Genomic DNA, 114,891 nt, shown 5'->3' with positions numbered 1-114,891 from the left:
AAAACGGCGAGCCGGAGTTTGCTAATCCGCGGAATGCTGCAGCAGGAACGCTTCGCCAATTGGATACGAAAATCGTGGCCAAGCGAAATCTTGCAACTTTCTTGTATCAAGAAGTGAGCCCGACGGATCAAAGCAGTCAGGAAGGCGTGCTTGAGAAATTAGCCCGCTTAGGCTTTGTCGTGAACCAAGAGCGAGTGCTGGCTGAGGATATGGAGCAAATTTGGGACTTTATCCAAAAAGTAGCTCAACTTCGAGAGGATCTTCCCTACGATATCGATGGGATCGTCATCAAGGTCAATGACCTAGCTGTTCAAGAAGAACTAGGCTTTACCGTAAAAGCCCCTAAATGGGCTGTCGCCTATAAGTTTCCAGCTGAAGAAAAAGAAGCGAAAATCTTATCAGTTGATTGGACGGTTGGACGGACCGGAGTTGTGACCCCAACGGCCAATCTAACTCCAGTCCAGCTAGCAGGAACCACTGTTAGTCGGGCAACCTTGCACAATGTGGATTATATTGCTGAAAAAGATATTCATCAGGATGATACCGTCATTGTCTATAAGGCGGGTGATATCATTCCAGCGGTCTTGCGTGTTGTCAAAGATAAGCGAGTCTCTGATCAAGCATTAGCCATTCCAACTCATTGTCCGAGCTGCCAGAGTGAGTTGCTTCATTTTGAGGATGAGGTGGCCCTTCGCTGTATCAATCCGCTCTGTCCAGCTCAGATTAAGGAGGGATTGAATCACTTTGCAAGTCGGGATGCTATGAATATCACAGGCTTGGGTCCAGCTGTTGTAGAGAAACTCTTCGCGGCTCAGTTGGTAGAGGATGTAGCTGGGATCTACCGGCTCACTGTAGAGGATCTATTAACCTTAGAAGGCTTCAAAGAAAAATCGGCTGAAAAACTCTATGAAGCCATTCAAGCTTCAAAAGAGAATTCAGCTGAAAAGTTACTCTTTGGTTTGGGAATCCGACATGTCGGAAGCAAGATCAGTCAAATCTTGCTTCAAGAATTCCATGACCTCGATCAACTAGCTACCGCTGATCCAGAACGGATTGCCAGCATTGATAGTCTCGGTATGGTCGTGGCTGAAAGTCTCAAGTCTTATTTCGCACAAGAGGGATCCAAGCGTCTCCTGCATGAATTGAAAGAAGCTGGAGTCAATCTGACCTATCTTGGTGAAAAAGTTGCTGCCGATGCGGCCCTTTCAGGGATGACAGTCGTTTTGACTGGGAAGCTAGAGCGACTCACACGTTCAGAAGCAAAGGCCAAATTAGAGAGTCTGGGTGCTAAGGTAACTGGTTCTGTTTCCAAAAAAACAGATTTGGTCGTAGCAGGTAGTGACGCTGGTATCAAGTTAACCAAAGCACAAGAATTAGGAATCCAGGTAGAAGATGAGGCCTGGCTTGAAAGTTTATAGAGGATCTTTATGGTAGAACGAATCAAAAAAGCCCGTTTAATTTATAATCCGACCTCTGGGCAAGAAATTATCAAGAAAAATATTGCAGAAGTCTTAGACGTACTCGAAGACGTGGGCTATGAAACCAGCGCCTATCAAACGACTCCAGAACCATTTTCTGCTCAAAATGAAGCAGAAAGAGCCGCTAAAGCAGGCTTTGATTTAATCATTGCCGCTGGTGGAGATGGTACGATTAACGAAGTGGTCAATGGGGTCGCAGGTCTGGAAAATCGTCCGCAGATGGCCTTTATCCCGACCGGTACCACCAATGACTATGCGCGTGCCTTGAAGATCCCGATGGGTGATCCTGTGGCGGCTGCTCGCATTATCGAAAAGAATCAAACCATTCAGATGGATATTGGTCGTGCCTATGGCAGTAAGTATTTCATCAACATTGCTGCAGCAGGAACCATGACAGAATTGACCTTCAGTGTTCCAAGTAGTGTTAAATCTCGCTTGGGTTACTTTGCCTATGTGGCTGAAGCAGCTAAAATGTTGCCGCGAAACAAGGCTCGAAAGGTACGGATTGAGCACGACAATGGTGTCTTTGAAGGGCCAGCGTCTATGATTTTTGTGGCCTTGACCAACTCAATTGCTGGCTTTGAAAGCGTGGCACCAGACGCTAAGCTCGATGATGGGAACTTTACCTTGATTATCGTAAAAACTGCTAAGCTCTTTAACATGTTGTCCTTGATGATTCAGGCCATCAATGGGGGCAAGCATGTGCACGATGAAAATGTAGAATATCTCAAGACCAAGAAGTTGACGATCGAAATGTTAGGAAAAAATGCCCAACCATTCCGCATCAATCTAGATGGGGAATACGGAGGAGATACGCCAGTTGAATTGGAAGTCTTCCATAATCACTTGGAATTCTTTGCAAATATTGATGAAATCAACAACGATGCTTTGGTTCACACATCTGAAGAATAAAAACAAATAGTTGGAGTCCGTTACGTGTTTTACAAGCGGATGGTTCCTTCGGTATTAAATTGGAAATAGGAAAATGTTATGCGACAATACCATGTAAAGCTTCATTTTCATAAGCAAAAAGGAAATTATTTTGCCTATGATATGTGGCAGTGGCAGGATCAAGTAGAAGGAAAATCAGTCTCTTTCTCCAAGTTGGATTATTTTGGAGTAGAGGGAAATCTGGTATACGAGAGTGAGGATGCATTGAACCGGGGCCATGTCTTGGTCAAAGAAGGGGATTGGCTCACTAAGACCCGTGATTTTGAAATCGAACTTTTACCAGAAGGCTATGTTCGAGAAGTATGGATTCTCGATGGAGACGATACAGTCTATTATTCTTTGCAAGCTGCTTTGACGAGTCATGCCTACAGCCATCGTCAGCCTCATGCCTACGATATGGCAATGCGTCATAGAGAGTTTGATGCTAAATGGGCGTATCAAGGATGGCTCGGTCATCGAGAGGAAGAAGGGGAGCATTGCTTTAAACTGTGGGCTCCTACTGCTAAGAAAGTTGAATTGTTACTTTATCAATCAACCGAGCTGGATGCGCCTATCTGGAAGAGTATCCCGATGACACGTGGCAAACAAGAGTCGAGCTACCACCCAGAAAATACCCATGGTGTTTGGATTTTAGATTTTCTAGGTAATTTAAGTGGCATGGCTTATCAATATCGTGTCCATTTTGAACACCATACTCAAGTGACGCGCGATCCTTATAGCATTGCAACGACAGCAGACGGGATGCGCTCTGCCATTCTTTCAAGAGCAGATCGTCAGTTTGATTGGGGTCCTAAAAAAGGCGCCGATGCGACTCCATGGCGCTTGGACAATCCTTGTCAAGCAGTGATTTATGAGATGCATCTTCGAGATTTGACCAAGTCACCGACTTCAGGTGTGGACGAGTCTTTACGTGGGACTTATCTGGGGGCTTGCCAAGAAGGAACTGTCAATAGCCATGGCGATGCAACTGCCTTTGATTATATTCGTCAGTTAGGGGTTAATGTCGTGCAACTGCAGCCCATATCTGATCGCTTTAAACAGTACGATGAAGAAGGCCAGGTGACCTACAATTGGGGTTACGACGTTCAGAATTATTCTGCACCAGAAACTAGTTTTTCAACGGATCCATCCAATCCGAAACAAACCATGAAAGAGCTCAAAACCATGATCCGGGCTTATCATGAGGCAGGAATTTCTGTGGTCATGGATGTAGTCTACAATCATATCTATTCGACCGAACATGGTCCTTTCCAAAATACAGTACCCGATTATTATTACCGGATGGAGCCAGATGGTCGCTTCCAAAATGGGACAGGTGTTGGGAATGAAACGGCTAGTGAGCATGAAATGTACCGCAAGTACATGATTGATTCCCTCACGTACTGGGTCAAGGAGTACCAGATCGATGGCTTCCGCTTTGATTTGATGGGCATTCACGATGTAAGGACGATGAATGCTATTCGGGAGGCTATGGATGCTCTGGATCCTCGTATTCTCCTTTACGGAGAAGGTTGGGACATGGGGACAGGTCTCGCACCAGAAGACAAGGCTAAGAAGGACAATGCAGCGCAATTGCCTCGAATTGGATTCTTCAATGATACGGAGCGCGATGCCATTAAAGGGGCTGAGGTTTATGGTTCCATCAAACGTGGCTTTGTCAGCAGAAAATCAACAGAGTATATCGTTGCGCGTGCTGTATTAGGTAGTGCAGAGCTTGGCAATTATTTAAGTCCCAATCAGGTCTTGAATTATGTGGAGGCTCATGACAATTATAATCTCTATGACTTGCTTCAGACCCTTCATCCGAATGAAAAAGTAGCAGGATTGGTCAAGCGCTCAGAGTTGGCTACGGCTATGAATCTGCTCTTTCAGGGCATGGCCTTCATGCAATTGGGTCAAGAGTTTATGCGGACCAAATTGGTAGCGACAGGTCCTGATGGGGAAATCACACCTTTGGATCGTGAACGGGCCATGAATTCCTACAATGCTCCAGATTTTGTGAATCAGGTCAACTGGGATCTGGTCAGTCAAAACAAGGAATCAATTGCCTATATCCGAAGCTTGATCAATTTGAAGACAAGTCTTCCTGTCTTAGGGCTTGAAAGCTATGATAAAATCTACCAACAAGTCTTTATCCAATCTGCAACTGATTGTAGTGGACTTCTGATATTTGAACTAACAGGAGACAAGAAGTACTTGGTCATCTTCAACGCCAGCGGACTTCCATATTACCTCCAAAATTCAAATAAATTGAAATTGATGGTTGGGAATAGTCGTCATAAACGACCATTCTATGTGGAGAATTTAACAGCTTCTGTTTTTGAAGTCCTAGATGAAGGTAAAGCGTAATCTTTTTAAAGAAATCACAAAATCCCTGAGTTTTTAAACTCAGGGATTCTCTTTATTTAGAAGAACTGCTACTGGTCTCTGTTGAGGAAGAACTATCGTCTTCTGGGTGCAATTCTTTATAAGTTGGTGCCTTGAAGAGATCAACGGTAGACTGGTTGCCACGTTGGTTATAAAGGCTGGTTGATTTGTCACCTTTTTCCTTTTCAATCTTCTTCAATGCCTTGAAGGAATTGGTGTAGGAATAATCTTCTGGATTGACTTTTCCAAGATCATTGCCCTTGAAGAAGCGAAGGAGATCACCGGTCTGGATGCTATCGCTAATCTTCAATTGCAGGTTAGCAGCTTCCCTGATCTTGTCCAGTTCTTCCTTGGTTTTTTCGTCTGGGTTCGTGATTTCCTCACCTGTTTTGGTGTAATAGGTCCGGCCACTATAGCTTGTATACTCTGGAGTTACAAAGTAGTTAGCGGAGCGGAAGGCGACGATTTGATCATGTTCTGGTGAGAGCATATCTTGACCAACTTGGAGGAATTTGTTGGATTCAATGCCTAGCAAATGTTCCAAGGTTGGGAGCATATCGATTTCGCCACCATAGGTATCAATGATGCCACCCTTATCCATACCTGGAATAACTACCATATAAGGAACGCGTTGCAACATGGCATTGTCATAACTTGACCACGTTTCAGAGTTCTTACCAAGTAGAGGAGCAAGAGCTGGGTTACGAGAGTTTGAAATTCCGTAGTGGTCCCCATAGAGAACGATGATGGAATTTTTGTAAAGACCAGATTCTTTCAGGTAATCAAAGAATGCTTTGATCGAAGAATCTAGGTAGTTAGCGGTCGCAAAATAGCCATTGATGGTTTCGTCCTGAGTCTTAGCTAGAGGGAATCCAAGATCATCTCCTGACAAGCTGGTCGTATAAGGATAGTGGTTGGAAACCGTAATGAACTTAGTATAGAAAGGTTGCTGCAATCTTTCTAGGTATTTGATGGAATCCTTGAGCATGTATTTGTCATTAAGACCATACTGGAAGGAATTGCTGCTGTTTTGTTTGGTGAAGTAGCTGGCATCAAAGAAGTAATTGTAGCCCCATTGTTTATAGGCGGTATTTCGATTCCAGAAACTTCCAGCATTCCCATGGAAAACAGCGCTCGAGTTGTACCCATTTTTTGAAAGAATAAATGGTGCAGCCTGTTGGGTATTGGTTCCACCATAGTTCACCATAAAGGAACCTTGGTTGAGTCCGAAGAGGCCTGTTTCAATCATGGTCTCAGCATCGGACGTTTTCCCTGCCTTGACTTGGTTAAAGACGTTTGAAAAGGCAAAGGTTTCTTTCGAGTGGTAAAGTGAGTTTAAGAAAGGTGTCACTTCATATTCTTTATCGTCTACTTTCAACTTGTAATCGATCAAGAATTGTTGGAAACTTTCCAAGTGAATGTAGATGACGTTACGGCCTTTGGCCATTCCAAAGTACTCAGGATTAGGCTTGGCATAATGCTGTTGGATATATTCTTCCACCGGTTTTAAATCTGCTTCGGAGGCTTTGGAACGTTCTTTGTTGGCAGCATAGGTCTGGTTAGCACTGTAACCTAGAAAGGCTGGTAAGCCTAGGGCACGAACGACATAGTAGTTTGAGAACCCACGAGTCAATAGCTCAGGTCGGTCAATTTCTGCGAGGAAAAGGTTGGCCGAAAAGAGCATAGCTGATAAAGAGGTAACCGCAAAACTAGCTCGTTTATTGAAGGGACGATTGTCCATTCGAATCCATTTCTTAAAGAAGAAGAAAGCTAGAATAGGGAAATCTAGAATGTAGATCACATCCCAAGGGCGGAACAATTCTAAAGCAGCAGCTCCGAGACCGGCAGAAACCTTGCTGGAAGCCAACATGGTATTGACCGTTACGAAGTCTGTAAACTCTCGATAATAGATGGAGTTGGAAATCAACCAAATAAATAAGAGAAGGTAGATCCCAAAGGCCAAACTATAAAAGAGCTTGGTTCGTTTGATATAAAGTGCAAGACCAATGAAGAGCAGACTGATCGGCAATGGGTTGATCACTGCTAGAAAAATCTGATACGGTCCCTGAATGTCTAAATTAAAATCAACTGAATAGGCCCACATGGTTTTGAACCAGTAGAGCAACAGAAGGGTCAAGACAAATCCTAGTCTGGTACTCATGAAATTGAGTATCGAATTCGTAATTTTTTTCACAAAATGTTACTTCCTTGTCTTATTTCCTAAAAATTTTCATATACAAGTATACCACAATTTTATGGAGAAAGAAAAAAATGACTGTAAAGGAGAGGAAAGAAATAGGAAAGATCCGGCATTTTATATCATTTGAAGCTAAATGATGAAAGCTAGGATAAAACGGTAAAAAAAGTTCCAGTAAATAAAGCCTCTCTTTGTGAAAACTGCAGACTTTTGCTATAATAGAGGATATGAAAAAACTCACAGTCAGTCGCCAAGTCGCAACAAAAATCAAACAAGGACAATCCCTTCTTGAAAAGCAAGATTTTGAGTCACTTCCTGCTTTGAATCAAGAGGTTCAATTGCTTTCAGGAGATGGACAATCCCTCGGGGTCGGATACTTATCTGAACAAAATAAAGGGATTGGATGGTTTGTTTCGCAAGAGTTGGTCGCTTTTGATCAAGACTTTTTTAAAAAGCTTTTCATCAAAGCCAAGCAATACCGTCGTTCTTATTATGCGGATGAAACGACGACAGCCTTTCGTCTCTTTAACCAAGAGGGAGATGGTTTTGGTGGTTTCACGGTTGACTTGTATGGTGAGTTTGTTGTCTTTTCTTGGTACAATCCCTTTGTATTTCAGATCAAGGAAACCATTCTAGCGGCCTTTCAAGAGGCTTTTCCAGAAGTCCGAGGCGGCTATGAAAAGATTCGCTTTAAAGGCTTGGACTATGAATCGGCTCATGTCTATGGAGAAGAAGCTCCGCAAGAATTTTTGATTCTTGAAAATGGGGTTTCTTACCAAGTCTTTCTCAATGATGGCTTGATGACGGGGATTTTTTTGGATCAGCATGAAGTTCGAGGTAGCTTGGTAGAGGGCTTAGCAGCTGGCAAGTCCTTGCTCAATATGTTCTCCTATACGGCGGCCTTCTCTGTGGCTGCGGCAATGGGTGGAGCAGTTGAGACAACATCGGTCGATCTGGCTAAGAGAAGTAGAGAACTATCAGAAGCGCATTTTGTGGCAAATGGCTTGGCGCTGGATGCTCATCGTTTTGTCGTGATGGATGTCTTTGATTATTACAAATATGCCAAACGCCATGACCTAAGCTATGATGTGATCGTGCTCGATCCGCCTAGCTTTGCGCGGAATAAAAAACGGACATTTTCAGTCGCTAAAGATTATCATCGATTGGTCAGCGAGGCTCTTGAGATTTTAAATCCAGGTGGGACCTTGATTCTCAGTACCAATGCGGCAAATGTGACCAAAGATAAATTTAAAAAACAAATCGAAAAGGGATTTCAAGGTCGTAAGCATCGCTATGTAGCGGAATACGGACTTCCGGGTGATTTTCGATGGAACAAGAAAGAAGAAAGTAGTAATTACTTAAAAGTATTTACGATTAGGGTGGATGTATGAAGTTAGTTGTTTCGATTATGCCTCGCTCCTTAGAAGAGGCGCAACAACTAGATAGTTCGCGTTATGAGGATGCAGATGTTATTGAGTGGCGTGCGGACTTTTTAGAAAAAAGCGAGATCTTAACCGTCGCTCCTGCAGTTTTTGAGAAATTTGCTGGACGCGAGATTTTATTCACCTTGCGGACTCGAGCTGAAGGTGGAGGGATGGAGCTGACTAATGAAGAATATGTTGGGATCCTGAAAGATATTCAATCCATCTATCATCCGGATTATATCGATTTCGAGTACTATAGTCACCGTGAAGTCTTTGAAGAGATGTTGGAATTTTCAAATCTTGTTCTCAGCTACCATAACTTCCAAGAAACTCCGGAAAATATGATGGAGATCTTATCGGAATTGACCAGTTTTTCTCCAAAATTAGTCAAAGTATCTGTCATGGCCCACAATGAACAAGATGTTCTTGACTTGATGAATTATACGCGTGGTTTCAAGACGCTGAATCCTGAGCAAGAGTATGTAACCATTTCCATGGGCAAGGTCGGGAAGATTTCGCGCTTGACAGCTGATTTGACAGGCTCTTCCTGGTCTTATGCTAGAGTCGGAGATGAAAGCGCCCCAGGTCAAATTCCTCTTGAAAATATGAGAAGAATTCGGGAGTTATTAAATGAAGATTGACGGATATACTCGGATGGCAGCGGTCATTGCCCATCCCATTCGTCATAGTATCTCTCCTTTCATTCATAATCTAGCCTATGAATTAACAGCGACCAATGCTGCTTATCTAGCTTGGGATATTGCTGAAGAAGACTTAGAAAGCACCATCAGCCAAATTCGTAAGTTGGAGATGATTGGGGCCAACATCTCTATGCCCTATAAACAGAAGGTTTTTCCTTATTTAGATGAAGTGGATGAGATTGCCCAAAAGATTGGCTCTGTTAATACCATTGTTCACCGTGATGGTCAGTTAAAAGGCTACAATACGGATGGGATTGGTTTCTTTCGTAGTTTACCTCCAGCTTTCTCCATTAAGGGAAAAACAATGGTTCTCTTAGGTGCAGGTGGTGCAGCTTTAGCAATTATTGCACAGGCCATTCATCTAGGTGTAAAACGGATCATCGTCTTTGTGAGAGAGGAGAGGTTGGTTCATTATCGTTCAATCGTTCATTTGATTGAAGATGGCTTTGATTTCTTGATAGAATTGTATGCGATTGAGAAAAATGAAGACGTTCAAAGCTCCTTTAATCAAGCCGATCTCATCTTAAATGCGACTGGTGTAGGCATGGATAGTGAGTCTCTTCCGATAGCGAGTCACTTGACGTTTCCCCCACATGCCTTAATCGTAGAGATGGCCTACTATCCGGCAGTGACCCCCTTTTTGCAACTAGCAGTGAATCAAGGAAACCAGAGGGTAAATGGGTTGGGAATGCTCTTTTATCAAGCTGAAGCAGCCTTTGAATTAATGACTGGGAAAGTATTTCCTACAGAGTCTGTATGGGAAGCATTGACAACAGAATATCGCCAATTTGTATGTGACTAAGAGAGGGGTTTACCTTTTCCTATTGAAAAAGCTTTATGAGATTAGAACAAGACCTGATTTTAAAAAAAACAGTCTTGCTCTAGTCTCTTTTTCATTTTGATTGAGACATGTGCCCTATTTCATGATAAGATAGAATCAAAGAAAAACGCGAAGGAGATTCCTATGAACGTATCGGTACCTATTCCAGGACATTCCTATGATATTGTGATTGAAAGAGGTGGTCTCAACCAGGTTGGAGATTGGTTGCGCACTCTTTGGGGCGATAAAAAAGTCGCCATTATTTCCGATAACCGCGTGGCTAAGCTATATGCCTCTATCGTAGAGAAGAGCCTTGAGAAAGCTGGTTTTCAAGTGGTGCGCTTTGAGTTTCTTCAAGGGGAAGCCAGTAAGAATCTAACCACTGTTTCAAAAGTCTATGACTTTCTAGCTACCCAGGGCATGACGCGCAGTGATGGAATCGTTGCTCTTGGGGGTGGCGTAGTTGGTGATTTGGCTGGTTTTGCTGCCTCGACCTATATGCGAGGAATTTCCTTTGTTCAGATCCCGACTAGCTTGACCGCACAGGTGGATTCTTCTATCGGGGGAAAGACTGGAGTCAACACAGCCCTTGCTAAAAACATGGTAGGGACCTTTGCTCAACCAGATGGTGTGTTTATTGATCCTGAAGTGTTGAGCACGTTAGGGCAACGTGAATTGATCGAGGGGATGGGCGAAGTCATCAAGTACGGTCTCATCCAAGATACGGAACTTTGGGAAGAATTGGAAGCCATGGATGGTTCTGTCCAGAGTATTTTAGAGCATGCAGAGAGCATCATTTCTCATTCTTGCCTGGTGAAGCGAGACCATGTAGTAGCAGATGAGCTGGACAATGGCATTCGACTGTATCTCAATTTTGGTCATACCATCGGGCATGCCATTGAAGCGACAGCTGGTTATGGGCAGGTTATGCATGGAGAAGCTGTCAGTATGGGCATGGTGCAGCTCTCCCGAGTTGCAGAAGAAAAGGGCCTGATGCCAAAGGGAATCGCTAAAAAAATCGAAGAAATGTGTCTTAAATTTGGCCTTCCGGTGGCCTATGAGAACTGGGATAAAGAGGCCCTTTATCAAGCCTTGACCCATGACAAAAAAGCGCGTGGGACGAACTTGAAATTAGTAATTGTTCCAGAGTTGGGGCAAGCAGCGATTCATCAAATCCCTCTTCAAGAAATGAAGGACTTTTTAGAAAGAAAGGAATAAGGTCGTATGAGATATTTAACAGCAGGAGAGTCCCATGGGCCTCGACTAACAGCCATCATCGAGGGGGTTCCGGCAGGCCTTCCTTTATCTGAAGAGGATATTAATAAAGAGCTTAAACGTCGACAAGGTGGCTATGGTCGTGGTGCTCGGATGAAAATCGAGAGTGACCAGGTTGAGATCACATCAGGGGTCCGTCATGGCTTGACTATGGGAGGTCCGATTACTCTGAATGTGACCAATCTGGATCACCAAAAATGGCTGGAGATCATGAATGTAGCACCGGTCGAAGAGAAAAAGAAAAATCTGCGTAAGATCACCAAGCCAAGGCCTGGTCATGCCGATCTAGTCGGAGGAATCAAATACCGTTTTGACGATCTTCGTAACTCCTTAGAGCGTTCTTCTGCCCGTGAGACAACCATGCGTGTAGCCGTTGGTGCAGTTGCTAAACGGATTTTAGAAGAGATCGGCCTTGAAGTGGCCAGCCACATTGTTAATTTTGGGGGAATCGAGATTGCAATTCCCGAGAATCTAACCGTTTCAGAAATCAAGGAAAAGGCAGCGAAGTCGGAAGTCTCGATTGTTGTGCCAGAACAAGAAGAAGCCGTTAAGGCCTACATTGACCAAGTGAAAAAAGATGGCGATACCATCGGGGGAATTGTGGAAACCTTGGTTGGTGGTGTGCCTGTTGGACTAGGATCCTATGTGCAATGGGACAAGAAATTGGATGCCAAAATCGCTCAAGGAGTGGTCTCTATCAATGCCTTTAAGGGTGTTGAGTTTGGTCTTGGTTTTGACGCAGGTCGCCTAAAAGGTAGTCAAGTCATGGATGAAATCATCTGGTCTCAGGACACTGGCTATACCCGTCGCACCAATAATCTTGGTGGTTTTGAAGGGGGCATGACCAATGGTGAGCCCATTCTGGTTCGTGGTGTCATGAAACCTATTCCGACCCTCTACAAACCCTTGATGAGTGTGGATATTGAAACCCATGAGCCTTATAAGGCAACGGTTGAGCGTAGCGACCCAACGGCTCTACCCGCTGCAGGAGTGGTAATGGAAGCAGTGGTCGCAACAGTCCTTGCTACAGAAGTGCTTGAAAAATTCTCATCCGATAACTTGGAAGAATTGAAAGAAGCCGTTGCTAAGCACCGGGACTTTACGAAGAATTTTTAAGAGAAAGAGTTTTCCTTTGGAAAAGAAAGTTGTTTATATTGCAGGCTTGGGCTTGATTGGTGCTTCACTCGCGCTAGGCATTAAGAGGGCCCACCCAAATGTGACCATTCTTGGCTACAATCGGAGTGAAGCCTCTCGAACTATCGCCCTTGAAAGAGGAATGGTGGATCAAGTGACGGATGATTTCGCAGCCTTTGCTCCTTTAGCGGATATTATTATTTTGGCGCTTCCGATTAAGCAAACCAAATCTTACTTAGAAACCTTAGCTGGCCTGAATTTGAAAGACCGGGTACTGGTGACAGATGCAGGATCTACCAAGGCAGAAATTGTCACACAAGCTGAAAAAGTATTTACAGATAAGGCCGTACGCTTTGTGGGGGGGCATCCCATGGCTGGTAGTCATAAGACAGGTGCCGCAGCAGCAGATGCCACCTTATTTGAGAACGCTTATTATATTTTTACCCCTTCCAGCTTGACCACAGGGGCTGCCATGGAAGAGTTGAAAGAGCTCTTGAGTGGATTGGGATCCCGCTTTATTGAAATCGATGCCGCGGAACACGATCGGGTGACTTCCCAGATCAGCCATTTTCCTCATATTTTAGCTTCGACTCTGGTCGAGCAGGCCGTAGCTTATGGGGAAGAGCATGAAATGACCCGCCGTTTTGCGGCTGGTGGCTTTCGGGATATGACACGGATTGCGGAAAGTGAGCCAGACATGTGGACTTCTATTCTCTTGTCCAACCCTCAAGCTATATTAGAGCGGATTGCAGATTTCAAAGAGCGTTTGGATCAAGTGGCCGAGACCATTCAAGCAGATAACGAAGAGGCCATTTGGTCCTTTTTCCAAGAAGGTCGAAAGCACCGAAAAGAAATGCAAATCCATCAGCGTGCTGGACGCGATAGTGCCTATGATCTCTTTATCGATGTTCCAGATAAAGAAGGTGTGATCCTCGAAATCTTACAACTCTTACAAGGGATTTCCTTGGTCAATATTCACATCAATGAAGAAAATCGTGAAGATATCCACGGGATTTTGCAGCTGACCTTTAAAAATTTAGAGGATCAAGAGCGGGCTCAAACATTGATCAGCCAGGCGACGTCTTATACCGTTCTTGCTCGCTAGGTCTACAGAAGGATTTGCATCAAAAGGCCTGCTTCATTTTAGGAATATTGAAGGAAAAGCAGTATAATAGAAGTATCTTATCAGTAAAGGAGCCCAGAAAATGGCAAATATTTATGATGTAGCAAATGAACTCTCTCGGACCCTGCGAGACCTTCCTGAATATAAGGCTGTCGTAGAAAGCAAGCAAGCGATTGAAGCAAATCCAGAAGCGAAAACACTGTTTGACGAATACGTCGCTTTCCAAAATCAATTGCAAGGCTTGATGCAATCCGGTCAACTTCCAACAGAAGCTGTGCAACAAGAAATGAAGGACTATATGGAAAAAATCCAAGCAAGTCCGATTGTGAATGAATTTTTCACCAAACAACAGCAATTGTCTATTTATCTTGCAGATCTTGAAAAGATCATCTTTGAGCCGATTCAAGATTTATACAAATAGAAATTTCTACCAGAGTTGTCATTTCGACTCTGGTATTTTCGTTCGCTACTAGAGGAAAACAAGCTCAAAAAATGCTTGGAAACATTCGTTTTTTGTTCCAAATTTTTGATCAAAAATTGAATTCATGTCCTATTTATGATAGAATATGTGGAAAAGCACTCTGGAGATGGCAATGAAATTAAGAACCAATAGCAAGGGTCTAAAGGGAACCATTCGTGTCCCTGGTGACAAATCCATCAGTCACCGATCGATTATTTTTGGAAGTCTTGCAAAGGGCGAAACCAAGGTCTATGATATCTTGCGAGGCGAAGATGTGCTTTCTACCATCCAGGTGTTTCGAGATTTAGGAGTCTCCATCCAAGATGACGGGGATGTGATTCGGATTCAAGGAGTAGGCTTTCAAGGTCTTCAAGCCCCGACATCTCCCCTTGATATGGGCAATTCAGGAACGTCTATTCGTTTGATCTCAGGTGTCCTAGCAGGTCAGGATTTTGCAGTGACCATGGTCGGAGACGACAGCCTTTCCAAACGGCCCATGGATCGTGTGGCGATCCCACTGCGTCAGATGGGAGTTGAGATTGCTGGTCAGGGAGATCGCGATTGCCCACCTTTACATGAAAAAGGGACCCATCAGCTCAAACCGATTCATTACCGTTTGCCAGTGGCATCGGCTCAAGTCAAGTCTGCTCTCATTTTTGCGGCTTTACAGGCTGAGGGTGAATCAACGATTATCGAGAAGGAAAAGACGCGTGACCATACAGAGGATATGATTCGCCAATTTGGCGGAGAGATCCAGGTAGACGGAAAAATCATCCGCATCCAGGGCGGACAAGAGTTCCAAGGTCAAGAAGTCATCGTTCCTGGAGATATTTCCAGTGCAGCCTTTTGGTTAGTGGCTGGCCTCATTCTGCCAGAGAGTGTGATCAAGATTGAAAATGTTGGCATCAACCAAACGCGGACAGGGATTCTCGAAGTGATTCAAGAAATGGGGGGAGATCTCACCATTGAGGATCGCGATGAAAAAGCGGTCTCTGCAAGTCTCACTGTTAAGACTTCGTCCTTAAAAGGGATTCGGATTGATGGGGAGTTGATTCCACGCTTGATTGATGAATTGCCGATTATTGCTTTACTAGCGACACAAGCAAATGGTCAGACCGTGATTGCGGATGCTGAAGAGCTTCGTGTGAAAGAAACGGACCGCATCCAGGTCGTAGCAGATAGCCTCAATGCTATGGGAGCCAATGTCGTGCCAACGGAAGACGGAATGATCATCACGGGACCGACTCCCCTACATGGAGCAGACTTAGAGACCTTTGGAGATCACCGAATTGGGATGATGGCTGCCATTGCTGCCTTATTAGTGAGTGAAGGAAATGTGATGCTGGATCGGGCAGAGGCCATTAACACCAGTTACCCTAGTTTTTTTGAAGATTTGGAGACCTTACTGCATGGCTAAAATTTTACTTGGTTTTATGGGAACAGGTAAAACGACCGTTGGTCGCATTCTTGATCCAAAATTCCATGATATGGATGAATTAATTGTTGAAGAGATCGGTATGTCGATCAATGACTATTTCGCAGTGGAAGGAGAAGCAGCCTTTCGTCGTCGCGAGGCTGAAATGCTGGAGCGTTTATTGGAAAATGAAGCGGCTATTATTTCTCCTGGAGGCGGGATTGTGGTCAATCCTCATAACCGTGCGCTCTTGGAAAAAAATCCGCACAACATTTATCTGCGGGTAGATTTTGAAACCTTGTACAGACGGATTCAAAATGACAAAGCCATGCAACGTCCCCTCTTTTTAAACAACACAAAAGAAGAATTCAAGAAGATTTTTGATGGTCGTTTGCCCTTGTATGAGGATATTGCTACCCATATTGTGGATGTCGAGGACAAAACACCTGAAGAAATTGCGGAGATCATTCGATGCTTGTAGGCTATCTTGGTCCTAAGGGATCTTTTACCCATGATGTGGCCACTCATAGCTTTCCAACTTCTGAACGCATCGCCTATCGGACGATCACAGATGTCATCAAGGCTTATGAGAATCAAGAGATCGATTTTGCAGTCGTCCCAGTTGAAAACTCGATTGAAGGCAGTGTCCATGAGACCCTTGATTACCTCTTTCACCAAGGGACCATCCAGGCCGTTGCAGAAGTGGTCTATCCCATCAAGCAACAGCTCTTGGTGGCTAAAAAAGATCGGCCTATTCGAACGGTCTATTCGCATCCACAGGCCTTGGCCCAAGGGAAGGCTTTTCTAAGGGCCTATTATCCGGATGTGGCCATGGAAATGACGGCTTCAACAGCCTATGCGGCCCGCTATGTAGCAGAGCATCCAGACTTGGAAATTGCAGCGATTGCCCCTCTGGCAGCAGCCAGTGAGTATGGCTTGGAAGTACAGGCCAAAGATATTCAAGAAATCGAGGACAATTATACACGTTTTTGGATTTTAGGAGCCAAAGAGCCAGCGATCTCAGAAACATTGAATCCCTCCCTTCAAAAAGTTAGCTTGGCCTTGACCTTGCCAAGTAACTTAGCAGGAGCCCTCTATAAGGGCTTGTCTACTTTTGCTTGGCGGGGGATCAATTTAACCAAGATTGAAAGTCGCCCCTTAAAAACAGCTTTAGGAGAATACTTTTTCATTATTGACCTCCTGAATGAAGCGCCTGATCTTCTGCAGTTTGCCTATCAAGAATTAGACAGTTTGGGCATTCAGACAAAAGTCTTGGGTCAGTATCAGGTCTATACCTTAAAAGATAACGGAATGGAGAAAAGATGAGTAACGAATCCAACTTTCTATCTCACCATGAGCGAAAGCGATTAGAGTACTTATACTCAAATTTTCATTATTTGAATGAACGAGAACAATTAGAATACAATTACCTGCTCAAGAAGAGCCAAGGAGCTTATGAAGAAACAGAAGCCCTTCAACCGGAGGTAGACGCTACAGAAGAAGTGCAAGGTGAGATTGCTGAACCGATTGAGGATCTCCCTGTTTACCAATCACGTAGCAAAAAGTCTAAGAAGAAAGCAGTTGCTGCGACGAGCGATATACCTAAGAAACCACGGAAAAAGATCCGCGTCAAACGGATTCTCAAGTGGCTTGCTCTCTTTTTCTTGCTCATTATCGGCGGCATGGTCTTCATGTTTGTAAAAGGCCTCAACAGCAAGCCGACAGGTCCAGATGCCAAACCGGCTGTCGTTGAGAAATTTAACGGCAAGAAGTCGCGAGATGGGGTCAATATCCTGATCTTGGGGACAGATGGTCGGATCGGTGAGAAATCGGACGAGACCCGGACAGACTCCATCATGGTGGTCAATGTCAATAACAAAGAAGGTAAGATCAAGATGGTCAGCTTCATGCGGGATACATTGGTCCATATCGATGGTGTCAGCCAGCAAAATATTCCTGAATATGATGGCTACTACGACCAGAAGCTCAATACGGCCTTCACCATCGGGGAGCAAAATAACAATCAAGGGGCTGAATTGGTGCGTCAGATGCTCAAAGATAACTTTGACATTGACATCCAATATTACGCCATGGTCGATTTTAAGACCTTTGCGACAGCAATCGATACCCTCTTCCCAAATGGGGTCGAGATGAATGCGCAATTTTCAACGGTTGATGGCGAAAAAGTCAGTGAAGTAGAAGTGCCAGATGATTTGAACATGAAAGACGGTGTCGTTCCGCAGCAAACCATCAAGGTTGGAAAACAACGGATGGATGGCCGGACCCTTCTCAATTACTCGCGTTTCCGTAAGGATGATGAAGGAGACTTTGGTCGGACCCGTCGCCAACAAGAGGTCATGTCCGCTATCATGCATCAGATCAAGGATCCAACCAAACTCTTTACGGGATCTGAAGCCCTTGGGAAAGTCTTTGCCATGACGTCTACCAATGTTCCTTTCTCCTTCCTATTGACCAATGGACTTGGACTAGTCGGAAGTGCTGGAAAAGGAATTGAACGAGTGACCATCCCAGAAAATGGAGATTGGGTCGATGCCTACGATATGTATGGTGGCCAAGGCCTGTTGGTCGATTTCGATGCTTATAAAAAGAAATTGTACCAAATGGGACTGAGATGATATAATAAGGGGATAGGAGTTTTGGACTCCACCCCTTTTAATTTGTAGAAAGATAGAAAACGATGTTAAAGAAAAATGAAATTGTAACGGTTGAGATTGTCGATTTGACCCACGAAGGAGCCGGAGTAGCTAAGGTCGATGGCCTGGTCTTTTTTGTGGAGAATGCCCTGCCAGGAGAAGTCATCCGCATGCGCGTGCTCAAGGTCAATAAGAAAATCGGTTACGGAAAAGTAGAGGAGTACTTGGAAAAATCCCCTCACCGCAATGAAGAACTAGACCTGGCTTACTTGCGAAGCGGCATTGCTGACTTGGGTCACCTAGCTTATCCGGAGCAGCTGAAATTCAAGGCCAAGCAGGTCAAGGATAGTCTCTACAAGATGGCAGGAATTTCTGATATCGAAGTGCCCCTGACCTTGGGAATGGACCATCCTGTCCAATACCGCAACAAGGCTCAGGTCCCTGTCCGTCGTGTCAATGGTCAGGTAGAGACAGGCTTCTTTCGCAAGAACTCTCATGATTTGATGCCGATTGAAGACTTTTATATCCAAAATCCAGTCATTGACCAAGTGGTCTTGGCTCTTCGAGATTTAATTCGTCGGTTTGACCTCAAGCCTTATGATGAAAAGGAACAATCAGGCTTGATTCGCAATCTTGTGGTCCGCCGAGGTCACCATTCAGGAGAAATCATGGTCATTTTGGTCACCACTCGTCCTAAAGTGTTCCGTGTGGACCAGTTGATCGAGCAGTTGATCAAGCAATTTCCAGCCATCAAATCCGTTATGCAAAATATCAATGACCAGAATACCAATGCCATTTTTGGAAAAGAATGGCGTACGCTTTATGGTCAAGACTATATTACCGATCAAATGTTGGGCAATAGCTTCCAAATATCTGGTCCAGCCTTTTACCAGGTCAATACCGAAATGGCAGAGAAGCTCTATCAGACAGCTATTGACTTTGCGGAGTTGAGAGCAGAGGATATCGTGATTGACGCCTACTCCGGAATTGGGACCATTGGCTTATCAGTTGCCAAGCATGTCAAGGAAGTCTATGGAGTGGAGGTCATCCCCGAAGCCGTGGAGAATAGCCAGAAGAATGCTAGTCTAAATGGCATCACCAATGCCCACTATGTCTGTGACACAGCTGAAAATGCTATGAAGAATTGGCTCAAAAAAGGCATCCAGCCAACCGTTATCCTAGTCGACCCACCACGCAAGGGCTTGACCGAAAGCTTTATCAAAGCAAGTGCCCAAACAGGTGCCAGCCGCATCGCCTATATCTCCTGTAACGTTGCCACCATGGCGCGTGATATCAAACTCTACCAAGAGTTGGGCTATGAATTGAAGAAAGTCCAACCGGTGGATTTATTTCCTCAAACGCACCATGTAGAGTGTGTGAGTTTGTTAGTGAAACGCAATTAATCCTCAAAAGGTTCACTGAACCTTTTGAGTCCACAAACGTATCACGTCGAGTGTGTAAGTTTGTTGGTAAAACGCAGTTAATCCTCAAAAGGTTCACTGAACCTTTTGAGTCCCGCAAACGCACCATGTTGAGGCGGTATGACTACTTGTATGAGCTAGATAGTAGCGAAGTAGAAGTAGATGATCTGCCCATGGGACAAGGTGAGACCGAAGGTCGAGAAGGTGCCCTGGGGTATAGGACTCGTAGAATGAGGAGAGAAACCGACGAAATGATACGGTAACAGCGAACTGCTGAGTGTGTAAGTTTGTTGGTAAAACGCAGCTAATCCTCAAAAGGTTCACCCAAACCTTTTGAGTCCCACAAACGCATCATGTTGAGGCGGTATCACTACTTGTACGAGCTGAGACCTCAGAGAAGTAGAAGCAGATGCTCTGCCCATGCGATAGGACTCGTAGAATGAGGGGGAAACCGACGAAATGATAAAGCAAGTCCGAACCGCTGAATGTGTAAGCTTGTTTGTTAAATGTGGATAATCGTTCAAAATTCAGAAGGACTAGAGATGTATATGTTGGAATTGTATCAAAATCCTTCTTATAAAGATCTAGTCGCATTTGAGTCCTTAAAAGAAGGAAAAGACTTTGTATCTAAAATAACTGGATACACTCTAGAAAATGAAAATGATTTTGTTCAAGGTAATAAAGTAGAAATAACGAACATTTAGATGAAAGGTTTAGAGTAAACATGAGTCTCTTATTTGAAGAATTTAAAACTATTTGTTTCCATTTAAATCGAGTCGGAATTACACCGACACTGATGGGGTCTTTGGGATTGGAGTTTAGAACGAAAGAAAATTGGGAGCCGTCTGACATTGACATTCATGTGCCTGGTGACCCTAGAGGTTGGGAAGCACCTGATTATCTCAGAATTTATGACTGGGATAAGATAATGAAAGTGATGAAAGACTTAGGCTACGTCTTAATAGATATTCATGAGCATGAATTCAAAAAGGATCGAGTGAGTATTGAATTTGGAAGTATCGATTCCTTACCTGATTTTGCAGGAGTCTCGGAATCGGATATAGAGCTTATTCACATTGAAGGCATCACTTTTCGTCTTCCAAGTCTGGAGCAGTATCTAAGTATTTACAAAGCTTCTTCTCAAGACTCCTATCGAAATGATCACAATAACAATAAGGATTTTAAAAAGATCGAGTGGCTGGAAAGACATTTGTAAATTATCATATGAAAAGTAGTAAGTTGTAAGACTGGCTGCTATGTTATTTTTATTATCATTTTATTGCTTATTTAATTTATACTATATTGGCTAGTAATAGAATTAGTAAAATCAGGTGGAAAAATTGTAAAAGAGCCACAGGGACTTTTCTGGGGTAGATATCAAGCATATTTTTCGGATTTAGATGGATATTATTGGGAAGTTTCTTGGGGACCCAATTTTCAATTTGATGAAAATGGACTATTGAAATTTTAGTAATTAAGTGAGATAGCAAAAATGGCTTCAAGTAAAGAATATTTAGATTTCATTTTAGAACAATTGTCTGAGTTGGAAGAAATATCATATAGAGCAATGATGGGTGAATATATAATTTATTATCAAGGGAAAATCATGGGTGGGATTTATGATGATAGATTTTTAGTGAAGCCTGTCAAAACTGCAATAGCGTATATGCCGAATGTAGAATACGAATTGCCGTATGAAGGTGCAAAGGAAATGCTATTGGTAGATGATGTTGACAACAAAGAATATTTAACCGGCTTATTTAATTCAATGTATGATGAGTTACCTGCACCAAAACCAAAGAAAAAGAAATTATGAAATCTCAGTTTATCTAGGTTATACCATTTAACGATAACCTTATGCTATCGTTAAAAAGTTTATAGAACAGACAAGACTATCTAGCATAATTAGTGTTCACTCGTTTCATGTTGAGGTCGTACCACTACTCTTCCAATCTGAGACAGTCGAAAAGTAGAAGGGGATGGTATTGGTATCAATCAATGAGTAACAAAGTGACAGCATGATTCGTAACATTTGCTTGTAATTTGCGGAGGAACATCAGTATGGATGGAATAACAAAAGATTCTATAAAAACGGCTAAACTAATGAAACAATTATGGCCCCAATTGACCGATAAAGAAGCTATTGATGAAGTAAAAAAATATACGAATGGCAAAAATACTGCAATCTTTACTGAAGTTGAAGGTGACACAATTGTAGGTCTAGCACTATGTTCACTCAGATTTGATTATGTTGAAGGTTGTAAATATAGTCCTGTTGGATTCTTAGAAGGGATTATTGTCGACGAGGAATATCGTTTAAAGGATATTGCTAAAAATCTCTGTACAAAATGTGAGGAATGGGCGAAAAATAAAGGATGTAAGGAATTTGCAAGTGATTGTACTTTAACGAATACGGATTCTATAAGATTTCATCTCAATATTGGATTCCAGGAGGCAAATAGAATTATTCACTTTAAGAAGAAATTATAATTTCAGAACGTGGTCAAAATTTATATATCTTTAGGAAGTGTAAAAGAATGGACGGACTACGAATTACTTTTCATTAGTTAAGAATATAGTAATGTTGTAAAGTTAATCGAGGAGTTATTGATGAATTTTATTAGTAAGATAGCCATAAATAAAGGCTGGTCAGATGATAAAAAATATTGTGTGACAGATCAAAATCAGCAAAAATATTTCTTGCGTGTTTCTGATAAGGAGAAGTTAGATTCTAAAAAATTTGAATTTGATATGATGGAGAAAGTAGCTTCTCTTGGAGTTCCAATGTGTAGACCAATTAGCATAGAACTCTGCGATGATGGAGTACATTCTTTACACGAATGGATAGACGGGAAAGATGCAAGAGAAACCATTTTAACTGTTTCAAAAGAACAACAATACACTTACGGAGTAGAAGCAGGAAGTATACTTCGAAAAATTCATTCACTTCCTGTTACAGAAGTTCGTGAAGATTGGGAATCCTTTTTTAATCGTAAAATTGATGACAAAATCAAAAAATACAAAGAATGCCCCGTTCAATACGAAAATGGTCAGATCTTTATTGATTTTTTAAATGCAAATCGAGAATTGTTGAAAGATAGACCTCATGTTTTCCAACATGGAGATTATCATATCGGGAATTTCATGATTGGTGAAGATCGTAAAATTTATGTCATTGACTTTGATAGATTTGATCTTGGAGATCCTTGTGAGGAATTCAATCGTATTGTATGGTCTGCTCAAGTCTCTCCCTCTTTTGCGTCTGGTATGATAGATGGATATTTTGATGGTAAGGTTCCAGATTTATTTTGGAAACTTCTTGCTATCTATATTCTAAATAACATAGTTGGTGCTCTGCCATGGTCTGTTCCTTACGGAATCGAAGAAATAGCAGTAATGCAAAATCAAGCTAAGGAAATTTTAGAATGGTATGATGATATGAAGCAAATCATTCCTAGTTGGTATTTGATTGAGAAAAAAGCTGAATAATAAAAGAGTTGATTAAAGAAGAACTTGATGGTTGGGATATTAATAGTAAAGAGATTCAAAAAGTTTACAAGCTAGCAAGTAAATTTATTAAATGATAATTCTAAACTATAAAGTTAAAAAATGGTAACTATAAAATAATTTCATTCTATAGTATAATTTTAAACAACAAGTCAGTCACTTTCGTTCTATAATATAGAAGTATACTAGCACCACATGTTGAGGCGGTAAGTTTGCTAGTCAAGGAGTAAAACGACGAAGATTAGCATTTACTTCCGCCCATGCGATAGCTGTCCGTGATTGACAAGTGCTAGCACGCAGACAGAACGGAGATAGCGAACCGCTGAGTGTGTCGCTCTGCTCGTAAAAGCTTAGAAACCTTTGAACGAAAGGGATAATGAAAGCCTTGATTGCAAGGCTTTTTGCTTTATGGTGGGTAAGTATCAGAGTGAGAAAATTTTTGGAATGAGTAGAAGTGATAGCTAGAAATTATCAGTTTCTATTTCCATTTACCCTGTGGGTACGTGTTTGTTTCCATTGACAAGGAGTTTGTGGGAATAGAAATGTACCCACCTTGTTTGAATCAAGTGAAGTGTAGTTGAAGGAAATCTGTTGAAAGCAATACTTCATTTTACCGAATAAGTAATAATTTAGGCAACTTCAAATCGATTAAAAAAAACTATTTTAAAGGTTAAGAGTAGACAAAAATTGTCCACTCTTTTTTGCAAACTCAATTTATCAATAAATGAAATGAGGGAATGTAAAATGAAATATTTTGAGGTTGAGTTAGAAAATCCTGATGAATTTTTAAAACTACAAACAGAAGATTTTGTGAAAGCTAATCGCTTGCTACTAAGGAAGATAATCCAGAGCGTTACAGTCTATGAAGAAAACTTCGTCATATCCTTTAAATCTGGCATCGAATTGGAAGTATGAGTCTCATTCCATAACTTTTATATTGAACATATCATCTTGTTGTGTTATACTATAAATTGATATAAACAAAGATGTAGGAGGAACCGAAACTATGACAGCCTCAATGCGTTTAAGATAAGCTGGCAATAAAAAAAGCAGAATCTATACCCGATGATAGGCTTTTTTGTTGTGCTTATTTATACGATATTGAGCATTCATTAGTTACGGTGAGGATATTGGTTATTTAACTATACCTTTATTTAACTATGTCTTTAATATGAATGTTTCCAAATTGTATGTATGCAGACCAAAAGCCACATTGTGGGGTTTGGCCTGCATTTTTTATTGCCTAGAATGCTATTCAAAATAGAAATTCAAGCAAAATAATATGCAGGAGATAATATAAATGGAAAAATACAACAATTGGAAACGAAAATTTTATGCAATATGGGCAGGGCAAGCAGTATCATTAATCACTAGTGCCATCCTGCAAATGGCGATTATTTTTTACCTTACAGAAAAAACAGGATCTGCGATGGTCTTGTCTATGGCTTCATTAGTAGGTTTTTTACCCTATGCGATTTTGGGACCTGCCATTGGTGTGCTAGTGGATCGTCATGATAGGAAGAAGATAATGATTGGTGCCGATTTAATTATCGCAGCAGCTGGTGCAGTGCTTGCTATTGTTGCATTCTGTATGGAGCTACCTGTCTGGATGATTATGATAGTATTGTTTATCCGTAGCATTGGAACAGCTTTTCATACCCCAGCACTCAATGCGGTTACACCACTTTTAGTACCAGAAGAACAGCTAACGAAATGCGCAGGCTATAGTCAGTCTTTGCAGTCTATAAGCTATATTGTTAGTCCGGCAGTTGCAGCACTCTTATACTCCGTTTGGGATTTAAATGCTATTATTGCCATCGACGTATTGGGTGCTGTGATTGCATCTATTACGGTAGCAATTGTACGTATACCTAAGCTGGGTAATCAAGTGCAAAGTTTAGAACCAAATTTCATAAGGGAGATGAAAGAAGGAGTTGTGGTTCTGAGACAAAACAAAGGATTGTTTGCCTTATTACTCTTAGGAACACTATATACTTTTGTTTATATGCCAATCAATGCACTATTTCCTTTAATAAGCATGGAACACTTTAATGGAACGCCTGTGCATATTTCTATTACGGAAATTTCCTTTGCATTTGGGATGCTAGCAGGAGGCTTATTATTAGGAAGATTAGGGGGCTTCGAAAAGCATGTATTACTAATAACAAGTTCATTTTTTATAATGGGGACCAGTTTAGCCGTTTCGGGAATACTTCCTCCAAATGGATTTGTAATATTCGTAGTTTGCTGTGCAATAATGGGGCTTTCGGTGCCATTTTATAGCGGTGTGCAAACAGCTCTTTTTCAGGAGAAAATTAAGCCTGAATATTTAGGACGTGTATTTTCTTTGATCGGAAGTATCATGTCACTTGCTATGCCAATTGGGTTAATTCTTTCTGGATTCTTTGCTGATAAAATCGGTGTAAATCATTGGTTTTTACTATCAGGTATTTTAATTATTGGCATTGCTATAGTTTGCCAAATGATAACTGAGGTTAGAAAATTAGATTTAAAATAAACAATATTGGAGGAATATTTATGTATCTTATTTTCATGTAACTCTTCCTGCTAAAATCGCAGGGTTTTCCCTGCATACAAGCAAATGAAAGCATGCGATTATAGACAGGAGGAAATGTTATGGAATTAATATTAAAAGCAAAAGACATTCGTGTGGAATTCAAAGGACGCGATGTTTTAGATATAAATGAATTAGAAGTATATGATTATGACCGTATTGGTTTAGTAGGAGCAAATGGTGCTGGAAAAAGCACTTTACTCAGGGTACTTTTAGGAGAATTAACTCCCCCAGGATGTAAAATGAATCGTCTGGGTGAACTTGCCTATATTCCCCAGTTGGACGAAGTAACTCTGCAGGAGGAAAAAGATTTTGCACTTGTAGGCAAGCTAGGTGTTGAGCAATTAAATATACAGACTATGAGCGGTGGTGAAGAAACAAGGCTTAAAATAGCACAGGCCTTATCGGCACAGGTTCATGGTATTTTAGCGGATGAACCTACGAGCCATTTAGACCGTGAAGGAATTGATTTTCTAATAGGACAGCTAAAATATTTTACAGGTGCACTGTTAGTTATTAGCCATGACCGCTATTTTCTTGATGAAATAGTAGATAAAATATGGGAACTGAAAGATGGCAAAATCACTGAGTATTGGGGAAACTATTCTGATTATCTTCGTCAGAAAGAGGAAGAACGTAAGAGCCAAGCTGCAGAATACGAACAATTTATTGCGGAACGTGCCCGATTGGAAAGGGCTGCGGAGGAAAAGCGAAAACAGGCTCGTAAAATAGAACAGAAGGCAAAAGGTTCTTCAAAGAAAAAAAGTACTGAAGACGGAGGGCGTTTAGCTCATCAAAAATCAATAGGAAGTAAGGAAAAAAAGATGTATAATGCTGCTAAAACCCTAGAGCACAGGATTGCGGCCTTAGGAAAAGTAGAAGCTCCGGAAGGCATTCGCAGAATTCGTTTCAGGCAAAGTAAAGCATTGGAGCTCCATAATCCATACCCTATAGTCGGTGCAGAAATTAATAAAGTATTTGGGGATAAGGCTCTGTTTGAAAATGCATCTTTTCAAATTCCGTTAGGAGCAAAAGTGGCGTTAACTGGTGGTAATGGAATCGGAAAAACAACTTTAATCCAAATGATCTTAAACCATGAAGAAGGAATTTCTATTTCGCCTAAGGCAAAAATAGGTTACTTTGCACAGAATGGTTACAAGTACAACAGTAATCAGAATGTTATGGAGTTTATGCAGAAGGATTGTGACTACAATATATCAGAAATTCGTTCAGTGCTAGCATCTATGGGGTTCAAACAGAACGATATTGGAAAAAGTTTATCTGTTTTAAGCGGTGGAGAAATTATAAAATTGTTGCTTGCTAAAATGCTCATGGGTAGATATAACATCCTAATAATGGATGAACCCAGTAACTTCCTTGACATACCAAGTTTAGAGGCTTTGGAAATACTAATGAAGGAGTACACCGGAACTATCGTGTTTATCACCCACGATAAACGATTACTCGAAAATGTAGCAGATGTAGTTTATGAAATTAGAGATAAGAAAATAAATCTGAAACATTAAATTTAAGGTAGTCGCTGGTCAGTATAGTCTGTTCTGGTTGGCGACTCCATTGTTAAAGAGTATAAAGACTTTAGATTTTATGAATATTAAAAATAGGAACAGTCAATTGAACTGCTCCTATTTTTCTGCTAAATATATTGTAGTTTTCTTATATGTATAATGATAGATTAGCGGATTCTCATCTACGGTACTTACTTCAAATATGAAGAAGTGATCGCGGTTATTTCTGGACTTTTCCTTATTGAGGACAAAGTAATTCTTACGTGAAGTCGCCATTGTTTTTAGGATATCATCAGTTAGGAAGGTCAATGGAATATTCATGTTAGAGTAGCGGTAGAAGTCACGTTCAAAATCTTGGTAGCTCTCGCTATAATAGTCCATTTGTAGGTGATTACGCTGAAACTCAAGCTGATTCATAGAGCACCTCCTCGACAAGTTCAATACTAATAATGTCTTTTAATTTCAAATTGATGTGACCTGTTGTAGTTTTTATCAAAATGAAATCTTTGGTCAGACTTGGTATTGTTCCAGTGTAGGAAACACGCTTGTTTTTTTCAATCACTTGAATGCGTGTGCGTAGCTGCCCGGCGTATACTTGACTGAGGAGTAATAATTTCTTCTCTAGTGATAAGTCAGACATGTACGTTACTTTGTTTGTATCATCAGAGAGTGCTGATGCATGTTCAGATAGGAAAAAGCCCATCCATTTTTGCATCTTTGTATCCTGGTACTCTCTTGCTGATTGAAATGGTAAATATGAACGGTCAATCATATCAAATCCTTTCTATGCAGAGGCAAGGGTATTTTTATCAAATTGAATCGTAAAACCTTGAATTCCCCCACCTGTGTAACATTCTTTAAAGCGATTGATTACCTCAGTATAGATTATCACAGATGAGCTTGTTGGCTTAATGCTAAATGTAAATTCCAATGGTAATCGGTTTTCAGATTTAGCATGTACTAGTCGTATCGATATTTCAGTTGTTTTGAGTTTTCTCTGACGAAGTTTTGAAGTTGCTGTTTCAACGATTCCATGTAAAAATCTTTCAAGCATTTCAATATCATTACATCCTTTGCTACGGATTTCTGAAAATTGTACTGTATTTTTTTCTTGTTTCATTTTAATCCCTCCAATCCACCCGCGGAATGACCACCGATAAGTTTACTGCGTTCAATATTTCTGGAACCTTCAGTTAGGACGGTTCCTTTTTGTATGGCTAAAAAACCAAACTGTTCTCTGACAACATCAATAGCTGTCTGAAGTCTATTATCTTTTTCAATTTGTTCTACATCATCAAAGAGTGATAGTAGAGTATAGCTTTCATCTACGAAGCCACTATAAGATACACCAATTTGTCTCACTGCACCAGAGGTGTATTTTTTCGGAATAATACAAGTACATGACTCACCATTGTTTTGGGGAGATTTGCGGGTTCAATTTTATTCTGAGCATTTATAGATTTTTTCATCTCAGTCCTAGAATAGCCAATATGAATAGAAACGACAGTAGTCAATACTAGGGCTACTGTTCCGTTCCACAGTATCATTTAAAAATCATTTTCACACCCTTTCGTCTATTAGTATAGAAGAAAGCTCTCAGCACACGTTGAGTGTGTAGCTTTGCTGGTAAAAGCCTAGAAAACTTGGTATGAATCAATAATGAAAAGCCTTGATTGTAAGGCTTTTTTTGTGTTTTTGTGATAGAATATAGGTAGTTATAATCGACAGCAACTAAGAAGCAGTAAAAATCTTATTCATAAAATAATCAAGATAAGGGCAATAAAATGACAGAAATTGACAAAAAGAATTTAAAAAATTATCTTTATTGTACATTTGGAATTACTTATATAGCTTGGGGGATTCTTGCCATCTTTACGCAATCTCATATTTTTGGATTAGAAACGATTATAGGAAGAACTTTACATATAGTAGGTGCACTTGGTCCAGCTATTGCAAGTGGCTTTTATTTGAAAAGTAATAATATAAAATTTAAACATTTTTTATTTAATAAGAGAGAAAATAGTAGTATCTATTTCATTATTCATATGTTAGCAATTTTGATACTATTTTCTGTATCTTCCTTAGAATTAAATGGAGTATCAATTTATCTGATGCCATTATTCTTTATACAAATAATTTTTTTTGGTGGTGGCCATGAAGAATTAGGATGGAGAGGAATATTACAACCGTTACTTGATAAAAAATATACGTATTGGCAATCTAATTTGATTGTAGGTTCAATCTGGGGAATTTGGCATCTGCCTTTATGGTTTATAGTTGGAGAAAGTCATCAAGGATTTCCTTTTATTTTATTTTTTATATATACATTATTTTTAAGTTTTGTTTTAGGGCTTCTTTACCGTCAAACGAAATCTGTGGGGTACTGTATTTTATTTCACGCGTTCGCAAATTTGTTAAATCTCTACTTTGTGTTAAAAATTAATCTTATTTTTATTATCATTTTTATTGGTTATTTGATTTATACAATATTGGCGAGTAATAGAATTAGTAAGGAATAATATTTTAAAATTTAAATCAGCATATCCTTTATTGAAAGTAACGAGTAATCTATCTAGATAATCAATGTTAGAGATTTTCTGTTTGAAGTGGTATCACTGCTTGTTTAAACAGATTAAACAAAGATGTAGCCAAGAAAGTCTTACAGTAAGGAGTTAAAATATGAAATTCCATGAATTTGGTGATAAGAATTTGCCTCCTATTTTACTGATACATGGTGGTGGCAGTTCTTGGTGGAATTATCTTCGTCAAGCACGAATCTTGTCAAAAGAATACCGTATTATTCTACCGACTTTGAATGGCCACGGCGAGGAATATCAACTTGATTATGTTTCTACTGAAGATTCTGCTTTGGAGATTCTAGACTATATCAAAGCAAACTGTGGTGGGAAATTGTTTGCAATCGGTGGTGTTTCACTTGGTGGTCAAATTGCCATGGAGCTTTTGTCTTTAGACAGTGAAATTGCTGAGAAGGCCATCATAGACGGGAGCCTCTGTATTCCTCAACCAGGGTTAGCTAAAATCAGCATCTTTCTGGTACGTCTATTTGGCAAACTGCTGTTTAGTAAATTCTCTTGTAAACTCCAATTAAGCATGATGGACAAAATCTATCCTAAACTCGCTTATCCAGATGAACTAAAAGCTTATTATTTGGAGGATCTGCCGAGGACGCCTATCAAAACATTAGTGACTATTTACAATACCTATATGGGGCGTTACAAGCTGAAGGATACGATTTCTGCTATCAAGGCGCAGGTTCTGTATATCTACGGTGAAAAAGAATTAAACTGTGTGAAAGCATCAGCAAAATTATTTCAACAACTGCATCCAAATACGATTTTGTATGAAGCCAAGGGCTATCATCATGGCTATCTATCAGCTTACCTGCCTCAAGAGTGGGTTGATTTGGTGATACCATTTTTGGAGAATAACGATTGATTATACTTTATTAATTTAGAAAGCAGAGTTTCATGGAAGTCAAAAAATATAGTCCGCTCAATTCCTTAAAAAAGATAGCAGATAACCTCTGGATTGTAGATGGGGAAGAAGTACTGATGAATTTCAAACTCTTCAAAGTGCCTTTTTCAACTAGAATGACAGTTATCCGTCTGCAGAATGGTGGTCTTTGGGTGCATTCGCCGATTAAGCCTAGTGATAATTTACTTTTTGAAATCAAGCAATTAGGTGAGGTAAAACACCTTATTGCACCCAATGTCTTACATTATAGTTATATAAATGAGTGGCACGAACTATTTCCGGAAGCAGAAGTATGGCTAGCTAGTGGTGTTCAAAAGCGTGCCGGAAAATCGGGAATGAATTTATATTATGGTCATGAACTAGAGAAAGCCAATTGGAACGAGGAAATTTGTTTTACAACATTTGAGGGAAGTTTTTACGTGAAAGAGGTTGTTTTTTTCCATACTGAAAGTTCAACTCTAATTTTAACGGATCTTATTGAAAACATAGAAACAGAAAATTTATCGATTTTTGAAAAGCTACTGTTAAAAATAGGTGATAATCACTATCCAAATGGTAAAACACCAAGAGATTTAAGAATGACTTTTTTATTTGGTAAAAAACAAGCATTGAAGAGTTATCATAAAATAAAGAAATGGGAACCTAAGAATATTATTATTTCTCATGGACCGTGTATCATTGGACAAACAAAAGAGATGTTAAACCAAGCGTTCTTTTGGCTAGAGAAATAGGAATTTACTATAAAGAAATTAATAAAATATATCTAATATAATTGACTACAATTACTTGGAGTTGTTAAATTAAGATGTGGAATCTACTTAAATTGTTGATTCTAAGAGGTATCAGTTGACACGAGAGAAAGAATATAGATTAACTAACGGTATCTCTTAATTAGATTTAGTGAAAGAAGAATCCATTTTTCACTTGAATCCCTTCTCTTTCGTATGGTAGAATGTATATACAAATTGTATGTACAAAGGAGAGGTAGAAATGGCAAACACGAAAGCAGTGAATTTTCGCGCAGATGCGATGTTTTACCAAAAAACAAAAGAGGTACTTGCAGATCAAAAAATTTCGGTGTCAGATGTCCTAAATGCAGCACTTCGAAAAATTGCCAACGGGACTGTGGATCCAAGAGAATTTGTTTCAAGTGATTTGCAGAACACGCAGTATCAAGTGGCCTTTGAGGATTTGAAGAAGGAGATTTTAGTTGGGCACCAGGAAATTGCTCAAGGGAAAGTCACTTCTGTAGCCGATGTGAGAAAGGAATTTGGTCTTGACTAAGTTGAAACGCTATCAGGTCTTTCTTGCAGATCAGGCTAAGCAGGACTTGCGTGGCATTCACGACTATATTCTTGTGAATTTTTATAGCCAGCAAGCTGCAGATGGCAAAGTTGATTTGCTATTAAGTGCTCTTGAGACCCTAGAACTGTTTCCAGAAGCCTGTCCTCTGGTATCAAGCCGGGGCTATGGTGAGATGACGAATGATGGGAAACCCTATCGTTATATGCCAATAGAGAACTATCTCGCATTTTATTATATTGAGAAGCATACAGTGTATGTTGCTCGTATACTCAGTGCAAAGCAGGATTGGGTCAAGATTTTTTATAAGTAGGATGAGGACCCACATGTTAAAATCCAATAAGCTAATCATTTTTTTAATTTCTCTACCCTTTATGATGGTCCTTGTTTTCTATTATCTTAGTGAGCATCCTGGATATAGTGATGATGGGAATTTCGTCAGAAATCATGAGACTGCTATTAAGCGTGAGATCATCGCAAACTTAGCTCGGGAAAAGCAGGACATAGAATCTGTGACCTTATTGCCAAATACTGCTAGGGGCGAGTATGATAATGGTGGTGATGTGAGCGGACATTACCATATCTATTTTACAGCCTATTCTGATGATAACCCTGAGAGGACATTAAGAGTAGAATTATCTTTCCCTGATGCCAGTATTCCCCCTTTTACCTTGTTTCCTCCCAACCCTTATAAAAGCAAGAGTCAAAAGATGGCCAATTGGTTTGTGGGGAATATTGAAGTTTCGGAAGAAACCTCTAGATAGAAATAAGGACAAGTCATGATGAATAGAATAGTAGACGATCAGATAACGCTTATTCCTTATTATAGAAATGATGACATCTCTCTTCTTTGGTATCAAGATAGTGAGGTTTGCAAACAAGTAGATAATACTGATCAGATTTACAATCTAACAAAACTTCATAAAATGTATGATTACCTAACTTCACACGGATCTTGCTATTATATCCAATATGAGGGTGTGTTAGTTGGAGATGTGACACTTCAAGATAACTCGGAACTTTCTATAGTGATCAGCAAAGAGTATCAAAATTTACAGATCGGAAGACGATGTATTTATGAAATGATACAGTTGGCCAAAGAGAAAAAAATGGTTAAGGTAACTGCTCAAATTTATCCTTTTAATAAACAAAGTCAAAGAATGTTTTTAGCTTTGGGATTTCAGAAAGTAGATGAAGAGTGGTATGAATATAAGTTGATATAGAACAGTTGTATATTTCCATATATATTAAGAATGTAATCTGCTGTTTATAAAATAATTTTCATGAAAAAAGAGATAAAGGGTACCTACTGATCCATGGACAAGAGGTTTTTTCAGAAATCTAAAAATGAAGAGAACACCAACAGATGATTTTTTGTTGGTGTTCTCTTTATGTGATTTTACAATTATCTCTTTTTTTGTTTACAACAAGTTAAACAGACAGTTTGTAGGAGGAATTCAAACTCAAAATTTTGTACAAGTTAATGAAAGCTTTTCCCCATTATAATCTGTTCACAGTTCTATTACGTATATGTATTGCAATCGGTGTGATGAGTAGGTATAGCAAGGTCAAAATGATAAAAAATCCGATATCGGCATCCAAAAATACATAAACGATATTAAATCCAAAATGCATGAAAAAAATGACATAGAGTAACCTAGATAAACACAACTAAAAACAGCAAAACGACGTGATCAGAAATAATCTCGTCGCTTTTTTCTTTTTAAAGTAAATGCTACTTTTAAAGTAAATGCTACCTTGGAATTATTTAGGCACCTAGTTAGATTTTTTGTTTATTCAACAGGAGGATACATGATATTATTGCAATGCAAGATACAAGAATCAGAAACCAGAGGTTTTCAAGACTACAACCATTTTCTAGCATCAATCTGTATCCCCAATAAGCTGGGAAAATTTGTCCTATTACTTGGAGAAAATCAGGCAGTATGGTGATAGGAAACATGATTCCTGAGAGCATAATTGATGGTAAAAAGACAAGTTGTGCTATCATGGTTAGCTTTGCTTGATTTTTTACAGTAAGACCCAGTATACTTCCGATACTCAACGATACAAAAATATAGATAGCTAGTGCGAGAAAGAATAAGGGAAGTTGACTCGGTAGACTTGCTTTAAATAAAATTGGAGCAAGTAGTAGGATCACTATGCAAGTCATTATCAAATGAACAAAGGCAGAGAGAACCATGGTCACCAATCCTAAGTGAATAGGCACACCATTTGCTTTATAAATCTTTTTTATGTCGCTTCCGTATGTTTCAATCAAGGAAGGCGGTAAGCCGAGAAAGGCCCCCATGGAAACACTCATGACAATCATTGACTGTATGAGTGTACTACCCATTTCAGGCATAACGGAAGTAAAAATACCACCCATGAGAAGAAAGAAAATAAGCGGTACAATATAGTAAGTAACCAAGAGAGACTTACTTCGTATGTCCAATTTCCACTGTAATGCTAGGCTATATAAGAATCCTTTCATTCCGATCCCCTCCTTGCCATTTCGATGAAATGCTGCTCCAGTGTGCCACGATCCACCTTAATATCCAATACATGGATATGTTTCTGTTTGCATTCTTCCAATAATGAAATCAAAGTGTCCTCGATCGTATCTGTTTCAAAAGATTCCTCTCCGTCCCGGGTCTTTAAATGGATGAAATATTTTCTTCCCAACCTGTCTGTCAGTTCTGAAGGAGTACCACAAAAAACAATCTTTCCATTATTCAAAATAGCAATGCGGTCACATAAGGTTTCAACTTCGGCCATATCGTGGCTTGCCAAGACGATTGTCTTCCCCTGTGATTTGAGCTTTCGGATTTGTTCATGGAGGGACAGTCTTCCTTCAACATCAAGTCCCGCTGTCGGTTCATCGAGAAAAATAATATCTGGATTACTGATAAGTGCAAGAGCAAGATGTAATCTTCTTTTTTGACCGGTGGATAATTCTATGTATTGCGACTCCTTCATTTCTTTTATGCCAAGGGCCTTTAGCATAGCATCATCAATGGATGTATGATTCCATTTTGCAAAGAGCTTTATGGCTTCCATTGGTTTGATGTGGGCGGGTAGAGAGGAGGACTGTAGTTGAATTCCGGTTTTCCCGTTTACAACGATAGTGCCTTCGTCATATTTTCTCAGACCTTCGATACATTCAAGCGTTGTTGTTTTACCAGCTCCGTTCACTCCGAGCAAAGCAAAGATTTCTCCTTGTTTGATTTTAAAATCGAGACCTCTAAGAACCATATTGCTACCATAACTTTTCTTTAATCCAGAAACCTCTATTGCGTCTTTCATGCTTCTACCTCCTCAAGGGGATTGGTTCCAAGTCTTGAAAAATAGACTTGTAAAGCAGGTCCTAAATAATCATTGACGATTTTTTGCTTTTCTTCCCAAGTGTTTGAGGCGGTATCAATATTCCCTATCTCCATCAACTTAGGAAGCATGCTCATATCACCATTTGTAAACTCCATAATCAAGCTCCAGTATTCTTGCACAACCTGTTGGCTTTGTTCGCTTTCAACTGGCACGTTTTCTTTTTGAAGCTCCACGATTTGATCACTTAGGCGGTTCAACCTATCCATAAAGTCTTGTCCGCTTTTCTTGTCAAATCGACTGCGTATCTGGTCGAGCGTATCATCATCAAACCGCTTAATCAGAGAGTAGGAGTCATTCTTCATCTGTAGATTGACAATAATATCTGCATACTTCTTAAAATTGACCGTTTGTATTTGTAAAACTTCTACCTTTAACTGCTCTATTGCGACCAAAGAATCCTTAAGTTGTTCTATATTTTTACGAAGAACATCTGCCTGTTCCGTAAGAGCTTTAGCAACATCATCAGGTGTTTTCAATGAGATCAAACGGCTCTTTATATCCTTGAGAGAAAATCCCAGTGATTTTAAAGATAAAATCTGATGGAGTAGCACTATATCTTTATCGGTATAAAGCCTGCGACCTCCCTCACTTTCTGCCGATGGGGAAAGTAGCCCCTCTTTATCGTAATATTGTAGAGTACGGGTGGTAACGCCCATTTTCTTAGCAAGTTCCCCCACTGTCATAAATCCTTCCGGAATTGCTCTATATTTAGCCATCATTACCCACCTCCTCATACCTATTATACATCGTTACGTAAGGTCATGAACAAGAGTTTTTGAAAAATAAATTTTTTGTAATCGTTTTTTCTGCTATAATAATACTAGATAGTAATACGGGAGTTTATTATGGTTACTAAACGGTTTTTGAAAAATATCTTCGTTGGAATAGTCGCGATTTTCATGTCCTTAACCTTTGTTCAAGGAGTTCAAGCTCAGCAAACTGGACTCGATTACCAGAGTCTTCATCTACTGCCTTTTAATGGCAATAAGCAGCTAGTACTGGGGGATTTTGATCATTTGGGTCGTGCGACCTCCGCTCATATTCAGCTGCAGGACAAGGATGAGCCAAAGAAAAAAAGAGAACCACATCTCAGCTATAATCCGGTTGGCTGGCACAATTATAAGATTGCATATGGAAACAAGGGAAAGAAGGCCTGGTTGTTCCATAGAGGGCATTTGATCGGCTATCAATTTAGTGGACTGACCAATGAAGGGAAAAATCTGGTTCCTCTAACTGCCTGGACCAATACGGGGAATTATAAAGGGACAGCAGATAGCAATGTGGAGGGCATGCTCTACTACGAGAAACGACTCGATAGCTGGCTGGCTACTCACCCCAATTATTGGCTGGACTACAAGGTGACTCCGGTTTATGCGGGTGATGAGTTAATTCCGCGACAAATCATCTTGCAGTATGTTGGTATTGATCAAGAAGGTAATTTACTCCGTATAAACCTAAGCAGTCCAAAAGAATCAGTAGATGCTTATGGGATTACTACCGTTACCTTAGACAACTACTCTAAGAATGCAACGATTGATTATCTGAAGGGAACCGCTAAGCCGTCCTTGGTGCCAACGGAACCAAGTAGCCAATCTCAACCTTCAAGTGCCCCTGTCGAGACCCAACCAAGTCAAGCTCCTCAACCGAGTCAAGCAGTAGAACCAGCTCAGCCAGTTCAACCTGTGGAGCCTACAGAACCAAGTCGTCAATTGGCTCCAGTAGTTTATGTAGCCAGAAATGGGAGTGCGGATGTTTACTGGTATTCTAAAGATAGCATGCCACGAAATACTAACTTTGCCAAAGTAGTTGAAATGTCAGAAGAACAAGCGCTAAGTCTTGGAAAGCGGCATACAAGTAAGGAATGAGTATCAGTCATTTAGATGATGAGAAAGCCCAATCGCTGGGCTTTTTGTGTAGGGTAAGTTCTAAATAGGAGAACTAAAATGATTGAAAATATGCTATAATAATAGGACGGAGGTAGAATATGACCTTAGATGTAGATAAAGAAAAAATGATGATTATGGGTGTGATTTTTGACAACAAAAAGGTTTTTAAGAGCGTCTGGTTTGCTCTTAGCACCAATATGATTGAAGGATGGCATCCCACGGTAGAAGACGTGGAGCGACTGAGAGAAGAGGCAGTTGCATTAGGAGTTGGATAATGGTCAGAAAAATATATGATGGGTATGATTATATAGACCCTGATAATTTATACACCTATCCCCATTCATCTGTTCTCATAAATAAATTTAATGAGAAAAATGATAATAAAGCACGAGAATTAGAATATCGTTTAGTAGCAAGCCAAAGTTTAAAACTGTTTATTAATCCAATTGAAGTAAATACTGTTTCAGATATTTTAAAGATTCACAAGTTTCTTTTTGAAGGGATGTATACTTGGGCAGGTCAATACCGTCAAGTAAATATCTCTAAAAGTGGAAATGCTTTTATGCCAGTTCAGTCTTTTGATATGGCAGAAAAATATTTAAATACTTTGATTTCAAACTATCTACTTAACGCAAATAATAAAATTGAGATTTGTAAAAGTTTAGCTGAGATATTAGATAATCTAAATTATTTTCACCCATTTAGAGAAGGAAACGGTCGTACTCAACGAGAAGTTATCCGTTCTTTAGCTTTGATGAAAGGCTATGAATGTGAAATTTCAATTGGTTTAGATGATGATATCTATCACTTATATATGGATGGAACAGTTTATGGAGATACTAGTAAGCTCGAACAACTGTTCAATAAACTATTAACAGAAATATAGATCTATAGTATATTTTAGTAGGAAACAGTATAAAGTGATGCTTATAATGTAAAGTCATTGATTCCACAAAGATCTTTAAGCCCAGTCGCTGGGCTTTTTGTGTTGCATTACAATTATAAAAAGTTAGAGGTCTAAAATTCAAACAAGATCTTGCAAACGTTTTTATAAAGTAGTATACTAGAAATAGTTTATGGAATCGTTTGCATAAAACGGTAAATGATGAAAAGAGAGTATAGTAGGAGACGAGACAGATGGAATTAACAGCGATTTATCATCGGCCTGAATCGGAGTATGCCTATCTTTATAAAGATGGCCAGCTCCATATTCGCATCCGGACCAAGAAAGAAGATATCAAACGGATTGTCTTGCATTATGGGGATCCCTTTATTTTTATAGAAGATCTATATGAAGCAACCAAGGAAATGGATAAGGTGACGACAGACGACCTCTTTGATTATTGGCAAGTGTCGGTATCTGTCCGCCATGCCCGGATCCAGTACCTCTTTGAATTAGAGTCCACGGCGGGAGAGAAAATTTTGTATGGAGATCGAGGTGTGGCAGCCTACACCAAGGAGAACCTGGACTTCGTCATGAACGGCTTTAAGCTTCCTTTTATCCATGAGATTGATGGGTGTGCTGTTCCAGATTGGGTGGCGCAGACGGTTTGGTATCAAATCTTTCCCGAGCGCTTTGCTAATGGGAATCCAGCTATTTCGCCAGAAGGTGTCCGTCCTTGGGATGCGTCTATTGCGCCTACCATGTTAGATTTCTTTGGTGGTGATTTGCAGGGAATTATCGATCACTTGGACTACTTGCAGGAGTTAGGAATTACAGGGCTCTACCTTTGCCCGATTTTTGAATCACCAAGCAACCACAAATACGACACCATCGATTACTTTAAAATCGATCAACATTTTGGTGATAAAGAGACCTTCCGCAAGTTGGTGCAAGAGGCCCATGCGCGTGGAATGAAGATTATGCTGGATGCTGTCTTTAACCATATTGGCTATGATTCACCCCAATGGCAGGATGTGGTCAAACACGGGGAGAATTCGATTTACAAGGATTGGTTCCATATTAAAAAGTTCCCTGTCTCCTCAGAAAATCTGTGGAATAGTCGCGACTTGTCTTACCATGCTTTTGCTTTTGCAGGCTATATGCCTAAGCTCAATACGGCTAATCCAGAGGTGAAGGCCTATCTCTTGAAGGTGGCGACATACTGGATTGAAGAGTTTGATATCGATGCTTGGCGACTGGACGTGGCCAATGAAATCGACCATCAATTCTGGCGAGATTTCCGTAAGGCGGTCTTGGCTAAGAAGTCAGACCTCTATATCCTCGGAGAAATCTGGCATTCGTCCCAACCATGGCTCAATGGTGATGAGTTCCATGCAGTGATGAACTATCCTCTCTCTGAAAGTATCAAGGATTATTTCCTGCGAGGACATAAGGAGACGCAACGCTTCATTTGGGAGATCAATAGCCAGTCTATGTACTACAGGCAGCAGATCTCTGAGGTCATGTTCAACCTCTTAGACTCGCATGATACAGAGCGTATCCTGACGACGGCTAAAGGCGATCTCCAGTCTGTCAAGTCTGCCCTCGCCTTCCTCTATCTGCAACGCGGAACGCCCTGTATCTATTATGGAACAGAGCTAGCCCTCATTGGTGGTCCAGACCCAGATTGTCGTCGTGTCATGCCTTGGGAGCGCGTGTCAACGGACAATGATATGCTGAATTTTATGAAGGACTTGATCCAGCTCCGAAAAGAAGTGGCGGGTATGATTCAGCATGGTAAAGTCAGCTTAGAAGAAGTAGAGCCGGATGTAGTGGTAGTAGAATGGCAATATGAGGCTCAGATTCTCAAAGCCTACTTTAACCAGTCGAAGAAAGACGTTGTCTTAGAAAGAGGACAGGCAGATCTGATGAGTCTTGGAAGCATTTCTGATGATCGCTTGATCATTCAGCCAAATGGCTTTGTTATTTATAGGGAAAATTAGTAAGAAAGAAGACTGAAATTGAGATATTTCAGTCTTCTTTTATAAATGGTTTCTTTATTCGTACCCTTATATTATAATAGGAGATGAGAAAGGGGGAGACGGTGATGAAGATGTTAGCAATCAATCCTATTTTTTTTAAAAAAAGAATGATGGAATTTCTATTCGATTATCTTTTCATTCTAACTTATTTAGTTTTTCTGTTTATAGTTTCGATGCTTATTTACATCATTTTTTTTAATGGTGTCCCAGAGTTTACAGAAATTCAGTCGCAGTGGCTTGTATTTTTCACCTCTATTTTGCCAATCGCCCTCCTGTTTATATATTTGGATTATGCAAAAAATGGGAGCTTGGGGAAGACAAAAGCGGGACTTGAGCTGGTCTACCAGAAAAAAACAGTTCAGGCTAGCTTGATCAGAAACACCATTAAATTTTTACCTTGGCAACTCGGTCATATGGGCACGATTCATGGCTTCTATAGTAATTTTGATGGATTATCCATTATCCTCTCTATTTCGGCGACTCTCCTCGCAGTTTTGCTACTGGCAATGACGCTGTTTAGGAAAGATAAGAGGCATCTTGGAGACCTGCTAGCCCATACGCAAGTGCAACTAAAAGAAGAATAGGGTAGAGATTGTTTATCCTATCCTTAAAGAAAAAGACAAACATAGTTAGGAAGTATCTGTATGAATGAGATCGTTGAGTTTACAAATCTTTGTATGGTAAGAGACGGCGATAGAGTTCTTGTTATTGATCGTGAGAAAGAGTCTAGGCAAGGAATGACATTGCCTGGTGGTCCTGTCACAAATGTTGAGTCTTTTATGGAACCAACTCATTTTTTAACATCATTAAGAATGAGTTGCTATATTTAAACAGGGATTAATAAAACCGTTATTGAAGGATTCTATAGGAATTGTTTTGAGTGACTGGAGAAGTTAATTCTCCTAGTGTTGAGTGACAATATTGTTTTATTAAGCACAAAATAACAAATTAGACTAAAAACAAGTAAAGGTATACATTATGAAAAAATTTTTTATATTTATTTTTGCGATGTTTGGATTGATGGTGGGATTTGTAGCTATTGTGTTAAGTGGTTATTATAGAGATTATGAAAAATTTCATAATAGATCAAGCTTTCCAGAACCGAAAGAAAATTTACTAGTACCAGTAAGTACAAGGGCATATGCAAAAGCTAAATCTTGGTCAGAGAAATCTCCTTTATCGAAGCAACAAATTAAAAATTATCTTACTAAGTATGGCAGGTATTCAGAGTATACTTCCCAGTCCGCTGTCAATAAGCTTAATATAGACTGGAAAGAGCAGGCTGTTTTAAGAGCAAAATCATATCAAAAGTTTCATTATTCAAAAGAAAAGTTAGTTGGGCAACTTGTAGATGTTGATCTATTTACTCCAGAAGAGGCTGACTATGCTATAGAAAAAGTTCATTTCGATTGGAAAGAGGAAGCTGTGAAAGAAGCGGAATCTTCTGCAAACGGTGGCAATATTTCGAAAGAAAGGTTATTAGAAATACTTGTTGAAAATAGAAAATTTACTCAAGAGGAAGCGGAGTACGCAATAGAACATGCTCAAGTAGATTGGTTAAATTAAACAATAATTTTACTATTGATTTGAAGAACTTAAAAGAGGCTGATGAATCTAAAATAGCTACGATAGAAAGTAATGAAAAGTGGCATAATGAAAATAAGGACACAATTTCTATTTATGATCGCTATTTGAACAGTGATGATTACAAAACAAGTCCAATGAAAAATATTCAAGATCAACTGAAAACATTTTTGATGGACCATCACTACTATGAGGTCGCTATTCCGCTGATTAGACAATTTAGTAAGAGTTACGATCATTATTATAAAAAACTAAGGGAGGCAAGTGACTTTTACTTAAAACAGAGAGGAGATGCTCCACAATAAATTGGAGATCGATAAACTTCATAAAATTTAACGACTAAAATATAGAGTAAGGGATGACTTTTCCCTGCTCTATTTCCCGAAATCCTTTAGTTGTACTTTCCTCTACATAGGTGTATAATGTGTCCTTAGATAAACAAATGAGGAGCTTACTATGGAATTAAAAGATTTCACAGAAAAAGAACAAGAACAAATCAATCGAGGTTTGAGTACAGCTGAGCTTTCTGATAAGGAAGCAGCGAAGAAATTACTTGCTCTTGTCCCGCAAGAATGGATCAAACGTATTCCTTTCTTTGTCAGGGGGCATGCGACGACCAAGACAGTTGAGCGTGTAGCCAAGCAATACCCTGAACTCTATGCCGTGGCGAAACGTCAAGGGGACCTTCCTGAAAAAGAAGGAGAAGAGCTCCGCAAGATTATGACAGCTATCTTTGAAGAAAAGATGAACAAACACAAGATTAAATAAGATTTTATAATACTTTGTCATTTTTTATTTCACATAGAATGAGTGATTGCAGTTGAAATGCAGTCACTTTTTTATTTACTAGCCATAGAGACTTTTACACTAGTAAATAAAAATGAACAATATTTCATGATATAATACTAATGAAAGCAGTTCCAGAGGGATGAAAATTTCATTGGAGAGAAACAAGTAAAGGGAGTCATGATGAAAAAGTTTTTGATATTTATTTTTACAATTTTTGGATTATTTGCAGGAATGCTAGCTCTTATAGTAATTGATTATGAAATAAATTATAATAAATGGATAAATTCACGTTCAGGATCACAGTTGACTAATCCTGTACAAAAATACTCTTCTTCAAGTGATGGAAATAAGGATGATTTTGAATCATCAAAACAAGAATACGCTACTTCAAGTTCTAGTACACAGAATTATGATTATAGAAAATACACTTCTTCAAGTGATGAAAATGAGGACGATTTAGAATTATTATTTAATTTGCTTGTGAAAAAACTTTTTCATCCAACTTTAGTAGAAGAAGAATTTAAAAGGGCATATGCAACAGCTAAGCAACTGTCAAAGGATTCTCCTATTTCGAAGCAGGCTATCAAAAATAAAATAAAGATTTATAATTATTCAGAAGGAGCTAACCAGTACGCTATATATAAGCTTAATATGGACTGGAAAGAGCAGGCTGTTTTAGCAGCAAAATCACTTCAAAGGTATCGTTATTCAAAAGAAAAATTAGTTTGGCAACTTATAAATGTTGAACTATTTACTCAAGAAGAGGCTGACTATGCTGTAGAACATGTTAATTTCGATTGGAAGGAGGACGCTGTGAAAGAAGCGGAATCTTATGCAAACGGTCGCAAGATTACGAAAGAAAAGATATTAGAAATACTTGTTGAAAAAAGAAAATTTACTCAAGAAGAAGCCGAGTACGCAATAGAACATGCCAAAATAGATTGGTCGAATTAAACAATAGTTTTAATTTTGATTTTTGTAATATATTGAAGAGCTGGACAGTTGCCAGCTCTTTTTCGCTGCTTATAATCTTTTCTTATTTCGTAAAAAATAGTTGGAGCTAACCTAGTTTTAAACTATAATAGAGGAGAAGGATTATCAATATGAAAAATTTATGGTACAAACATTTTAATCAATAGAAAAGGAACCACTTTATGAAACCATCTAAAAAAATCATGCTCCTTGCTAGCTGTGCCTTGGCGATCTTTGCTTTAGCGGCTTGTGGTAGCAACCAAAAGCAATCCAAGGAAAAGCAGGCAAGTTCCACTGTACAGAAATCTAGTTCAGATAAGGAGCGCTACAAGGGCACCTACAGCAACCTCAACAGCAAGGCGAGTGTCGAAGAAGTGCGGACTCTCTTGTCTGCTTATTTGGATCAGGACAGTGTAGATAAATTTTTGGGTCTGGTAACAGATTACGATAGCATTGTCGGCTCGGTCGGCTTGACGGGTGACTTCAGCACCTTCAAGAAAACAGACTACAATGTTGAGAAGATCAGTGACTTGTGGACCAAGAAAAAGGGCGATTTCGTCGGGACCAACTGCCGGATCAATAGCTATACTCTTCTGAAGAATCGTATCGAGATTCCTAAAATGAAAGCGGATAGTGAACTTTTGTTCGTGGACAATGATGCGATTGACAAAGGGAAGATCTTCGGTGAGGCAGAAAAGGAAGCTTTTAACATTCTGTATTCACGGGTTCCGACAGAAGCAACAACGGATGTCAAGGTCCATGCCAAGAAGATGGAAGAGTATTTTTCTCACTTCAAGTTCAATGAAAATGCGCGCATGCTTTCTGTTATCGTTCATGATAACCTGGATGGAAATACCCTTTTTGTCGGCCATGTCGGCGTTTTAGTTCCTGCAAAGGACGGCTATCTCTTTGTCGAAAAGCTGACCTTTGAAGAGCCCTATCAAGCCATCAAGTTTACGACCAAGGAAGATGTCTACAAATACTTGGAGACCAAGTACCAAGACTATACAGGCGAAGGTCTAGCTAAGCCCTTTATCATGGATAATGAAAAATGGGTTGAGATGAAATAGAGGATGAAAGACAGCGTGTTAGAATTTAGAAAGATAATGGAGTATGCTCCGATTCTATATGTGCTCATTTTCTTGCTCGTTTTCACTGTTTTCCTTTTCCTGAGAAGAAGGGCAATTGTGAGGCGTAGTGGAGGTCCCTTCTTTGTTCCCTTCCATATTAGCCGTGGAATCTTCTATATCCATGTTGCTCTGTGTTTCAGTCGTCGCAGGATCCCACTGAAAGAGATCAAGCAAATCACCTATGCAATTTTTCGTGGACGATCTGGTGGCGGGGCTCGCTATGCTTTTTATATCGAGCTTAGAAATGGAAAGACTATTCCCTTCTTTTTTGGAAAAAGCAAGCGGAATGAAGAGCTAGTGGAGAAGCTCAAACGAAATGCAGGTAGGTATGGGTTTAAGGTAGATAGCACTGGTAATTAATTGAAAGAAAAAGGAATCGCGAATGAATAGAAAGCAAGCCCTATCTATGTATTTGTTAGGGACCTTTGGTCAAGTATTAGGAGTCAGCCTTCTGGTTTGTTTTTTAAGAGCAGGAGGAGTCAAGGTTGATTTTACATCATCATTGGGGATCATCGCTGTTGCTTTAGCTGGCTTATCATCTGCTTTTTGGGGGAGTCTTGCAAGCATTAGTTACTATCAATCTAGTTTCAAACAAGTTTTAAAAGATTTTTTTCAAGTCAAAGACAGTTTTGCTAATTATTGTTTAGTGCTCGTTTTCTTGCTGCTCGACTTTTTCCCCTTTATCTTTGGTGGTAAGATAACCACTCAATCGTTGGTCTTGCCAGTAGTACTCTTTTTTAAGGCTCTTCTTTTTGGTGGAGTTGAAGAAATTGGCTGGCGTTATTTCTTTCAGCCAACTTTGGAGGAAAAAATACCGTATCTTTCAGCTACTTTAATCACCTTTTTAGCCTGGTCTAGTTGGCATCTGTTATACTTCTACATTGATGGTTCTTTAGGTGTCATTCAGTTGCTTCCGTTTCTAGTAGGTCTGCTAACTAACTGCTTTATCTTATCGGCCTTGTATCATAAAACGAAAAATTTATGGATCTGTGTCATGACCCATGCCTGTATCAATTCCTTGTCTCAGATGATAGTGAATGAAGATGGATGGCTATCTCTAGTCAGTAAATTTCTTATTATTAGTTTAGCAATCATGATTGCAAGAAAGAAGTATGTAACTGTAAAGGAAGAAAAATGAACAAATTTATTTCAAAACAATCAGTCGCTAGTTGGTATGCACTGACTGCCCTCCTTGCTACATTTCTAGTAGGTCAAGTGATCCTTTGGTTTTTCCCGGATAGGAGTAGTATGGGGGCCTCGCTACTGTTTATCCTAATGAACTTGATTCCCATGATTGTGGCGGCTGTCTTTTCTCTTGTGTTGAGGGAAGTCAACTCCTTGGGTGAATTTTTCAAAAAGGTCTTTCTTCAAAAAGAAAGTCTCCTGACTTGGATCCTAGCATTCTTCATCCCCGTCATCTATTATGGGATCTCCATCCTGCTTATGAACGTTCGCTTTACTGGGAACTCCCTCTTGGCCTTCTTCCTTTATTTCCCCTGGACCTTATTATATGGCGGTCTAGAAGAAGTCGGTTGGCGTTGGTTTTTACAAGATCATCTTTCCTATAGTAAGCACTTTATACCTAAAATGATGCTTCTTTCCATTGTCTGGTTCCTCTGGCATATTCCTATCTATCAACTCCCTTGGATTACAGCAGGTTCGTCCAACTACCTCATCTTTTACCTGATGATCTTAGGGAATACCTTCCTATTTGGAGCGCTTAGGGAGTACTCGAAAGGAGCTGTCCCTTGTATCCTCGCTCATATGCTAATTGATAGTCTGGCTGTCCTTATGCTGGTTCAAAGTTCTCTTCCTCAGATTATCTTTCTAGTTATTTTCGAAATCCTTGTATCCTCTTGGCTAGTGGCTATACGAAAATCAGAGAAATAGAGTTGTACCTCTTCGGTGGAAGTCTGTCATCTTTACCCTTTAGGAATTCAATGTAAAGTCCATAAAATGCTATAATCAGTTTAATGAAGATGCTAGATATAGGATCAAAGTATCAACATAGTGTTATTTTTATCTATAATGAGAGGGGGAAAGACCATGCAAAAAACCTTTCAGTTGTTGCGAAGAGGAGATATAGAGGGAGTCCGTCAGATATTGGATAAAAAGCCTGAAGAAGTCAATGCTGTTTCGGGTGACAAACCTAAAAGAGATCAGGGACAGTCACTCCTTCAAGTCGCTATCAAATCGGGACATTTAGATATTGCAGACTTACTCATTGATAGAGGGGCAGATCTTAACTTTATCGAAGAGCCGACAGAGCTGAATCCATTTTGTCAACCAGTCATCCAAACAGCCGGTGGACGAGCTGTATTTGACTGCAGGCGCATGATCAAACGCTGGAATGGCCAATATGAAATGTATTCGTCTAAGGAAAAGGCTGACCAATCCTTCAAGGTTTTTAAAAAAATGTTAGAACTTGGAGCAGATATCTCTCAGAAGGATAGTCATGGCGGAACTTTATTGCAAACTATTTTAATAGAAACCAAGGAAGTTCTGCCCTCTTATTATTGGAAAACAAAAGAAACGAGCGATAATGTCCTCATTACGGATGAATTACGTCATGATTTAAATCGTATTTATGATCTCTTGATTCGTTACGGGGTGACTGCGGACGAAATAGCTGTCTATCAGAAGATTCCTCTCAAAGAACTTTACCAAGACAGTCCGACCATGGAGTTTTTAAATCGGTTAGATCAGAACAGATCTTGATAAGCATTTGAACCACAAGTTAAAAGAGCCTCGGGGCTCTTTTAACTTGTTCTGATAGAGTTAGAAGTAGTAGGAAAATTTTAGACCGGATTTTCTTAAAAAAATGGATACAAATCCATGATGAAATAGAGTATACTAGTTGATGAAAGAACAAGATTTTTAAGTATCGAATTTAGGAGGGCAGTTTATGTCTCAAGAAACTTTCATTATGGCGATTGACCAGGGAACCACTAGTTCGCGGGCTATCATTTTTAATAAAAAAGGCGAGCAAGTTAGCTCTAGTCAAAAGGAATTCACTCAAATTTTCCCGCAGGCTGGTTGGGTGGAGCATAATGCCAATGAGATTTGGAACTCGGTTCAGTCGGTGATCGCTGAGGTCTTTATCGAAAGTGGCATCAAGCCAAATCAAATAGAGGCGATCGGCATTACCAATCAACGGGAGACGACAGTTGTTTGGGATAAGAACACGGGGCTTCCTATTTACAATGCTATTGTCTGGCAATCTCGTCAAACTGCCCCACTAGCTGAAGAGCTCAAAAACAAAGGCTATGTAGAAACCTTCCACCAAAAGACAGGTTTAGTCATTGATGCCTACTTTTCAGCAACTAAAGTCCGTTGGATTTTGGACCATGTTGATGGGGCACAAGAGCGTGCGGAGAAAGGCGAATTGCTCTTTGGAACCATTGATACTTGGCTGGTCTGGAAGCTGACGGATGGAGCTGCCCACGTGACAGACTATTCCAATGCTGCGCGGACCATGCTTTACAATATCAAGGAACTGAAATGGGACGATGAAATCTTAGAAATCCTCAACATTCCTAAAGCCATGCTTCCTGAAGTTCGTTCAAACTCTGAAATCTATGGCAAGACAGCTCCTTTCCATTTCTACGGTGGACAAGTGCCGATTGCAGGGATGGCGGGAGACCAGCAGGCTGCTCTCTTTGGCCAATTGGCCTTTGAACCTGGGATGGTCAAAAATACTTATGGAACTGGATCTTTCATCATCATGAATACAGGTGAGGAGATGCAGTTATCAGAGAATAACTTGCTGACGACGATTGGTTATGGGATTAATGGTAAGGTCTACTATGCCCTTGAAGGATCTATCTTTATCGCTGGAAGTGCCATTCAATGGCTTCGTGACGGTCTGCGTATGATCGACAGTTCTCCTGAATCTGAGGCCTATGCTCTGAAGTCTCAGAACCAGGATGAAATCTATGTGGTTCCTGCCTTTACTGGTCTTGGAGCACCATATTGGAATCAAGAGGCGCGTGGTTCTGTCTTTGGGCTTACCAGGGGAACAACCAAGGAAGACTTTATCAAGGCAACCCTTCAATCCATTGCCTATCAAGTACGCGATATCATCGACACCATGCAGGTAGATGCCAAGACTCCTATCCCTGTCCTAAAAGTAGACGGAGGAGCAGCGAAAAATGATTACTTAATGCAGTTTCAGGCAGATATTCTTGGAATTTCGATTGCCCGCGCGAAAAACTTGGAAACAACGGCTTTAGGAGCAGCCTTCCTAGCAGGTCTGACCGTAGGCTATTGGAAGGACTTGGAAGAATTAAAATCTCTTCATGGAGCAGCCCAAATCTTTGAACCCAAGATGGATGAATCTCGTAAGGAAGAGCTGTACAAGGGGTGGAAGAAAGCAGTCAAAGCCACTCAAGTATTTGCGGAGTCTGATGACTAAAGGTATCAATCAAACGAATAGTTTATGAGAGAGAGTGGGACAGAAATCGGTAATTCGTTAGAATTCGATTTCGTCGTCCCACCTCCGCACAGTTGAGTAGGGCTTTAAAAGCTGATGAAATCAGCGTAGTAGAGCCCACTCAACCACTGCGTCTTGCTCGACAATTCAAAGACAATTGAGAGGCTAGGACTTTTGTCCCACTCTCTTTTTATGTAGCTTTTACAGTATAGAACAATTATCTGTTTTGGCTAAAAGCCATACTCTATTTCACGCTTTCGTTCACTTATCACTAAATAAAAATATCATATAAATAAACTTTTTTTAAAAAATAACAGGCCAGAGTTTGACACTTTTTTCACAAAGGAGTATACTGTTAGCATAGTTTTGTCGGATATTTATAAAAGACCCCATCAAAACTAGTTGTCAACCCTTGCTGTTCTGATAGGAACGTTTGCTGGTATCATTGATACCAAGGAGGAATCATATGTCTAAAGTAGCTATTGTCACAGGTGCTGGTCAAGGAATTGGTTTTGCAATCGCAAAACGCTTGGTGCAAGATGGCTTTAAGGTTGGAGTATTGGACTACAATGCTGAAACAGCTGAAAAAGCAGTTGCTGAGTTGTCAGCAGATAATGCTTTTGCAGTCGTAGCTGATGTGTCTAAAAAAGAAGAAGTGGGTGCAGCTTTCCGAAAAGTTGTTGACCATTTTGGTGATTTGAATGTTGTCGTAAACAATGCAGGTGTTGCGCCAACTACACCACTTGATACGATTACAGAAGAACAATTTACACGTACATTTGCTATTAACGTTGGTGGCGTGATCTGGGGTGCACAAGCAGCTCAAGCTCAGTTCAAAGCACTGGGTCATGGTGGGAAGATCATCAATGCGACTTCACAAGCAGGGGTTGTCGGAAATCCAAACTTGACTATTTATGGTGGGACCAAGTTTGCTGTTCGTGGGATTACGCAAACCTTGGCGCGTGACTTGGCGGATTCAGGAATCACTGTCAATGCTTATGCACCAGGTATCGTTAAGACTCCAATGATGTTTGACATTGCTCATGAAGTTGGTAAGAACGCGGGCAAAGACGACGAATGGGGTATGCAAACATTCGCTAAAGATATCACTTTGAAACGTCTTTCTGAACCAGAAGATGTAGCAGCAGCGGTTAGCTTCCTTGCTGGACCTGATTCAAACTACATCACAGGACAAACCATTATCGTAGATGGTGGAATGCAGTTCCATTAAGATGAAAAAAGAGGTTGGGATCAAACATCCTAACCTCTTATTTTGTGCGTTCACAATAAAAGAAACAGGGATCAAAAAAACCACTCCCGAAAGGGAAGTGGTTCTGTGTTGGTTCTTATTTGAGACCGTATTTTTTGTTGAAACGATCCACACGTCCATCTGCTTGAGTGAACTTTTGACGTCCAGTGTAGAATGGGTGTGAGTCTGATGAAATTTCAACACGGATCAATGGGTAAGTTTCACCTTCGAATTCAACTGTTTCGCTAGAGTACTTAGTTGAACCGCTGACGAACTTGTAACCAGTAGTAGTGTCCATGAAGACAACAGGGCGATATTCTGGATGGATATCTTTTTTCATTTTGCAATATTTCCTTTCTGCCATGGTCTCTTTCCGAGCCATAGATTGTTACTAAGCTAGTTTACCAAATTTCCAGGATCTTGACAAGTATTTTCACTAATTTTATTTAAAATAATGGTCAAAAAAATCACCCTGGCTAAGCCAAGGTGATTCTGATATTATTATTGTTCAGATTGATTTGGATCTTTTGGTGCTTCAACCGGTTGATCAGCTTGTCCCTCAGTGTGTTCGTGAGTTTCTTTTTTGATTTCATCTACAGCAGTTTTTACAGTAGAAGTTGTCACACGTCCAACTGATTGGGCAAATCCTTTACCAGATTCAGCAAGTTCTTCGAAGGTTCCTTTAGTGATTTTACCACCTGACATCGCCAAGAGACCAGTTACAACAATAGCGATTGATGCGATTAAAGCAAGGATCAAACCAAAGCCAATTGAAACGCCATAACCATTGAAGTTAACAGCATATTTGTTTACACCAAATAGATCGATCAATGTTACGATAGTTGAGAGAGCCCCTGATACGATAACACCAATTGCAAAACCTTTTGGTAGTGAAGATTTCACATCGTTCAAGCAAGCAAGGACAATCGCAACGACTGCGAAGATAATAACGAACCATCCATCTCCGTGAAGGCCATTCCAGCTGTATGAACCAAAGGCACCAGCATTAAGGCTTGCCCATGGCAAGAAAGAGCTAAGAATCGCTACCGCAGCAGAGATAATGATAAACAAACGATTTTTTTCCATAATAAGTCTCCTTAAAATTTATTAGCTTTATTTTACCATAAGAAATATCAAATGAAAACCCCATGACCAAGATAAAAAGGCTGAGAAACCGTTCTCAGCCTTCGTTCGTGCGAGCCACTTCTTGTAGCTCTTTGTAGATTTGGTCGTTTTCTTCGAGGGAGTAGGAGTTGGCTCCGCTAGCTAGTGGATGGCCACCACCATTATGACGTTTGGCAATTTCGTTGATCACTTTTCGTTTGCTACGCATCCGGACACGGAAGTGACCGTCGGCCTGCTCAACAAAGATAGCCCAAACAGATACGGTATCGATGCGTCCAGGAGCTCCGACAATTGCAGCAGTCTCTGAATCACGTAGATCAAATTTCTTCAAGAGTTCTTGTGTTAGGGTCACACGCGCAGCGCCATGTTCATCGATCTCAAGATGGTCATAGACATAGCCTTGAAGCTTAGCTGTTTTGAGATTGATCGTATCCATCTGCCGAGCAAGTGCTGTAAAATCAAAGGGAATACTTCGAAGATAGGCAGCGATCTCAAAGGTCCGAGTCGAAGTGGCAGGATAAAGGAAGCGACCTGTATCGCCGACAATCCCAGCATAGAGAAGACGCGCAGCACATACAGGAAGTTCAAGATCCAATTCCTTAGCAAAAAGTGCAATCAACTCACTGGTAGAGCTAGACTCAGTATCGACCCAGAGCAGATCGCCATAAGCATCGTCAGTTGGGTGGTGGTCGATCTTGATCAGGAAATCACCAGACGTATAGCGCTTGTCATCGATGCGGGGAGTATTGGCCGTATCACAGACAATCACCAAAGCTCCATTATAATCCTCATCGCTGACAGTATCCATCTCAGCAAGCCAAGTCAAGGTCGGTTCATCATAGCCAGTTGCCAAGACCCGCTTTTGAGGGAAGTGCGCACGCAGGAGATCCCGCAAGCCCACCTGGCTACCAATCGCATCCGGATCCGGATTTTGATGACGGTGGATAATAATCGTGTCATAAGCTTGAATCTTTTCAAGAATTTCATTCATTACGTTCATACATTACCTCATTTTCTCTGTCAATTTTAACATAAAAAAGGCCCATCCAGCAAGCATTTATCACTAATTAGGAGCTATGGAAGCGGTTTTACATAAGTTCAATATTTTGGTAGAATGGATGGATATGATGAAAGAAATTAAACAGTCAATTAAAAGAAAACGATGGTTACATTTTTCAAAAACAATTGTGGTAGTGCTGGTCGTAATGCTTATTGCAGTATTCCTAAGTAGTTGTAGTAACAATCAATATGCATTGAATATTTTAAATAGACAACGATTTGTCATGATTAAAATGGGAGATTCTACCGATGAGCATTTTGAGGTTGGGGTGGACCTTGAGAAAAAAGAATATTACTATAATGATGAAACGGCAGTGAAAGACGATACAGTTTATGGTGGTTATAAAGCGGACTGGGATCGTAAACAGTATTACAAATCTGCAGTAAATGAAGAACTATCATCAGTTCTATTAAGTAAGAAAATTTCTACTGATGAAATTAAGAAATCCAACTATCAAATTACTAGCTCACCGAAAAGATTTTTGGACGATAAATTGATGAAAGAAGAATATCCTCCAGAATTTGAATCGAGGTTTTTAAAAAAAGATAGTAAATTCTCTAAAGTCCGTATCACCTATAACAAAGAATTCTTGCCAACTAAAATCGAGTGGTACTATAAAGGTAAAGAAGGCTTAAAATGGTACACTTGGCGTACCTACTCTTACCCATTTAAAAATAAGGCTGATTTTGATAAGAAATTGGATGAAGAAATCAAAGATATTAAAGAAATTCAAATGGAAAATGAGGGCGATTAACCTCTTATTGAAATAAAGCTGAGCTTATATAAGGCCCAGCTTTATAGTTAGGAAGACACTTCCTTTTAGGTACATATTTTGGTAGAATGGATGGATATGGTGAAAGAAATTAAAAAGAAGCGATTCAATTTCAAAGTCTTTCTAGTTGCTTTGATTCTTGTAGTTATTGCTGGAATTTTCATTGTTGTTCAAAGAGGTAAGACTCAAGAAAATTCAAAATCGATATTAGAACATCAAAGGTTTATTGTTGTAGATGATTCGGAAAATGAAAATTTATATAAATTTAATTTTGAGAATGGCTATGATTTAAAGAGTAATAATTTTTATAGTATAACTCAGGTAGTTGAAAAAAATGGGAAGATGTATGATGGTAGTTCAGATGAAAAGCCTGATGACAGATATCATTTATTCTTATACCAAAATGTCACTTCCGCAATTTTGAACTTAAAAGTTTCAAGAGAAGAGATCGAAAAATCAAACTTTATTATTGAGCGAGATCCGAAATCGTTGATTACTAAATCTCTAGTGAAGGAAGGGAAGACTCCTGATTTTGAAGCCAAAGTTATAAATAAAAAGAATCAATTTTCCAAAGTTCGGATCACCTATAATCAAGATTATTTACCGATCAAACTTGAATGGTATTTTAAAGGGAAAGATGGGTTGAAGTGGTATACCTGGAGCCGTTTTTCATATCCATATAAGACTGAATCTGAATTTAATAAAAAACTGGATGAAGAAATCCAGCGTATTAAAGATATTAAAGAGGAGTACGAGTTGGAGAAGGAAAACGGATAATAATTGAACGATTAAAGCAATTCAAGAAGAAAACGAGGGCGATTAGGTTGAATCGGTCCAATTTCTTGAAACGTGTCCCTTCTTTCAGCTTATCGGGAAAGGTTTCGTGCAAAATGCTTGAAAAAGTGGTATAATACGGGAAATAGCTTTTGGGAGGAAATTATGACTGTAGCGAAGATTGTTTTTGCTAGTATGACTGGAAATACTGAAGAAATTGCTGATATCGTAGCGGACAAATTCCGTGATCTTGGTGTCGAAGTAGATGTGGATGAGTGTACAACTGTGGATGCGGAGGACTTCCTTGATGCGGATATCGCAGTGGTAGCGACTTATACTTACGGCGATGGGGAGCTTCCAGATGAGATCCAAGATTTCTACGAAGATTTGGCTGGCCTTGATCTCAAAGGCAAACTTTACGGTGTGGTAGGATCAGGTGATACCTTCTACGATGAATTCTGTAAAGCAGTTGATGATTTCGACCGTTGCTTCGCTGCGACTGGTGCTGAAAAAGGTTCTGAGTGTGTCAAAGTTGATTTGTCTGCAGAAGACGAAGACATCGAAAAATTAGAAGCCTTTGCAGAAGAACTTGTAGCAAAAGCAAATTAATGACTAAGAGGTTGGATCGATGGATTACAGCCTCGATTTATATCCAAAAAAAGAGGAGACACATGGATTTAGATCAGATTCGTAAGGACATTGACCAGATCGATCAAGAGCTTGTAGCCTTGCTGGAAAGACGGATGGTCTGTGTCGGTCAGATTGTAAAATATAAGGAGCAGCAGCGCTTACCTGTGCTCGATCAAGGAAGGGAAAGAGAGGTACTTGAGAAAGTCGGCTCTCTCGTGACGGATGAACAGTATCGTGCGACCATTCAAGCTCAGTTTCAAGATATGATGAAGCGCTCGAGAGACTATCAAGAGGAGGTGAGGGCGCGTGACTAGTCTATCGATCAAGCAAAAAGCACAACAGTATGTGGTCCTAACAGGGATGGCGCTATTCATTGGTCTCTTGGTCGGTGCCATTGACATGATTTTTGGTCAAGGTCTTCTCTTGATAGGAGATTTCCGTAGCCAGCATTGGCCTTTGATTCTTTTTCTAGCCTTAGCGGGGCTTGTCATCGTTTATCTTTATAAACGTTTTGGTGGCAAGGCTTCAAAAGGGATGGGCCTCATCTTTGATGTCGGACACGCGCGTGAGGAGAGAATCCCCTTGGTCTTGGTACCTTTGATCATGCTGACGACCTGGATGAGCCACCTCTTTGGTGGTTCGGTCGGTCGGGAAGGCGTAGCGGTCCAGATCGGAGCGACCCTTTCGCATCGTTTTGCGCGTCATATCAAGATTCCAGATGCTTCGCGTATCTTTCTCATGACCGGGATGGCAGCCGGTTTTGCGGGTCTCTTTCAGACGCCACTGGCAGCAACCTTCTTTGCTCTTGAAGTCTTGACAGTTGGGGAGTTGCAGTTGATGGCTCTCTATCCAGCGCTCATTGCCTCAATCGTGGCTAGCTTCACCTCTCATGCCCTTGGCTTGGAGAAATTTGCTGTGCCACTAAAAGAAACGCTGAGCTGGACACCAGAGACCTTGATCAAAGTTGCCCTTCTTGGCCTAGCTTTTGGTCTCGCTGGGAAACTCTTTGCTGTTAGCCTTTCATGGTTGAAGAAAACAGTCGCTCAAGTCTTACCTAATCCTTATATCCGGATTGCGCTTATAGGGGCTGGACTTAGTTTGGTCCTCTTAACCCTCCAGCTGACCAAGGTCGGTACTTATAGTGGACTTGGAACCAATCTGATTGATGTGGCTTTTCATCAGGGTAGAGCGCAGAGTTATGACTGGATCTTGAAGCTCCTCTTTACCGTAGTGACCATCTCTGCTGGATACCAAGGGGGAGAAGTGACACCGCTCTTTGCGATCGGAGCTACGCTTGGAGTCTTTCTTGCCCCTATGCTGGGCCTACCAGTCTTAGTCGTGGCCGCTATTGGTTATGCCAGTGTCTTTGGCAGTGCGACGACGACCTTGCTCGCACCGATCTTGATCGGAGGAGAAGTCTTTGGCTATGCCAATCTTCCTTTCTTTGTCATTGCTTGTGCTATCGCCTATTGCCTACCAAAAGAGTGGAGCATTTATTCCGGCCAAAAAGTTGCGAAAAAGTAGAGAAAAGAGCTTTACAAACCTGAAATTATCTGATATGATAGTTTCTGTGCGTAATGGAAGCACAAAAATACAGTTTATCCGCTGAGGGAGGTCCCTCAAGATTGACGAAGATAGGAGAATAAAATGAATCCATTAATCCAAAGCTTGACTGAAGGTCAACTTCGTACTGATATCCCTGCATTCCGTCCTGGTGACACTGTTCGTGTACACGCGAAAGTTGTCGAAGGATCTCGTGAACGTATCCAGATCTTTGAAGGCGTTGTTATCGCTCGTAAAGGTCAAGGACACACTGAAATGTACACTGTTCGTAAAATCTCTAACGGTGTCGGTGTTGAACGTACATTCCCAGTACACACTCCACGTGTAGAAAAGATTGAAGTTGTACGTTACGGTAAAGTACGTCGTGCGAAATTGTACTACCTTCGTGCATTGCAAGGTAAAGCAGCTCGTATTAAAGAAATCCGTCGTTAAGACGAACAAGGAGGCGGGAGTGATCTCGCTTCTTTTTTTATCGGTCCCCTTAGTTCAATGGATATAACAACTCCCTCCTAAGGAGTAGTTGCTGGTTCGATTCCGGCAGGGGACAATATAGATAAGTAAAACACTGATTCGCCAGTGTTTTTTCTTTAGCCAAATGTTGGCAAAGGTCATAAAATATCCATGGTGTGGTATAATAGGGGAAAACGTAACATTGATTTTTTAAGGTAGTCTCATCATTTTGGAATACCAAATTTAAAAGACTTCTAAGTGATTTACAAGTTTGGCCTAAAAGAGATATAAGAAAAGGAAGAATAATGAAAATTTTTGGTATAAGATCTACCATCACATTTGACTATGAAAAGGCTATGCTTTAAAAGCAGAGGTAGAATTGTTGACTGATGGAAGCTTTATTGTATATAGGTTAAGTATACAGAATTGGGAGCCACCTACAACCACATTCGTATCACACAGAACGAGATAGATAAACTTGTCGAGGAAGTGGATTCCATGATGACTGAGCAAACAATACATCTCGAATTTATCTGAGTTAGAGTAGGAGAAGGATGATGAAAATTGATTACGGTGAACGGATGGTCACATGGGAGTGGGATGGTTGCGTAATAAAGATAGAACTACCAGATATCATTCATGCGGAATATAATAAAGATGAGAACATTGTTATCGTCTATAGTGGAGAAAACTTTGTAAGCAAAATCATTTTCTACTTTAGTTTAGAAGGAAAATTGTTATGGCAACAAAATTTACTAGAAGGAACCCTGGATTGGAATCATAATGGGAAGCATCAGATTAGTTTTCATCATTTACATCATCTTCGCTTTAGCCCTAAATATCAGCGTATCTTCAGTATATTTCGCTCATCCAGCGATTTTGACGTTCCATCAGAACTAGAGGTTTATAATTTAGAAGGTAAGAAAATCGACCAAATTGAATCTCCTTCAGGATTTACTATGTTATATATTTCTGAGATAAGTAAGAAGAAACTGAGAATTGTATGCGAGGCTCTTAAAGAGGATTGTTTTGATAAATCTGGTCGAAGAGATTTCTATTTTAATTTGGAGTTAGAAACTAGAAAATGGGTAAAAGATGGCATCGCCTATTGAGGAAGAGCTTGAGACATTAATTCCACTTGCTGAACAAAAATGTATTGACCGGAGAGGCAAACTTCCAGACGATTATGTATCACCATTGAAATAGACAAAAAGAAATAGTATGACAACAGAAATTCAACAATACAAAAATTGTACGATATTAAAAAACAACAATGATTATCAGATTCTGTGGAGTAGAGGGAAAGAAGTGCTTAACTTTCCCATTAGCCAAAAATTAGCAGAACGTGTTTCAAAATCAGAAAAAGATGCTTTAGAAGTAATGTTTTATTGTGAACATCATCTTTGGCCAAAGGCAGATGAGTTAGATGATTATAATCATTCCAATACGATTGTACATAGAGGCGATGGATTTGTTGTATATGAAACAGATGGTTATTACGAAATTAGCTTCTTTAAAGAAGTTGGAGGAGCTATGGGCTCAGAAGTATGCTATCCCATTACTAAGGAACTAATGGATAAAGCATTTCAATCTTCTAGGGAAGCATATGAGGTGATGATTTATGCCGAAACAGGGCACTGGCCCTTAAGTAAGCAAGATGATATTGATAGAAACTATATACGTAATCATCCTGAAACTATGCTACCAAATATAGAAGATCAACGTGAGTTGTTTGATGTTGAAGAGTTTAAAGCTCTTGTAAAAAAAGCTATTGTTTCAGAACTAGAACCTAGCGAACTTGACGCTATTGGTATAGTTGATAATCATTTAGAGCTTCTTCTGGTGGATTCAGTCGGCTGGCAGGAAGAGATAGAAGCAGTTCATCTGGAAATTCTGCAGGAAAAAATTAACAATTACATTCACTTCCTCGAAAGCAAGCAATATGTGGAGAGATATGGCGATAAGTTTGATAAAAAAGTTATCCATATTACTTTCCAATATTCTCCATCGGATAACGTCTTAGCCTTCCTCGCAGCGGTTCAGAAGGTATTGCAACCGACGGATATGAGCTTGAAGGTAGAATTGCCGGAGTAAAGAACAACTAAGAAGAATAAAATTAATCAATTTATTAGGGATTAAAAGTATTAAAGCGAAGGTCAGTCAAAAAATAAGATAGTTAAAAAGTAGACCAAAATTTTCTAAAAGCCCATTAGAATAGGCTTTCTAAGCATATTTTATATTTCGGCAGGGGATAGAGATAGAAAAGAAAACACTGACAGTTGAACTGCACCCCAAAAGTTAGATTTTTTCTGTCTAACTTTTGCGGAGTAGTTCACTTATGACCGAGTGTTGATGTTTTAGAGCTGTGTTGTTTCGAATGGTCCTAAAACTTATTTTTTTATGATATAACAGAATATTTTAAAAATGAAAGGGATTTCTATGGATAGTGATGTGTTTTTTGATTATTTTTTAAAATCACTTAGGTTTCATTTTCGTGATAGGTGTAAGGATATTGGATTTATAAAGTTTTTTAAAGATGAAAATAATTGTTTTATTACTATAGAGGATTATGTTTTGGAATCATTTGTAATATTGTCAAATATTTTGAGTGAGAAGAGGATTGTGTTTTCTTGTGGAATTATTTATAGTAAGGAGGTAGTTACTGGAGTAGAAGTATATATGAGTGTATTAGAGTTAGAAAGATTAAATAAATTGTTTAAAATATAGTTTTGAAGCATATTAAACAACATAAGTGAAACTGTCTATGTAGGATGTGTGGAGTTGATAGTATCAATGTTTCCTTGTTTTAAAGCTGTGTTCTTTCGAATGATCCCAAAACAAGAAAAACAAAAAATGATGGTCTAGTAGCTCGATACATTGAGCTTCTTTTTCTTGAGAAATTCAAATCATAATTTTACAGACTTTTAGGTCATTAATTGATTCTCACCTTCACTTTTTCTTTGACTCTCCTTCCTTATTTTTCTAAAATAGTAGGTGTGTGAAGGGAGATGGATATGAAAAAAGGTTTGGTAATTGTGCTTTCTGCTTTGGTCTTGGCTTCGTGTGGTCGTCCTCAGAGGACGGTGTCGCCTAAGAGTTCGGATACCAAGCAGACCAGTACTTCGGAAAAGAAACAGTCTGGTATGGATTTAAAAGCCATCAAGGCTAAGGACTACTCGAGTATCAAGGGGACTTGGATCGATGGTCGTGGTAATGAGCTGGTCTTTGATGATAAGGGCTTGGTCAGCGAGGATGTTGAGCTTGATGCATCGAACTTTAAGCAGAAGGACCAGATCGCTGAGATGACGGTTAGTGCCAAGTCGGGTGTTGGAGGCTACGGTCTTTTGCTCCTTCCAAAGGGTCAGAAAGCGGGCAAAGACGATGCTTCGGATAAGTCCAAGGATCGGATCTGGGCTGGTCAGTCACCGGCTTATGGCGATGATGACAATTTCTACTATCGCAAGAAAGAGCAACCGAAAGATCGGGAGCAAGCTGATACAGATGATAGCAGTAGTACGTCTAAAACGAGTAAGGCCAAAAAGTGGAATACTCGATCGGATAGCGAGGTCAAGTCTTCGAAGAAGGCGGATCAGAATGATTATCCAGGCTACACCGCTGCTCAGGTCGAAGCTGCGCGTGTCTGGGCTTATGTGATCAAGTCTGTACCGACAGAATTGAGTATTAATGAGAAGAGTGCTGGTACGAAAATTTACTATGGTGGGCTAGGAGTTGATTATCCCAAAGACGTTCGTCAGTTGTTTACTCCTATTTCTGCAGAAGGCCATGTGACTTATGCATCCAACGGTGATGGGACGGTGACGATCTATCCTGTACCGAGCCATTGGCAACAGTCTGCAGATGAACTCAATAGTGAAGAGTTTATGACGCAATTTACCCAAGGGATCTTGGACCATGCTGAAACGGTGACATTGCCAGACGGGGATCCAGACATGATTCGTCAGATTCTTGCAGTACTGAAGTAAGAGAGATTATGGTAGAATAATATTAGATAATAATTTTTTAAACTATTAAAGATCTAATTAGTTATAAGGTTATGAAATTAAAGATTTGGAACATCTTTTACAGGAAGCTTATGCAATTTTGGTCAATTACAGGTCGTTTTCTACTTGTAAAAATAAAAGGAGAAAATCTATGAAAAAAACTATGTTTGCAACAATGACCATTCTCTCGCTATTTCTGTCATCGTGCGCGCAAAAAGAAGTGAAGAATGAAGACAAAAAAGAGCAGTCTACTGAACAGAATGTAAAAGATTCTACAAAGGAAAGTAAAGAATCAGTGGTCAAAGGAATGAATCAAGCCCCTACCTCATTGGTTGGAAATGAAAAACCTAATGTAGTATTTGCTTATATGCTTCAAAATCAAATCAATGGCGAAATTGAGATGGCGAAAGTGTATTATAATGAAGAGTATGTGATCCTTGTCTTCTCTGTATCAGAAAATATGCTATCTTTAGCAAATATAAATCCAAAAGATTATTGTAAGACGCTTTTTGATTTAAAAGAAGAAATAGTAAAGCAATACAATGCAACTCAAAACACACCAAGCAGTATAAAACTTAAAATATATGATAAAGATGAGAAGCTCTTGGCGACGGAGGAAAATGGAGCGTTGGTGATTAAGTAACTAAATTTAGTCAACCATTTGTCGCCATCTACGTTTTATATTTTTCTCACTAATCCACATTTATTGTTTTTTTAAGCTGATCCTGTTACAATGATACTACACGAAAAAGACTGGTATCCCAGCCTTTTTCATTTCACAATAGAAAGGTCTTTTATGAAACGCAAATCGATTTTGTTTCTCTATTTACTCTTGCTAGCGATCGGCCTAGCCTATGAGACCCAGTCGCTGACGGAAGGCTGGATGTCTGGTAGTCAGTACGGGATTGTGGGACTTTCTACCCTGATCCTTTTGGTCTATGCGCTTCCTGCTGTTTGGGCTCTCTTTCATTTTGCTAAGAAGTGGAAGTTGTCTTGGGTACCGGTTCTCTTTTCTTTATTAGGAGGGGGCTTTGTTGCCGGTTGGTTGTCTAGCTTTGCCAATACCTATTTCCATGACATGATTCAAGCGATCGCTCCAAATAGCGACTTTTGGAACCAGTACGAGAGTGCCATCGCTGCGCCGCTCTTTGAGGAACCCTTTAAGTTGATTCCAATCTTCTTTGTCCTCTATTTGTTCAGTGTCCGTCGCATCAAGTCGATCTTCCTCTTGGCGATTGCCTCTGGTCTTGGTTTCCAGATCGTCGAGGACTTTGCCTATATCCGTCAGGATCTGCCGGAAGGTTTCTCTTACACGGTGTCAGGGATTCTTGGTCGTGTGGCCAATGCGCCCATGTCTCACTGGGTCTACACAGGTCTTGTCATGCTGGGGCTCTTCCTAATTGTCCAAGCAAGCAGAGGACGCAAGGATCTAGGTCTAGCAGGTTGGGGATATTTAGTAGCAGGGTTTGGACTCCATTTTGTTGGCAATTCACCTTTCTCACAAATCGTGACCGAGTTGCCGATTGCGATTCCAATCTTGAATGCTACAGGGCTCTTCCTAATCTACCAAGCGTATCAGACCGTCGAGCGATTAGAACAAGCAAAATAAGAACAAAAAATGCGTATGTGTGGAAACATACGCATTTTTGTTATTTACCAAGACAGAACTGGCTGAAGAGTTGGGTAATGAGCTCATCTGGAGCAGCATCCCCTGTGATTTCTCCGAGGATTTCCCAGGTGCGGGTGAGATCGACTTGAAGCAGGTCTACCGGCATACCGAGGGCCAAGCCTTCGTTGACCGCTTGCAGGCTTTCAACAGCTTTCTCGATAAGTGAGATGTGACGAGCATTAGAAAGATACGTCGCATCTTGCTCAACCAGCCCAGCATTTTCGAAGAAGAGAGCATTGATCCTGTCTTCAATTTGATCGATGTTTTGGTTTTTCAGAACGGAAATCTTGATGTAATCTTCCGGCAGTTGGTCGATTTCGATCTTCTCTGGGAGATCGACCTTATTGAGGAGAATGATGCGGTTGCTGTCTTGAGAGATTTCAAGGAGTTGGCGATCTTGGTCGGTCAAGGGCTCGCTAGCATTGAGGACCAGAAGAACCAAATCAGCTTCCTTGAGGGCTTTTTTCGACCGTTCGACACCGATTTGCTCAACGATGTCTTCGGTTTCCCGGATTCCGGCCGTATCGACTAGTTTGAGGGGAACGCCGTTGATGTTGACGTATTCTTCGATAACATCACGGGTGGTTCCTTCGATATCGGTAACAATGGCTTTTTCTTCGCGAAGAAGATTATTGAGGAGGCTGGACTTGCCGACGTTTGGACGACCGATGATAGCAGTAGAGATCCCTTCACGCAAGATCTTACCACGACGGGCAGTCTTGAGGAGGTTGGTCAAGAGGGCTTCAAATTCACTGGTCTTTTCACGGATGATCTCAGTCGTTGCTTCTTCGACATCATCGTACTCAGGATAGTCGATATTGACTTCGACCTGGGCCAGGGTATTGAGGATCTCTTGGCGCGTGTTGTTAATGAGGTCAGACAGGGAACCATCTAGTTGCTTCACGGCGATGTTCATGGCCTTGTCGGTCTTAGCGCGGATAATGTCCATGACGGCTTCGGCTTGGGTCAAATCGACCCGACCGTTCAGAAAGGCCCGCTTGGTAAATTCACCAGGTTCAGCTAATCGAGCGCCTTCACGAATGACCAATTGCAGGATTTCATTGGTTACGGCAATCCCGCCGTGGGTGTTGATCTCGATGATGTCCTCACGGGTGAAGGTCTTCGGCGAGCGCATGGCTCCCACCATGACTTCGTCAAGAATCTCGTCCTTATCTGGATCCACGATATGACCGTAGTTGAGCGTGTGACTTGCGACCTTGCTTAAATCTTTCCCTTTGAAGATCTTTTGCGCGATGGCAAAGCTGTCTGTTCCACTCAAGCGGACGATCCCGATAGCCCCCTCACCGAGAGGAGTCGAGATGGCAGCAATGGTATCAAATTCTTTAGTAATCATGTCATTTCTCTTTTCCTGTAGATTCATCTCTATTCTATCGTAAAGTCAGCGGACGGGCAAGGTTTTAAAACTTTTGAAAAGTAAACTTTTATCTATTAAAAAATATTAAGAGAACTTAATTGAAGAAAAGTCATTAAAAAAACTTTCCTTATGTGAGTTCGGACGTCAGCGAACTTCTTCGAAGTTCCATGACTAATTATTGAGCCTAAGGTCTCAATAATTCCGTGTGCCTAGAACTTAATTGATCTAGGCACTTTACTCACTGCGGAAAGTTTCATAAATAACTTAAATAATTGATAAGAATAAATTGTTCTTATTTTATTTACTAATCATAGCAAGATTAAATAATAAATTTTCAGTTGTTGAATCATCAGAATGATCATTTGATTCCTGGTATTGCCCGAATTTTGATATTGTTTGCCATCCATCAGCTTTTAAATATGTACTTGTAGAATTGAAAACTTCATCAGCTAATGAATTAAATTTATCCTTTTTAAAATAAACTAATGAGGCGGCTATACTACCATCCCAAGCCCTAAAAACAACATCTTTATCTGGTTTTGAATCAGCATGGATAACATCGTAAATTGAATCATTAAAGTTTTGAATTGCATTTTCATCACTGATAGAGCTATTTAAATCAATGCTAACAATATAAATGTCATTTTCTGAATCATATTTAAAGTCAGTGAAATCTGTAGTGGAGATATAATCTTCAAATGATTTTGGTTCTGAGGAGTTTTTTGAACAAGCAAATAAAAATAATAGTGCAGAAAATATTGTAAGAATGTAAATAATCTTTTTCATAGTTCTCACCCGTTTATTAATAGTTATTAATTTAATTAAGTATAACAAATTTTAAAAAATATAACAATATAATATGTTCTATCGTAAAGTCAGCGGACGGGCAAGGTTTTGCTTTTAGAACTAAAAGCTGGAAAGGTTTTCAATTAATTAGTGAAATCTCTTACAGAATATGCTATACTGTAATAGAATATAAAAGGAGGTCTATGATGGTAAACCTAAAGGAACAGGTAGGAATTAAAGCGGCTGAGTTTGTCAAAGACGGCATGATTGTCGGTCTCGGTACAGGGTCAACTGCTTATTATTTTGTGGCTGAATTGGGTCGTCGCATCAAAGAAGAAGGCTTGCAGATCACAGCTGTCACAACGTCGAGTGTGACCTATGATCAGGCTGAAAGTTTAGGAATCCCGCTCAAGGCTATCGACGATGTCGAAGTGGTCGATGTGACAGTGGATGGCGCAGATGAAGTGGATCCTCAATTGAATGGGATCAAAGGTGGCGGTGGTGCTCTCCTCATGGAAAAGATCGTCGCAACCAATTCTAAAGACTGCATTTGGATCGTGGATGAATCCAAACAAGTTGCAACTCTTGGGGCTTTCAAACTTCCAGTGGAAGTAGTGCAATACGGGGCTGAAAATCTTTTCCGTCACTTTGAGCAAAAAGGCTACCATCCTGCTTTCCGTCTGGCGGATGATCAACGTTTTGTCACCGACCAAGGCAACTTTATCATTGACTTGGATCTCAAGGTGATCGAGGATGCAGAAGCTCTGGCCAATGAACTGGATCACACCGTAGGCGTCGTAGAGCACGGTTTATTCTTGAACATGATTTCAAAAGTGATTGTAGGGACACCAGATGGTCCTGTCATCATAGAAAAATAGAGAGTGGGACAGAAATCGGTAATTCGTTAGAATTCGATTTCGTCGTCCCACCTCCGCACAGTTGAGTAGGGCTGTAAAAGCTGATGAAATCAGCGTAGTAGAGCCCACTCAACCACTGCGTCTTGCTCGACAATCCAAAAACAATTGAGAGGCTAGGACTTTTGTCCCAGCCTCGGATCAAACAACGGCTCTCTTCTTATAGGGATATGGTATAATATAGCTAGTTTAATAAAGGAAAGAGGCAGTATATGTCAAAATTTAAACGCATGCACTTAGTTGTGCTGGATTCAGTTGGGATCGGTGCTGCACCAGATGCCAATAACTTTGTCAATGCCGGTGTACCTGACGGCGCATCTGACACACTTGGACACATCTCAAAAGCAGTTGGGTTGAATGTGCCAAACATGGCGAAAATCGGTCTTGGAAATATTCCGCGTGAACAAGCCTTGAAGACTGTTCCAGCTGAGAGCAATCCAACTGGTTACGCTACGAAGTTAGAAGAAGTCTCTCTTGGAAAAGATACCATGACAGGTCACTGGGAAATCATGGGGCTCAACATTACAGAACCGTTTGATACTTTCTGGAATGGATTCCCAGAAGAAATCTTGACAAAAATCGAAGAATTCTCAGGTCGTAAGGTCATCCGTGAAGCTAACAAACCTTATTCTGGTACAGCGGTCATCGATGACTTTGGACCACGTCAAATGGAAACTGGTGAGTTGATCATCTATACGTCAGCAGACCCTGTTCTTCAAATTGCGGCTCACGAAGACATCATTCCTTTGGATGAACTCTACCGTATCTGTGAATACGCTCGTTCTATTACTTTGGAACGTCCAGCTCTTCTAGGACGTATCATTGCCCGCCCTTATGTTGGGGAACCTGGAAACTTCACACGGACAGCCAACCGTCGTGACTTGGCTGTTTCACCATTTGCGCCAACTGTTTTGGACAAGTTGAACGAAGCAGGTATCGATACTTATGCAGTTGGTAAGATCAACGATATCTTCAACGGAGCTGGTATCAACCACGATATGGGCCACAACAAATCAAATAGCCACGGTATGGATACCTTGATTAAGACGATGGGGCTTCCTGAATTCCAAGAAGGGTTCTCATTTACCAACTTGGTAGACTTTGATGCTCTTTACGGTCACCGTCGGAATGCTCATGGCTACCGCGATTGCTTGCATGAATTTGACGAACGCTTGCCAGAAATCATTGCAGCTATGCGTGAAGATGACCTCTTGATGATCACTGCAGACCACGGAAATGACCCAACCTACGCTGGTACAGACCATACGCGTGAATACATCCCATTCTTGGCTTATAGCCCATCCTTCAAGGGCAATGGTGTGATTCCAGTCGGACATTTCTCTGATATCTCTGCAACAATTGCAGAGAACTTTGGTGTTGAAAAAGCCATGATCGGTGAAAGCTTCTTAGACAAATTGAACTAAGATGACACGCTTCGCTCTCCTCGTAAGAGGGATCAATGTTGGCGGGAAAAACAAGGTCATGATGGCAGAGCTTCGAGAGGAGCTTCAAATGATCGGGCTGGATGGGGTAGAGACCTACATCAATAGTGGCAATATCTTCTTTGAATCTGCTGGTTCTAAAGAAGAATTGGTAGATTTGCTGGGACATTTCTTTCGTGAACACTATCCCTTTATCCAGTCTTTTTCTCTCTTTTCAGCTGAGGACTATGCGCAAGATCTCGCTGCTCTACCAGCCTGGTGGCAGGAGGGTCTGGCCCGCAAGGATGTTCTCTTTTACACAGAAGGCCTTGATCAGGATGCTGTCTGGGAGCTGGTCTCCTCTTTTTCGCTCAGTGATGAAATCATCCATCGTGGAAGCCTTGGGATTTACTGGGGTAAATATTCAGAAGAGACCTATACAAAGACAGCTTACCACAGACAAGTCCTCAAGATGCCGGATTACCGTCTGTTGACCATTCGCAATGCCAATACATTTGACAAAATTGGCCAATTTTTAAGGAAATCATAAAGGAGATATGCAATGACATTATTAGCAAAAATCAATGAAACAGCTGCTTTTTTGAAAGGCAAAGGAATGGAAGCGCCTGAGTTTGGCTTGATCCTTGGATCAGGTCTTGGAGAACTGGCTGAAGAAATCGAAAATCCAGTCGTAGTAGACTACTCTGAAATTCCAAACTGGGGTCGTTCAACGGTTGTCGGCCATGCGGGTAAATTGGTCTACGGTGATCTTGCTGGACGTAAGGTTTTGGCCCTTCAAGGACGTTTCCACTTCTACGAAGGAAACCCATTGGAAGTTGTGACTTTCCCAGTTCGTGTCATGAAAGTTTTGGGCTGTGAAGGGGTTCTTGTTACAAATGCTGCTGGTGGTATCGGCTTTGGTCCTGGTACTTTGATGGCTATCACAGACCACATCAACATGACTGGTCAAAACCCATTGATCGGTGAAAACTTGGATGACTTTGGTCCACGTTTCCCTGATATGTCGAAAGCTTACACACCTGAATACCGTGAGACTGCTCATAAAGTGGCTGACAAATTGGGTATCAAGTTGGATGATGGGGTTTATATCGGTGTGACAGGTCCTACCTATGAAACTCCAGCTGAAATCCGTGCGTATAAGACACTTGGAGCAGATGCTGTCGGAATGTCAACCGTTCCTGAAGTCATCATTGCAGCGCATTCTGGCTTGAAGGTTCTTGGTATTTCATGTATTACCAACTTTGCGGCTGGTTTCCAAGAAGAGCTCAACCACGAAGAAGTAGTGGAAGTGACAGAGCGCGTCAAAGGCGACTTCAAAGGATTGCTGAAAGCGATTCTTGCTGAACTCTAATCCAATGAAAGTACGACTCCAAAGTCTGCCCTACGGACTGAGGTTGCTTCTAGCCACCTTATCATTAGGGATTGGGACGGGCCTGATCGGAATTGCCTGTCATTATCTACTAGAAGGGGTGCAAGAGCTGGCTTTTGGCCAAGCTAGTTCGGATTTGCTCCAGCAATTTCAAGAAGCTGGAGGTCTCCGTAGATTTCTGGTTTTGTGTGTGACTGGGTGCTTGGCAGCTGGCTTCTGGTATGTCCTGCAAAGGCGTTATCAGATCCTGTCTATTCGTCAGCAAATTGACTTAGCTGGAGACAGGGAACCAGCGCCCTTAGCCCACCTCCTTCATGCAGGGATGCAGGTGGCAATTGTTGGAGCAGGCGCATCGGTCGGAAAAGAAGGAGCCCCACGTGAGGTCGGGGCTCTTCTAGCTGGTCGCTTGGCGAAGGGATTCTCACTAGCTCTCAAAGAGCGAAAAGTCTTGATCGCCTGTGGAGCTGGAGCTGGTTTAGCTGCGGTCTATCAGGTTCCCTTTGCCAGTAGCTTGTTTGTCTTTGAGACCTTAGGGCTCGCCTTCAGTTGGCAGAACTATCTACTGGTTTTGACCAGTACTTATCTGGCCACCTGGGTCGCTCAGCCCATCGTTGGTCAGGGAGCCGTTTATCACCTGTCCGCAGTTTCATGGTCGGCTAGCGGCTTCTTACAGGCTATTGTGATTGCTTTCTTGGTCACTCCCTTGGCTCTGGTCTTTGCTTTCCTCGCCAAGCGAGCTAGTCACAAACGGCGGAAGGATATGACGATTCTTTGGGCTCTTCCTCTAGCCTTTCTAGTGCTGGGGAGCCTAGTAGCCTTTTTCCCCATCTTTATGGGAAATGGCCAGGTACTAGCGCAAGCCCTCTTGTCTAGCCAGTCGATTCCTTATCTTCCACTGGCTCTTGCAGTGAAGGGACTTCTGGTTTATCTCCTCTTGCGCAATGGTGCCTATGGGGGAACCTTGACACCATCCTTTGCCCTTGGGATTGGATCTGGCTATCTAGTGACCTTGCTTTTGACAGTTCTTGGGATTCATCTAGATCCAGCTATAGGGATGTTACTTGGAGCGACCGTCTTTTTAGGAACGACCTTAGATGCTCCTCTGACAGCTATTGCCCTGAGTCTTGGATTTACTGGCCAAGCTTGGAGTTTGACAATCCCGCTTGTACTTGTAGCTGGTCTATCTTATGTGATTCGAAAGAGATGGGAGAAGAAATGATGAAGGTACATTTTGTACTGCATGAAACTTTTGAAGTGCCGGGTGCTTATCTAAAATGGGCACAGGAGCGTGGCCATCAGGTGACCACGACCAAAGTCTATGAGAACGAAGCCCTACCAGAGACAGTGGATGAGATTGACTTTTTGATCGTCATGGGAGGACCTCAATCGCCAGATGAAGATCGAGAAGCTTTTCCATACTACGATCCTCAGGCAGAGATCGAGTTGATTCAAAAAGCCATGAAGGCAGATCGTTATATTGTTGGGGTCTGTCTTGGTGCCCAGCTCCTGTCTGTTGCTTATGGCGCAGAGTATGAACACAGCCCTGAGCGCGAGATTGGGGTTTATCCTGTGAACTTGACGCCTGAAGGACTCACAGATCTGCATGTCGGTGAGTTTGGAGCAACTCTTGAAACCGGTCACTGGCATGGTGATATGCCCGGATTGACAGAAGATGCTGTTGTTCTTGCGACCAGTCAAGGCTGTCCACGTCAGATTATTCGCTTTAGTCCGAAACACTATGCCTTCCAAGCCCACTTGGAATTTGATCCAGAAGCAGTTGATCTCTTGATTGCTGCTGACGGTGAAGATGTTTTGGAAGAACAAAGCCAAAACCTGACCTTTGTTCAAAAACCTGAAGCCATTCGTGTTTACGATTATCGAGAAATGAATGCCAAACTCTATGCGTTTTTGGATTCATTAACAAATTAAATATAAAAAGGAAAGGAAGAGCATGTGTTCTGATTTGAACACGAGCGGAAAGCTCTCCTAATTACTCAATAAAAAAAGAAAGGATGGGTTTACCGTATTCGCTGAACTGAATACGGGCGGAGAACTGTGTAAAAAAGATAAACTGTCTAGCATCTGCGATGCGTCGTCAGTTTCCTATTTTTACTTTGTTCTCTGTCGCCTGTCCTGTATATAAAAAATGAAAGGAAAGGGAGTTCGGGTTTGAAATTGAACCCGAGCTAGAGGCTATGTAAAAAAGATAAATCCTCCTAGATGCGATGCATCTTTGTCGGATTTCCTATTTTTACTTTGCCTTTTTAATGCCTATTCTAAAAAATAAAAAAGAAAGGTAGAGCATGTGTTCTAATTTGAACACGAGCGGAAAGCTCGGAAAATAGATAATCTGACTGAGAAATCAGGATTTCTCGTCAGATTCCTAATTTTCAGTCGCTTTCTGGTCGCTCTTTGTATCATAAACTATGTCTATCCATATTGCTGCTAAGCGGGGTGAAATTGCTGATAAAATTCTTCTTCCTGGGGATCCTCTTCGTGCGAAATTTATTGCTGAGAATTTCCTTGAAGACGCTGTTTGCTTCAACGAAGTCCGTAACATGTTTGGTTACACAGGTACTTATAAAGGTCACCGTGTTTCTGTTATGGGAACTGGAATGGGGATGCCATCTATCTCTATCTATGCGCGTGAGTTGATTGTCGACTACGGTGTGAAGAAATTGATCCGTGTGGGAACGGCTGGTTCTTTGAACGAGGATGTGCATGTTCGTGAATTGGTCTTGGCACAAGCTGCCGCAACCAACTCAAATATCATCCGCAACGACTGGCCTCAATACGATTTCCCACAAATCGCTAGCTTTGATCTTTTAGACAAGGCTTACCACATTGCCAAAGACCTTGGTATGACGACTCACGTCGGCAATGTTTTGTCATCAGATGTCTTCTATTCAAACTATGGTGAAAAGAACATCGAGCTTGGTAAATGGGGTGTGAAAGCTGTAGAAATGGAAGCAGCAGCCCTTTACTATCTTGCTGCTCAACACCATGTGGATGCCCTTGCTATCATGACGATTTCAGATAGTTTGGTCAATCCAGATGAGGACACAACCGCTGAAGAACGTCAAACTACTTTCACAGACATGATGAAAGTCGGTCTTGAGACCTTGATTGCAGACTAATGGCAAAATTCTTTCATGATGAATGGCTCTACGATCTCCAAAATTATCACTACAGCCGGGCTCTGCGCTCTATCAAACAGCAGGAAGAAGTACCGGATTTGTTGGTAAGCTTACTACAGTTAATGGCGGAGCGTCGAGAGCTTAATATCCAACCTGTCATGAATCAAAAGTTGAGAACCGAGTTGCTAGAAGCGACTGGTTTTCAGCTTTTTTGGCATGAAGATCCAGAAGATGAGCAGTTGGCCAATTATCTTTATGACTTAGAGGCGAAGTTGCGAAATGAGCAGATTATTGACTTTGTTCGTGCCGTCAGCCCAGCTATCTATCGGATCTTTATGCGATTGATTCAGTTGAAAATTCCTGATATTACAAACTATATTCATAACTCCAAAGAGTCCAGTTATGACCGTTGGAAGTTTGAGAGCCTGCATGCGTCCGACAATCCTATCCTGCAGCAATTCCACAGCGAAAGTGTGGTCAATTCGTCCAGTTTGACGGAGTTGATTGTGCAGTTGGATTTGCCAGATAGCGTCAAAGTTGCGGCCCAACAATTGCGGGAGTTAGAAAAATCAGTTCGCAACCCCCTGGCCCACTTGATCAAGCCCTTTGATGAGGAAGAGCTCCATCGGACGACGGGTTTCTCTTCTCAGGATTTTATGAAGAATTTGATTGACCTTGCAAGCTACACAGGCATCCATTATGATCAAGTTAACTTTTATTTTGATCAGGCCAATGCTGTGATGGAAGAGCTACTAAAGGAGAAGTAGATGGATAAGTTTGCTCAACTACAGGAGATGATTGATCAGAGTCAACGGATTGTGTTTTTCGGAGGGGCAGGAGTTTCCACGGAGTCAAATATTCCAGATTTTCGAAGCTCAGACGGTGTCTATAGTGTTCAGGTAGGGCGGCATTTGACAGCTGAGCAATTGGTCTCCCATACCATGTTTGAGCGCTATCCAGAGGACTTTTTCGACTTTTACAAGAAGTACTTGCTCTACCCAGATGCCAAGCCCAATGCAGCTCATCGGTATCTGGCCCGACTTGAAGAGACCGGTAAGCTCCAGGCAGTGGTGACACAAAATATTGATAGTCTCCATGAAATGGCTGGGTCAAAAAGGGTCTTGAAACTCCATGGCAGTGCTGATCGCAATTACTGTACGGGTTGCCAGCGATTTTATGATTTGGAGGCCTTCCTAGCTTTAGAAGGCCCAGTTCCCCACTGTCTGGACTGTGACAAGGTGGTCAAGCCTGATGTGACCCTCTACGAGGAGCCTCTCGATATGGACGTCTTTAGCCAAGCAGCCCAAGCCATCCAAGAGGCTGATATGCTGATTATCGGTGGAACCTCTCTCGTGGTCTACCCAGCAGCCAGCTTGATCCAGTATTTCCGAGGGAAGAAGCTGGTTGTCATCAATAAAACCAGTATCCCACAAGATAAGCAAGCAGACCTAGTTATCGAAGGAAAAATTGGCCAAGTATTTTCACAATTAAGACAATAAAAAATATCTGAGTGAACATGGATCACTCAGATATTTTTTATTTATCAAACTTCACTTCCTCAAGCAAGTACTCGATGAATTTTTCTCCCATTTTTGAGAGGGCTGTTTTTTCATGTTTGATGTAGACCAGCTCGATCGGGTCTTCGATATCAAGGGGAATGGAGACGATGTTATTTCCGTTGAGATTGCTGTTGAGGATCCCGGTCGCAATGGTGTAGCCATCTAGACCAATCAAGAGATTAAAGAGGGTCGCCCGGTCACTAACGACGATGGATTTCTTATGATGCTCTTGAGAGAGGATCTCTTCTGAGAAGTAGAAGGAATTGTGGGTTCCTTGGTCATAGCTAAGGTATGGGAAATCTTCCAGATCTGAAAGGTGAACGATCTCCTTCTTGGCAAGAGGATTGGTCTTGCTGACAAAGATATGAGGCTGGGCTGTAAAGAGGTGGGTAGCAACCAGGTGATTATCATCCAACATCTTAGAGAGGACATCTCGGTTGTAGCTATTCAAAAAGAGTACGCCAACTTCGCTTCGGAAATTCTTGACGTCATCGATGATCTCCCAAGTCCTCGTCTCCCGTAGGAAGAGCTCGTATTTTTCCATGTCGCTTTTCTTCAATAGAGAAACAAAGGCCTCAACCACGAAGGCGTAGTGCTGTGAAGAGACACTGAAAAGCTCACGAGAACCCACAGGATTTTTATAGCGCTCGGACAAGAGGTCAATCTGCTCCACCACCTGGCGGGCATAAGAGAGGAACTCCATTCCATCGCGGGTCAAAGTGATCCCTTTAGGATTCCGGATAAAGATTTCAATCCCCATCTCATTTTCCAAGTCCTTAACGGCATTAGAAAGGCTAGGTTGCGTGATGAAGAGTTGTTTTGCGGCCTCATTCATAGAGCCAGTTTCGACGATTTTGATAATGTATTGTAATTGTTGTATTCTCATGCTTTTATTTTAACATAAAAGAGCGCGTTTTTCCCGTAAAATGTGGTCTTTCAAGGACTGTATCAGAGAATAACGCAGGCTGAGGTAGGTAATAGGAAGTAGGCTAGATCAAATATTTAAAAATGGAAAATTGGGAACAAAATCTCCATCTGGGGACTGATTTTGATGGAAAAATACAGTTTTGCCTTGCTTAAGGTAGGATCCGATTGATAGAATGGTAAAAAATTGATTGAGGAGATCATATGAAAAAACTAGTGTCCTGGTATAAGAAAAAGGATAAGGAATTGGAATCCCATTTCACAGCCGGTCTGTTACAGATCAATTTTGTGACCAATGCTCTGATTCTATTGGCCTTTTACATCTATTTGGTCATTAGTCAGTCGATCTATGCTCTATCGGATCCATTTATCCAATTTAGTTTTTGGGAGATCATTGCCTTTACCATGAAGATCTTGCCCTACGGTCTAACCGTAGCACTCTTTGTTCCCAATATTTTTGTCATCATTTATGGGATAGGTCGGTGGTCTAGCCTCCAGTTCAAAGAAGCAGAGGAAGAAGCTCTCAAAGATCCAGAACTGTTTGAGGATAGAGGGCCAGTGAAGGGCGAAGAACTGATAGAAGAGGATACATTCACAATTGAAACATCAAGTCCTAAGCCTGTCAAAAAGAAAAAGCAACAGCCTACTATTGTTCTTTGGTTTGGTCTCTTTGGTTGCTTTCTCGAAGCGATTTTCATTTACATCGTCAAGGAGATGACCTTTTACGATTGGAGTGAGAGTTTGGTCAATTCTCAGAAGCATGCCCTGATCTGGTCTGGCGCCTATCCAACCTTCTTCACACTAGCAGCTCTTACTTTACTTGCCTTGATTATCTATTCCTACCGGGATGCGAACTCACTTTCGCCGTTAGCAAATATCTTCTGCATCAGTGGCATTCTAGGAGGAGTGGTTCTTCTCTTAGTTTTTGATAATCAACTGCAGGTAGCAAGTTTTCACACCTTTTTCTTACTGATCTATTCCATCCATCTCTTATGGGTTCGCATCAAGGAGTGGCAGGAAGATCGAACAGAGATAAGCTATGAGAATCGTCTGCTTCAATGGCTCCATCAGCTCTTAAACAAGTCGCGCAACTGGCCTTGGTTAGCGGTCCTTGTTGCCCTTCCAACCCTTGCTCTCGTCGTCCTTATTCTTATGCTCTTTGGGCAGCAGCCGGATTCCATGATCAAGGCCTGGACCAATACAGCTGACTGGGCCTTCTCACAGAAGATCCCTCCTCAGAATCTCATCATTGATGAGCACTATCTCTGTACAGTTGCGGCTGGTGGCCATGAAAATGTTGTCAAGCCCCAGCGGATGGGCGTCCGCCACGGACATCCAGTTGTTGTCAATCGCCAGCTTTGTATTGCCAATGCCTTTGAACAGGTACTAGAAGAAAAGACGCCACGATTCCATCGCTTCTTGCGTTGCAATTACGACCGCTATGGCTATCCCTTTGCCAAACATATCAAGCAGAAATGGGCCATGGACCTGATCTATTACCTAATGAAACCGTTGGAATGGCTCTTTTTACTGGTTCTTTATCTAGTCGATCGTAAGCCTGAAAACCGAATTGCTATGCAATACATTAAACCAATCCCAGAAGATTTTGATCCCAAGAAAGCTTCGTAAGCTAGCGATTTCTACTTGACAAGTGACAAGGAGCGCGATATAATGAGACAAATTTAACCTTTAAGAGGTCCAGAGAGGCCTGCAAGGAAAGACGGAATAAAGATCAGCGGACGGAGTCTAGCTGATCATTTGTGGGACCTTGCTTTTGCGAGGTCTTTTTTGCTGGAAGAAAGAAGAGGAAACCAATGGTCAGTGACAGTTGTAAAAAACGCTTTGGCAAAATCATGATGGAAGAGATGGAGCTGGTTGCTCAAGAGGAGATCGCTCCGCGCATCTATTCTATGATCTTGAAGGGGGAAATGGTGGAGCAGATGCTGCCAGGTCAATTCCTTCATATCCGCGTCCCTGATGGGTCCAAGCTCCTTCGTCGTCCGATTTCAATTTCTGAGATTGACCGTAAGACACAGACGTGTCGCTTGATCTACCGCATCGAAGGTGGGGGGACAGCTATCTTTTCCCAATTGCCAATCGGTAGCAAACTCAGTGTCATGGGGCCTCAGGGAAATGGTTTTGATCTCACCAATCTCGGCCAAGGTAAGAAAGCCTTGATCATCGGTGGCGGGATCGGTGTTCCTCCTTTGGTCCAGGTGGCCAAACAACTCCATGAGCAAGGGGTGGAAGTTGAAGTGGTTGTCGGCTTTGCGACCAAAGAAGCCGTCATTTTGGAAGAAGAGCTTTCTCAGCTTGCTCATGTCACTGTAACGACAGACGATGGGACTTATGGCACTAAGGGCTATGTCTCTACGGTCATTGATCAGATGGACAAGGAGTTTGATGCTATCTATTCTTGTGGAGCACCTGGCATGCTCAAATATGTCAATACCAAATTTCACGACCATCCCCGCGCCTACATTTCTATGGAATCGCGTATGGCTTGTGGGATGGGTGCTTGCTACGCCTGTGTAGTGCATCTGGAAAATGAAAGTCAGGCAGCCAATAAGCGCGTGTGTGAAGACGGTCCAGTCTTTGAAACTGGTACGATCGTGATGTAGGGAGGAAAGTATGACAAGTAATCGATTAGCTGTATCCTTACCAGGATTAGACTTGAAAAACCCCATTATTCCGGCATCTGGCTGTTTTGGCTTTGGTCAAGAATATGCCAAATACTATGACTTAGACCTGCTTGGATCCATCATGATCAAGGCGACAACTGCTGAAGCTCGTTTTGGCAATCCAACGCCACGTGTCGCTGAGACGCCTGCTGGCATGCTCAATGCCATTGGGCTCCAAAATCCAGGCGTAGAAGTGGTCCTGGCGGAAAAACTTCCTTGGTTGGCTCAACATTATCCAGACCTACCGATTATTGCCAATGTAGCCGGCTTCTCCAACGAAGAGTATGCGACGGTATCAGGCAAGATCTCGCAAGCGCCAAATGTCAAGGCCATTGAGCTCAATATCTCTTGTCCAAATGTAGACCATGGCAACAATGGCCTCTTAATCGGGCAGGTTCCTGAGTTGGCCTATGCGGCTGTGAAAGCAGCGGTAGAAGCGTCCTCAGTCCCTGTCTATGTCAAGTTAACGCCTAGTGTAGCAGACATCACGCAGGTCGCAAAAGCAGCAGAGGATGCAGGGGCGACTGGTTTGACCATGATCAATACCTTGGTCGGCATGCGCTTTGACCTCAAGACTGGTAAGCCCATCATTGCCAATGGAACCGGAGGCATGTCGGGTCCAGCTGTTTTCCCAGTTGCTTTGAAACTTATCCGCCAGGTTGCTCAATCCACTAAACTTCCGATTATCGGAATGGGAGGTGTCGATTCAGCCGAAGCAGCCATTGAAATGATGATTGCAGGGGCCTCTGCGATTGGAGTTGGAACCGCTAATTTCACTGATCCTTATGCATGTCCAACCATCATCGAAGATCTGCCACAAGTCATGGATCGCTATGGTATTGATACCCTTGAGAACTTCCGAAAACATGTACGGGAAAATCTACTGTAAATCCTTGACTTTTCCCAAATATCGTACTACAATAAATAAAAACCTTTAAAGCAGTCCAGAGAGGCTCCTAAGGTCTAGACGGTGAATCATGGTAGTTGTTCCTACCTAATTTTCGTGTAACCTTGCCTCGGGCAAGGTTTTTTTGTAGATAAAATGATCAATCAAAAAAGGAGTAATCCATGCGTGAAGAACGTCCTATTATCGCCCTTGACTTCCCAGCTTTCGAGGATGTCAAACACTTTTTAGAGCATTTTCCAGAAGACGAAAAATTATTTGTAAAAATCGGAATGGAATTTTTCTATGCAGTTGGTCCTGAAATTGTACATTACCTCAAAGGGCTTGGACACAGTATTTTCCTTGATTTAAAATTGCATGATATCCCAAATACAGTCAAATCAGCCATGTCCGTACTGGGGACTTTCGGAGTAGATATGGTGACAGTTCACGCAGCCGGTGGTGTAGAGATGATGCGCGAAGCCAAGGCAGCTCTTGGTGAAGGGGCTAAGTTGGTAGCCGTGACCCAGTTGACTTCTACCAGTGAAGAAGACATGCGTGATTGCCAAAACATCCAAACAACGGTCCAAGAATCTGTAGTTAATTACGCTCGCAAGGCCCAAGAAGCAGGCTTGGATGGCGTTGTTTGTTCAGCCCACGAAGTAGCCTTGATCAAGGATGCCACTTCATCAGACTTTGTCTGTGTCACACCAGGGATTCGTCCTGCTGGAGCTGAAATCGGTGACCAAAAACGGGTTATGACCCCACAAGAAGCCCATAAAATTGGCTCTGACTATATTGTCGTTGGACGCCCAATCATCCAAGCAGAAAACCCATGGGACGCTTACCATGAAATTAAGAGACAGTGGAATGCGTAAGAGCTACTAAAAGTGAAACTTTTGTAGCTCTACGGAAAGTCCTATGGGACCTTTCCTAACGCATTCACTAGATTTAGAGTATAAAAATAATCGTTTTATCCTCTAAATCGTCGGAATAATCGGAGCCCGATAGGGCCTTCTCTAAACTATTCACTAACTTAGTTGAAAGAAAATTATCGTTTCTTTCAACTAAGTGTCGGAACTTAAAAAGTCCATGGGATCTTCCCTAACGCGTTCACTAACCTGTAATGTTGTTGTTTAAATCAAAAAATGATTTAATTCGTATATGATTAAAATCGTAAAAAGGAGTCGTCATGTCATTAGCTAAAGATATTGCTAGCCATCTTTTGAAAATCGAAGCAGTTTATTTGAAACCAGAAGAACCTTTTACTTGGGCATCTGGGATCAAATCCCCTATTTATACAGATAACCGTGTAACCCTCGCTTATCCAGAAACTCGTACCTTGATCGAAAATGGATTTGTAGATAAAATCAAGGAAGCTTTCCCTGAAGTTGAAGTGATTGCAGGTACAGCAACTGCAGGGATTCCTCATGGTGCTATCATTGCGGACAAGATGAATTTGCCATTTGCCTACATTCGTAGCAAACCAAAAGACCACGGTGCTGGAAATCAAATTGAAGGCCGTGTACCACAAGGTCAAAAGATGGTCGTAGTGGAAGATTTGATTTCTACTGGTGGATCTGTCTTGGATGCTGTCGCAGCTGCCAAGCGTGAAGGGGCGGACGTTCTTGGTGTGGTTGCCATCTTCACCTACCAATTGGAGAAAGCCGATAAGAAATTTGCGGAAGCTGGCGTTCAACTTGAAACCTTGTCTAACTACACAGAATTGATTCATTTAGCAGAAGAACAAGGTTACATCACTTCTGAAGGTTTAGAGTTGTTACACCGTTTTAAGGAAAACCAAGAAACTTGGCAAGATAAATAATAGGACGGAAGCGTTTCTAACGCTTCTTTTTTATACTCTTTTCACTAGTTGGTGGTTAACTTGATTCTCAAAGTAAAATCCGGTATGATAGTAGTAATTGTTTTTATGGATGAAGGAAAAACTATTTTTAAGGGAGAATAAGATGTCAAAAGAACATTATTTGCAAATGAAGAAACAGGCTCAGGTCTGGTTTTCTGTTAATATCGTCATCAGTTTGATCGCTATTGCAGGAGGAATTTTAGTGGTCATTAGTAAATCACGTCATATTCCATTTTTATTGATGGCCTTGGGGGCACTGACTTTAATGAACCAAGTCTTGGTTACCCCCGCTTTCAACGCAAAAAAAGAAGCTGAGGAAGAACATCCAGAATGGAAGAGCTTGTCTACTAAAGATACTAAACTTCCTGTGGAGAATCTGCAGAAAGGGGTTTTGGTATCAGCTACGGCTCTTCTGATTGTCATTATTGGCTTCTTCATGTTCTATCGTCCTCTTCCGACAACAGACGCAGGAACTGAAGTGATCAAAACCTATCGCGAGATCCAGTCTGTGCCAGAAAATTCAACAGAAAAAGGATCTAGCACAGCCTCTAATTTAACTCCGAAAGATGTTCAAACCTTACAAGAATTGAAGGAAGAAATCGAATCCAATGCTCCATCAGATTCAAATTCACTAGATATAAACAAAGCAAAAGATCTTGCAGAAAAAGCGCAGCAACAGAATTGGTTGAAAAGGGGAGAGTAAGATTACTTTTCAAGTGGTTTGAAATCAACTAGTTTTTGTGAAAGGGTAAAAAACAAATGACAGTAACAAAATTCTGGCTTAGTTTGGGCATTCTGACCCTTGTTTTCTTGATCATTCTGCTTATCTTTTACACCTTGTATCGTCGTGAAATTAAAGTGAAAACAGAATCAACCGCAAAAATTATAGGAGAAGTAGTTGCTTTTGATTCCAAAAATCAACTGCTTATTTCTCTGCCTGTGGTGGAGTATCAGGTCGGGGGCGAAAGATACCAAAAGACCTTCACCTATGCTTATTTTAGGGAGACTTCTTCCAAATTTAGGCAGGCCAATGTTTTCGATAGAACCTATGTTCTTGGAGCCGGCAAAAATCTGGATTTGCGGATGATATTCCCAATCGGGTCTCCCATGACAGTCTTTTATAATCCAGTCGACCCACAGATCGGTTTTGTCGAACGATATGCCGGCTTAGTCGGTTTCTATAAAATCGGAATGATTCTAACGGTTGGAATTTATCTTGTATTATTATGTATTTTAATCCTAGTATTTTAGGTCTGTTAGTTAAGGTTAAGAGTTAAAAAATACTTCGATAAAATGAGTATGTTTATAAATTACATTTCAGAACAGTTTTTCTTTGCACTTTACAGTTGATAGTCAGTCCAAAACAGCAGAAATGCTGTTTTTTTGATATAATGGACCTATGTTATCGAAAAGTAAACGTATTCTATTTTGGATGCTTCATGTTGTCATGTTGCTAGTGATGGTCCACTGGTTCTTGATCAGTGTGACCTATCTGAGAGAGATTTCATGGCTAGCCATTTTAGGTGCTGGATTGCTATTTCTGCTAGCCTGGCTGAAACGCGATGGGCTAAAGAGTGCCTTTGCTTGGTTGACTCGGCATAAAAAAGGCTTCTTACTTGGAGCGGTTGTCTTTCAGTTGATTGTTATGGTTTGTGCGGAGCTCTTTATCCGTCGGGATGCTGCGGTTGTTTTCAAAGGGGCTTTTGATCTTCTTAAGCAATCTTCTATCACCAACTACCTCAGTCGCAATCCCAATAACATTCCGCTCTTTCTTTACGAGAAGTTTTTCTATGTTTTATTTGGCTCTAGCGGTCTGTGGGTCATGCAGGCTCTCAATATCCTCTATGTCAATCTGGGTGCAGTCCTCTTGTACAAGCTGTCCCAGAAGCATTTCAATCAAAAAACGGCTGATCTAGTCTATCTCTTCTATGTGAGCTTGATCTGTTACTCGCCTTATTTCTATTCCATGTATACGGACATTCCGCCGCTTCCTTTGATCGCTCTTCAGTTATGGTGGGCCTTGGATCTCTTGAAGGAAGACCAAGCAAGCATCTCTTGGAAAAAGATAGTTGGCTTGGGCATCTTATCTGGCCTATCCATGTTGATTCGTCCAACGACAATTATTGTCTTGATTGCCTTTTGGACTGTGCTTTTCTTTAGAGGAAATTGGAAGGCCTTTGGAAAGATTGCTACGGTGACCGTGGTGATGACGGGCTTTGTCTTTGCAGGATTGAATACGGCGGTCAATCATCAAAGAGTTGTACCGATCTTGAAACAAGAAGGGCTGGCTAAAGGACCTCTCTTGTTTATCAATCTGGGCTTGACGGATATGGGCCACAATCAAGAAGATATGAAAGAAGGCTTGTTGGCCTATATCGATGAGGATAAGCGCTCGGATTACAACAATGGACTCTTTAAAAAAGAAAATGTGATCAAAGAAATCAAGCGCCGTCTCAAGGAGTACGGTCCGTTCGGTTTGATCGGGCATATCTACTACAAGCAATCCTTGACGGTAGCAGAAGGAACCCTGGGCTGGCTCTACCGAGATGTAGAGTATGAGAAGACGCCTTTTATCAATCCTCTCTATGCACCCCTGACTAAAAATAATGGTCTGGCAAAATGGGTGCGGACCTATTTTCTCAGCATTGATCGCCCGCAGTACAGGTATTATGAATTTGTCAAGCAGCTGATCTGGATCGTCCTATCAGCTGGTTTGGTTGGAGCTTATCTCAAACGCCGAGATACAGATGACTTTAACTTCCTTTCCTTAGCGGTTTTTGGTGGCTTGCTCTTCTTAACCATCTTTGAAGGAGGGAAGACCCGCTACCTCATCCAATTCTTACCGCAAATTTTATTAATCGCTTCGATCGGTCTAGCAGGATTTACCAAGAAAGAAAATACATAAAACACCTGCTTGTTTGACAGGCAGAAAAAGAGAGTGGGACAGAAATCGGTAATTCGTTAGAATTCGATTTCGTCGTCCCACCTCCGCACAGTTGAGTAGGGCTGTAAAAGCTGATGGGATCAGCGTAGTAGAGCCCACTCAACCACTGCGTCTTGCTCGACAATTCAAAAATAATTGAGAGGCTAGGACTTTTGTCCAGCCTCTTTTTTATCCAGTGGATCTGCACCAAATGTGGTATAATGAAAGGTAAGAATTTATTGGATAGCGGAGAGTTTCCATGCAGCATTCACCCTGGCATGAAGCCATCAAATCCCATCTTCCAGAAGGGTATTTTCACCAGATCAATGACTTTATGAATGAAGTCTATAGCAAAGGAGTGGTTTATCCACCGCGTGACAAGGTCTTTAAGGCCTTGCAGACGACAGAGATGGATCAGGTCAAGGTCTTGATCTTAGGCCAAGATCCTTACCATGGACCGGATCAAGCGCAGGGCTTAAGTTTCTCTGTTCCAGATCATGTACCAGCGCCGCCTTCTTTGCAAAATATTCTCAAAGAATTGCGCTCAGATATTGGAGAGAAGCGGTCGCATGATCTGACCTCTTGGGCGGAGCAAGGGGTGCTCTTGCTCAATGCCTGTTTGACGGTTCCAGCTGGTCAGGCTAATGGTCATGCAGGACAAATTTGGGAGCCTTTCACAGATGCTGTGATCAAGGTGGTCAATGAGTTGGAGGAGCCAGTTGTCTTTATCCTCTGGGGATCTTATGCCCGTAAGAAAAAGCCGCTGATTACCCACGATCGACATTTGGCCCTTGAATCAGCTCACCCAAGTCCTTTATCGGCCTACCGAGGATTCTTTGGTTCCCAACCCTTTTCAAAAACCAATCAATTTTTGAAAGAGGCGGGACGCGAGCCGATTGATTGGTTAAGATAGGAGAAAGAAATGCCACAATTAGCAACGATTTGTTACATTGACAATGGGAAAGAATTTCTCATGTTGCATCGCAATAAAAAGCCCAATGATGTCCATGAAGGTAAATGGATCGGAGTTGGTGGAAAATTAGAACGCGGAGAAACCCCACAGGAGTGTGCTGCGCGTGAGATTTTTGAGGAGACCGGCCTGAAAGCAAAGCCAGTCTTGAAAGGGATCATTACTTTCCCTGAGTTTACTCCAGATCTGGATTGGTACACCTATGTCTTCAAGGTAACTGAGTTTGAAGGGGATCTCATCGAGTGTAACGAAGGAACCTTGGAGTGGGTACCTTATGATCAAGTCCTATCAAAACCAACCTGGGAAGGGGACCACACCTTTGTCGAGTGGTTGTTGGAGGATAAACCCTTCTTTTCAGCAATGTTTCGCTATGACGGCGACCGCTTGTTAGAGTCGCATGTTGATTTTTATGAATAAAGGAGAATACAATGGTTGTCATTAAAAATGGTCGCGTAATGGATCCCAAGACTGGCTTGGATCAAGTCTGTGATCTTCGCATTGAAGGAAAGAAAATTGTAGAGATCGCTGAGAACCTCCCAACGGATGGGCAAGAAGTCCTTGATGCTACTGGTCTGGTTGTGGCACCTGGTTTGATCGATGTACACGTGCATTTCCGCGAACCCGGTCAAACTCATAAAGAAGACATCCATACGGGTGCCTTAGCCGCAGCTGCTGGTGGTTTTACTCGAGTGGTCATGATGGCCAATACCAATCCGACCATTTCAGATATTGCAACTTTAGAGGAAGTCTTAGCTTCTGCAGCCAAGGAAAATCTTCACATTCATACGGTTGCGACGGTGACTAAGAACTTTGACGGTCAACACCTGACAGATTTTGAAGGCCTCCTTAAGGCAGGTGCAGTGGGATTTTCAGATGATGGGATTCCTCTTCAAAGCACCAAGGTTGTCCGTGAAGCTTTGGAAGAAGCTAAGCGTCTAGGAACCTTTATTAGTCTGCATGAAGAAGACCCTAAGTTGAATGGCATTCTTGGTTTGAATGAGAACATTGCTAAGGAACACTTCCATGTCTGTGGTGCGACAGGTGTAGCCGAATATTCAATGGCTGCGCGTGATGCCATGATTGCCCATGCGACAGGTGCTCACCTCCATATCCAACACCTTTCCAAGGAAGAAAGCGTCAAAGTGGTGGAATTTGCCCAAGGATTAGGAGCTCATGTAACGGCAGAAGTGGCACCTCAACACTTTTCGAAAACAGAAAGTCTGCTCTTGACTAAGGGAAGCAATGCTAAGATGAATCCACCTCTTCGCTTGGAATCTGACCGTCTAGCAGTGATTGAAGGCTTGAAGTCAGGCGTTATCTCCGTGATTGCGACTGACCACGCGCCTCACCATGCGGATGAGAAGAATGTTCCTGATATTACCAAAGCACCATCTGGAATGACTGGGCTTGAAACTTCGCTTTCTCTTGGTTTGACCTACTTGGTGCATGCTGGCCATTTAAGCTTGATGCAGTTGCTTGAAAAGATGTCCTATAATCCAGCACGTCTCTATGATTTTGATGCTGGCTATATCGCAGTGGATGGACCGGCAGATTTAACCATCTTTGATCCAGAAGCAGATCGTCTGGTATCGGATCATTTCGCTTCAAAAGCAGGCAATTCACCATTTGTAGGTGAAACATTAAAAGGGAAAGTTGCTTATACTATCTGTGATGGACAAGTGATTTTTCAAGGATAAGCGATCGTATTCATATGAATCTTAAAAAAATGATGCAAGGCTTGGTTTTCTTTTTAACCAGCCTTCTTGTCTTTGTCTTTCTATTTCGTGCTTTGCTACCAACTGCATCTCCTCGTATGACCAAGCCCAAAACGGCTGCGAAAGAAATCACCTATACTTATGTAGCTCTAGGAGATTCACTGACCGAAGGAGTAGGGGATAGCACCAAGCAAGGAGGCTTTGTGCCCATCCTTGCCCAAAGTCTGTCTAATGAAAATGACGGCCAGTACCAGCCTGTCAACTATGGTGTAGCTGGAAATACAAGTGCTCAGATTTTAGATCGACTCAAGAAGCAAACAGACCTTCAGAAGGATCTCAAGAAGGCGCATGTCATGACCTTAACGGTTGGAGGAAATGATCTACGCAAAATTGTTGTCGATCATCTGAGTGATTTTTCTCTATCAGATATCCGAAAACCTCTCAAGAATTATACAGCTAACCTCAAAGAAATTATCACAAAAGCAAGAAAGGACAACCCCCATCTTCCTATTTATGTAGTGGGGATCTACAATCCTCTTTACCTGAATTTTCCTGAATTAACCAGTATTCAGACGGCTGTAGATCGTTGGAATGAGACAACGGAAGAAACCATCGCGCAATTTGATCAGGTCTATTTCGTTCCTATCAATGATCTGCTCTATAAAGGAATTGATGGCAAAATGGGCGTGTCAGAAATTAGTGACGGAAAGACAACCGTTATCAATGATGCCCTGTATGAAGAGGATAGTTTTCACCCCAACAATACGGGCTATGAAAAGATGAAACAAGCAATATTGGAGAAAATCAATGCCACGAAGAAAACTTGGAGTCAAAAATAATCCCATAAAAGAGAAGATCCCCTTCCTTCAAAAAATCAATATTTGGAAATGGTTGTTTTTAGGATTGGTCAGCCTTCTCTTAGCCTTCACTATAGTTGTGCAAGGACGCTTAGCGACGCCAAGAGAAGATGTTAGCCAGCTTCATCAAGCAGTTGGCACCAAAGATGTCAAAGTTGGAACCATGACAACGACTCGTGATCAACTCAATGACACTATCAAATCGCTTCTGAAAAAATATAAGCTGTCCGACTACAAGGTCTATGCGGACAATCAGCAAATCCTATTAGAAGGACAGTTGAGTCTCTTGGGGAAGGATTATCCCTTATACATTTACTTTCAACCATCCAAATTGGAAAATGGGAACATCCTCTTGACGGTGAAGGATTTTTCAGTTGGAACCTTTCAAATTCCACAAAGGATGGTTTTGCAGCTTTTGAGCAAGAATAAAACTATTCCAGAATTTATCCAAATTTCACCAAAGCAGTCTACCATCACCATTGTATTGCCAGAAATTGACAATGACTTTGGAATCTATGTCAAGGCCAATACCATTGATCTCTATAATGACAAGATCGTTTTTGATTTGTATCAGAAGAAGTAAAGTAACAGGGTCTATTTAGATTGATGGAAAATTGTATTTTACATAAAACAACTAGAATGATGCTGAAAATAAAAACGATAGTTACTATTAGGCTTATTCAATAAATATTGAAACTTTCCGCCGTGAGAAAAGTGCTAGAAACACTTTTGTTTCTAGCACTCGGAATTATTGAGACCTTAGGCTCAATAATTAGTCATGGAACTTCTTTGAAGTTCGCTGACGTCCGTCTTCACCTAAGGAAAGTTTTTAAGATGACTTTATCTTCAATCTAACTAGAACCGAAAGCTCTATTTTGTTTCTATTCAAAAAATTCAGAATATTGTAGAAAATTCTTGACATTGCTTTTTCCCTATGCTAAAATACTAAACAAGACATTGAACAAAGGAGAAAGTCAAACATGAAAACAGCTAAGTTTATTCAATTTGCTTTGTTGTTGAGGTATAAGGGCTAGTGCAGAAGCATTAGTCCTGTTTGGCTTACCAAGCGGGCAAAAACATCTCGCTTGGTTAACCGAGTGAGATGTTTTTCTTTATATCCACTACATAGAAATGAGGAGACCCTATGCGTAAAGTTGAATTTTTAGATACCAGCCTTCGGGATGGCGAACAGACTCCAGGAGTTAATTTTTCTATCAAAGAAAAGATTGCCATTGCTAAACAATTGGAAAAGTGGGGCATTTCTGCTATTGAAGCAGGTTTTCCTGCAGCTAGTCCGGATTCCTTCACTGCTGTTCAAGAGATTGCCAAGGTCTTGACCAAGACAGCCGTGACAGGTTTGGCCCGTTCTGTCAAATCAGATATTGATGCTTGTTATGAAGCCTTGAAGGATGCTAAGTATCCACAAATTCACGTCTTTATCGCAACCAGTCCGATTCACCGGGAGTTTAAACTCAACAAGACAAAGGAAGAAATCCTTGAAACGATCAGAGAGCACGTTTCTTACGCTCGCTCAAAATTTGAGATTGTTGAATTCTCACCAGAAGATGCGACCCGGACAGAATTGGATTTCCTCTTGCAAGTCGTACAGACTGCAGTTGATGCTGGTGCTAGCTACATCAACATTCCTGATACAGTCGGTTTCACGACACCAGCGGAGTACGGTGCCATTTTCAAATACTTGATTGACCATGTCAAGACAGATCGCGAGATTATCTATTCCCCTCATTGCCATGATGACCTAGGAATGGCGGTGGCTAATAGCCTCGCTGCTGTTAAAAATGGTGCCCGTCGTGTCGAAGGAACCATTAATGGAATCGGGGAGCGGGCCGGCAATGCGGCGCTTGAAGAAGTAGCGGTTGCTCTCAATATTCGCGAAGACTATTTCCAAGTGGAGAGTCCGATTGTCCTTAATGAAACCATCAACACTTCTGAGTTGGTCTCTCGTTACTCTGGGATTCCAATTCCTAAAAACAAGGCGGTTGTTGGTGGCAATGCTTTCTCACACGAGTCTGGGATTCACCAAGATGGGGTCCTTAAAAATCCCCTTACCTATGAAATCATTACGCCTGAGTTGGTGGGTGTTAAGAGCAATAGTCTCCCTCTTGGAAAATTGTCTGGTCGCCATGCCTTTGTCGAAAAACTGCATGAGTTGGGACTGGAATTTACAGAAGAAGACATCAAGCCATTGTTTGCTAAGTTCAAATCTCTGGCAGACAAGAAACACGAGATCACAGATGCCGATATCCGCGCCCTTGTTGCCGGTACAGCAGTAGAAAATCCAGAAGGATTCCAATTTAACGATCTTCGCTTAACCACCAATGCAGACGAAACGATTACAGCAGCGGTTAGCCTCCGCAATGAAGAAGGGGAAGTACTTGAATTCCTTGCCAATGGTCAAGGGTCTGTTGAAGCGATCTTTAATGCAATTGATAAATTCTTCAACCAAACTGTTCGCTTGACATCATACAATATCGATGCAGTGACTGATGGGATCGATGCCCAAGCACGTGTCTTGGTATCCGTGGAAAATGTTGATACCGATACGATTTTCAATGCCTCTGGTTTGGACTTCGACGTATTGAAAGCCTCTGCCATCGCTTATATCAATGCCAACACGCTGGTTCAAAAAGAGAATGCGGGTGAGATGGGACGAGCTGTCTCCTACCGTGATCTTCCACAAGCCTAAGAGGAACTGAACATGACAAAGAAAATTGTAACACTTGCAGGAGATGGGATTGGCCCTGAGATCATGGCAGCTGGACTAGAGGTCCTCGCAGCCGTTGCTCCCAAAATTGGCTTTGATTATAGTCTAGAAGACAAACCTTTTGGGGGTGCTGGGATTGATGCCGCTGGCCACCCACTTCCCCAAGATACTCTCAAAGTAGCTAAAGGAGCGGATGCTATTCTTCTCGCAGCCATCGGGAGTCCGGAATATGACAATGCTCCTGTTCGTCCAGAACAAGGCTTGCTTGCTATTCGTAAGGAATTAAATCTCTTTGCCAATATTCGTCCTGTACGGATTTTTGACGCCTTGAAACACTTGTCTCCTTTGAAGCCAGAGCGTATCGAGGGTGTTGACTTTTTGGTCGTGCGTGAATTGACAGGTGGGATTTACTTTGGAGAGCATATCTTGAAAGAAGATACAGCGCGCGATATCAATGATTACAGTGCAGAAGAAATCCGTCGGATTATGCGCCAAGCCTTCAAGATCGCGCAAGGACGTGGTAAGAAAGTGACCAGTATCGATAAGCAAAATGTCCTTGCAACTTCTAAATTGTGGCGCCAAGTGGCAGAAGAAGTGGCTAAAGAATTTCCAGATGTGACCTTAGAGCACCAGCTTGTCGATAGTGCGGCCATGATCATGATTACCAATCCAGCCCGCTTTGATGTTGTAGTGACAGAGAATCTATTCGGAGATATCTTATCTGATGAATCCAGCGTCCTTCCAGGAACACTAGGCGTGATGCCATCTGCTAGTCATTCTGACCAAGGACCAAGTATGTACGAACCGATTCACGGTTCAGCACCTGATATTGCAGGTCAAGGCATTGCCAATCCGATTTCCATGATTCTGTCCGTTGCCATGATGCTCCGAGACAGTTTTGGAGAAACAGCAGGTGCAGAAATGATCGAAGAAGCCGTTAATCAAACCTTGAATCAAGGAATCTTGACGCGAGATCTAGGTGGTCAGGCTTCGACTGCAGAGATGACTGCAGCTATTATTGGGAATCTCTAAGATGACTTGGAGAGATCGCTGTTTAGTGCTAATCGCTATTTGGAATAGTATCGTATTTCTGACCTATGGTTTAGATAAGCGAAAAGCTATCCAAAACAGGTGGCGGATTCCTGAAAAGGTCCTGTTACTCGAGAGCTGGCTGCTTGGTGGATTTGGAGCTCTACTAGGTGGATATCTTTTTCACCACAAGGTGCGGAAATGGTATTTTCAAGCCACCTGGTGGGGCAGTAGCCTTCTTTTAGCAGGTGTCCTCTTTCTAATCCTTCAATGGATTTCCTAATAACAAGATAAATGGAGAAAGACAATGAGTGGAAAATCTATCTTTGATAAACTTTGGGACCGCCACGTGATTACAGGAGTGGAAGGACAACCCCAACTCATGTATGTGGACCAACACTACATCCACGAAGTGACGAGTCCGCAAGCCTTTCAAGGATTACGGGATGCAGGACGCAAGGTTCGACGACCTGATTTAACCTTTGGAACCTTTGATCACAATGTTCCAACGGTCAATATTTTTGATATCCGAGATGTAATTTCAAAAGCCCAAATTGATAAATTAGCTGAGAATGTGGTGGACTTTGGGATTGATCATGCTGCCCATGGTTCTGCTAAGCAAGGAATCGTTCATATGGTGGGCCCTGAAACCGGTCGGACCCAGCCTGGAAAATTTATTGTCTGTGGAGATAGTCATACCGCCACCCACGGTGCCTTTGGAGCCATTGCCTTTGGGATTGGAACCAGTGAAGTGGAGCATGTCTTTGCTACCCAAACCATCTGGCAAGTCAAACCAAAGAAAATGTTGGTTGAATTCACCGGAACCCCACAAAAAGGGATCTATTCAAAGGATTACATCCTAGCTTTGATAGCGCGCTACGGTGTTGCTTGTGGAGTTGGCTATGTCGTAGAGTATCGGGGTGAAGCAATTGATCGCTTGACCATGGAAGAACGCATGACCATCTGCAATATGTCGATCGAGTTCGGGTCCAAAATGGGGATCATGAATCCAGATGAGACGACCTTTGACTACCTCCGGGGACGCGAATGTGTGCCAGATGATTTTGAGGCCGCAGTAGCTGATTGGAAGACTCTGGTTAGTGATGACGATGCCGTTTATGATAAGGTCATCCGTATGGATGTATCCGATCTTGCTCCGATGGTGACTTGGGGGACCAATCCTTCTATGGGAGTGGACTTCGAGACTCCTTTTCCAGAGATTCGAGACATGAATGATGAACGGGCTTATCATTATATGGATCTAGAACCTGGCCAAAAACCAGCAGACATTGAATTGGGCTATATCTTTATCGGTTCTTGTACCAATGCGCGTCTCAGTGATTTGGAGTTGGCAGCCAAGTTTGTGAAAGGCAAAAAAATTGCACCAAACTTAACTGCTATTGTGGTACCTGGTTCTCGTCCGGTTAAGCAAGCCGCCGAAAAATTAGGCTTAGACAAAATCTTCATGGATGCGGGCTTTGAATGGCGTGATCCAGGATGCTCCATGTGTCTAGGAATGAACCCAGACAAGGTTCCAGATGGGGTCCACTGTGCCTCTACTAGCAACCGGAACTTTGAAGACCGCCAAGGATTTGGGGCTAAAACCCATCTCTGTAGCCCAGCAATGGCCGCTGCAGCAGCAATCGCCGGTCGCTTTGTCGACGTGCGACAAATGCCAGAAGTCGAGTAAAAGGAGGAAGCATGGAGAAATTTACCATTTATACGGGGACAACGGTTCCCTTGATGAACGATAATATTGATACCGACCAAATCCTCCCCAAACAATTCTTGAAGTTGATTGATAAAAAAGGTTTTGGTAAATACCTCATGTATGCTTGGCGCTACTTGGATGACCAGTATACCGAGGATCCAGATTTTATCTTTAACAAGGCAGAATACCGGCAGGCAACTATTTTGATCACTGGTGATAATTTTGGGGCTGGCTCCTCTCGGGAGCACGCTGCCTGGGCTTTGGCGGATTATGGCTTTAAGGTCGTTATCGCTGGATCCTTCGGAGATATCCATTACAATAATGAACTCAATAATGGCATGCTGCCGATTGTCCAACCACTAGAGGTTCGTCAACAGTTGGCAAGTTTGAAGCCGACAGATCCAGTGACGGTGGATTTGGAAGAGCAGAAGATCCTCTCGCCTGTTGGAGAGTTTCACTTTGAGATCGATCAAGATTGGAAGCACAAATTGCTCAACGGCTTGGATGATATCGGGATTACGCTTCAGTACGAAGACTTGATCGCAGCTTATGAGAAGAACCGGCCAGCTTACTGGCAATGATAAAATTGTATACCGAATTACGAATTTTCTGAAAATATATTGAATTTGAGACTATTTTTTGATACAATACTAAAAAGAATAGAAAAGGAAAGAGACTTATGACAAAACACATTCAATGGGACGGACAACTTTCACAAGAAGGATTTGATATTCTTAAAGGAGAGGGCGGCTGTATAGTCTGCCCTACCAAAGTTGGCTACATCATCATGACCAGTGACAAGGCTGGCTTGGAACGGAAATTCGAAGCCAAAGAACGCAACCGCAACAAACCAGGTGTGGTTCTTTGCGGAAGCATGGATGAACTTCGTGCCCTTGCGCAATTGAATCCTGAAATTGAAGCCTTCTACCAAAAACATTGGGATGAAGATATCTTGCTTGGTTGTATCCTTCCTTGGCGTGAAGATGCCTATGCAAAATTGCAAGCCTTCGGAGATGGACGTGAAGAACTCATGACAGACGTTCGTGGAACTTCATGCTTTGTCATCAAATTTGGTAAAGCTGGTGAGCAAATTGCCAAAGAAATGTGGGAAAAAGAAGGCAAGATGGTTTACGCTTCTTCAGCCAACCCTTCCGGTAAAGGAAACCGCGGGAAGGTCGAAGGAATTGGTGAGCGCATCGAAGGTGCCGTGGACTTGGTCATCGAAGCAGATGATTATGTAGCTTCTATCCAACCAGACAAGACCATTGAAACTCGCTATGAACAAGGTGTGATGGTCTCTATGGTTGATGCCGAAGGAAAACTCATCCCAGAACAAGGGGTAGGTAGCCGTTCTGTCAATACTTGTCCAGTTGTGATCCGTAAAGGATTGGATATTGATAAGATCATGATGCACTTATCTGATCATTTCAACTCTTGGAACTACCGCCAAGGGGAATACTATTAAGAAACAGAAAAAAGCATTCCATTTGGAATGCTTTTTTTGTGAAAGGATAAAAGATGGTATAATAGAGTCAAACGATGTTCCAGTAGAAGGGGAAGTGGTATGGTCTCCAGAAAAGCATTTATCGATAAAGCCAATCAGGAAGGTTTTTCTTTCAACATCCAAATCCCATGGTGGACGTACAATAACTTCAAGTCATTGGTTTGGAGAAAAAGGCTCTCTGAGGAGCAACTCTATCAGATCTTTCTTTTACTTTGTAGAGAGGTAGAAGACCGGCAAAAGCAAGCTGTAGCGGATAAGAGAAAGTATCAGACCGGATTTTATGTAGTGGCATGCAATGGTCGCGAATTTCGCTTTGAGTTTGCTTTTAAAAAGAACCAAGAACTAAGAGTTTATAATTTATTTGAGACCGTCAATGGTCGCAAGAAACTCACCCTGATGGACCTGCTTGATTACATAATGGATTGACTGTGTATAGAAACAATAAGGGTTCACTACAAATTGATAAAAGAAAGAGTAGTTCTATGATTTCAAGAGATGCATTTTTAGAAAGAATCAACCAAGAGGGATTATCATTTAGCATTGAAATCCCGCGCAGAAATTTTTCGGATTTTACATCATTAGTTCGGAGAAGAAGAATTTCAGAAGAAGCCCTCTATCAGCTGTTTTATAACTATTGTCAGGAGCTAGAAAACTGTTTGAAAGAAGCAGGGGAGAAACGACGATTACTCTTCAATAAATTTCCAGTTAGCCCCGTTCATGATAAATATAAAACGAAATTTGATACAGTGGCACCCAACGGACGGGAGTTCCGCTTTGAGTTTGTCTTTAGCAATGACAATCGTTTAAAAGTTTATCATCTTATCGAAACTGTTAATGGTCGTAGGAAAAAAACTCCTATGGAAATACTGATGGACCTAGTCGATGCTTTATAGTGGATACTGATCTAAGAGAAATCTTATGAGATACCTATTTCTTCTTGATTCCATTGGGCCTAGTAACTATAATGAATGAGTTTAATAAAGCTACAGGTAGACTCTTATTCCTCTGCTTGTTTGCTCTTACTTTTTCATGTTGGTACTATTTGTAATCATCACAGCTATTAAACCGACCTTTCCTATTTGATCGCCTAATAGCTAGTAGTTATCGAAGTACGGTTGGGAAATAGACAAAAGACAAAAAAGGACTCTATTTTTACGTTAGAGACCTTTTTGACAAGTAGGGGTTGAACTGTAAAGCTGGAGAATGGTAGTAAGAGTTTTCTAACTGGTTGAAATTTGGTACACTAGAGCTATGAAGATAGAAGATACTATTAAAAAAGCAATCATTTTAGGAGCTACAGGAGGGATTGGCCGGCAGCTAGCGAAAGAACTGGCAAGAAGTCTGGAGCATCTGGTCTTAGTGGGTCGTGATGCTGACAAACTCTCCCAAGTTCAAAAGGAACTAACTGGGAGCAAGGCGCAACTGTCAATCCTAACGTTAGATATGCTAGATCAAGTAGCCCTAGAAGCTTTTGTAGAGAACCTAGATGCAGATCTTCTTGTCAATTGTGCGGGACTAGCCTATTTTTCCCTAGGATGTGTCCTTGATTCAGCCAGTGAGCAAGACCTCTGGCAGCTCAACTACCATAGTCCAGTCCAGCTAATCAAGCAGGTGGTGCAAAAGAATCAGAATATCAAGCTGGTCCAGCTGTCTTCGTTGGCAGCTCTTTTTCCTCATCCCTATCTAGCAGCCTACAGTGCTAGCAAGGCTGCCTTGCAGACCTACACTCTTGCTCTCCAGGAGGAACTGAGGCAATCAGATTCCCAGGTCCAGCTAGGTCTCTATATTCTTGGACCAGTCCAAACAGCTATTTTTCCTCCCAAACTAGTAGAAGCATTGGGAGGTGGTAGCTTGCAGATGAAGCCTGAGAAAGTCGCTCAGCAGTTGATCCGATTTATAGAAAGGGATACTTCCTATGCGATTATCGGGCTTCGCTATCGCTTGCTAGTTTGGCTAGGTCGCTTGCTTCCCCAAAGGTGGATCATCCGTCTCCTTGCTATATATTTAAAAAAGGGACTGAATAGATGAAATTTGTATTTATATTTTTAGCCGTTACTTATCTTCTCTTATTTCTCATCCGTTGGTTGCTGTCCTTCACTTATTATAAAAAAAGTCAGGCTCATATTGCGGACTTCCCAGAAGAGCTTTTTACGGTGGTCCAACCCATCCTCTCAGGGGATCCTCGTTTAGAGAGTGATTTGCGGGCCAATCTCCAGCAAACTGAAGCAGTAGAATTCTACTGGTTGATTGATCAGTCTGATATAGAAGCCCAACGAGTAGCAGATCAGATTTGCCAAGAGGCTTCCTTTGCCCAACGAATTCGTACCTTTCTCATTGAAGACGTCCCTCAGGGGATTAATCCCAAGAGTTACAAGATTGAGCAGGTTGTAGAAGAGCTGACCCGGCCTTATCTGATTGTTTTGGACGATGATAGTGTGATTGATTTTTCTAAAATGGGTGAGCTAACTGACTATCTGGGTCAAGAGGTCATTCTGACAGGCATTCCCTATAACCAGGAGAGAAGCAATTTCTGGTCTAAGCTGGTCGCAGCATTTGTTAATGGCAATTCTTTTATTACCTATTTTACCATGGCAGAAGTTGAGGCGAATCACTCCATCAACGGGATGTTCTATATCCTACCGGTAGAACTTGCAAAAGACCAGGGGCTCTTCACAGCGATTAAGGATTTTCTATGTGATGATTTAGCCGTGGCCGATTTTTTAAGGAGTAAAGGAGTATCCATTATCCAAACAAGGGTCACCTGTAATGTTCGAACGACTATCAAGGATGCCAAGCAATATTTGCTCCAGATGAAGCGTTGGCTTCTCTTTAGCTCTATCTATCTCAAAGAACACCTGGATTGGAAGCTGTTTAGTCTCATAGGTTTACCGAGTTTTCTACCTCTTCCAACTTTGATCTTAAGTCTTTTTTTAGGTTGGCCGTATTTTCTTCTAGTATTGGGCTTACTGGGATTCAAGGCAGTATGGATGCTCCTCTATCGACAAAGCATCCTATCCAATCGCCTACACTTGGATGAAGTCATCTACGAAGTGCTGAATGATCTCCTGCTTCCTTGGCTGTTTATCTATGTTCTGGTGACTCCTCCTGTGATTAATTGGCGGGGGCGAAAGATTCGTGTGACGGACGGAAAGATTCGTTATGAGTAAGATGAAGTCCTATCTAGATCGCTTGTCTGATTTATCTCTTGATCAGACCATGCTAGACTCTAATCGCTTGGTCCTCTTTCTCAGTGGGAGCAGTGACTACTCCTGTGCCGGACTGACAGCAGGACAACTGGAACTCCTCTATGCGATTTGTCCATCAGGTTATAGAGTAGTAGAGAGTAATTTCCCCTTCAATCAAGATTTTGAACATATAAAATTTCCTCAAGTATCCCTAATGTCGGCCTCTGCATCCAATATCATCTACTATTGGCATACGATTTTGAACCCTCGCTTTCAAAAGCTCTTACAACAACACTTGTTTCCCTTGCTGGAAGTGCAGGAGGTGGTTCTTGTTTGTAAGAGTTCAGGGGTCAATATGCTGACGCAGTGGCTTAGAAGTGTAGGGAAGGAGGTATCCTTGCCAAGGTTGCGCGTGATAGCGCTTGGCCCTGTTTCCCAGCTTCTCTTACGTCAAAAGGAGGTAGAGGCATTGGTTATCAAAGGCAAAAAAGATCCTTATTCACGAATTTTGGACCGCCATTCAGCGAATATCCAAGTGGATACGGATCATTATAGCTATGAATACAGAGAAGATGTGAAAGGAATCATTTATGACTGGATTAGACAAAGTGATAAAAATCGATGTGATTAGCGTCCCCTTTAGTGGTCATTTATTTCCGACTTTGACTTTGGTCAAGCCCTTGCTGGAGGATCCTCGTTTTCAGGTTCGAGTCATCACAGGTTTTCAAAAAAAGGAATTGGTCGAGCAGATTGGTTTTGACTGCCTTGCCTTGTTTCCTGACCGTCCGACAGTCATGGAAGATATAGCCAATACAGCCAAGCAAGCAAATCTCTTTATCATGTACCAACAATTAGGGGCTAATAGCAAACTGATTCCTGAAGTTTTCAACGAGATAAATCGAATTTGGGACTCTGAAGGACAACCAGACTTGATTATTGCAGATTTTGTAGCCGCTCCTGCTGGAGTTTTAGCAGATCGTTTGGGCATTCCCTGGATTACGACCATTCCAAGTCCGGTAGCGATTGAAAGTCGCACGACTACCCCTGCATATCTAGGAGGATGGAAACCGCACCAAGGGACCTTCTACAAGTGGAGAGATGCTCTGGGTAGGCAAGTCATCCGTCTGGCAAAGAAAGTTGGGTTTGCGCTGGTTAAGAAGAATCTGGATACCATAAAGGATTTTAAACTCTACCGTGAAGATGGGACAGAAGGGGTCTATTCTCCCTATTCAATCTTGGCTCTGGGCATGAAAGAGTTGGAGTTTCGAGACGATTTTCCTTCCCAGCTTAAATGGGTTGGTTATCGCTGTCTCTCTTTTGATCGACTTCCTCAAGAACAGAAACAGTATTTTACGAGTTCTAAAAAGCGGGTCCTCGTTACCTGTGGCACTCATTTAAAATGGGAAAAAGAGCGGATGGTGGAGTTGGCAAAGCTTTTGAGCCAAGAACATCCTGACTATGTCTTTTACGTAACCCTAGGCGACCCGAGTGGTTTGGAGCATCCACCAAGGATGTTGTCAGATAATCTTCTGATTTTTGATTACCTCCCTTATTCAGATGTTCTGGATCAAATGGACTTTGCCATTCATCATGCAGGTGCTGGGATTTTGATGGGATGTATCGAAGAGGGGATTCCTAGTCTGATTTTGCCCCAGGACTATGACCAGTTTGACAATGCGGTTCGGGCTGAGTTATTCCAAGTAGGATTGGTATCTCGTAAAAAGACAGATTCCGAAGTTTTGCGCTTATTTAATGAATTGGTTTCTCGGGAAGATTGGTCGCACCTAAAGGATCTGGCTCAGAAAAGCAAAGCCTACCAGCCAACAAAGATTCTTTATCAAGAAATTGAGAGACTCCTGAAAGTGAAGTTATAAAAGAAAGAGAAGGGAGAGACTCCTATTTGCTTTCTTCCAGAGATCTTCTATTCAATGAACATAAAAAACTAGAGCATGCGCTCTAGTTTTTTGGTTGTTGATGGGTGATGTTTTTTCCCCAAGGGATAAGATTTTCTTTTTTCTCTTTGATCCGTTGGATATTATCCTTGTGACGAAGAATGATCAAGGTCGCTAGGGCCAAGACAATGATTGTAAAAAGTGGATCATAGTTGTGCAAGATCCATCCAGTCAAAGGGAGAAGGAGGACCGATAGAATTGCGAGTAGCGCAACGGTAACACTCGAAAACGAAATCATACTGGTTAAATACAGGCTAGCTACAAAATAAACAGCTAAAATGAGAAGCAGGATAGGCGAGAAACCAAGTAAGACACCAGCACTCGTCGCCACTGCTTTTCCACCCTTGAATCCAGCAAAAATTGGGAAAGTGTGTCCCAAAACGGCTAAGAGACCAAAGACCATCGGCGAGATCCCCTGAATTCCAAAGAAAGTCGGAAGGAGAACGGCCAAAGTTCCTTTCAAGAAATCAATCGCAAAGACAATGATTCCAGCTTTCTTCCCTAAAATCCGAAAGGTATTGGTCGTTCCTGTATTGCCCGAGCCATGTTCCCGTAAATTAATATGGAAAAAGATTTTCCCAATCCATAATCCCGAAGGAATGGAGCCTAACAGATAGGCTAAAATTAAAACACTTATTTCTTTTATCATACTTTCATTATATCAAAAAGCCAACGATAGAAAAAGCAATTTCTGGAGTTCAAGTGTGACATCTGAAGAAAGTGTCCAGCCAGCTTTTTGTACTGAGATATAGAAATCTCCATATAAAGAGAAAAAATTTTGCAAAATTTCCTAAAAAACTGTAATATAGAAAAGATGAACAAACAGGAGGTTCCTTGTGGCAAAAAAGGAAATCAATATTAATAATTATAATGACGATGCCATTCAGGTACTAGAAGGGTTGGATGCGGTCCGTAAACGTCCAGGGATGTATATCGGATCGACCGACGGAAATGGCTTGCATCACATGGTCTGGGAGATCGTGGATAATGCGGTCGATGAAGCCTTGTCTGGCTTTGGCTCACAAATCGATGTTACGATTAATAAAGATGGTTCTCTATCGGTAGAAGACCAGGGACGTGGAATGCCGACCGGGATGCATGCTATGGGTAAACCAACCGTTGAGGTGATCTTTACGGTCCTCCACGCCGGAGGTAAGTTTGGTCAAGGAGGCTATAAGACATCTGGAGGTCTTCACGGAGTGGGATCTTCTGTCGTCAATGCCCTTTCTAGCTGGCTAGAGGTAGAAATTACACGTGATGGAGCTGTCTACAAGCAACGTTTTGAAGATGGGGGAAAACCAGTTACGACCCTTGAAAAGATTGGCTCTGCTCCCAAGTCTAAGACAGGGACCAAGGTCACCTTTATGCCAGATCCAACCATCTTTTCAACGACAGATTTCAAATTCAATACCATTGCTGAGCGAATCAAAGAATCAGCCTTCTTGCTGAAGGACGTGACGCTGACGCTGACCGATCTCCGTAAGGAAGAAGACAACCATGTGGCCTTTCACTATGAAAATGGTGTCCAAGATTTCGTAGAGTACTTGAACGAAGACAAGGAAACTTTGACACCTGTTCTTTACTTTAGTGGCGAATCAGATGGTTTTCAGGTAGAAGTGGCCATGCAATACAATGATGGCTACTCAGATAATATCTTGTCCTTCGTTAATAATGTCCGCACCAAAGATGGGGGAACCCACGAGACAGGTCTGAAGACAGCCATCACTAAGGCTATGAACGACTATGCAAGAAAGACAGGACTCCTCAAAGAAAAAGACAAGAATCTGGAAGGATCAGACTACCGTGAAGGTTTGTCTGCTGTTCTCTCGATCCTGGTTCCAGAGGCCTATTTGCAGTTTGAAGGACAAACCAAAGACAAATTAGGAAGTCCCTTGGCTCGTCCAGTCGTCGATAGCATTGTTTCTGATAAATTGACCTTCTTCCTTATGGAAAATGGGGAGTTGGCTTCTAATCTCATTCGTAAGGCTATTAAAGCCCGGGATGCGCGTGAAGCCGCTCGTAAAGCGCGGGATGAAAGCCGAAATGGCAAGAAGAGTAAAAAGGACAAGGGACTTTTGTCTGGGAAATTGACACCAGCCCAGTCTAAAAATCCTAAGAAAAACGAACTCTATCTAGTCGAAGGAGACTCAGCCGGCGGTTCTGCCAAACAAGGGCGGGACCGTAAGTTCCAAGCGATTCTTCCACTTCGTGGGAAGGTTCTTAATACTGAGAAGGCCAATATGAGTGATATCCTCAAAAACGAGGAGATCAACACCATGATCTACACCATCGGTGCTGGCGTTGGGGCAGATTTCTCAGTGGAAGACGCCAACTACGATAAGATCATTATCATGACCGATGCGGATACGGATGGTGCCCACATTCAAACCCTCCTCTTAACCTTCTTCTATCGCTATATGCGCCCTTTGGTAGAAGCAGGGCATGTCTACATTGCACTTCCTCCTCTTTATAAGATGTCGAAAGGCAAAGGCAAGAAAGAAGAAGTAGCCTATGCTTGGACAGATAGCGAATTAGAAGAGTTGCGTCGGACCTTTGGCCGTGGAGCAACCCTCCAACGGTACAAAGGGTTGGGGGAAATGAATGCGGATCAGCTTTGGGAAACGACCATGAATCCAGAAACTCGTACCCTGATCCGTGTTACCATTGATGATTTAGCGCGTGCAGAACGCCGTGTTTCCGTCCTTATGGGTGATAAGGCTGCACCACGTCGTCAATGGATTGAAGATAACGTTAAGTTTACCTTGGAAGAAACGACTGCGTTTTAAGGAGTGTGATGCAAAAAAAATAAATATACATTATAGAAAGGATGGGGAGAGGTGTCTATCGGTAGAAACGATAAATGTCCATGCAATTCAGGCAAAAAATACAAACATTGCCATTTGAAAATAGAGAAGTTACTAAAACAAATGGAACGAGACAATCTTCGTGATATTTCGGAAGGTGAGAGAAAACAGCTTCAATCCCATGATAGAAATAGAGTTAAGCAATTTTTCGATTCTAAAGGAAAAAAGTGCCTGTATTCCAACTGTGATAGAAAACCGATTAAATCACATACTTTTCCTAGAAATATATTAGAAAAGCAGATTGCAAGAAAATCTGATAATGGATATTCGGTTTTTTCAACTGATATAAAAAATATTATTAGCAATCTTCAAAATCCTAGATTATATAGAGAATTATTTTATGAAGTCAATATAAATAGTGCTGGAACTATGCCACTTTTTTGTAAAGAACATGACAGTCAGATTTTTTCGCCAATAGAAACTTTTAACCCCCTGCCTACTGAAAAACAATATATATTTTTATATGCTTATCGTTTCTTTTTATACCATTTTTCTAAAGAAAAATATGCCTTGATAGATTACCATGATGTGATTGCTTCAGAAAAAGGAGTAGGCAAATCACTTTCTTTAGTTACAAGACATAAAAGAAATTCTATTTATGCTAATGCAACAAAAATTGCAAACACTAAAACAAACATAACAAATTTAGATGTATTAAAGATTAAATTTGATCAAGTAATGAATCATACTCTACCAAGTGATGCTGAAATTGATAAACATTTTAAAGTATACGTTTATAAATTGAAAAACGATATTAAGTGGTGCGGTGCCGGCTGTACAGAGTTTTCTTATAACGATACTGGCATTATAAATCATTTAGGTTGCAGTTTTGGTTTAATCCCACAAAATAGTGATTTTCCAGCATATTTTTATTGTGTTGTACCAAACGAAGAAAATGATTATTTGAAAGATAAATTGCTGAAGTTACTTAATGATAAGTATGATAGTTATAAGAACGAAAAAGATACTGCTTCTTTTGAAAATATTATAAAATATTACATCTTTGATAGTTCAGAAAATATTATAATTTCTCCTGATATTATTGATGAATTGAGGGAGAAAGAAATTTGGTTTAATATTGAAAAAGGTAAACTTTTAAAAAATAGCCAATATGAATGGCTTTTAAAAGCGAATAATCTATTATGTCAAGTCAAAGGAGAACAGAACAAGGAAGTACGCAATATTGTGTATAATATACTGGAAACAATCGAATTGTTTTAAAAAACGGATAGATTGGACTCATCAAATTTCAAATCACCAGAATTTCTGACAAGCTTACTAGGGTTAAAGTGAAGTCGCCAGTTTTTCTGACGGTGTGCTTTAGAGCAAATTCTGTTTGGCAGAAAATCCGGCGAGTGTTTTTTGAGTAAAAGACGAACGTTTATTTTTCTTGCGAGCAGTTTTAAATCAAAAAAACTTTTCAGAAAATCAGGAAAGGTAAAAAAAGGAATTAAAGTTAAAATAAAAAAATTTAGGAGATTATAGATTGGGGGAATAGAAGATGATTATCAGACCTGCAAGCAGAAAAGATTGTCAGGCTATTTATAGCCTTTATAAAAGTGAAAAATGGCTTTCTTTCACAGAGGAAAAAGTGAGATCTCTATTTTCAACAAATCTGTCTCATTACTTGGTGCTTGAAGAGGACCAGAAAATCCTTGGCTTTGCCCGTTATCTGACGGATGAAGTGCTGACGACCTTTTTAGCTGAAATAATTATTGATAAATCCCACCGCAGAAAAGAACTGGGACAGCAGCTGATTGAGGAGATCCATAAAAAATATCCTTTAACACGGATTGAATTAATATCTGAAGCAGATGGATTTTATCGGGCAATAAGTTTTAAGCCTGTTGGCACAGGATTTAGAAAATCTGAATGAACGGAGACAGCCAATGACGCTTGACAACAAACTGGGTCTGACAGATTCGCTTGAACTAGCCAAGATGGTTATGCGACGGAGGTTGCCCAACCCTGTCTAGACTTTGTTTTTCAGCAATCTAGCTTGTCATAAGTTTACTCTTTTACATCCTTACTCAATCAACTTTCGCAAAAAGTCATGCAAAAACTGAGCATGGAATTTGTCGAAGAATTTGATAATGAAAAAGTTCCAGCAGACAGTCCGCTTTATAGACATGTCCTCTACAGAATCAAGAGTTTCCACTAAAAAGGCAGGTATTCCCATGAAAACTGAAACTGAGATGTTTGATGTGATTTTGCAAACTGCAAAAGTGCTACAGGTCGATGCAGTCGCTATGTCCGGCTCGCGGACAAACCTAAAGGCTCCCAAGGACGTGTTCCAAGACTATGATGTAGTCTATATCGTGGAGAATTTGGATGGTCTGATAGCCGACCTTTCTTGGCTGGACCAGTTCGGCAAACGTATCATCGAGCAAGAGGTTACTTTGGGACATCGCCGTCTCTACCTCATGTTTTTTGAAGATGGTAATCGCATTGATCTAACCCTCTGTCCTAAAGAACACATTAACGAGTGGGTAGCTAGCGAAGCTGATTATACAGTTTTAGTAGACGAGAAGGGCTTGTTCGAGTCCTATTCTCCCAGTCCTCAGCGTTTCTGGACAAGCCCAGCTAGTGAGACGGATTATGAAAAAACTTGCAATGAATTTTGGTGGGTGTCAGCTTACGTGGTCAAAGGAATTTGTCGTAAGCAAGTCAGTTATGCAACTGACCATCTCTACGGTATTTGCCAACAAGAACTCTTGAAAATCTTAGCTTGGCAGGTCGCGAGAGATAGAGGAGTAGTCGACATCGGTAAGAACTACAAGTATCTTTTCCAGTATTTCCCTACAGAGAAAGAGAAGGAATTCTCTGCTCTTCTTGATTTCTCAAGTTTAGACCAAATCACTCAGTCTTTTTTAGCAACCATGGAATTTTTCCACCAGGAAGCTCAAAGTCTTGCTCAAAAGATGGGATTTAAGTATGAAAAAGAAGTGGCCGAGAAGATGATGAGATATGCTAAGGAAAAACTTCCTAATCACTCAGTAAATAAAGAACACAAATTATAATTTTAAACTACAGAAAGGATAGTTTAGTTACTTGTAGTAACTGAACACGGGACTAATTTCCTAGGAAAAAAGATAAATCGATTCGGGTTCATCGAAACCTGCATCGATTTCCTCGTTTTTCTACAGCCGTTACCAATTCGAAAAATTACGGATGTGGATGCCCTAGGGTACTACAGAAATTTTCGGCTTGCCGAATCGTCCCTTTGTATCTTATATGAGTAATATTCAAAATATGTCCTTGGAGGACATCATGGGGGAGCGCTTTGGTCGCTACTCCAAATACATTATTCAAGAGCGGGCTCTTCCTGATATTCGGGATGGCTTGAAACCTGTACAACGGCGGATCCTTTATTCTATGAATAAGGATGGCAATACCCATGACAAAGGCTATCGCAAGTCTGCCAAGTCTGTCGGTAATATCATGGGGAATTTCCACCCTCACGGGGACAGTTCCATCTATGATGCCATGGTCCGCATGTCTCAGGACTGGAAGAACCGTGAGATCCTTGTGGAAATGCACGGAAACAATGGTTCCATGGACGGTGATCCACCAGCGGCCATGCGTTATACCGAAGCACGTTTGTCTGAAATTGCGGGTTATCTTTTGCAAGATATCGAAAAGAACACAGTGCCATTTGCCTGGAACTTTGACGATACAGAAAAAGAGCCAACTGTTTTGCCTGCCGCTTTTCCAAATCTCTTAGTCAATGGGGCAACAGGGATTTCAGCTGGTTATGCGACAGATATTCCGCCACACAACCTTGCTGAAGTCATCGATGCCGTGGTCTACATGATCGACCATCCATCTGCCAAGGTAGACAAGCTCATGGAGTTTTTACCTGGACCTGATTTCCCAACGGGTGCCATTATCCAAGGCCGGGATGAGATTAAGAAAGCCTATGAAACTGGTAAGGGTCGGGTGGTTGTCCGCTCTAAGACAGAGATCGAGCAGCTCAAAGGTGGTAAGCAGCAAATCGTTGTCACCGAGATCCCTTATGAGATCAACAAGGCTGTTTTGGTCAAGAAGATCGATGATGTCCGAGTCAACAACAAGGTAGCTGGCATTGCGGAAGTTCGCGATGAATCTGACCGAGATGGTCTTCGCATTGCGATTGAGCTCAAAAAAGATGCCAATGCCGATCTAATCTTGAACTACTTGTTCAAGTATACGGACTTGCAGGTCAACTACAACTTCAATATGGTGGCGATTGACAACTATACCCCTCGTCAAGTGGGGGTCGTACCGATTCTCTCTAGCTACATTGCACACCGTCGGGATATCATTGTCGCTCGCTCGCGCTTTGATAAGGAAAAGGCCGAACGGCGGCTCCACATCGTAGAGGGCTTGATCCGCGTGATTTCCATCCTCGATGAAGTGATTGCTTTGATTCGTGCTTCTGATAACAAGGCAGATGCCAAAGAAAACCTCAAGGTTAGCTACGATTTCACGGAAGAACAAGCAGAAGCTATTGTTACCTTGCAATTGTACCGCTTGACCAATACGGATATTGTCACCTTGGAAGAAGAGCATGCTAGTCTCAAGGAGCAAATCGCGACCTTGGCAGCCATCATTGGGGATGAACGGACTATGTTTAACCTTATGAAGAAGGAGTTGCGTGAAGTCAAGAAGCTCTTTGGCAACCCTCGTCGCAGTGAGTTGCAAGACACTGCTAAGACGATTGAGATTGATACAGCCAGTCTTATTGTCGAAGAGGAAACCTTTGTCAGCGTAACCCGTGCTGGTTATATTAAACGGACCTCGCCTCGTTCTTTCAATGCCTCAACACTGGAAGAAGTCGGTAAGCGGGACGATGACGAGTTGATTTTCGTAGAGCCTGCTAAGACCACTCAGCATCTCTTACTCTTTACCAACTTGGGGAATGCCATTTATCGACCAATTCACGAATTGACAGATACCAAGTGGAAGGATATCGGAGAGCACCTCAGTCAGACCTTGACCAATTTCGAGCAAGAGGAAGAAATTCTCTTTGCGGAGATTGTGGATCAGTTTGAGGGAGTAACCTACTTTGCAGCAACTCAACAAGGACAAATCAAGCGCTTTGAACGCAAGGAATTGAGCCCATGGCGGACTTATCGTTCTAAATCGACTAAGTATGCTAAGCTAAAAGATCAAGACGACCGTATCGTAGCAGTTGCGCCAGTTGTCCTTGAAGACATCATGATTATTACTAAAAATGGGTATGGGTTGCGCTTCAATATTGAGGAGGTCCCTGTCGTAGGAGCCAAAGCAGCAGGGGTCAAAGCCATTAACCTGAAAGACGGAGATCAAGTTGCCGCCGCCTTTAAGTCGACAACTCCAAGCATGTACATTCTGACTCAACGAGGCAGTCTCAAACGGATGTTACAAGACGATATTCCTGTGACCAGTCGGGCTAAACGGGGACTACAGGTCTTGCGTGAGTTGAAAAATAAACCACACCGTGTCTTCAAGGCAGGTCCAGTCTTCACTGACCAGGGAGATTTTGATCTCTTTACGAGTCAAGAAGAAGTGGTAGAACAAGATCAAATTCTTCAGATCACTTCTACAACAGGTCAGGTGACAGAAGTTGATTTGACACAATTAAGTATTTCTGAAAGAACAAGCAATGGATCCTTTGTCAACGATACCATTTCGGATCAAGAAGTTTTTTCAGCTACTATCAAATAAGAGAAAGCGTCGGTCCATTCTAGGACTGACTTTCTTTGAAAATAAATTTTCTGAAAATTGAAAATTTCGCTTGAAATTCTCATGAAATGGTGTACAATAGTGTACATAGATTGAGAAACTGAATCGACCTACATCAGATCGACAAGGAATAGAAAGAATTAAAAGGAGCACTATCATGACAGTATCACTTGATTGGGAAAACCTTGGCTTTTCATATATGAAATTACCTTATCGCTATTTGGCACATTATCGCAATGGAGCTTGGGAAAAAGGGGAATTGACAGAAGATGCGACCTTGCATTTGTCCGAATCTTCTCCAAGTTTGCATTACGGTCAGCAAGCCTTTGAAGGGTTGAAAGCCTACCGTACAAAAGATGGAAGCGTCCAATTGTTCCGTCCAGATCAAAACGCTAAACGTTTGCAACGCACGGCAGATCGGTTGCTCATGCCTCAAGTTCCAACAGATATGTTTGTGGATGCTTGTAAGGCAGTTGTTAAAGCCAATGAAGAGTATGTTCCACCATATGGTACAGGAGCTACCCTTTACCTTCGTCCACTTTTGATTGGGGTTGGTGATATTATTGGTGTGCATCCAGCAGATGAGTATATCTTTACCATCTTTGCCATGCCTGTCGGTAACTACTTTAAAGGTGGTTTGGTTCCAACGAACTTCTTGATTCAAGATGAGTATGACCGTGCTGCTCCACATGGTACTGGGGCTGCAAAAGTTGGAGGGAACTACGCAGCTAGTATGTTGCCAGGTAAGATTGCGCATGATCGTAACTTCTCTGACGTGATTTACCTTGATCCAGCGACGCACACCAAGATTGAAGAAGTTGGTTCTGCAAACTTCTTTGGTATCACTGCTAATAACGAATTTGTGACGCCATTGAGTCCTTCTATTTTGCCATCGATCACCAAGTACTCTTTGCTTTACTTGGCAGAACACCGTCTTGGTATGACACCAATTGAAGGGGATGTCTTTATCAATGACTTGGATCGCTTTGTAGAAGCAGGAGCTTGTGGTACCGCAGCTGTCATCTCTCCGATCGGAGGCGTTCAACACGGTGATGACTTCCATGTCTTCTATTCTGAAACAGAAGTAGGTCCTGTCACACGGAAGCTCTATGACGAGTTGACCGGTATCCAATTTGGTGATGTCGAAGCACCAGAAGGATGGATTGTCAAAGTCGATTAAACCGAAAGCATCTGAGACCAAAGTGTCCAGGCTTCAATGAGAATAAGTCTTAACGAAGGACGTAGTAGCTAAAGTTTCTCTTCATTCGCTTTTAGGCTCAAAAGAGTGCCGAATGCCCTTTTCGGGGGTGGGAGAAAGAAGGAATTTCTAACTAAATTCTTTCTGCCCACTCCCTTTTCTCTTGCGTCATCAAGAGAATTTTTGTAAAATAGAAAAAGTGAAAAGAGGGTTGAAATGAGTAAAAAAGATAAGAAAATTGAGATTCAAATCGTTGATAGTAAAGTAACCGTCGGAAAAGACACTTTTGATGGATTCACTTTGTCCATTGGAAAGAAAACGATTGGTGAAATTGCAGACATGGCTGGGCAATTTGCCATCATCAAAAATGGAAATGTGGATTCTCTTTACAAAAAACTTGAGAAAGCCGTTGAAATTCTAATAGAAAATTATAATTTGAATAAATAAGGGCTTGCAATCATAGTAAATCAATGGTATAATAGATCCTGTTGATTTATATGGAGAGATAGCGAAGAGGCTAAACGCGGCGGACTGTAAATCCGCTCCTTCGGGTTCGGGGGTTCGAATCCCTCTCTCTCCATTAGCGTTCATTGTGACGATGATAAAGTGACTAACGTCAGCGCTCTTTTTGGGGTATAGCCAAGCGGTAAGGCAAGGGACTTTGACTCCCTCATGCGTTGGTTCGAATCCAGCTACCCCAGTTCTTAGGTAATATCAGATAAGTGATAAAATATCTATCCAGGTATTTTATTTCTTTATAGGATGAGTCGTTAAAGATTGTAGTTGATCTCATTGCGAGTGCTTGCTTAGGAAAAATAATTATAAGTATGTCAAGTTTTAGAAAACTTGATTGTTGGAGGATTTTTTAGATGAATGAATTTGAAGATTTGCTAAACAGTGTTAGCCAAGTTGAACCAGGTGACGTTGTTACTGCTGAAGTATTGACAGTTGACGCGAACCAAGCTAACGTTGCAATCTCTGGAACTGGTGTCGAAGGTGTCTTGACTCTTCGCGAATTGACAAACGATCGTGATGCTGACATCAACGACTTGGTAAAACCAGGTGAAACACTTGAATTGCTTGTTCTTCGTCAAGTAGTTGGTAAAGATACTGATACAGTAACTTACCTTGTATCTAAAAAACGTTTGGAAGCTCGCAAAGCATGGGACAAATTGGTTGGACGTGAAGAAGAAGTTGTTACTGTTAAAGGAACTCGCGCTGTTAAAGGCGGACTTTCAGTAGAATTTGAAGGACTTCGTGGATTTATTCCAGCTTCAATGCTTGATACTCGTTTTGTACGTAACACTGAACGTTTCGTAGGTCAAGAATTTGATGCTAAAATCAAAGAAGTAGATCCAAAAGAAAACCGCTTTATCCTTTCACGTCGTGAAGTTGTTGAAGCTGAATCAGCTGCAGCACGCGCAGAAGTATTTGGTAAATTGAACGTTGGTGATGTCGTAACTGGTAAAGTTGCACGTATCACAAGCTTCGGTGCTTTCATCGACCTTGGTGGTGTTGATGGATTGGTTCACTTGACAGAATTGTCACACGAACGCAACGTATCACCTAAATCAGTTGTAACTGTTGGTGAAGAAATCCAAGTGAAAGTTCTTGACTTGAACGAAGAAGAAGGTCGTGTATCACTTTCATTGAAAGCTACAACCCCTGGACCTTGGGATGGCGTTGAACAAAAATTGGCTGCTGGTGATGTTATCGAAGGAACTGTTAAACGTTTGACTGACTTCGGTGCATTCGTTGAAGTATTGCCAGGTATCGACGGACTTGTACACATCTCACAAATTTCACACAAACGTGTTGAAAATCCAAAAGATGTTCTTAAAGTTGGACAAGAAGTAACTGTTAAAGTTCTTGAAGTAAATGCAGCAGATGAACGTGTATCACTTTCTATCAAAGCTCTTGAAGAACGTCCAGCTCAAGAAGAAGGCGAAAAACAAGAAAAACGTCAATCTCGCCCACGTCGTCCAAAACAAGAAAAACGCGACTTTGATCTTCCAGAAACTCAAACTGGATTCTCAATGGCTGACTTGTTTGGCGATATCGAATTGTAATATTCAAAAGAGGCTGGGACAAAAGTCCTAGCCTCTCAATTATTTTTGGATTGTCGAGCAAGACGCAGTGGTTGAGTGGGGTCTACTACGCTGATTTCATCAGCTTTTACAGCCCTACTCAACTGTGCGGAGGTGGGACGACGAAATCAAATTCTAACGAATTACCGATTTCTGTCCCACTCTCTTTTTTACTTGTAAAATTCTCGAGAATTTGATATACTATAACAGTTGCCACCCTTAGTGTAATGGATATCACGTAAGATTCCGGTTCTTGAGATGGGGGTTCGATTCCCTCAGGGTGGATGATTCATAACGAGGCTCCTCGGAGTCTTTTTTGCTCTTTCTTGGAGGAACATGCAATGACAGTAAAATTAATCGCCCATACCTTGATTGAGAAAGACGGGAAGTATCTGCTTATCAAACGCTCGAAAATAAAGCGAGGTCTCCCTAATGTCTATCCATCTTATTGGGATATTCCAGGTGGAAGTGTAGAAGAGAATGAATTGCCCAGAGAGGCTGCTCTACGTGAGGCTATTGAGGAGGTTAATCAAAAGCTTCGGATTAATAAGATTATCCACGAAGATAGTCAATTTGATGCCAGCAAAGATACTGTCTTTACACGCCTAGTTTATGCTGGCGAGATTTTGGAAGAGCGTGATTTTATATTAGATCCAGAAGAGCATACAGACTTTAAATGGATTTCTTCTTTGAAAGACATAGAGAGCAATCTCGTTGTGCCTTATTTGCTTGAAATCCTTGCTGACAAATCCAAATAAAGCAGCTAAAAAACATCCCCTTTTAATAAGGAGATGTTTTTTTCTTAGTTTTTAGAAGCTTCTTGGAATTCAGGGTTTTTCCATGCTTCATCAATGATTGCTTGCAATTCATCAGCAGAAGCTTTCATTTTTTGTTGTTCTGCATCGTTCAATGGGATGTTCACTGGACGTACAATACCGTGTGCACCTACGATGGCAGGTTGACCGATAAAGACGTTGCTAACACCATATTGACCTTCTTGGAATACAGAAAGTGGAAGTACTGCATTTTCATCATCAAGGATTGCTTTAGTGATACGAGCAAGGGCAACAGCGATACCGTAGTATGTAGCACCTTTTTTGTTGATGATGGTGTAAGCAGCATCACGAACACCTTCGAACAATTCGATCAATTCAGTTTCTTGAACGTTTTGAGTGTCTTTAAGGAATTCTTCAAGGTTTACACCAGCGATGTTAGCGTGTGACCATACAGCGAATTCTGAGTCTCCATGTTCACCCATGATGTAGGCGTGCACTGAACGAGCATCAACGTCCAATTTTTCAGCAAGTGCTTGACGGAAACGAGCTGAGTCAAGAGAAGTACCAGAACCGATAACGCGTTCTTTAGGGAATCCTGAGAATTTCCATGTAGAGTATGTCAAAACGTCAACTGGGTTAGCAGCTACAAGGAAGATACCGTTAAATCCTGATTCAATAACTTGTGTTACGATTGATTTGTTAATGGCAAGGTTTTTACCAACAAGATCAAGGCGAGTTTCACCTGGTTTTTGAGGAGCACCTGCAGTAATTACAACAAGGTCAGCATCCGCACAGTCAGCGTACTCAGCCGCATAGATCTTCTTAGGTGAAGTGAAGGCAAGGGCGTGGCTAAGGTCAAGCGCATCTCCGACAGCTTTTTCGTGCAATTGAGGAATTTCGATAATTCCAAGCTCTTGTGCAATTCCTTGGTTGACAAGTGCAAATGCATAAGATGAACCTACGGCACCGTCACCGACAAGGATAACTTTTTTGTGTTGTTTAGTCAAATCCATGAGTCTAAACGTCTCCTTCATTTTTTTTTGAGATAGATTCTCATACGACTTCATTCTACCACTTTTGAAAGTCTTTGTCATCTGAAACAGTATGAATCCTTGATGTAAACGTTTTTACGTTTGTGTTCCTAAGAAGAAAAATAGGCTAAAATGTGTTATAATAGTATGGTGAATTAAGTAAAGAGAGGCATTTTTTGAATGCAGGATAATAATCTAATTGATGTGAATTTAACATCAGAAATGAAGACGAGTTTTATCGATTATGCGATGAGTGTTATCGTAGCTCGTGCCCTTCCTGATGTTCGTGATGGTTTGAAACCTGTTCACCGTCGTATTTTGTATGGAATGAATGAATTGGGTGTTACGCCAGATAAACCACATAAGAAGTCAGCCCGTATCACAGGGGATGTTATGGGTAAATACCACCCACACGGGGATTCCTCTATTTATGAAGCCATGGTTCGGATGGCGCAATGGTGGAGTTATCGCTACCTGTTAGTGGATGGTCATGGAAACTTTGGTTCTATGGACGGTGATGGCGCCGCTGCACAACGGTATACAGAAGCCCGTATGAGTAAGATTGCTCTTGAAATGTTGCGGGATATCAACAAAAATACAGTTGATTTCGCTGATAACTATGATGCCAGCGAACGCGAACCTTTGGTCTTACCTGCACGTTTCCCTAACCTTCTCGTCAATGGTGCTACTGGGATTGCCGTTGGGATGGCAACCAATATTCCTCCTCACAATTTGGGAGAAACCATTGATGCAGTGAAGCTGATGATGGATAATCCTGAGGTAACGACCCGTGAACTTATGGAAGTTCTTCCTGGTCCAGATTTCCCGACAGGTGCTTTGGTCATGGGGAAATCAGGTATCCACAAAGCCTATGAAACAGGAAAAGGCTCAATTGTTCTTCGTTCTCGTACAGAAATTGAAGTAACTAAGAGTGGCCGTGAACGGATTGTTGTCACTGAGTTCCCTTATATGGTTAATAAAACCAAGGTTCACGAGCACATCGTTCGCTTGGTGCAAGAAAAACGGATCGAAGGGATTACAGCTGTACGTGATGAATCAAACCGTGAAGGGATTCGTTTTGTGATTGAGGTCCGCCGAGATGCTTCGGCTAACGTTATTTTGAACAACCTCTTTAAGATGACGCAAATGCAAACCAATTTTGGATTCAATATGTTGGCGATCCAAAATGGTGTTCCAAAGATTCTTTCTCTTCGCCAAATTTTAGGGGCTTATATTGAGCACCAGAAAGAAGTGGTGACTCGACGGACCATCTTTGATAAAGAAAAAGCGGAAGCACGTGCCCATATCTTAGAAGGTTTGCTGATTGCCTTGGATCACATCGATGAAGTGATCCGGATTATCCGCAATAGCCAGACAGACGCTGAAGCACAAGCTGAATTGATGGCTAAGTTCAAGCTCTCTGAACGTCAAAGCCAAGCTATTTTGGACATGCGTCTTCGTCGTTTGACCGGTTTGGAACGAGACAAGATCCAAAGTGAATACGATGATTTGGTTGCCTTGATTGCTGATTTGGCTGACATTTTGGCGAAGCCAGAACGTGTGGCGACCATCATCAAGGAAGAATTGGAAGAAGTCAAACGCAAGTTTGGCGATGCTCGCCAAACTGAGTTGATGATCGGAGAAGTCCTTTCTCTTGAAGATGAGGATTTGATCGAAGAAACAGATGTCTTAATCACCCTTTCTAATAAAGGTTACATCAAACGTTTGGACCAAGCGGAATTTACGGCTCAAAAACGTGGTGGACGTGGTGTTCAGGGAACTGGTGTCAAAGATGATGACTTTGTCCGTGAACTGGTCTCTACGAGCACCCATGATCATTTGCTCTTCTTTACCAATAAAGGGCGTGTCTATCGTCTGAAAGGTTATGAGATTCCAGAATATGGCCGGACAGCTAAAGGATTACCAATCGTCAACCTCTTAAAATTGGACGAAGGTGAATCTATTCAAACCATTATCAATGTGGAGCAAGACCGCAGTGACGAAGCTTATCTCTTCTTTACGACGCGACAAGGTTTAGTCAAACGGACCAATGTAGCTGAATTTTCAAATATTCGTCAGAACGGTCTCAAAGCTCTGAATCTGCGTGATGAGGATGAATTAATCAATGTCTTCCTTACAGATGGCAATGCTGACGTTATTATCGGTACCAAGTATGGTTATTCTGTCCGCTTTAATGAGGCTGTAGTCCGCAATATGGGACGTTCTGCCACTGGTGTACGTGGTGTGAATCTCCGTGATGGAGACAAGGTTGTTGGAGCAAGTGTTATCACCGATCAGGACGAAGTATTGGTCATTACTGAAAAAGGGTATGGTAAGCGGACAATGGCTGGCGAATACCCAACCAAGGGCCGTGGTGGTAAAGGAATCAAAACAGCCAATATTACAGAGAAAAATGGTCCGTTAGCTGGTCTTTTAACCGTTAAAGGGGATGAAGATCTGATGATCATTACCGATACCGGAGTTATGATCCGGACAGGTGTGGCTAACATTTCTCAAACGGGTCGTTCGACTCAGGGTGTGAAAGTCATGAGACTGGATCAGGATGCGAAAATTGTGACCTTTACAACTGTACAACCTGATGAAAAAGATGAAGAAGTAGTGGAAGAAAACGAATAGATAAGGGGACAGCATGTCACGCAAAAGAAAAAAGAAAAAGAGTTTACGTAATACTCTTATCAACATCGTTGCAACACTTTTGATTATTCTCTCGCTTCTCTTAATTTTCAATGCTCCGATCCGCAATATGATCATGGTTTGGCATACCAATCAATACCAGGTTAGCAAGGTCGATAAAAAGACTATTGATAAAAACAAAGAAGTGAAGACGAGCTTTGATTTCAAACATGTCCAGTCACTCTCGACGGAAGCCGTGATCAATGCCCAATGGCAGGCTCAAAAACTTCCTGTAATTGGGGGGATTTCGATTCCTGAATTGAACATGAACCTTCCAATTTTTAAAGGACTCGAAAACGTAGCCCTTTACTATGGAGCAGGGACTATGAAGGAAAACCAAGTCATGGGACAAGGCAATTATTCTCTTGCTAGTCACCACGTATTTGGCCTTACTGGAGCAAATGCCATGCTGTTCTCACCATTAGAGAAAGCCAAGGCTGGTATGAAGATCTACATCACGGACAAAGAAAAAATCTATACTTATGTCATCTCGTCTGTTGAGACAGTGACTCCAGACCGTGTAGATGTCATTCAAGATCGTGAAGGTATTAATGAAATCACCTTGGTGACCTGTGAGGATGCTGCAGCGACTTACCGTACGATTGTAAAAGGAAACTTGGAAACCTCTGTTGACTATGACAAGGCTCCAAAGGACATCCTGGATTCATTCAGCAAGTCTTATAATCAAATGCAACTTTAAGAAATAAAGCCCGAGGCAGAGATGCCGGGGCTTTTTTCTTTATAGTATGGCATGAAATAACTAAAGGATTCTTGTAAAATTGTAAGCGATTGGTAATATAATGTAAGG

The 114,891-nt window shown here is 41.5% G+C and carries 120 protein-coding genes, 4 tRNA genes and 4 pseudogenes (1 of these 128 only partly in view); 111 read left to right on the top strand and 17 right to left on the bottom strand.

The features are described from left to right. The 3 genes from ligA to pulA all read left to right on the top strand — a co-directional run. A protein-coding gene (gene ligA / locus ABVF55_RS07020; protein WP_445285115.1) for an NAD-dependent DNA ligase LigA crosses the window boundary here: on the top strand, positions 1-1,418 show its 3' portion. It extends 541 nt beyond the left edge of the window; only the last 1,418 of its 1,959 coding nucleotides appear in the window; the start codon falls outside the window, past its left edge; the stop codon is at positions 1,416-1,418. A gap of 9 nt (positions 1,419-1,427) precedes the next feature. Then, complete coding sequence (locus ABVF55_RS07015; protein WP_003014385.1) at positions 1,428-2,390, top strand: diacylglycerol kinase family lipid kinase; 963 nt, start codon at positions 1,428-1,430, stop codon at positions 2,388-2,390. A 78-nt stretch (positions 2,391-2,468) separates the two neighbouring features. Then, complete coding sequence (gene pulA / locus ABVF55_RS07010; RefSeq protein ID WP_445285114.1) at positions 2,469-4,778, top strand: type I pullulanase; 2,310 nt, start codon at positions 2,469-2,471, stop codon at positions 4,776-4,778. 52 nt (positions 4,779-4,830) lie between these two features. On the opposite strand, the gene ABVF55_RS07005 is transcribed toward pulA, so the two are convergent. Further along, complete coding sequence (locus ABVF55_RS07005) at positions 4,831-6,990, bottom strand: LTA synthase family protein (protein WP_049497311.1); 2,160 nt, start codon at positions 6,988-6,990, stop codon at positions 4,831-4,833. A 230-nt stretch (positions 6,991-7,220) separates the two neighbouring features. Here ABVF55_RS07005 and ABVF55_RS07000 point away from each other — a divergent pair, with 230 nt between their 5' ends. From ABVF55_RS07000 to msr(D), 22 genes and pseudogenes are all read left to right on the top strand, one after another. Beyond that, entirely contained in the window at positions 7,221-8,384 is a 1,164-nt protein-coding gene (locus tag ABVF55_RS07000; RefSeq protein ID WP_445285113.1) for a class I SAM-dependent rRNA methyltransferase, read from the top strand. Beyond that, the gene (gene aroD, locus ABVF55_RS06995; protein WP_049474751.1) at positions 8,381-9,058 is read left to right on the top strand and encodes a type I 3-dehydroquinate dehydratase; all 678 of its coding nucleotides are present in this window, start codon (positions 8,381-8,383) and stop codon (positions 9,056-9,058) included. Before ABVF55_RS07000 ends, aroD begins: the two co-directional genes overlap by 4 nt. Then, the gene (aroE, locus tag ABVF55_RS06990; RefSeq protein ID WP_445285112.1) at positions 9,048-9,920 is read left to right on the top strand and encodes a shikimate dehydrogenase; all 873 of its coding nucleotides are present in this window, start codon (positions 9,048-9,050) and stop codon (positions 9,918-9,920) included. Before aroD ends, aroE begins: the two co-directional genes overlap by 11 nt. Before the next feature lie 162 nt (positions 9,921-10,082). Further along, positions 10,083-11,156: a 3-dehydroquinate synthase gene (gene aroB, locus ABVF55_RS06985; RefSeq protein WP_445285111.1), complete on the top strand. Its 1,074-nt coding sequence runs from the start codon at positions 10,083-10,085 to the stop codon at positions 11,154-11,156. A 6-nt stretch (positions 11,157-11,162) separates the two neighbouring features. Next, complete coding sequence (gene aroC / locus ABVF55_RS06980) at positions 11,163-12,329, top strand: chorismate synthase (RefSeq protein ID WP_445285110.1); 1,167 nt, start codon at positions 11,163-11,165, stop codon at positions 12,327-12,329. 16 nt (positions 12,330-12,345) lie between these two features. After that, positions 12,346-13,452: a prephenate dehydrogenase gene (locus tag ABVF55_RS06975; protein WP_445285109.1), complete on the top strand. Its 1,107-nt coding sequence runs from the start codon at positions 12,346-12,348 to the stop codon at positions 13,450-13,452. Between the two features lie 100 nt (positions 13,453-13,552). Next, a complete protein-coding gene (locus ABVF55_RS06970; RefSeq protein WP_003014453.1) occupies positions 13,553-13,891 on the top strand; it encodes a YlbF/YmcA family competence regulator in 339 nt (112 codons plus the stop codon). A 172-nt stretch (positions 13,892-14,063) separates the two neighbouring features. Next, positions 14,064-15,347 carry a 3-phosphoshikimate 1-carboxyvinyltransferase gene (aroA, locus tag ABVF55_RS06965; RefSeq protein ID WP_417774815.1) on the top strand — a complete coding sequence of 428 codons (1,284 nt, stop codon included), beginning with the start codon at positions 14,064-14,066 and terminating at the stop codon, positions 15,345-15,347. Continuing rightward, positions 15,340-15,825: a shikimate kinase gene (locus tag ABVF55_RS06960; protein ID WP_287294315.1), complete on the top strand. Its 486-nt coding sequence runs from the start codon at positions 15,340-15,342 to the stop codon at positions 15,823-15,825. Before aroA ends, ABVF55_RS06960 begins: the two co-directional genes overlap by 8 nt. Further along, the gene (gene pheA, locus ABVF55_RS06955; RefSeq protein WP_445285108.1) at positions 15,816-16,670 is read left to right on the top strand and encodes a prephenate dehydratase; all 855 of its coding nucleotides are present in this window, start codon (positions 15,816-15,818) and stop codon (positions 16,668-16,670) included. The genes ABVF55_RS06960 and pheA overlap by 10 nt, the downstream gene beginning before the upstream one ends. Beyond that, positions 16,667-17,980, top strand: coding sequence for an LCP family protein (locus tag ABVF55_RS06950; protein WP_272157329.1), 1,314 nt, complete (start codon positions 16,667-16,669; stop codon positions 17,978-17,980). Before pheA ends, ABVF55_RS06950 begins: the two co-directional genes overlap by 4 nt. A gap of 62 nt (positions 17,981-18,042) precedes the next feature. Continuing rightward, positions 18,043-19,401 (top strand): 23S rRNA (uracil(1939)-C(5))-methyltransferase RlmD, encoded by a 1,359-nt coding sequence (gene rlmD, locus ABVF55_RS06945; RefSeq protein WP_445285107.1) that lies wholly within the window; start codon positions 18,043-18,045, stop codon positions 19,399-19,401. Between the two features lie 566 nt (positions 19,402-19,967). Next, entirely contained in the window at positions 19,968-20,123 is a 156-nt protein-coding gene (locus ABVF55_RS06940; RefSeq protein ID WP_445285106.1) for a hypothetical protein, read from the top strand. 20 nt (positions 20,124-20,143) lie between these two features. After that, positions 20,144-20,635, top strand: coding sequence for a nucleotidyltransferase (locus ABVF55_RS06935; protein WP_070666001.1), 492 nt, complete (start codon positions 20,144-20,146; stop codon positions 20,633-20,635). Between the two features lie 93 nt (positions 20,636-20,728). After that, a pseudogene (locus ABVF55_RS06930) lies at positions 20,729-20,890 on the top strand (VOC family protein); the annotation flags it as partial. A gap of 21 nt (positions 20,891-20,911) precedes the next feature. Then, positions 20,912-21,235, top strand: a complete 324-nt coding sequence (locus tag ABVF55_RS06925) for a TfoX/Sxy family protein (RefSeq protein WP_070665998.1) — start codon at positions 20,912-20,914, stop codon at positions 21,233-21,235. A gap of 245 nt (positions 21,236-21,480) precedes the next feature. Then, positions 21,481-21,909, top strand: coding sequence for an aminoglycoside 6'-N-acetyltransferase (gene aac(6') / locus ABVF55_RS06920; protein WP_013903432.1), 429 nt, complete (start codon positions 21,481-21,483; stop codon positions 21,907-21,909). Between the two features lie 120 nt (positions 21,910-22,029). Next, entirely contained in the window at positions 22,030-22,908 is an 879-nt protein-coding gene (locus ABVF55_RS06915; RefSeq protein ID WP_445285105.1) for an aminoglycoside phosphotransferase family protein, read from the top strand. Between the two features lie 5 nt (positions 22,909-22,913). After that, positions 22,914-23,003 (top strand): annotated as a pseudogene (locus tag ABVF55_RS06910) (phosphomethylpyrimidine kinase); the annotation flags it as partial. Between the two features lie 667 nt (positions 23,004-23,670). Continuing rightward, the gene (locus ABVF55_RS06905; RefSeq protein WP_000873143.1) at positions 23,671-23,841 is read left to right on the top strand and encodes a hypothetical protein; all 171 of its coding nucleotides are present in this window, start codon (positions 23,671-23,673) and stop codon (positions 23,839-23,841) included. 385 nt (positions 23,842-24,226) lie between these two features. After that, on the top strand, positions 24,227-25,444 hold the full coding sequence (gene mef(A), locus ABVF55_RS06900; protein ID WP_000417519.1) for a macrolide efflux MFS transporter Mef(A): 1,218 nt from the start codon (positions 24,227-24,229) through the stop codon (positions 25,442-25,444). A gap of 119 nt (positions 25,445-25,563) precedes the next feature. Beyond that, positions 25,564-27,027: an ABC-F type ribosomal protection protein Msr(D) gene (msr(D), locus tag ABVF55_RS06895; protein ID WP_000420313.1), complete on the top strand. Its 1,464-nt coding sequence runs from the start codon at positions 25,564-25,566 to the stop codon at positions 27,025-27,027. Between the two features lie 117 nt (positions 27,028-27,144). Here the strand turns inward: msr(D) and ABVF55_RS06890 are convergent, their stop codons facing one another. The 4 genes from ABVF55_RS06890 to ABVF55_RS06875 are packed head-to-tail and all read right to left on the bottom strand — an operon-like array spanning position 27,145 to position 28,389. Then, on the bottom strand, positions 27,145-27,444 hold the full coding sequence (locus ABVF55_RS06890; RefSeq protein ID WP_286643393.1) for a DUF5960 family protein: 300 nt from the start codon (positions 27,442-27,444) through the stop codon (positions 27,145-27,147). Further along, positions 27,431-27,799 (bottom strand): hypothetical protein, encoded by a 369-nt coding sequence (locus tag ABVF55_RS06885; RefSeq protein WP_000567222.1) that lies wholly within the window; start codon positions 27,797-27,799, stop codon positions 27,431-27,433. Before ABVF55_RS06885 ends, ABVF55_RS06890 begins: the two co-directional genes overlap by 14 nt. A gap of 12 nt (positions 27,800-27,811) precedes the next feature. Beyond that, positions 27,812-28,147, bottom strand: coding sequence for a DinB/UmuC family translesion DNA polymerase (locus tag ABVF55_RS06880; RefSeq protein ID WP_000806926.1), 336 nt, complete (start codon positions 28,145-28,147; stop codon positions 27,812-27,814). Next, positions 28,144-28,389, bottom strand: a complete 246-nt coding sequence (locus ABVF55_RS06875) for a hypothetical protein (protein WP_001813542.1) — start codon at positions 28,387-28,389, stop codon at positions 28,144-28,146. Before ABVF55_RS06875 ends, ABVF55_RS06880 begins: the two co-directional genes overlap by 4 nt. Positions 28,390-28,811: 422 nt before the next feature. Here ABVF55_RS06875 and ABVF55_RS06870 point away from each other — a divergent pair, with 422 nt between their 5' ends. The 7 genes from ABVF55_RS06870 to ABVF55_RS06840 all read left to right on the top strand — a co-directional run bounded on the left by ABVF55_RS06870 (position 28,812) and on the right by ABVF55_RS06840 (position 33,047). Further along, a complete protein-coding gene (locus ABVF55_RS06870; protein ID WP_445285104.1) occupies positions 28,812-29,546 on the top strand; it encodes a lysostaphin resistance A-like protein in 735 nt (244 codons plus the stop codon). 160 nt (positions 29,547-29,706) lie between these two features. Beyond that, positions 29,707-30,483, top strand: coding sequence for an alpha/beta fold hydrolase (locus ABVF55_RS06865; protein WP_445285103.1), 777 nt, complete (start codon positions 29,707-29,709; stop codon positions 30,481-30,483). A 32-nt stretch (positions 30,484-30,515) separates the two neighbouring features. Continuing rightward, the gene (locus ABVF55_RS06860; RefSeq protein ID WP_070665972.1) at positions 30,516-31,253 is read left to right on the top strand and encodes a DUF4336 domain-containing protein; all 738 of its coding nucleotides are present in this window, start codon (positions 30,516-30,518) and stop codon (positions 31,251-31,253) included. A 259-nt stretch (positions 31,254-31,512) separates the two neighbouring features. Further along, positions 31,513-31,806 (top strand): type II toxin-antitoxin system RelB/ParD family antitoxin, encoded by a 294-nt coding sequence (gene relB, locus ABVF55_RS06855; RefSeq protein WP_414324852.1) that lies wholly within the window; start codon positions 31,513-31,515, stop codon positions 31,804-31,806. Beyond that, complete coding sequence (locus ABVF55_RS06850) at positions 31,799-32,137, top strand: type II toxin-antitoxin system RelE/ParE family toxin (RefSeq protein WP_070594508.1); 339 nt, start codon at positions 31,799-31,801, stop codon at positions 32,135-32,137. The genes relB and ABVF55_RS06850 overlap by 8 nt, the downstream gene beginning before the upstream one ends. A gap of 13 nt (positions 32,138-32,150) precedes the next feature. Continuing rightward, the gene (locus tag ABVF55_RS06845; RefSeq protein ID WP_445285102.1) at positions 32,151-32,588 is read left to right on the top strand and encodes a hypothetical protein; all 438 of its coding nucleotides are present in this window, start codon (positions 32,151-32,153) and stop codon (positions 32,586-32,588) included. 15 nt (positions 32,589-32,603) lie between these two features. Next, the gene (locus ABVF55_RS06840; RefSeq protein ID WP_445285101.1) at positions 32,604-33,047 is read left to right on the top strand and encodes a GNAT family N-acetyltransferase; all 444 of its coding nucleotides are present in this window, start codon (positions 32,604-32,606) and stop codon (positions 33,045-33,047) included. 277 nt (positions 33,048-33,324) lie between these two features. Here ABVF55_RS06840 and ABVF55_RS06835 read toward each other — a convergent pair. The 4 genes and pseudogenes from ABVF55_RS06835 to ABVF55_RS06820 all read right to left on the bottom strand — a co-directional run. After that, positions 33,325-33,462, bottom strand: a pseudogene (locus tag ABVF55_RS06835) (CPBP family intramembrane glutamic endopeptidase); the annotation flags it as partial. Positions 33,463-33,604: 142 nt separating this feature from the next. Beyond that, positions 33,605-34,318, bottom strand: a complete 714-nt coding sequence (locus ABVF55_RS06830; RefSeq protein ID WP_445285100.1) for an ABC transporter permease — start codon at positions 34,316-34,318, stop codon at positions 33,605-33,607. Beyond that, positions 34,315-35,130 (bottom strand): ABC transporter ATP-binding protein, encoded by an 816-nt coding sequence (locus ABVF55_RS06825; protein WP_445285099.1) that lies wholly within the window; start codon positions 35,128-35,130, stop codon positions 34,315-34,317. The genes ABVF55_RS06830 and ABVF55_RS06825 overlap by 4 nt, the downstream gene beginning before the upstream one ends. Continuing rightward, positions 35,127-35,930, bottom strand: a complete 804-nt coding sequence (locus ABVF55_RS06820; RefSeq protein WP_445285098.1) for a MerR family transcriptional regulator — start codon at positions 35,928-35,930, stop codon at positions 35,127-35,129. Before ABVF55_RS06820 ends, ABVF55_RS06825 begins: the two co-directional genes overlap by 4 nt. A gap of 126 nt (positions 35,931-36,056) precedes the next feature. Here ABVF55_RS06820 and ABVF55_RS06815 point away from each other — a divergent pair, with 126 nt between their 5' ends. The 17 genes from ABVF55_RS06815 to ABVF55_RS06735 all read left to right on the top strand — a co-directional run bounded on the left by ABVF55_RS06815 (position 36,057) and on the right by ABVF55_RS06735 (position 50,160). Continuing rightward, positions 36,057-37,076, top strand: coding sequence for a DNA/RNA non-specific endonuclease (locus tag ABVF55_RS06815; protein ID WP_445285097.1), 1,020 nt, complete (start codon positions 36,057-36,059; stop codon positions 37,074-37,076). A gap of 119 nt (positions 37,077-37,195) precedes the next feature. Beyond that, on the top strand, positions 37,196-37,372 hold the full coding sequence (locus ABVF55_RS06810; protein ID WP_003017298.1) for a hypothetical protein: 177 nt from the start codon (positions 37,196-37,198) through the stop codon (positions 37,370-37,372). Beyond that, complete coding sequence (locus ABVF55_RS06805) at positions 37,372-37,983, top strand: Fic/DOC family protein (protein ID WP_003017315.1); 612 nt, start codon at positions 37,372-37,374, stop codon at positions 37,981-37,983. The genes ABVF55_RS06810 and ABVF55_RS06805 overlap by 1 nt, the downstream gene beginning before the upstream one ends. Positions 37,984-38,234: 251 nt before the next feature. Beyond that, entirely contained in the window at positions 38,235-39,983 is a 1,749-nt protein-coding gene (locus ABVF55_RS06800) for a glycoside hydrolase family 13 protein (protein WP_445285096.1), read from the top strand. 83 nt (positions 39,984-40,066) lie between these two features. Beyond that, positions 40,067-40,606 (top strand): RDD family protein, encoded by a 540-nt coding sequence (locus tag ABVF55_RS06795; protein ID WP_445285095.1) that lies wholly within the window; start codon positions 40,067-40,069, stop codon positions 40,604-40,606. Between the two features lie 60 nt (positions 40,607-40,666). After that, on the top strand, positions 40,667-40,852 hold the full coding sequence (locus ABVF55_RS06790) for a hypothetical protein (RefSeq protein WP_445285094.1): 186 nt from the start codon (positions 40,667-40,669) through the stop codon (positions 40,850-40,852). A gap of 148 nt (positions 40,853-41,000) precedes the next feature. After that, complete coding sequence (locus ABVF55_RS06785) at positions 41,001-41,588, top strand: Ltp family lipoprotein (protein WP_003006840.1); 588 nt, start codon at positions 41,001-41,003, stop codon at positions 41,586-41,588. Beyond that, positions 41,576-41,911, top strand: a complete 336-nt coding sequence (locus ABVF55_RS06780; RefSeq protein ID WP_445285093.1) for a hypothetical protein — start codon at positions 41,576-41,578, stop codon at positions 41,909-41,911. The genes ABVF55_RS06785 and ABVF55_RS06780 overlap by 13 nt, the downstream gene beginning before the upstream one ends. 151 nt (positions 41,912-42,062) lie before the next feature. Next, positions 42,063-42,374, top strand: a complete 312-nt coding sequence (locus ABVF55_RS06775; protein WP_445285092.1) for a hypothetical protein — start codon at positions 42,063-42,065, stop codon at positions 42,372-42,374. A 201-nt stretch (positions 42,375-42,575) separates the two neighbouring features. Next, positions 42,576-43,349, top strand: a complete 774-nt coding sequence (locus ABVF55_RS06770) for an Ltp family lipoprotein (protein ID WP_049472823.1) — start codon at positions 42,576-42,578, stop codon at positions 43,347-43,349. Positions 43,350-43,549: 200 nt separating this feature from the next. Beyond that, on the top strand, positions 43,550-44,437 hold the full coding sequence (locus ABVF55_RS06765; RefSeq protein ID WP_445285091.1) for a DUF4300 family protein: 888 nt from the start codon (positions 43,550-43,552) through the stop codon (positions 44,435-44,437). A gap of 3 nt (positions 44,438-44,440) precedes the next feature. Beyond that, on the top strand, positions 44,441-44,857 hold the full coding sequence (locus ABVF55_RS06760; RefSeq protein WP_037615661.1) for a hypothetical protein: 417 nt from the start codon (positions 44,441-44,443) through the stop codon (positions 44,855-44,857). A 22-nt stretch (positions 44,858-44,879) separates the two neighbouring features. Beyond that, a complete protein-coding gene (locus ABVF55_RS06755) occupies positions 44,880-45,635 on the top strand; it encodes a CPBP family intramembrane glutamic endopeptidase (RefSeq protein ID WP_342986649.1) in 756 nt (251 codons plus the stop codon). Beyond that, positions 45,632-46,387 carry a CPBP family intramembrane glutamic endopeptidase gene (locus ABVF55_RS06750; RefSeq protein WP_445285090.1) on the top strand — a complete coding sequence of 252 codons (756 nt, stop codon included), beginning with the start codon at positions 45,632-45,634 and terminating at the stop codon, positions 46,385-46,387. Before ABVF55_RS06755 ends, ABVF55_RS06750 begins: the two co-directional genes overlap by 4 nt. Positions 46,388-46,543: 156 nt before the next feature. After that, positions 46,544-47,215 carry an ankyrin repeat domain-containing protein gene (locus ABVF55_RS06745; protein WP_445285089.1) on the top strand — a complete coding sequence of 224 codons (672 nt, stop codon included), beginning with the start codon at positions 46,544-46,546 and terminating at the stop codon, positions 47,213-47,215. Positions 47,216-47,402: 187 nt separating this feature from the next. Further along, positions 47,403-48,911, top strand: a complete 1,509-nt coding sequence (gene glpK / locus ABVF55_RS06740) for a glycerol kinase GlpK (protein WP_445285088.1) — start codon at positions 47,403-47,405, stop codon at positions 48,909-48,911. Positions 48,912-49,395: 484 nt separating this feature from the next. Continuing rightward, complete coding sequence (locus ABVF55_RS06735) at positions 49,396-50,160, top strand: (S)-acetoin forming diacetyl reductase (RefSeq protein WP_445285087.1); 765 nt, start codon at positions 49,396-49,398, stop codon at positions 50,158-50,160. A 115-nt stretch (positions 50,161-50,275) separates the two neighbouring features. On the opposite strand, the gene ABVF55_RS06730 is transcribed toward ABVF55_RS06735, so the two are convergent. From ABVF55_RS06730 to ABVF55_RS06720, 3 genes are all read right to left on the bottom strand, one after another. Further along, the gene (locus tag ABVF55_RS06730; protein WP_021153079.1) at positions 50,276-50,518 is read right to left on the bottom strand and encodes a type B 50S ribosomal protein L31; all 243 of its coding nucleotides are present in this window, start codon (positions 50,516-50,518) and stop codon (positions 50,276-50,278) included. Between the two features lie 161 nt (positions 50,519-50,679). Continuing rightward, on the bottom strand, positions 50,680-51,264 hold the full coding sequence (locus ABVF55_RS06725) for a 34 kDa antigenic family protein (RefSeq protein WP_150905952.1): 585 nt from the start codon (positions 51,262-51,264) through the stop codon (positions 50,680-50,682). Positions 51,265-51,358: 94 nt separating this feature from the next. Next, positions 51,359-52,303, bottom strand: coding sequence for a DHH family phosphoesterase (locus ABVF55_RS06720; RefSeq protein WP_445285086.1), 945 nt, complete (start codon positions 52,301-52,303; stop codon positions 51,359-51,361). A 76-nt stretch (positions 52,304-52,379) separates the two neighbouring features. Here ABVF55_RS06720 and ABVF55_RS06715 point away from each other — a divergent pair, with 76 nt between their 5' ends. From ABVF55_RS06715 to ABVF55_RS06655, 13 genes are all read left to right on the top strand, one after another. Next, positions 52,380-53,117, top strand: coding sequence for a hypothetical protein (locus tag ABVF55_RS06715; protein ID WP_445285085.1), 738 nt, complete (start codon positions 52,380-52,382; stop codon positions 53,115-53,117). 96 nt (positions 53,118-53,213) lie between these two features. Continuing rightward, positions 53,214-53,912 carry a hypothetical protein gene (locus ABVF55_RS06710; protein ID WP_445285084.1) on the top strand — a complete coding sequence of 233 codons (699 nt, stop codon included), beginning with the start codon at positions 53,214-53,216 and terminating at the stop codon, positions 53,910-53,912. A gap of 162 nt (positions 53,913-54,074) precedes the next feature. Continuing rightward, positions 54,075-54,518 carry a flavodoxin gene (locus ABVF55_RS06705; protein ID WP_003007049.1) on the top strand — a complete coding sequence of 148 codons (444 nt, stop codon included), beginning with the start codon at positions 54,075-54,077 and terminating at the stop codon, positions 54,516-54,518. Between the two features lie 62 nt (positions 54,519-54,580). Next, positions 54,581-54,853, top strand: coding sequence for a chorismate mutase (locus ABVF55_RS06700; RefSeq protein ID WP_320909242.1), 273 nt, complete (start codon positions 54,581-54,583; stop codon positions 54,851-54,853). Positions 54,854-54,899: 46 nt separating this feature from the next. After that, positions 54,900-56,063: a chloride channel protein gene (locus tag ABVF55_RS06695; protein ID WP_445285649.1), complete on the top strand. Its 1,164-nt coding sequence runs from the start codon at positions 54,900-54,902 to the stop codon at positions 56,061-56,063. 123 nt (positions 56,064-56,186) lie between these two features. Next, positions 56,187-56,534 (top strand): 50S ribosomal protein L19, encoded by a 348-nt coding sequence (rplS, locus tag ABVF55_RS06690; protein ID WP_003003254.1) that lies wholly within the window; start codon positions 56,187-56,189, stop codon positions 56,532-56,534. A 43-nt stretch (positions 56,535-56,577) separates the two neighbouring features. Beyond that, a tRNA-Arg gene (locus ABVF55_RS06685) sits at positions 56,578-56,649 on the top strand. Between the two features lie 460 nt (positions 56,650-57,109). Next, positions 57,110-57,664 (top strand): hypothetical protein, encoded by a 555-nt coding sequence (locus ABVF55_RS06680; RefSeq protein ID WP_049513781.1) that lies wholly within the window; start codon positions 57,110-57,112, stop codon positions 57,662-57,664. 268 nt (positions 57,665-57,932) lie between these two features. Continuing rightward, positions 57,933-58,646, top strand: coding sequence for a DUF6572 domain-containing protein (locus ABVF55_RS06675; protein ID WP_445285648.1), 714 nt, complete (start codon positions 57,933-57,935; stop codon positions 58,644-58,646). A gap of 345 nt (positions 58,647-58,991) precedes the next feature. Next, entirely contained in the window at positions 58,992-59,279 is a 288-nt protein-coding gene (locus tag ABVF55_RS06670) for a hypothetical protein (protein WP_342984136.1), read from the top strand. Positions 59,280-59,566: 287 nt separating this feature from the next. After that, the gene (locus ABVF55_RS06665) at positions 59,567-60,535 is read left to right on the top strand and encodes a DUF6287 domain-containing protein (protein ID WP_272106604.1); all 969 of its coding nucleotides are present in this window, start codon (positions 59,567-59,569) and stop codon (positions 60,533-60,535) included. A 169-nt stretch (positions 60,536-60,704) separates the two neighbouring features. Further along, positions 60,705-61,196, top strand: coding sequence for a hypothetical protein (locus tag ABVF55_RS06660; protein ID WP_251458260.1), 492 nt, complete (start codon positions 60,705-60,707; stop codon positions 61,194-61,196). A gap of 153 nt (positions 61,197-61,349) precedes the next feature. Beyond that, positions 61,350-62,162, top strand: a complete 813-nt coding sequence (locus ABVF55_RS06655) for a PrsW family glutamic-type intramembrane protease (protein WP_195327117.1) — start codon at positions 61,350-61,352, stop codon at positions 62,160-62,162. A 40-nt stretch (positions 62,163-62,202) separates the two neighbouring features. Here ABVF55_RS06655 and mnmE read toward each other — a convergent pair whose 3' ends face one another. Together mnmE and ABVF55_RS06645 are read right to left on the bottom strand one after the other, a co-directional pair. After that, entirely contained in the window at positions 62,203-63,576 is a 1,374-nt protein-coding gene (mnmE, locus tag ABVF55_RS06650; RefSeq protein ID WP_045759367.1) for a tRNA uridine-5-carboxymethylaminomethyl(34) synthesis GTPase MnmE, read from the bottom strand. 318 nt (positions 63,577-63,894) lie between these two features. Further along, a complete protein-coding gene (locus ABVF55_RS06645; protein ID WP_251458237.1) occupies positions 63,895-64,383 on the bottom strand; it encodes a sporulation protein in 489 nt (162 codons plus the stop codon). Between the two features lie 206 nt (positions 64,384-64,589). Here ABVF55_RS06645 and rpiA point away from each other — a divergent pair, with 206 nt between their 5' ends. The 9 genes from rpiA (at position 64,590) to ABVF55_RS06600 (ending at position 72,744) form a co-directional block, all read left to right on the top strand. After that, positions 64,590-65,261: a ribose-5-phosphate isomerase RpiA gene (gene rpiA / locus ABVF55_RS06640; protein ID WP_070594529.1), complete on the top strand. Its 672-nt coding sequence runs from the start codon at positions 64,590-64,592 to the stop codon at positions 65,259-65,261. A 248-nt stretch (positions 65,262-65,509) separates the two neighbouring features. Then, positions 65,510-66,721 (top strand): phosphopentomutase, encoded by a 1,212-nt coding sequence (locus ABVF55_RS06635; protein ID WP_368402605.1) that lies wholly within the window; start codon positions 65,510-65,512, stop codon positions 66,719-66,721. Between the two features lies 1 nt (position 66,722). Beyond that, positions 66,723-67,268 carry a DUF1697 domain-containing protein gene (locus ABVF55_RS06630; RefSeq protein WP_155169132.1) on the top strand — a complete coding sequence of 182 codons (546 nt, stop codon included), beginning with the start codon at positions 66,723-66,725 and terminating at the stop codon, positions 67,266-67,268. A 12-nt stretch (positions 67,269-67,280) separates the two neighbouring features. Then, positions 67,281-68,090: a purine-nucleoside phosphorylase gene (locus tag ABVF55_RS06625; protein WP_049487977.1), complete on the top strand. Its 810-nt coding sequence runs from the start codon at positions 67,281-67,283 to the stop codon at positions 68,088-68,090. Between the two features lie 4 nt (positions 68,091-68,094). Next, positions 68,095-69,327, top strand: a complete 1,233-nt coding sequence (locus ABVF55_RS06620) for a chloride channel protein (protein ID WP_445285083.1) — start codon at positions 68,095-68,097, stop codon at positions 69,325-69,327. Beyond that, positions 69,324-70,037: a type 1 glutamine amidotransferase gene (locus ABVF55_RS06615; protein ID WP_445285082.1), complete on the top strand. Its 714-nt coding sequence runs from the start codon at positions 69,324-69,326 to the stop codon at positions 70,035-70,037. The genes ABVF55_RS06620 and ABVF55_RS06615 overlap by 4 nt, the downstream gene beginning before the upstream one ends. Positions 70,038-70,534: 497 nt before the next feature. Continuing rightward, complete coding sequence (gene deoD / locus ABVF55_RS06610) at positions 70,535-71,245, top strand: purine-nucleoside phosphorylase (protein WP_445285081.1); 711 nt, start codon at positions 70,535-70,537, stop codon at positions 71,243-71,245. After that, complete coding sequence (locus ABVF55_RS06605) at positions 71,245-72,012, top strand: hypothetical protein (protein ID WP_445285080.1); 768 nt, start codon at positions 71,245-71,247, stop codon at positions 72,010-72,012. Before deoD ends, ABVF55_RS06605 begins: the two co-directional genes overlap by 1 nt. Then, positions 72,013-72,744, top strand: coding sequence for an NAD-dependent protein deacylase (locus tag ABVF55_RS06600; protein ID WP_445285079.1), 732 nt, complete (start codon positions 72,013-72,015; stop codon positions 72,742-72,744). 37 nt (positions 72,745-72,781) lie between these two features. On the opposite strand, the gene ABVF55_RS06595 is transcribed toward ABVF55_RS06600, so the two are convergent. Further along, positions 72,782-73,690 carry a LysR family transcriptional regulator gene (locus ABVF55_RS06595; RefSeq protein ID WP_013903495.1) on the bottom strand — a complete coding sequence of 303 codons (909 nt, stop codon included), beginning with the start codon at positions 73,688-73,690 and terminating at the stop codon, positions 72,782-72,784. Between the two features lie 242 nt (positions 73,691-73,932). On the opposite strand from ABVF55_RS06595, the gene ABVF55_RS06590 reads away from it, so the two are divergent. From ABVF55_RS06590 to ABVF55_RS06470, 25 genes are all read left to right on the top strand, one after another. Continuing rightward, complete coding sequence (locus tag ABVF55_RS06590; protein ID WP_445285078.1) at positions 73,933-75,357, top strand: DUF6688 domain-containing protein; 1,425 nt, start codon at positions 73,933-73,935, stop codon at positions 75,355-75,357. 185 nt (positions 75,358-75,542) lie between these two features. Continuing rightward, the gene (locus tag ABVF55_RS06585) at positions 75,543-76,349 is read left to right on the top strand and encodes a dihydroorotate dehydrogenase electron transfer subunit (RefSeq protein WP_445285077.1); all 807 of its coding nucleotides are present in this window, start codon (positions 75,543-75,545) and stop codon (positions 76,347-76,349) included. Between the two features lie 10 nt (positions 76,350-76,359). Further along, on the top strand, positions 76,360-77,298 hold the full coding sequence (locus ABVF55_RS06580; RefSeq protein ID WP_445285076.1) for a dihydroorotate dehydrogenase: 939 nt from the start codon (positions 76,360-76,362) through the stop codon (positions 77,296-77,298). A gap of 179 nt (positions 77,299-77,477) precedes the next feature. Continuing rightward, a complete protein-coding gene (gene pyrF, locus ABVF55_RS06575) occupies positions 77,478-78,170 on the top strand; it encodes an orotidine-5'-phosphate decarboxylase (RefSeq protein ID WP_003003278.1) in 693 nt (230 codons plus the stop codon). A gap of 314 nt (positions 78,171-78,484) precedes the next feature. Next, positions 78,485-79,117, top strand: coding sequence for an orotate phosphoribosyltransferase (gene pyrE / locus ABVF55_RS06570; protein ID WP_023917983.1), 633 nt, complete (start codon positions 78,485-78,487; stop codon positions 79,115-79,117). Between the two features lie 142 nt (positions 79,118-79,259). Next, positions 79,260-79,859, top strand: a complete 600-nt coding sequence (locus ABVF55_RS06565; protein ID WP_445285075.1) for a hypothetical protein — start codon at positions 79,260-79,262, stop codon at positions 79,857-79,859. 56 nt (positions 79,860-79,915) lie between these two features. After that, a complete protein-coding gene (locus ABVF55_RS06560; protein ID WP_445285074.1) occupies positions 79,916-80,407 on the top strand; it encodes a DUF3592 domain-containing protein in 492 nt (163 codons plus the stop codon). A 148-nt stretch (positions 80,408-80,555) separates the two neighbouring features. Further along, entirely contained in the window at positions 80,556-82,061 is a 1,506-nt protein-coding gene (locus ABVF55_RS06555; RefSeq protein ID WP_445285073.1) for a glycosyltransferase family 39 protein, read from the top strand. Between the two features lie 277 nt (positions 82,062-82,338). Continuing rightward, the gene (locus tag ABVF55_RS06550) at positions 82,339-82,992 is read left to right on the top strand and encodes a uracil-DNA glycosylase (RefSeq protein WP_445285072.1); all 654 of its coding nucleotides are present in this window, start codon (positions 82,339-82,341) and stop codon (positions 82,990-82,992) included. Positions 82,993-83,001: 9 nt separating this feature from the next. Further along, positions 83,002-83,466, top strand: coding sequence for an NUDIX hydrolase (locus ABVF55_RS06545; RefSeq protein ID WP_445285071.1), 465 nt, complete (start codon positions 83,002-83,004; stop codon positions 83,464-83,466). Positions 83,467-83,477: 11 nt separating this feature from the next. Next, complete coding sequence (locus ABVF55_RS06540; RefSeq protein WP_445285070.1) at positions 83,478-84,746, top strand: dihydroorotase; 1,269 nt, start codon at positions 83,478-83,480, stop codon at positions 84,744-84,746. 14 nt (positions 84,747-84,760) lie between these two features. Beyond that, positions 84,761-85,603, top strand: coding sequence for an SGNH/GDSL hydrolase family protein (locus tag ABVF55_RS06535; RefSeq protein WP_445285069.1), 843 nt, complete (start codon positions 84,761-84,763; stop codon positions 85,601-85,603). After that, positions 85,572-86,204, top strand: a complete 633-nt coding sequence (locus ABVF55_RS06530) for a YpmS family protein (protein ID WP_445285068.1) — start codon at positions 85,572-85,574, stop codon at positions 86,202-86,204. The genes ABVF55_RS06535 and ABVF55_RS06530 overlap by 32 nt, the downstream gene beginning before the upstream one ends. A gap of 561 nt (positions 86,205-86,765) precedes the next feature. Next, positions 86,766-88,328 carry a 2-isopropylmalate synthase gene (locus ABVF55_RS06525; RefSeq protein ID WP_445285067.1) on the top strand — a complete coding sequence of 521 codons (1,563 nt, stop codon included), beginning with the start codon at positions 86,766-86,768 and terminating at the stop codon, positions 88,326-88,328. A 12-nt stretch (positions 88,329-88,340) separates the two neighbouring features. Continuing rightward, a complete protein-coding gene (leuB, locus tag ABVF55_RS06520) occupies positions 88,341-89,378 on the top strand; it encodes a 3-isopropylmalate dehydrogenase (RefSeq protein WP_445285066.1) in 1,038 nt (345 codons plus the stop codon). Between the two features lies 1 nt (position 89,379). Then, complete coding sequence (locus ABVF55_RS06515; protein WP_150905996.1) at positions 89,380-89,658, top strand: DUF1294 domain-containing protein; 279 nt, start codon at positions 89,380-89,382, stop codon at positions 89,656-89,658. 24 nt (positions 89,659-89,682) lie between these two features. Beyond that, a complete protein-coding gene (gene leuC, locus ABVF55_RS06510) occupies positions 89,683-91,065 on the top strand; it encodes a 3-isopropylmalate dehydratase large subunit (protein WP_023917999.1) in 1,383 nt (460 codons plus the stop codon). Positions 91,066-91,076: 11 nt separating this feature from the next. Further along, positions 91,077-91,667: a 3-isopropylmalate dehydratase small subunit gene (leuD, locus tag ABVF55_RS06505; protein WP_445285065.1), complete on the top strand. Its 591-nt coding sequence runs from the start codon at positions 91,077-91,079 to the stop codon at positions 91,665-91,667. 98 nt (positions 91,668-91,765) lie between these two features. Continuing rightward, complete coding sequence (locus tag ABVF55_RS06500; RefSeq protein ID WP_445285064.1) at positions 91,766-92,551, top strand: L-threonylcarbamoyladenylate synthase; 786 nt, start codon at positions 91,766-91,768, stop codon at positions 92,549-92,551. Positions 92,552-92,650: 99 nt separating this feature from the next. Then, complete coding sequence (locus ABVF55_RS06495) at positions 92,651-93,016, top strand: hypothetical protein (RefSeq protein WP_201090145.1); 366 nt, start codon at positions 92,651-92,653, stop codon at positions 93,014-93,016. Positions 93,017-93,072: 56 nt separating this feature from the next. Then, the gene (locus ABVF55_RS06490; RefSeq protein ID WP_445285063.1) at positions 93,073-93,483 is read left to right on the top strand and encodes a hypothetical protein; all 411 of its coding nucleotides are present in this window, start codon (positions 93,073-93,075) and stop codon (positions 93,481-93,483) included. Positions 93,484-93,841: 358 nt separating this feature from the next. Next, a complete protein-coding gene (locus ABVF55_RS06485) occupies positions 93,842-94,618 on the top strand; it encodes an SDR family NAD(P)-dependent oxidoreductase (RefSeq protein WP_320909218.1) in 777 nt (258 codons plus the stop codon). Continuing rightward, on the top strand, positions 94,615-95,757 hold the full coding sequence (locus ABVF55_RS06480) for a glycosyltransferase (protein ID WP_320909217.1): 1,143 nt from the start codon (positions 94,615-94,617) through the stop codon (positions 95,755-95,757). The genes ABVF55_RS06485 and ABVF55_RS06480 overlap by 4 nt, the downstream gene beginning before the upstream one ends. After that, positions 95,750-96,406: a hypothetical protein gene (locus ABVF55_RS06475; RefSeq protein WP_320909216.1), complete on the top strand. Its 657-nt coding sequence runs from the start codon at positions 95,750-95,752 to the stop codon at positions 96,404-96,406. Before ABVF55_RS06480 ends, ABVF55_RS06475 begins: the two co-directional genes overlap by 8 nt. Then, positions 96,366-97,649 carry a glycosyltransferase gene (locus ABVF55_RS06470; protein WP_320909215.1) on the top strand — a complete coding sequence of 428 codons (1,284 nt, stop codon included), beginning with the start codon at positions 96,366-96,368 and terminating at the stop codon, positions 97,647-97,649. Before ABVF55_RS06475 ends, ABVF55_RS06470 begins: the two co-directional genes overlap by 41 nt. Before the next feature lie 82 nt (positions 97,650-97,731). Here ABVF55_RS06470 and plsY read toward each other — a convergent pair whose 3' ends face one another. After that, complete coding sequence (gene plsY / locus ABVF55_RS06465; RefSeq protein ID WP_320909214.1) at positions 97,732-98,376, bottom strand: glycerol-3-phosphate 1-O-acyltransferase PlsY; 645 nt, start codon at positions 98,374-98,376, stop codon at positions 97,732-97,734. Positions 98,377-98,563: 187 nt separating this feature from the next. Here plsY and parE point away from each other — a divergent pair, with 187 nt between their 5' ends. The 13 genes and pseudogenes from parE to ABVF55_RS06400 all read left to right on the top strand — a co-directional run bounded on the left by parE (position 98,564) and on the right by ABVF55_RS06400 (position 110,340). Beyond that, positions 98,564-100,513 carry a DNA topoisomerase IV subunit B gene (gene parE / locus ABVF55_RS06460; RefSeq protein ID WP_445285062.1) on the top strand — a complete coding sequence of 650 codons (1,950 nt, stop codon included), beginning with the start codon at positions 98,564-98,566 and terminating at the stop codon, positions 100,511-100,513. 51 nt (positions 100,514-100,564) lie between these two features. Then, the gene (locus ABVF55_RS06455; protein ID WP_320909213.1) at positions 100,565-101,812 is read left to right on the top strand and encodes a YecA family protein; all 1,248 of its coding nucleotides are present in this window, start codon (positions 100,565-100,567) and stop codon (positions 101,810-101,812) included. Between the two features lie 280 nt (positions 101,813-102,092). Next, entirely contained in the window at positions 102,093-102,467 is a 375-nt protein-coding gene (locus tag ABVF55_RS06450) for a GNAT family N-acetyltransferase (RefSeq protein WP_215195180.1), read from the top strand. A gap of 66 nt (positions 102,468-102,533) precedes the next feature. Further along, a pseudogene (locus ABVF55_RS06445) lies at positions 102,534-102,752 on the top strand (GNAT family N-acetyltransferase); the annotation flags it as partial. Positions 102,753-102,768: 16 nt separating this feature from the next. Continuing rightward, positions 102,769-103,611 (top strand): aminoglycoside 6-adenylyltransferase, encoded by an 843-nt coding sequence (locus tag ABVF55_RS06440; protein WP_315377516.1) that lies wholly within the window; start codon positions 102,769-102,771, stop codon positions 103,609-103,611. Positions 103,612-103,825: 214 nt separating this feature from the next. Beyond that, positions 103,826-106,279 (top strand): DNA topoisomerase IV subunit A, encoded by a 2,454-nt coding sequence (gene parC, locus ABVF55_RS06435; RefSeq protein ID WP_320909212.1) that lies wholly within the window; start codon positions 103,826-103,828, stop codon positions 106,277-106,279. Between the two features lie 175 nt (positions 106,280-106,454). Beyond that, positions 106,455-107,477 (top strand): branched-chain amino acid aminotransferase, encoded by a 1,023-nt coding sequence (locus tag ABVF55_RS06430; protein ID WP_445285061.1) that lies wholly within the window; start codon positions 106,455-106,457, stop codon positions 107,475-107,477. A gap of 234 nt (positions 107,478-107,711) precedes the next feature. Beyond that, positions 107,712-107,942: a DUF2969 domain-containing protein gene (locus ABVF55_RS06425; protein ID WP_003003589.1), complete on the top strand. Its 231-nt coding sequence runs from the start codon at positions 107,712-107,714 to the stop codon at positions 107,940-107,942. Positions 107,943-107,994: 52 nt separating this feature from the next. Next, positions 107,995-108,075 (top strand) — tRNA-Tyr (locus tag ABVF55_RS06420). A 49-nt stretch (positions 108,076-108,124) separates the two neighbouring features. Then, positions 108,125-108,196 (top strand) — tRNA-Gln (locus tag ABVF55_RS06415). Positions 108,197-108,364: 168 nt separating this feature from the next. After that, a complete protein-coding gene (gene rpsA / locus ABVF55_RS06410; RefSeq protein ID WP_003011990.1) occupies positions 108,365-109,564 on the top strand; it encodes a 30S ribosomal protein S1 in 1,200 nt (399 codons plus the stop codon). A 231-nt stretch (positions 109,565-109,795) separates the two neighbouring features. Then, positions 109,796-109,867 (top strand) — tRNA-Arg (locus tag ABVF55_RS06405). Between the two features lie 56 nt (positions 109,868-109,923). Beyond that, positions 109,924-110,340 carry an NUDIX hydrolase gene (locus ABVF55_RS06400; protein ID WP_045759394.1) on the top strand — a complete coding sequence of 139 codons (417 nt, stop codon included), beginning with the start codon at positions 109,924-109,926 and terminating at the stop codon, positions 110,338-110,340. A gap of 44 nt (positions 110,341-110,384) precedes the next feature. Here the strand turns inward: ABVF55_RS06400 and ABVF55_RS06395 are convergent, their stop codons facing one another. Then, a complete protein-coding gene (locus ABVF55_RS06395) occupies positions 110,385-111,371 on the bottom strand; it encodes an L-lactate dehydrogenase (RefSeq protein ID WP_021153137.1) in 987 nt (328 codons plus the stop codon). 198 nt (positions 111,372-111,569) lie between these two features. Between ABVF55_RS06395 and gyrA the strand changes: the two genes are divergently transcribed. Further along, positions 111,570-114,026, top strand: coding sequence for a DNA gyrase subunit A (gene gyrA, locus ABVF55_RS06390; protein WP_445285060.1), 2,457 nt, complete (start codon positions 111,570-111,572; stop codon positions 114,024-114,026). 13 nt (positions 114,027-114,039) lie between these two features. Continuing rightward, complete coding sequence (locus ABVF55_RS06385; protein WP_445285059.1) at positions 114,040-114,783, top strand: class A sortase; 744 nt, start codon at positions 114,040-114,042, stop codon at positions 114,781-114,783. Positions 114,784-114,891 lie beyond the last annotated feature (108 nt).

This window comes from Streptococcus sp. KHUD_012 (assembly GCF_052588255.1).
The sequence above is the reverse complement of the archived record's forward strand: the minus strand, read 5'-3'. Positions and strand labels throughout refer to the sequence as shown.

Coding starts and splice junctions, on each gene's coding strand:
- ABVF55_RS06700 (WP_320909242.1), top strand. CDS start 54,581: ATGGATTTAGATCAGATTCGTAAGGACATTGACCAGATCGATCAAGAG.
- ABVF55_RS06485 (WP_320909218.1), top strand. CDS start 93,842: ATGAAGATAGAAGATACTATTAAAAAAGCAATCATTTTAGGAGCTACA.
- ABVF55_RS06710 (WP_445285084.1), top strand. CDS start 53,214: ATGGTGAAAGAAATTAAAAAGAAGCGATTCAATTTCAAAGTCTTTCTA.
- ABVF55_RS06655 (WP_195327117.1), top strand. CDS start 61,350: ATGAAACGCAAATCGATTTTGTTTCTCTATTTACTCTTGCTAGCGATC.
- ABVF55_RS06760 (WP_037615661.1), top strand. CDS start 44,441: ATGAAAGACAGCGTGTTAGAATTTAGAAAGATAATGGAGTATGCTCCG.
- ABVF55_RS06530 (WP_445285068.1), top strand. CDS start 85,572: ATGCCACGAAGAAAACTTGGAGTCAAAAATAATCCCATAAAAGAGAAG.
- mnmE (WP_045759367.1), bottom strand. CDS start 63,576: ATGATTACTAAAGAATTTGATACCATTGCTGCCATCTCGACTCCTCTC.
- ABVF55_RS06565 (WP_445285075.1), top strand. CDS start 79,260: ATGTCAAAAGAACATTATTTGCAAATGAAGAAACAGGCTCAGGTCTGG.
- ABVF55_RS06860 (WP_070665972.1), top strand. CDS start 30,516: ATGGAAGTCAAAAAATATAGTCCGCTCAATTCCTTAAAAAAGATAGCA.
- ABVF55_RS06615 (WP_445285082.1), top strand. CDS start 69,324: ATGATGAAGGTACATTTTGTACTGCATGAAACTTTTGAAGTGCCGGGT.
- ABVF55_RS06795 (WP_445285095.1), top strand. CDS start 40,067: ATGAGAAAGGGGGAGACGGTGATGAAGATGTTAGCAATCAATCCTATT.
- rlmD (WP_445285107.1), top strand. CDS start 18,043: ATGTTAAAGAAAAATGAAATTGTAACGGTTGAGATTGTCGATTTGACC.
- ABVF55_RS06630 (WP_155169132.1), top strand. CDS start 66,723: ATGACACGCTTCGCTCTCCTCGTAAGAGGGATCAATGTTGGCGGGAAA.
- ABVF55_RS06660 (WP_251458260.1), top strand. CDS start 60,705: ATGAAAAAAACTATGTTTGCAACAATGACCATTCTCTCGCTATTTCTG.
- ABVF55_RS06725 (WP_150905952.1), bottom strand. CDS start 51,264: ATGGAAAAAAATCGTTTGTTTATCATTATCTCTGCTGCGGTAGCGATT.
- rpiA (WP_070594529.1), top strand. CDS start 64,590: ATGGTAAACCTAAAGGAACAGGTAGGAATTAAAGCGGCTGAGTTTGTC.
- ABVF55_RS06395 (WP_021153137.1), bottom strand. CDS start 111,371: ATGGATTTGACTAAACAACACAAAAAAGTTATCCTTGTCGGTGACGGT.
- ABVF55_RS06845 (WP_445285102.1), top strand. CDS start 32,151: ATGTTAAAATCCAATAAGCTAATCATTTTTTTAATTTCTCTACCCTTT.
- ABVF55_RS06880 (WP_000806926.1), bottom strand. CDS start 28,147: ATGAAACAAGAAAAAAATACAGTACAATTTTCAGAAATCCGTAGCAAA.
- ABVF55_RS06815 (WP_445285097.1), top strand. CDS start 36,057: ATGGTTACTAAACGGTTTTTGAAAAATATCTTCGTTGGAATAGTCGCG.
- deoD (WP_445285081.1), top strand. CDS start 70,535: ATGTCTATCCATATTGCTGCTAAGCGGGGTGAAATTGCTGATAAAATT.
- ABVF55_RS06515 (WP_150905996.1), top strand. CDS start 89,380: ATGACTTGGAGAGATCGCTGTTTAGTGCTAATCGCTATTTGGAATAGT.
- ABVF55_RS06440 (WP_315377516.1), top strand. CDS start 102,769: ATGAAAACTGAAACTGAGATGTTTGATGTGATTTTGCAAACTGCAAAA.
- ABVF55_RS06715 (WP_445285085.1), top strand. CDS start 52,380: ATGGAAGCGGTTTTACATAAGTTCAATATTTTGGTAGAATGGATGGAT.
- ABVF55_RS06865 (WP_445285103.1), top strand. CDS start 29,707: ATGAAATTCCATGAATTTGGTGATAAGAATTTGCCTCCTATTTTACTG.
- ABVF55_RS06830 (WP_445285100.1), bottom strand. CDS start 34,318: ATGAAAGGATTCTTATATAGCCTAGCATTACAGTGGAAATTGGACATA.
- ABVF55_RS06970 (WP_003014453.1), top strand. CDS start 13,553: ATGGCAAATATTTATGATGTAGCAAATGAACTCTCTCGGACCCTGCGA.
- ABVF55_RS06550 (WP_445285072.1), top strand. CDS start 82,339: ATGCAGCATTCACCCTGGCATGAAGCCATCAAATCCCATCTTCCAGAA.
- ABVF55_RS06735 (WP_445285087.1), top strand. CDS start 49,396: ATGTCTAAAGTAGCTATTGTCACAGGTGCTGGTCAAGGAATTGGTTTT.
- ABVF55_RS06595 (WP_013903495.1), bottom strand. CDS start 73,690: ATGAGAATACAACAATTACAATACATTATCAAAATCGTCGAAACTGGC.
- ABVF55_RS06430 (WP_445285061.1), top strand. CDS start 106,455: ATGACAGTATCACTTGATTGGGAAAACCTTGGCTTTTCATATATGAAA.
- leuB (WP_445285066.1), top strand. CDS start 88,341: ATGACAAAGAAAATTGTAACACTTGCAGGAGATGGGATTGGCCCTGAG.
- ABVF55_RS06590 (WP_445285078.1), top strand. CDS start 73,933: ATGAAAAAACTAGTGTCCTGGTATAAGAAAAAGGATAAGGAATTGGAA.
- ABVF55_RS06625 (WP_049487977.1), top strand. CDS start 67,281: ATGACATTATTAGCAAAAATCAATGAAACAGCTGCTTTTTTGAAAGGC.
- ABVF55_RS06810 (WP_003017298.1), top strand. CDS start 37,196: ATGACCTTAGATGTAGATAAAGAAAAAATGATGATTATGGGTGTGATT.
- ABVF55_RS06820 (WP_445285098.1), bottom strand. CDS start 35,930: ATGATGGCTAAATATAGAGCAATTCCGGAAGGATTTATGACAGTGGGG.
- ABVF55_RS06840 (WP_445285101.1), top strand. CDS start 32,604: ATGATGAATAGAATAGTAGACGATCAGATAACGCTTATTCCTTATTAT.
- ABVF55_RS06490 (WP_445285063.1), top strand. CDS start 93,073: ATGATTTCAAGAGATGCATTTTTAGAAAGAATCAACCAAGAGGGATTA.
- rpsA (WP_003011990.1), top strand. CDS start 108,365: ATGAATGAATTTGAAGATTTGCTAAACAGTGTTAGCCAAGTTGAACCA.
- ABVF55_RS06745 (WP_445285089.1), top strand. CDS start 46,544: ATGCAAAAAACCTTTCAGTTGTTGCGAAGAGGAGATATAGAGGGAGTC.
- ABVF55_RS06925 (WP_070665998.1), top strand. CDS start 20,912: ATGGCTTCAAGTAAAGAATATTTAGATTTCATTTTAGAACAATTGTCT.
- leuC (WP_023917999.1), top strand. CDS start 89,683: ATGAGTGGAAAATCTATCTTTGATAAACTTTGGGACCGCCACGTGATT.
- ABVF55_RS06535 (WP_445285069.1), top strand. CDS start 84,761: ATGAATCTTAAAAAAATGATGCAAGGCTTGGTTTTCTTTTTAACCAGC.
- ABVF55_RS06675 (WP_445285648.1), top strand. CDS start 57,933: ATGTTTTATTGTGAACATCATCTTTGGCCAAAGGCAGATGAGTTAGAT.
- ABVF55_RS06605 (WP_445285080.1), top strand. CDS start 71,245: ATGGCAAAATTCTTTCATGATGAATGGCTCTACGATCTCCAAAATTAT.
- leuD (WP_445285065.1), top strand. CDS start 91,077: ATGGAGAAATTTACCATTTATACGGGGACAACGGTTCCCTTGATGAAC.
- ABVF55_RS06770 (WP_049472823.1), top strand. CDS start 42,576: ATGAAAAAGTTTTTGATATTTATTTTTACAATTTTTGGATTATTTGCA.
- ABVF55_RS06620 (WP_445285083.1), top strand. CDS start 68,095: ATGAAAGTACGACTCCAAAGTCTGCCCTACGGACTGAGGTTGCTTCTA.
- ABVF55_RS06495 (WP_201090145.1), top strand. CDS start 92,651: ATGGTCTCCAGAAAAGCATTTATCGATAAAGCCAATCAGGAAGGTTTT.
- ABVF55_RS06940 (WP_445285106.1), top strand. CDS start 19,968: ATGTTGGAATTGTATCAAAATCCTTCTTATAAAGATCTAGTCGCATTT.
- ABVF55_RS06730 (WP_021153079.1), bottom strand. CDS start 50,518: ATGAAAAAAGATATCCATCCAGAATATCGCCCTGTTGTCTTCATGGAC.
- pulA (WP_445285114.1), top strand. CDS start 2,469: ATGCGACAATACCATGTAAAGCTTCATTTTCATAAGCAAAAAGGAAAT.
- ABVF55_RS07000 (WP_445285113.1), top strand. CDS start 7,221: ATGAAAAAACTCACAGTCAGTCGCCAAGTCGCAACAAAAATCAAACAA.
- aroB (WP_445285111.1), top strand. CDS start 10,083: ATGAACGTATCGGTACCTATTCCAGGACATTCCTATGATATTGTGATT.
- ABVF55_RS06525 (WP_445285067.1), top strand. CDS start 86,766: ATGCGTAAAGTTGAATTTTTAGATACCAGCCTTCGGGATGGCGAACAG.
- ABVF55_RS06385 (WP_445285059.1), top strand. CDS start 114,040: ATGTCACGCAAAAGAAAAAAGAAAAAGAGTTTACGTAATACTCTTATC.
- gyrA (WP_445285060.1), top strand. CDS start 111,570: ATGCAGGATAATAATCTAATTGATGTGAATTTAACATCAGAAATGAAG.
- relB (WP_414324852.1), top strand. CDS start 31,513: ATGGCAAACACGAAAGCAGTGAATTTTCGCGCAGATGCGATGTTTTAC.
- aroD (WP_049474751.1), top strand. CDS start 8,381: ATGAAGTTAGTTGTTTCGATTATGCCTCGCTCCTTAGAAGAGGCGCAA.
- ABVF55_RS06545 (WP_445285071.1), top strand. CDS start 83,002: ATGCCACAATTAGCAACGATTTGTTACATTGACAATGGGAAAGAATTT.
- rplS (WP_003003254.1), top strand. CDS start 56,187: ATGAATCCATTAATCCAAAGCTTGACTGAAGGTCAACTTCGTACTGAT.
- pyrF (WP_003003278.1), top strand. CDS start 77,478: ATGCGTGAAGAACGTCCTATTATCGCCCTTGACTTCCCAGCTTTCGAG.
- ABVF55_RS06705 (WP_003007049.1), top strand. CDS start 54,075: ATGACTGTAGCGAAGATTGTTTTTGCTAGTATGACTGGAAATACTGAA.
- ABVF55_RS06470 (WP_320909215.1), top strand. CDS start 96,366: ATGACTGGATTAGACAAAGTGATAAAAATCGATGTGATTAGCGTCCCC.
- plsY (WP_320909214.1), bottom strand. CDS start 98,376: ATGATAAAAGAAATAAGTGTTTTAATTTTAGCCTATCTGTTAGGCTCC.
- aroC (WP_445285110.1), top strand. CDS start 11,163: ATGAGATATTTAACAGCAGGAGAGTCCCATGGGCCTCGACTAACAGCC.
- ABVF55_RS06665 (WP_272106604.1), top strand. CDS start 59,567: ATGAAAAAAGGTTTGGTAATTGTGCTTTCTGCTTTGGTCTTGGCTTCG.
- pyrE (WP_023917983.1), top strand. CDS start 78,485: ATGTCATTAGCTAAAGATATTGCTAGCCATCTTTTGAAAATCGAAGCA.
- ABVF55_RS06480 (WP_320909217.1), top strand. CDS start 94,615: ATGAAATTTGTATTTATATTTTTAGCCGTTACTTATCTTCTCTTATTT.
- ABVF55_RS06585 (WP_445285077.1), top strand. CDS start 75,543: ATGGTCAGTGACAGTTGTAAAAAACGCTTTGGCAAAATCATGATGGAA.
- ABVF55_RS06540 (WP_445285070.1), top strand. CDS start 83,478: ATGGTTGTCATTAAAAATGGTCGCGTAATGGATCCCAAGACTGGCTTG.
- ABVF55_RS06890 (WP_286643393.1), bottom strand. CDS start 27,444: ATGAATCAGCTTGAGTTTCAGCGTAATCACCTACAAATGGACTATTAT.
- ABVF55_RS06670 (WP_342984136.1), top strand. CDS start 58,992: ATGGATAGTGATGTGTTTTTTGATTATTTTTTAAAATCACTTAGGTTT.
- ABVF55_RS06645 (WP_251458237.1), bottom strand. CDS start 64,383: ATGAAAAAGATTATTTACATTCTTACAATATTTTCTGCACTATTATTT.
- ABVF55_RS06960 (WP_287294315.1), top strand. CDS start 15,340: ATGGCTAAAATTTTACTTGGTTTTATGGGAACAGGTAAAACGACCGTT.
- ABVF55_RS06475 (WP_320909216.1), top strand. CDS start 95,750: ATGAGTAAGATGAAGTCCTATCTAGATCGCTTGTCTGATTTATCTCTT.
- ABVF55_RS06695 (WP_445285649.1), top strand. CDS start 54,900: ATGGCGCTATTCATTGGTCTCTTGGTCGGTGCCATTGACATGATTTTT.
- ABVF55_RS06885 (WP_000567222.1), bottom strand. CDS start 27,799: ATGATTGACCGTTCATATTTACCATTTCAATCAGCAAGAGAGTACCAG.
- ABVF55_RS06450 (WP_215195180.1), top strand. CDS start 102,093: ATGATTATCAGACCTGCAAGCAGAAAAGATTGTCAGGCTATTTATAGC.
- ABVF55_RS06775 (WP_445285092.1), top strand. CDS start 42,063: ATGGAATTAAAAGATTTCACAGAAAAAGAACAAGAACAAATCAATCGA.
- ABVF55_RS06400 (WP_045759394.1), top strand. CDS start 109,924: ATGACAGTAAAATTAATCGCCCATACCTTGATTGAGAAAGACGGGAAG.
- ABVF55_RS06765 (WP_445285091.1), top strand. CDS start 43,550: ATGAAACCATCTAAAAAAATCATGCTCCTTGCTAGCTGTGCCTTGGCG.
- ABVF55_RS06825 (WP_445285099.1), bottom strand. CDS start 35,130: ATGAAAGACGCAATAGAGGTTTCTGGATTAAAGAAAAGTTATGGTAGC.
- pheA (WP_445285108.1), top strand. CDS start 15,816: ATGCTTGTAGGCTATCTTGGTCCTAAGGGATCTTTTACCCATGATGTG.
- glpK (WP_445285088.1), top strand. CDS start 47,403: ATGTCTCAAGAAACTTTCATTATGGCGATTGACCAGGGAACCACTAGT.
- ABVF55_RS06560 (WP_445285074.1), top strand. CDS start 79,916: ATGACAGTAACAAAATTCTGGCTTAGTTTGGGCATTCTGACCCTTGTT.
- ABVF55_RS06635 (WP_368402605.1), top strand. CDS start 65,510: ATGTCAAAATTTAAACGCATGCACTTAGTTGTGCTGGATTCAGTTGGG.
- ABVF55_RS06905 (WP_000873143.1), top strand. CDS start 23,671: ATGAAATATTTTGAGGTTGAGTTAGAAAATCCTGATGAATTTTTAAAA.
- aroE (WP_445285112.1), top strand. CDS start 9,048: ATGAAGATTGACGGATATACTCGGATGGCAGCGGTCATTGCCCATCCC.
- ABVF55_RS06790 (WP_445285094.1), top strand. CDS start 40,667: ATGAATGAGATCGTTGAGTTTACAAATCTTTGTATGGTAAGAGACGGC.
- ABVF55_RS06805 (WP_003017315.1), top strand. CDS start 37,372: ATGGTCAGAAAAATATATGATGGGTATGATTATATAGACCCTGATAAT.
- ABVF55_RS06425 (WP_003003589.1), top strand. CDS start 107,712: ATGAGTAAAAAAGATAAGAAAATTGAGATTCAAATCGTTGATAGTAAA.
- ABVF55_RS06915 (WP_445285105.1), top strand. CDS start 22,030: ATGAATTTTATTAGTAAGATAGCCATAAATAAAGGCTGGTCAGATGAT.
- ABVF55_RS06935 (WP_070666001.1), top strand. CDS start 20,144: ATGAGTCTCTTATTTGAAGAATTTAAAACTATTTGTTTCCATTTAAAT.
- parC (WP_320909212.1), top strand. CDS start 103,826: ATGAGTAATATTCAAAATATGTCCTTGGAGGACATCATGGGGGAGCGC.
- ABVF55_RS06600 (WP_445285079.1), top strand. CDS start 72,013: ATGGATAAGTTTGCTCAACTACAGGAGATGATTGATCAGAGTCAACGG.
- ABVF55_RS06870 (WP_445285104.1), top strand. CDS start 28,812: ATGACAGAAATTGACAAAAAGAATTTAAAAAATTATCTTTATTGTACA.
- aroA (WP_417774815.1), top strand. CDS start 14,064: ATGAAATTAAGAACCAATAGCAAGGGTCTAAAGGGAACCATTCGTGTC.
- ABVF55_RS06785 (WP_003006840.1), top strand. CDS start 41,001: ATGAAAAAATTTTTTATATTTATTTTTGCGATGTTTGGATTGATGGTG.
- ABVF55_RS06755 (WP_342986649.1), top strand. CDS start 44,880: ATGAATAGAAAGCAAGCCCTATCTATGTATTTGTTAGGGACCTTTGGT.
- ABVF55_RS06500 (WP_445285064.1), top strand. CDS start 91,766: ATGACAAAACACATTCAATGGGACGGACAACTTTCACAAGAAGGATTT.
- ABVF55_RS06800 (WP_445285096.1), top strand. CDS start 38,235: ATGGAATTAACAGCGATTTATCATCGGCCTGAATCGGAGTATGCCTAT.
- ABVF55_RS06950 (WP_272157329.1), top strand. CDS start 16,667: ATGAGTAACGAATCCAACTTTCTATCTCACCATGAGCGAAAGCGATTA.
- ABVF55_RS06720 (WP_445285086.1), bottom strand. CDS start 52,303: ATGAACGTAATGAATGAAATTCTTGAAAAGATTCAAGCTTATGACACG.
- ABVF55_RS06580 (WP_445285076.1), top strand. CDS start 76,360: ATGACAAGTAATCGATTAGCTGTATCCTTACCAGGATTAGACTTGAAA.
- ABVF55_RS06750 (WP_445285090.1), top strand. CDS start 45,632: ATGAACAAATTTATTTCAAAACAATCAGTCGCTAGTTGGTATGCACTG.
- ABVF55_RS07015 (WP_003014385.1), top strand. CDS start 1,428: ATGGTAGAACGAATCAAAAAAGCCCGTTTAATTTATAATCCGACCTCT.
- ABVF55_RS06555 (WP_445285073.1), top strand. CDS start 80,556: ATGTTATCGAAAAGTAAACGTATTCTATTTTGGATGCTTCATGTTGTC.
- ABVF55_RS06680 (WP_049513781.1), top strand. CDS start 57,110: ATGAAAATTGATTACGGTGAACGGATGGTCACATGGGAGTGGGATGGT.